Annotated in this window: 103 protein-coding genes and 1 tRNA gene (2 of these 104 only partly in view); 52 read left to right on the top strand and 52 right to left on the bottom strand. The window is 60.3% G+C overall.

Translation table 11 applies throughout. From position 1 onward, the window contains the following. Together AC3ITA_RS00720 and AC3ITA_RS00725 are read left to right on the top strand one after the other, a co-directional pair. On the top strand, positions 1–4,707 hold the 3' portion of the coding sequence (locus AC3ITA_RS00720) for an Ig-like domain-containing protein (protein WP_489279137.1). The gene continues 5,880 nt to the left of window position 1, outside the view; 4,707 of the gene's 10,587 nt are visible here — the last part of the coding sequence; its start codon lies off the left edge, out of view; the stop codon is at positions 4,705–4,707. 44 nt (positions 4,708–4,751) lie between these two features. Next, entirely contained in the window at positions 4,752–6,266 is a 1,515-nt protein-coding gene (locus AC3ITA_RS00725) for a TolC family protein (protein WP_150673737.1), read from the top strand. 26 nt (positions 6,267–6,292) lie between these two features. On the opposite strand, the gene AC3ITA_RS00730 is transcribed toward AC3ITA_RS00725, so the two are convergent. Together AC3ITA_RS00730 and AC3ITA_RS00735 are read right to left on the bottom strand one after the other, a co-directional pair. Then, a complete protein-coding gene (locus tag AC3ITA_RS00730) occupies positions 6,293–7,051 on the bottom strand; it encodes a slipin family protein (protein ID WP_095945030.1) in 759 nt (252 codons plus the stop codon). A gap of 2 nt (positions 7,052–7,053) precedes the next feature. Further along, positions 7,054–7,587, bottom strand: coding sequence for an NfeD family protein (locus tag AC3ITA_RS00735; protein ID WP_489279140.1), 534 nt, complete (start codon positions 7,585–7,587; stop codon positions 7,054–7,056). Positions 7,588–7,784: 197 nt separating this feature from the next. On the opposite strand from AC3ITA_RS00735, the gene AC3ITA_RS00740 reads away from it, so the two are divergent. Both AC3ITA_RS00740 and AC3ITA_RS00745 read left to right on the top strand, forming a co-directional pair. Continuing rightward, a complete protein-coding gene (locus tag AC3ITA_RS00740) occupies positions 7,785–8,246 on the top strand; it encodes an aminoacyl-tRNA deacylase (protein ID WP_095945028.1) in 462 nt (153 codons plus the stop codon). 129 nt (positions 8,247–8,375) lie between these two features. Then, on the top strand, positions 8,376–8,621 hold the full coding sequence (locus AC3ITA_RS00745; RefSeq protein ID WP_150673736.1) for a DUF2789 domain-containing protein: 246 nt from the start codon (positions 8,376–8,378) through the stop codon (positions 8,619–8,621). Positions 8,622–8,625: 4 nt separating this feature from the next. Here the strand turns inward: AC3ITA_RS00745 and AC3ITA_RS00750 are convergent, their stop codons facing one another. Beyond that, the gene (locus AC3ITA_RS00750; protein ID WP_095945026.1) at positions 8,626–8,907 is read right to left on the bottom strand and encodes a type II toxin-antitoxin system RelE/ParE family toxin; all 282 of its coding nucleotides are present in this window, start codon (positions 8,905–8,907) and stop codon (positions 8,626–8,628) included. After that, complete coding sequence (locus AC3ITA_RS00755) at positions 8,904–9,182, bottom strand: antitoxin of toxin-antitoxin stability system (RefSeq protein WP_095945025.1); 279 nt, start codon at positions 9,180–9,182, stop codon at positions 8,904–8,906. The genes AC3ITA_RS00750 and AC3ITA_RS00755 overlap by 4 nt, the downstream gene beginning before the upstream one ends. Before the next feature lie 199 nt (positions 9,183–9,381). Here AC3ITA_RS00755 and AC3ITA_RS00760 point away from each other — a divergent pair, with 199 nt between their 5' ends. The 7 genes from AC3ITA_RS00760 to AC3ITA_RS00790 all read left to right on the top strand — a co-directional run bounded on the left by AC3ITA_RS00760 (position 9,382) and on the right by AC3ITA_RS00790 (position 16,931). Further along, a complete protein-coding gene (locus AC3ITA_RS00760; RefSeq protein ID WP_489279143.1) occupies positions 9,382–9,810 on the top strand; it encodes a MarR family winged helix-turn-helix transcriptional regulator in 429 nt (142 codons plus the stop codon). Beyond that, the gene (locus tag AC3ITA_RS00765) at positions 9,807–11,879 is read left to right on the top strand and encodes an FUSC family protein (RefSeq protein WP_095945023.1); all 2,073 of its coding nucleotides are present in this window, start codon (positions 9,807–9,809) and stop codon (positions 11,877–11,879) included. The genes AC3ITA_RS00760 and AC3ITA_RS00765 overlap by 4 nt, the downstream gene beginning before the upstream one ends. Further along, a complete protein-coding gene (locus AC3ITA_RS00770; protein WP_007987399.1) occupies positions 11,876–12,085 on the top strand; it encodes a DUF1656 domain-containing protein in 210 nt (69 codons plus the stop codon). The genes AC3ITA_RS00765 and AC3ITA_RS00770 overlap by 4 nt, the downstream gene beginning before the upstream one ends. After that, on the top strand, positions 12,082–12,969 hold the full coding sequence (locus AC3ITA_RS00775) for an efflux RND transporter periplasmic adaptor subunit (protein WP_095945022.1): 888 nt from the start codon (positions 12,082–12,084) through the stop codon (positions 12,967–12,969). The genes AC3ITA_RS00770 and AC3ITA_RS00775 overlap by 4 nt, the downstream gene beginning before the upstream one ends. Then, the gene (locus AC3ITA_RS00780; RefSeq protein ID WP_095945021.1) at positions 12,966–14,414 is read left to right on the top strand and encodes an efflux transporter outer membrane subunit; all 1,449 of its coding nucleotides are present in this window, start codon (positions 12,966–12,968) and stop codon (positions 14,412–14,414) included. Before AC3ITA_RS00775 ends, AC3ITA_RS00780 begins: the two co-directional genes overlap by 4 nt. A gap of 93 nt (positions 14,415–14,507) precedes the next feature. Then, positions 14,508–15,143, top strand: a complete 636-nt coding sequence (locus tag AC3ITA_RS00785) for an NADH:ubiquinone oxidoreductase subunit N (RefSeq protein WP_095945020.1) — start codon at positions 14,508–14,510, stop codon at positions 15,141–15,143. Between the two features lie 282 nt (positions 15,144–15,425). Then, the gene (locus tag AC3ITA_RS00790; protein WP_489279144.1) at positions 15,426–16,931 is read left to right on the top strand and encodes a YdgA family protein; all 1,506 of its coding nucleotides are present in this window, start codon (positions 15,426–15,428) and stop codon (positions 16,929–16,931) included. 66 nt (positions 16,932–16,997) lie between these two features. Here AC3ITA_RS00790 and AC3ITA_RS00795 read toward each other — a convergent pair whose 3' ends face one another. Then, positions 16,998–18,527: an FAD-dependent oxidoreductase gene (locus AC3ITA_RS00795; RefSeq protein WP_095945018.1), complete on the bottom strand. Its 1,530-nt coding sequence runs from the start codon at positions 18,525–18,527 to the stop codon at positions 16,998–17,000. A 139-nt stretch (positions 18,528–18,666) separates the two neighbouring features. On the opposite strand from AC3ITA_RS00795, the gene AC3ITA_RS00800 reads away from it, so the two are divergent. Then, positions 18,667–19,227: a YbhB/YbcL family Raf kinase inhibitor-like protein gene (locus tag AC3ITA_RS00800; protein ID WP_414928036.1), complete on the top strand. Its 561-nt coding sequence runs from the start codon at positions 18,667–18,669 to the stop codon at positions 19,225–19,227. Positions 19,228–19,269: 42 nt separating this feature from the next. Beyond that, entirely contained in the window at positions 19,270–19,539 is a 270-nt protein-coding gene (locus AC3ITA_RS00805; protein ID WP_223530029.1) for a hypothetical protein, read from the top strand. A gap of 78 nt (positions 19,540–19,617) precedes the next feature. On the opposite strand, the gene AC3ITA_RS00810 is transcribed toward AC3ITA_RS00805, so the two are convergent. The 4 genes from AC3ITA_RS00810 to AC3ITA_RS00825 all read right to left on the bottom strand — a co-directional run bounded on the left by AC3ITA_RS00810 (position 19,618) and on the right by AC3ITA_RS00825 (position 21,387). Then, complete coding sequence (locus AC3ITA_RS00810) at positions 19,618–19,947, bottom strand: hypothetical protein (RefSeq protein WP_095945016.1); 330 nt, start codon at positions 19,945–19,947, stop codon at positions 19,618–19,620. Between the two features lie 61 nt (positions 19,948–20,008). Continuing rightward, positions 20,009–20,539: a DUF5384 family protein gene (locus AC3ITA_RS00815; protein WP_095945015.1), complete on the bottom strand. Its 531-nt coding sequence runs from the start codon at positions 20,537–20,539 to the stop codon at positions 20,009–20,011. Between the two features lie 10 nt (positions 20,540–20,549). Next, the gene (locus tag AC3ITA_RS00820; RefSeq protein ID WP_095945014.1) at positions 20,550–21,059 is read right to left on the bottom strand and encodes a hypothetical protein; all 510 of its coding nucleotides are present in this window, start codon (positions 21,057–21,059) and stop codon (positions 20,550–20,552) included. A 251-nt stretch (positions 21,060–21,310) separates the two neighbouring features. Beyond that, positions 21,311–21,387: transfer RNA gene (locus AC3ITA_RS00825), tRNA-Arg, on the bottom strand. Positions 21,388–21,736: 349 nt separating this feature from the next. Here AC3ITA_RS00825 and gabD point away from each other — a divergent pair. The 3 genes from gabD to AC3ITA_RS00840 all read left to right on the top strand — a co-directional run bounded on the left by gabD (position 21,737) and on the right by AC3ITA_RS00840 (position 25,988). Then, positions 21,737–23,179, top strand: coding sequence for an NADP-dependent succinate-semialdehyde dehydrogenase (gabD, locus tag AC3ITA_RS00830; protein ID WP_489279147.1), 1,443 nt, complete (start codon positions 21,737–21,739; stop codon positions 23,177–23,179). A gap of 184 nt (positions 23,180–23,363) precedes the next feature. Further along, positions 23,364–24,641: a 4-aminobutyrate--2-oxoglutarate transaminase gene (gabT, locus tag AC3ITA_RS00835; RefSeq protein ID WP_007994487.1), complete on the top strand. Its 1,278-nt coding sequence runs from the start codon at positions 23,364–23,366 to the stop codon at positions 24,639–24,641. Between the two features lie 135 nt (positions 24,642–24,776). Continuing rightward, positions 24,777–25,988, top strand: a complete 1,212-nt coding sequence (locus AC3ITA_RS00840; RefSeq protein ID WP_095945011.1) for a response regulator — start codon at positions 24,777–24,779, stop codon at positions 25,986–25,988. Between the two features lie 125 nt (positions 25,989–26,113). Here AC3ITA_RS00840 and AC3ITA_RS00845 read toward each other — a convergent pair whose 3' ends face one another. Both AC3ITA_RS00845 and desA read right to left on the bottom strand, forming a co-directional pair. Then, positions 26,114–27,103, bottom strand: coding sequence for a GGDEF domain-containing protein (locus AC3ITA_RS00845; protein WP_150673729.1), 990 nt, complete (start codon positions 27,101–27,103; stop codon positions 26,114–26,116). A gap of 285 nt (positions 27,104–27,388) precedes the next feature. After that, positions 27,389–28,573 carry a delta-9 fatty acid desaturase DesA gene (desA, locus tag AC3ITA_RS00850; protein ID WP_095945009.1) on the bottom strand — a complete coding sequence of 395 codons (1,185 nt, stop codon included), beginning with the start codon at positions 28,571–28,573 and terminating at the stop codon, positions 27,389–27,391. 146 nt (positions 28,574–28,719) lie between these two features. On the opposite strand from desA, the gene dibA reads away from it, so the two are divergent. The 6 genes from dibA (at position 28,720) to AC3ITA_RS00880 (ending at position 34,945) form a co-directional block, all read left to right on the top strand. After that, complete coding sequence (dibA, locus tag AC3ITA_RS00855) at positions 28,720–30,639, top strand: phosphodiesterase DibA (protein ID WP_489279149.1); 1,920 nt, start codon at positions 28,720–28,722, stop codon at positions 30,637–30,639. A gap of 185 nt (positions 30,640–30,824) precedes the next feature. After that, entirely contained in the window at positions 30,825–31,007 is a 183-nt protein-coding gene (gene oscA / locus AC3ITA_RS00860) for a sulfur starvation response protein OscA (protein WP_007975618.1), read from the top strand. A gap of 68 nt (positions 31,008–31,075) precedes the next feature. Next, a complete protein-coding gene (locus AC3ITA_RS00865; protein ID WP_150673727.1) occupies positions 31,076–32,089 on the top strand; it encodes a sulfate ABC transporter substrate-binding protein in 1,014 nt (337 codons plus the stop codon). A 162-nt stretch (positions 32,090–32,251) separates the two neighbouring features. Then, positions 32,252–33,070, top strand: coding sequence for a sulfate ABC transporter permease subunit CysT (gene cysT, locus AC3ITA_RS00870; RefSeq protein WP_007972956.1), 819 nt, complete (start codon positions 32,252–32,254; stop codon positions 33,068–33,070). A 12-nt stretch (positions 33,071–33,082) separates the two neighbouring features. After that, positions 33,083–33,952, top strand: a complete 870-nt coding sequence (gene cysW / locus AC3ITA_RS00875; RefSeq protein ID WP_008045439.1) for a sulfate ABC transporter permease subunit CysW — start codon at positions 33,083–33,085, stop codon at positions 33,950–33,952. Positions 33,953–33,955: 3 nt separating this feature from the next. Next, positions 33,956–34,945, top strand: coding sequence for a sulfate/molybdate ABC transporter ATP-binding protein (locus AC3ITA_RS00880; RefSeq protein ID WP_095945006.1), 990 nt, complete (start codon positions 33,956–33,958; stop codon positions 34,943–34,945). An 89-nt stretch (positions 34,946–35,034) separates the two neighbouring features. On the opposite strand, the gene AC3ITA_RS00885 is transcribed toward AC3ITA_RS00880, so the two are convergent. Further along, the gene (locus AC3ITA_RS00885) at positions 35,035–35,553 is read right to left on the bottom strand and encodes an Mpo1 family 2-hydroxy fatty acid dioxygenase (RefSeq protein ID WP_489279151.1); all 519 of its coding nucleotides are present in this window, start codon (positions 35,551–35,553) and stop codon (positions 35,035–35,037) included. An 83-nt stretch (positions 35,554–35,636) separates the two neighbouring features. Between AC3ITA_RS00885 and AC3ITA_RS00890 the strand changes: the two genes are divergently transcribed. The 3 genes from AC3ITA_RS00890 to AC3ITA_RS00900 all read left to right on the top strand — a co-directional run bounded on the left by AC3ITA_RS00890 (position 35,637) and on the right by AC3ITA_RS00900 (position 37,912). After that, positions 35,637–36,323 (top strand): Crp/Fnr family transcriptional regulator, encoded by a 687-nt coding sequence (locus AC3ITA_RS00890; RefSeq protein WP_095945004.1) that lies wholly within the window; start codon positions 35,637–35,639, stop codon positions 36,321–36,323. 115 nt (positions 36,324–36,438) lie between these two features. After that, a complete protein-coding gene (locus AC3ITA_RS00895; protein WP_095945003.1) occupies positions 36,439–36,687 on the top strand; it encodes a helix-turn-helix domain-containing protein in 249 nt (82 codons plus the stop codon). Beyond that, positions 36,680–37,912, top strand: coding sequence for a type II toxin-antitoxin system HipA family toxin (locus AC3ITA_RS00900; RefSeq protein WP_150673726.1), 1,233 nt, complete (start codon positions 36,680–36,682; stop codon positions 37,910–37,912). The genes AC3ITA_RS00895 and AC3ITA_RS00900 overlap by 8 nt, the downstream gene beginning before the upstream one ends. Here the strand turns inward: AC3ITA_RS00900 and AC3ITA_RS00905 are convergent, their stop codons facing one another. Further along, positions 37,913–38,917, bottom strand: a complete 1,005-nt coding sequence (locus AC3ITA_RS00905; RefSeq protein ID WP_095945001.1) for an AraC family transcriptional regulator — start codon at positions 38,915–38,917, stop codon at positions 37,913–37,915. Positions 38,918–39,017: 100 nt separating this feature from the next. Here AC3ITA_RS00905 and AC3ITA_RS00910 point away from each other — a divergent pair, with 100 nt between their 5' ends. Further along, positions 39,018–40,091 carry a fatty acid desaturase gene (locus AC3ITA_RS00910; RefSeq protein WP_489279152.1) on the top strand — a complete coding sequence of 358 codons (1,074 nt, stop codon included), beginning with the start codon at positions 39,018–39,020 and terminating at the stop codon, positions 40,089–40,091. 131 nt (positions 40,092–40,222) lie between these two features. Here AC3ITA_RS00910 and AC3ITA_RS00915 read toward each other — a convergent pair whose 3' ends face one another. From AC3ITA_RS00915 to AC3ITA_RS00925, 3 genes are read right to left on the bottom strand one after another with little or no spacing between them, the layout of a single operon-like run. Further along, positions 40,223–41,833, bottom strand: a complete 1,611-nt coding sequence (locus AC3ITA_RS00915; protein ID WP_095944999.1) for an arylsulfatase — start codon at positions 41,831–41,833, stop codon at positions 40,223–40,225. Between the two features lie 15 nt (positions 41,834–41,848). Then, positions 41,849–42,664 (bottom strand): ABC transporter ATP-binding protein, encoded by an 816-nt coding sequence (locus tag AC3ITA_RS00920; protein WP_095944998.1) that lies wholly within the window; start codon positions 42,662–42,664, stop codon positions 41,849–41,851. Next, positions 42,661–44,259: an ABC transporter permease gene (locus AC3ITA_RS00925; RefSeq protein ID WP_095944997.1), complete on the bottom strand. Its 1,599-nt coding sequence runs from the start codon at positions 44,257–44,259 to the stop codon at positions 42,661–42,663. Before AC3ITA_RS00925 ends, AC3ITA_RS00920 begins: the two co-directional genes overlap by 4 nt. Before the next feature lie 403 nt (positions 44,260–44,662). Here AC3ITA_RS00925 and AC3ITA_RS00930 point away from each other — a divergent pair, with 403 nt between their 5' ends. Further along, complete coding sequence (locus AC3ITA_RS00930; protein WP_489279154.1) at positions 44,663–45,676, top strand: ABC transporter substrate-binding protein; 1,014 nt, start codon at positions 44,663–44,665, stop codon at positions 45,674–45,676. A 123-nt stretch (positions 45,677–45,799) separates the two neighbouring features. On the opposite strand, the gene AC3ITA_RS00935 is transcribed toward AC3ITA_RS00930, so the two are convergent. Continuing rightward, a complete protein-coding gene (locus AC3ITA_RS00935) occupies positions 45,800–46,720 on the bottom strand; it encodes a LysR family transcriptional regulator (RefSeq protein ID WP_095944995.1) in 921 nt (306 codons plus the stop codon). A gap of 183 nt (positions 46,721–46,903) precedes the next feature. Here AC3ITA_RS00935 and AC3ITA_RS00940 point away from each other — a divergent pair, with 183 nt between their 5' ends. The 8 genes from AC3ITA_RS00940 to AC3ITA_RS00975 all read left to right on the top strand — a co-directional run bounded on the left by AC3ITA_RS00940 (position 46,904) and on the right by AC3ITA_RS00975 (position 55,444). After that, a complete protein-coding gene (locus AC3ITA_RS00940) occupies positions 46,904–47,824 on the top strand; it encodes a TauD/TfdA dioxygenase family protein (protein ID WP_489279156.1) in 921 nt (306 codons plus the stop codon). A 133-nt stretch (positions 47,825–47,957) separates the two neighbouring features. After that, on the top strand, positions 47,958–50,318 hold the full coding sequence (locus AC3ITA_RS00945; RefSeq protein ID WP_489279158.1) for a TonB-dependent receptor: 2,361 nt from the start codon (positions 47,958–47,960) through the stop codon (positions 50,316–50,318). Between the two features lie 260 nt (positions 50,319–50,578). After that, on the top strand, positions 50,579–51,388 hold the full coding sequence (locus tag AC3ITA_RS00950) for an energy transducer TonB (protein ID WP_489279159.1): 810 nt from the start codon (positions 50,579–50,581) through the stop codon (positions 51,386–51,388). A 44-nt stretch (positions 51,389–51,432) separates the two neighbouring features. Further along, complete coding sequence (locus AC3ITA_RS00955; RefSeq protein WP_095944991.1) at positions 51,433–52,158, top strand: MotA/TolQ/ExbB proton channel family protein; 726 nt, start codon at positions 51,433–51,435, stop codon at positions 52,156–52,158. Between the two features lies 1 nt (position 52,159). Beyond that, the gene (locus AC3ITA_RS00960) at positions 52,160–52,561 is read left to right on the top strand and encodes an ExbD/TolR family protein (protein ID WP_489279161.1); all 402 of its coding nucleotides are present in this window, start codon (positions 52,160–52,162) and stop codon (positions 52,559–52,561) included. Positions 52,562–52,847: 286 nt separating this feature from the next. Next, positions 52,848–53,429 carry an alpha/beta hydrolase gene (locus tag AC3ITA_RS00965; RefSeq protein WP_095944989.1) on the top strand — a complete coding sequence of 194 codons (582 nt, stop codon included), beginning with the start codon at positions 52,848–52,850 and terminating at the stop codon, positions 53,427–53,429. 55 nt (positions 53,430–53,484) lie between these two features. Continuing rightward, on the top strand, positions 53,485–54,408 hold the full coding sequence (locus tag AC3ITA_RS00970) for a sigma 54-interacting transcriptional regulator (RefSeq protein ID WP_095944988.1): 924 nt from the start codon (positions 53,485–53,487) through the stop codon (positions 54,406–54,408). Between the two features lie 253 nt (positions 54,409–54,661). Next, on the top strand, positions 54,662–55,444 hold the full coding sequence (locus AC3ITA_RS00975; RefSeq protein WP_008045406.1) for a MetQ/NlpA family ABC transporter substrate-binding protein: 783 nt from the start codon (positions 54,662–54,664) through the stop codon (positions 55,442–55,444). Between the two features lie 312 nt (positions 55,445–55,756). Here the strand turns inward: AC3ITA_RS00975 and AC3ITA_RS00980 are convergent, their stop codons facing one another. Next, positions 55,757–56,926, bottom strand: coding sequence for an AAA family ATPase (locus tag AC3ITA_RS00980; protein ID WP_095944987.1), 1,170 nt, complete (start codon positions 56,924–56,926; stop codon positions 55,757–55,759). 176 nt (positions 56,927–57,102) lie between these two features. Here AC3ITA_RS00980 and AC3ITA_RS00985 point away from each other — a divergent pair, with 176 nt between their 5' ends. From AC3ITA_RS00985 to AC3ITA_RS00995, 3 genes are read left to right on the top strand one after another with little or no spacing between them, the layout of a single operon-like run. Next, positions 57,103–58,206 carry an efflux RND transporter periplasmic adaptor subunit gene (locus AC3ITA_RS00985; protein WP_095944986.1) on the top strand — a complete coding sequence of 368 codons (1,104 nt, stop codon included), beginning with the start codon at positions 57,103–57,105 and terminating at the stop codon, positions 58,204–58,206. After that, positions 58,203–59,267: an efflux RND transporter periplasmic adaptor subunit gene (locus tag AC3ITA_RS00990; RefSeq protein WP_095944985.1), complete on the top strand. Its 1,065-nt coding sequence runs from the start codon at positions 58,203–58,205 to the stop codon at positions 59,265–59,267. The genes AC3ITA_RS00985 and AC3ITA_RS00990 overlap by 4 nt, the downstream gene beginning before the upstream one ends. Then, positions 59,264–62,314: an efflux RND transporter permease subunit gene (locus AC3ITA_RS00995; RefSeq protein WP_489279165.1), complete on the top strand. Its 3,051-nt coding sequence runs from the start codon at positions 59,264–59,266 to the stop codon at positions 62,312–62,314. Before AC3ITA_RS00990 ends, AC3ITA_RS00995 begins: the two co-directional genes overlap by 4 nt. A gap of 107 nt (positions 62,315–62,421) precedes the next feature. On the opposite strand, the gene AC3ITA_RS01000 is transcribed toward AC3ITA_RS00995, so the two are convergent. The 13 genes from AC3ITA_RS01000 to AC3ITA_RS01060 form a co-directional block, all read right to left on the bottom strand. Further along, complete coding sequence (locus AC3ITA_RS01000; RefSeq protein ID WP_489279166.1) at positions 62,422–63,051, bottom strand: class I SAM-dependent methyltransferase; 630 nt, start codon at positions 63,049–63,051, stop codon at positions 62,422–62,424. A gap of 186 nt (positions 63,052–63,237) precedes the next feature. Further along, positions 63,238–63,594: a DUF6124 family protein gene (locus tag AC3ITA_RS01005; RefSeq protein WP_095944982.1), complete on the bottom strand. Its 357-nt coding sequence runs from the start codon at positions 63,592–63,594 to the stop codon at positions 63,238–63,240. A 471-nt stretch (positions 63,595–64,065) separates the two neighbouring features. Next, complete coding sequence (locus tag AC3ITA_RS01010; protein WP_095944980.1) at positions 64,066–64,710, bottom strand: methionine ABC transporter permease; 645 nt, start codon at positions 64,708–64,710, stop codon at positions 64,066–64,068. Beyond that, positions 64,700–65,821: a methionine ABC transporter ATP-binding protein gene (locus tag AC3ITA_RS01015; protein WP_489279168.1), complete on the bottom strand. Its 1,122-nt coding sequence runs from the start codon at positions 65,819–65,821 to the stop codon at positions 64,700–64,702. The genes AC3ITA_RS01010 and AC3ITA_RS01015 overlap by 11 nt, the downstream gene beginning before the upstream one ends. A 2-nt stretch (positions 65,822–65,823) precedes the next feature. Further along, entirely contained in the window at positions 65,824–66,633 is an 810-nt protein-coding gene (locus AC3ITA_RS01020) for a MetQ/NlpA family ABC transporter substrate-binding protein (protein WP_489279169.1), read from the bottom strand. 129 nt (positions 66,634–66,762) lie between these two features. Further along, on the bottom strand, positions 66,763–68,121 hold the full coding sequence (locus AC3ITA_RS01025; RefSeq protein WP_095944977.1) for an LLM class flavin-dependent oxidoreductase: 1,359 nt from the start codon (positions 68,119–68,121) through the stop codon (positions 66,763–66,765). Then, the gene (locus AC3ITA_RS01030) at positions 68,121–69,314 is read right to left on the bottom strand and encodes an SfnB family sulfur acquisition oxidoreductase (protein ID WP_150673690.1); all 1,194 of its coding nucleotides are present in this window, start codon (positions 69,312–69,314) and stop codon (positions 68,121–68,123) included. Before AC3ITA_RS01030 ends, AC3ITA_RS01025 begins: the two co-directional genes overlap by 1 nt. A 38-nt stretch (positions 69,315–69,352) precedes the next feature. Then, complete coding sequence (locus tag AC3ITA_RS01035) at positions 69,353–70,585, bottom strand: SfnB family sulfur acquisition oxidoreductase (RefSeq protein ID WP_489279170.1); 1,233 nt, start codon at positions 70,583–70,585, stop codon at positions 69,353–69,355. Positions 70,586–70,808: 223 nt separating this feature from the next. Further along, positions 70,809–71,573 (bottom strand): hypothetical protein, encoded by a 765-nt coding sequence (locus AC3ITA_RS01040; RefSeq protein WP_489279172.1) that lies wholly within the window; start codon positions 71,571–71,573, stop codon positions 70,809–70,811. Positions 71,574–72,054: 481 nt separating this feature from the next. Further along, positions 72,055–72,810, bottom strand: a complete 756-nt coding sequence (gene tcyN / locus AC3ITA_RS01045; protein WP_489279173.1) for an L-cystine ABC transporter ATP-binding protein TcyN — start codon at positions 72,808–72,810, stop codon at positions 72,055–72,057. Between the two features lie 4 nt (positions 72,811–72,814). Further along, on the bottom strand, positions 72,815–73,480 hold the full coding sequence (tcyL, locus tag AC3ITA_RS01050; RefSeq protein WP_046040764.1) for a cystine ABC transporter permease: 666 nt from the start codon (positions 73,478–73,480) through the stop codon (positions 72,815–72,817). Then, complete coding sequence (gene tcyJ / locus AC3ITA_RS01055; RefSeq protein ID WP_056726933.1) at positions 73,480–74,280, bottom strand: cystine ABC transporter substrate-binding protein; 801 nt, start codon at positions 74,278–74,280, stop codon at positions 73,480–73,482. Before tcyJ ends, tcyL begins: the two co-directional genes overlap by 1 nt. A 302-nt stretch (positions 74,281–74,582) precedes the next feature. Then, entirely contained in the window at positions 74,583–75,575 is a 993-nt protein-coding gene (locus tag AC3ITA_RS01060) for a D-cysteine desulfhydrase (RefSeq protein ID WP_489279174.1), read from the bottom strand. Between the two features lie 190 nt (positions 75,576–75,765). Here AC3ITA_RS01060 and epsC point away from each other — a divergent pair, with 190 nt between their 5' ends. Together epsC and betT are read left to right on the top strand one after the other, a co-directional pair. Then, positions 75,766–76,692, top strand: coding sequence for a serine O-acetyltransferase EpsC (gene epsC / locus AC3ITA_RS01065; protein ID WP_150673687.1), 927 nt, complete (start codon positions 75,766–75,768; stop codon positions 76,690–76,692). Positions 76,693–77,063: 371 nt separating this feature from the next. Further along, positions 77,064–79,019, top strand: coding sequence for a choline transporter BetT (gene betT / locus AC3ITA_RS01070; RefSeq protein ID WP_414928079.1), 1,956 nt, complete (start codon positions 77,064–77,066; stop codon positions 79,017–79,019). A gap of 9 nt (positions 79,020–79,028) precedes the next feature. Here betT and AC3ITA_RS01075 read toward each other — a convergent pair whose 3' ends face one another. Together AC3ITA_RS01075 and AC3ITA_RS01080 are read right to left on the bottom strand one after the other, a co-directional pair. Continuing rightward, the gene (locus tag AC3ITA_RS01075) at positions 79,029–79,289 is read right to left on the bottom strand and encodes a hypothetical protein (RefSeq protein ID WP_095946417.1); all 261 of its coding nucleotides are present in this window, start codon (positions 79,287–79,289) and stop codon (positions 79,029–79,031) included. Between the two features lie 137 nt (positions 79,290–79,426). Then, positions 79,427–80,167, bottom strand: a complete 741-nt coding sequence (locus tag AC3ITA_RS01080) for an SDR family oxidoreductase (protein ID WP_489279175.1) — start codon at positions 80,165–80,167, stop codon at positions 79,427–79,429. 119 nt (positions 80,168–80,286) lie between these two features. On the opposite strand from AC3ITA_RS01080, the gene AC3ITA_RS01085 reads away from it, so the two are divergent. Together AC3ITA_RS01085 and mgrA are read left to right on the top strand one after the other, a co-directional pair. Then, positions 80,287–81,177, top strand: a complete 891-nt coding sequence (locus AC3ITA_RS01085; RefSeq protein ID WP_414928055.1) for a LysR family transcriptional regulator — start codon at positions 80,287–80,289, stop codon at positions 81,175–81,177. Positions 81,178–81,311: 134 nt separating this feature from the next. Further along, positions 81,312–82,349 (top strand): L-glyceraldehyde 3-phosphate reductase, encoded by a 1,038-nt coding sequence (mgrA, locus tag AC3ITA_RS01090; protein ID WP_150673683.1) that lies wholly within the window; start codon positions 81,312–81,314, stop codon positions 82,347–82,349. 129 nt (positions 82,350–82,478) lie between these two features. Here mgrA and tauD read toward each other — a convergent pair whose 3' ends face one another. From tauD to AC3ITA_RS01125, 7 genes are all read right to left on the bottom strand, one after another. After that, complete coding sequence (gene tauD, locus AC3ITA_RS01095) at positions 82,479–83,321, bottom strand: taurine dioxygenase (protein WP_489279176.1); 843 nt, start codon at positions 83,319–83,321, stop codon at positions 82,479–82,481. Between the two features lie 144 nt (positions 83,322–83,465). Beyond that, the gene (tauC, locus tag AC3ITA_RS01100) at positions 83,466–84,299 is read right to left on the bottom strand and encodes a taurine ABC transporter permease TauC (RefSeq protein ID WP_489279177.1); all 834 of its coding nucleotides are present in this window, start codon (positions 84,297–84,299) and stop codon (positions 83,466–83,468) included. Beyond that, positions 84,296–85,090, bottom strand: a complete 795-nt coding sequence (tauB, locus tag AC3ITA_RS01105) for a taurine ABC transporter ATP-binding subunit (protein WP_489279179.1) — start codon at positions 85,088–85,090, stop codon at positions 84,296–84,298. Before tauB ends, tauC begins: the two co-directional genes overlap by 4 nt. A gap of 15 nt (positions 85,091–85,105) precedes the next feature. Further along, positions 85,106–86,083 carry a taurine ABC transporter substrate-binding protein gene (gene tauA, locus AC3ITA_RS01110; RefSeq protein ID WP_095942242.1) on the bottom strand — a complete coding sequence of 326 codons (978 nt, stop codon included), beginning with the start codon at positions 86,081–86,083 and terminating at the stop codon, positions 85,106–85,108. 247 nt (positions 86,084–86,330) lie between these two features. Continuing rightward, on the bottom strand, positions 86,331–87,914 hold the full coding sequence (gene gshA, locus AC3ITA_RS01115) for a glutamate--cysteine ligase (RefSeq protein ID WP_414928059.1): 1,584 nt from the start codon (positions 87,912–87,914) through the stop codon (positions 86,331–86,333). A gap of 287 nt (positions 87,915–88,201) precedes the next feature. Continuing rightward, positions 88,202–88,585, bottom strand: coding sequence for a PaaI family thioesterase (locus AC3ITA_RS01120; protein ID WP_056726920.1), 384 nt, complete (start codon positions 88,583–88,585; stop codon positions 88,202–88,204). Next, positions 88,585–90,909 carry a Tex family protein gene (locus AC3ITA_RS01125; protein ID WP_095942245.1) on the bottom strand — a complete coding sequence of 775 codons (2,325 nt, stop codon included), beginning with the start codon at positions 90,907–90,909 and terminating at the stop codon, positions 88,585–88,587. The genes AC3ITA_RS01120 and AC3ITA_RS01125 overlap by 1 nt, the downstream gene beginning before the upstream one ends. A 361-nt stretch (positions 90,910–91,270) precedes the next feature. Here AC3ITA_RS01125 and ompR point away from each other — a divergent pair, with 361 nt between their 5' ends. Continuing rightward, a complete protein-coding gene (gene ompR / locus AC3ITA_RS01130) occupies positions 91,271–92,011 on the top strand; it encodes an osmolarity response regulator transcription factor OmpR (protein WP_046040787.1) in 741 nt (246 codons plus the stop codon). 115 nt (positions 92,012–92,126) lie between these two features. Beyond that, positions 92,127–93,440 carry an ATP-binding protein gene (locus tag AC3ITA_RS01135; RefSeq protein WP_095942246.1) on the top strand — a complete coding sequence of 438 codons (1,314 nt, stop codon included), beginning with the start codon at positions 92,127–92,129 and terminating at the stop codon, positions 93,438–93,440. Between the two features lie 156 nt (positions 93,441–93,596). Here the strand turns inward: AC3ITA_RS01135 and rimK are convergent, their stop codons facing one another. Then, positions 93,597–94,502, bottom strand: coding sequence for a 30S ribosomal protein S6--L-glutamate ligase (rimK, locus tag AC3ITA_RS01140; RefSeq protein WP_007972871.1), 906 nt, complete (start codon positions 94,500–94,502; stop codon positions 93,597–93,599). Further along, positions 94,499–94,978 (bottom strand): retropepsin-like aspartic endopeptidase RimB, encoded by a 480-nt coding sequence (gene rimB / locus AC3ITA_RS01145; protein ID WP_007983163.1) that lies wholly within the window; start codon positions 94,976–94,978, stop codon positions 94,499–94,501. The genes rimK and rimB overlap by 4 nt, the downstream gene beginning before the upstream one ends. Positions 94,979–95,194: 216 nt before the next feature. On the opposite strand from rimB, the gene AC3ITA_RS01150 reads away from it, so the two are divergent. The 3 genes from AC3ITA_RS01150 (at position 95,195) to AC3ITA_RS01160 (ending at position 98,590) form a co-directional block, all read left to right on the top strand. Continuing rightward, positions 95,195–95,602, top strand: a complete 408-nt coding sequence (locus tag AC3ITA_RS01150; protein WP_095942247.1) for an RNA-binding S4 domain-containing protein — start codon at positions 95,195–95,197, stop codon at positions 95,600–95,602. 363 nt (positions 95,603–95,965) lie between these two features. Further along, positions 95,966–96,868, top strand: coding sequence for an Hsp33 family molecular chaperone HslO (gene hslO, locus AC3ITA_RS01155; protein ID WP_095942248.1), 903 nt, complete (start codon positions 95,966–95,968; stop codon positions 96,866–96,868). 180 nt (positions 96,869–97,048) lie between these two features. Further along, positions 97,049–98,590 carry a phosphoenolpyruvate carboxykinase gene (locus AC3ITA_RS01160; RefSeq protein WP_095942249.1) on the top strand — a complete coding sequence of 514 codons (1,542 nt, stop codon included), beginning with the start codon at positions 97,049–97,051 and terminating at the stop codon, positions 98,588–98,590. A gap of 58 nt (positions 98,591–98,648) precedes the next feature. Here the strand turns inward: AC3ITA_RS01160 and AC3ITA_RS01165 are convergent, their stop codons facing one another. The 5 genes from AC3ITA_RS01165 to AC3ITA_RS01185 all read right to left on the bottom strand — a co-directional run bounded on the left by AC3ITA_RS01165 (position 98,649) and on the right by AC3ITA_RS01185 (position 101,958). Further along, positions 98,649–99,002 (bottom strand): DUF1493 family protein, encoded by a 354-nt coding sequence (locus AC3ITA_RS01165; protein WP_489279183.1) that lies wholly within the window; start codon positions 99,000–99,002, stop codon positions 98,649–98,651. After that, entirely contained in the window at positions 98,999–100,276 is a 1,278-nt protein-coding gene (locus AC3ITA_RS01170) for a type II toxin-antitoxin system HipA family toxin (RefSeq protein WP_489279185.1), read from the bottom strand. Before AC3ITA_RS01170 ends, AC3ITA_RS01165 begins: the two co-directional genes overlap by 4 nt. Continuing rightward, a complete protein-coding gene (locus tag AC3ITA_RS01175) occupies positions 100,273–100,764 on the bottom strand; it encodes a helix-turn-helix domain-containing protein (RefSeq protein WP_095942253.1) in 492 nt (163 codons plus the stop codon). Before AC3ITA_RS01175 ends, AC3ITA_RS01170 begins: the two co-directional genes overlap by 4 nt. A gap of 203 nt (positions 100,765–100,967) precedes the next feature. After that, positions 100,968–101,264: a hypothetical protein gene (locus tag AC3ITA_RS01180; protein ID WP_489279187.1), complete on the bottom strand. Its 297-nt coding sequence runs from the start codon at positions 101,262–101,264 to the stop codon at positions 100,968–100,970. A 403-nt stretch (positions 101,265–101,667) separates the two neighbouring features. After that, a complete protein-coding gene (locus AC3ITA_RS01185; RefSeq protein WP_095942255.1) occupies positions 101,668–101,958 on the bottom strand; it encodes a hypothetical protein in 291 nt (96 codons plus the stop codon). Between the two features lie 331 nt (positions 101,959–102,289). Between AC3ITA_RS01185 and AC3ITA_RS01190 the strand changes: the two genes are divergently transcribed. The 3 genes from AC3ITA_RS01190 to AC3ITA_RS01200 all read left to right on the top strand — a co-directional run bounded on the left by AC3ITA_RS01190 (position 102,290) and on the right by AC3ITA_RS01200 (position 106,277). Beyond that, the gene (locus tag AC3ITA_RS01190) at positions 102,290–104,224 is read left to right on the top strand and encodes a RecQ family ATP-dependent DNA helicase (RefSeq protein WP_489279189.1); all 1,935 of its coding nucleotides are present in this window, start codon (positions 102,290–102,292) and stop codon (positions 104,222–104,224) included. A gap of 232 nt (positions 104,225–104,456) precedes the next feature. Further along, a complete protein-coding gene (locus AC3ITA_RS01195) occupies positions 104,457–105,683 on the top strand; it encodes a 3-hydroxyacyl-CoA dehydrogenase (protein ID WP_489279190.1) in 1,227 nt (408 codons plus the stop codon). A gap of 171 nt (positions 105,684–105,854) precedes the next feature. Then, on the top strand, positions 105,855–106,277 hold the full coding sequence (locus tag AC3ITA_RS01200) for an acyl-CoA thioesterase (protein ID WP_489279192.1): 423 nt from the start codon (positions 105,855–105,857) through the stop codon (positions 106,275–106,277). Between the two features lie 66 nt (positions 106,278–106,343). On the opposite strand, the gene AC3ITA_RS01205 is transcribed toward AC3ITA_RS01200, so the two are convergent. The 4 genes from AC3ITA_RS01205 to AC3ITA_RS01220 form a co-directional block, all read right to left on the bottom strand. Continuing rightward, positions 106,344–106,832 (bottom strand): glycine zipper domain-containing protein, encoded by a 489-nt coding sequence (locus AC3ITA_RS01205; RefSeq protein ID WP_095942259.1) that lies wholly within the window; start codon positions 106,830–106,832, stop codon positions 106,344–106,346. A gap of 325 nt (positions 106,833–107,157) precedes the next feature. Next, positions 107,158–109,506 carry an FdhF/YdeP family oxidoreductase gene (locus AC3ITA_RS01210; RefSeq protein WP_489279193.1) on the bottom strand — a complete coding sequence of 783 codons (2,349 nt, stop codon included), beginning with the start codon at positions 109,504–109,506 and terminating at the stop codon, positions 107,158–107,160. Next, a complete protein-coding gene (fdhD, locus tag AC3ITA_RS01215; protein WP_095942261.1) occupies positions 109,503–110,342 on the bottom strand; it encodes a formate dehydrogenase accessory sulfurtransferase FdhD in 840 nt (279 codons plus the stop codon). The genes AC3ITA_RS01210 and fdhD overlap by 4 nt, the downstream gene beginning before the upstream one ends. 92 nt (positions 110,343–110,434) lie before the next feature. Continuing rightward, positions 110,435–111,322 carry a LysR family transcriptional regulator gene (locus tag AC3ITA_RS01220; protein WP_095942262.1) on the bottom strand — a complete coding sequence of 296 codons (888 nt, stop codon included), beginning with the start codon at positions 111,320–111,322 and terminating at the stop codon, positions 110,435–110,437. A 128-nt stretch (positions 111,323–111,450) separates the two neighbouring features. Here AC3ITA_RS01220 and lysM point away from each other — a divergent pair, with 128 nt between their 5' ends. Beyond that, the gene (gene lysM, locus AC3ITA_RS01225) at positions 111,451–111,891 is read left to right on the top strand and encodes a peptidoglycan-binding protein LysM (RefSeq protein WP_095942263.1); all 441 of its coding nucleotides are present in this window, start codon (positions 111,451–111,453) and stop codon (positions 111,889–111,891) included. Between the two features lie 121 nt (positions 111,892–112,012). Here lysM and yrfG read toward each other — a convergent pair whose 3' ends face one another. Then, positions 112,013–112,675, bottom strand: a complete 663-nt coding sequence (gene yrfG / locus AC3ITA_RS01230; RefSeq protein WP_150672284.1) for a GMP/IMP nucleotidase — start codon at positions 112,673–112,675, stop codon at positions 112,013–112,015. 88 nt (positions 112,676–112,763) lie between these two features. Between yrfG and nudE the strand changes: the two genes are divergently transcribed. Further along, positions 112,764–113,111, top strand: the 5' portion of a protein-coding gene (gene nudE / locus AC3ITA_RS01235) for an ADP compounds hydrolase NudE (protein ID WP_095942265.1). The gene runs 219 nt beyond the window's last position; the window shows 348 of its 567 coding nt (coding positions 1–348); it begins with the start codon at positions 112,764–112,766; its stop codon lies beyond the right edge, outside the window.

Genomic DNA, 113,111 nt, shown 5'->3' on the forward strand with positions numbered 1-113,111 from the left:
AGCAATCTCAGCACCAGCGATAACATCACTTATACCGCGACATTCACGCCAACGGTTGGCATCACCGACACCACCAACCTGATCACCCTGGACAACAGCGGTGTGATCGACGGGGCGGGCAACGCCGGTAGCGGAACCACGGATTCGAACAACTACACTGTCGACAGCCAACGCCCGACCGCGACCATTGTCATGGCCGACTCAACCCTGAGTGCCGGTGAAACGACCCAGGTAACCATCACCTTCAGTGAAGCCGTGAGCGGTTTCACCAACGCGGATCTGAGTGTTCCCAACGGCACGTTGAGCGCGGTGAGCAGCAGCGACGGCGGCATCACCTGGACGGCAACGTTCACGCCGACCTCCGCGATCAATGATTCGTCCAACCTGATCACCCTGGACAACACCGGCGTCACCGACCTGGCAGGCAACACCGGCACCGGCACGACCAATTCCGCCAACTTCACTATCGACACTGTGTTGCCGACCGCTACCATCGTGGTCGCCGACAACGCTCTGAGCGTCGGCGAAACCACGCAGGTGACCATCACTTTTTCCGAGGCAGTGAGCGGATTCAGCAACGCCGACCTGAGTATCGCCAACGGCACGCTGAGCACGGTGAACAGCAGCGATGGCGGCATCACCTGGACGGCCACCTTCACGCCGACCGCCAGCATCTCTGACGCCACCAATCTGATCACCCTGGACAACAGCGGTGTGCAGAACGCCTCGGGCAACGCCGGCAGCGGCACTACCGATTCCAACAACTATGCCGTCGACACCATGCGCCCGACGGCTACCATCGTGGTCGCGGACACGGCGCTGGCGGTGGGCGAAACCTCGGTGGTGACTATCACCTTTTCCGAGGCGGTGACCGGCTTTACCACGGCCGATCTGACGGTGAGCAACGGTACGCTGAGCAATCTCAGCACCAGCGATAACATCACTTATACCGCGACATTCACGCCAACGGTTGGCATCACCGACACCACCAACCTGATCACCCTGGACAACAGCGGTGTGATCGACGGGGCGGGCAACGCCGGTAGCGGAACCACGGATTCGAACAACTACACTGTCGACAGCCAACGTCCGACCGCGACCATTGTCATGGTCGATTCAACCCTGAGTGCCGGCGAAACGACCCAGGTAACCATCACCTTCAGTGAAGCCGTGAGCGGTTTCACCAACGCGGATCTGAGTGTTCCCAACGGCACGTTGAGCGCGGTGAGCAGCAGCGACGGCGGCATCACCTGGACGGCAACGTTCACGCCGACCTCCGCGATCAATGATTCGTCCAACCTGATCACCCTGGACAACACCGGCGTCACCGACCTGGCGGGCAACACGGGTACCGGTACGACCAACTCCACCAATTTCACCATCGACACCGTGCTGCCGACCGCCACCATCGTGGTCGCCGACACTGCCCTGAACGTCGGCGAAACTTCGCTGGTGACCATCACCTTCAGCGAGGCGGTGAACGGTTTCAGCAACGCCGACCTGAGTATCGCCAACGGCACCCTGAGCGCGGTGAGCAGCAGCGATGGCGGCGTCACCTGGACGGCGACCTTCACACCGACCGCCAGCATCACTGACGCCACCAACCTGATCATCCTGGACAACAGCGGTGTGCAGAACGCCTCCGGCAACGCGGGCAGCGGTACCACCGATTCGAACAACTTCGCCATCGACACCCAGCGCCCGACCGCCACCATCGTGGTCGCCGACACTGCCCTGAACGTCGGCGAAACCTCGCTGGTGACCATCACCTTCTCCGAGGCGGTGAGCGGTTTCACCAACGCCGACCTGACCATCGACAATGGCACCTTGAGTGCGGTGAGCAGCAGCGACGGTGGCATCACCTGGACGGCTACCCTGACACCGCTGACCGGTATCGCCGACACCAGCAACCTCATCCAGTTCGATAACAGCGGTGTGCAGGATGCGGCGGGCAACGCCGGCAGTGGTGTCACGGACTCGAACAACTTTGCGATCGACAGCCAACGCCCGACCGCGACCATTGTCATGGCCGACACCGACCTGCGTCCCGGCGAAACGACCCTGGTGACCATCACCTTCAGCGAAGCGGTCAGCGGTCTGGACAGTTCCGATCTGAGCGTCGCCAATGGCAGCTTGAGCGGGTTGAGCAGCAGCGACGGTGGCGTTACCTGGACCGCGACGTTCACGCCGACCGCCGGCATCACCGACACCACTAATTTCATCATCCTGGACAACGCCAATGTCACTGACGCGGCAGGCAACGTCGGGAACGGGGTGACCAACTCGGCGAATTACCTGGTGCAAACCAGCGTGCCGACCGCCAGCATCGTGATCGCCGACACCGCGCTCAAGGCTGGCGAAACTTCTCTGGTGACCATCACTTTCAGTGAGGCAGTCGGCGGATTCAGCAACGACGACCTGACCGTCGCCAACGGTACATTGAGCAACGTCAGCAGCAGCGACGGCGGCATTACCTGGACGGCGACCTTTACGCCAACCTCAAGCGTTACCGACGCCAGTAACCTGATCACGCTCGATAATAGCGGCGTGGCCAGTGGGTCGGGTAACGCGGGGTCGGGCACCACCGACTCGAACAGTTTTGCCATCGACACGGTGCTGCCGACCGCCACCATCGTGGTCGCCGACACAGCGCTGAGTACCGGCGAAACCTCATTGGTGACCATTACCTTCAGCGAAGCGGTGAGCGGTTTCGACAACGGTGACTTGACCATCGCAAACGGCACCCTGAGCAATGTCAGTTCCAGCGACGGTGGGATCACCTGGACTGCCACCTTCACCCCGACGGCCGACATCACCGACACCAGCAACACCATCGCGCTGAACTCGGCGGGCGTGCAGGATGTAGCCGGCAACGCCGGCAGCGGCACGGTCAACTCCAATACCTACGCCATTGATACCCAAAGCCCGACCGCCACCATCGTGGTCGCCGACAGTTCGCTGGTGGCCGGTGAATCGTCGCTGGTGACCATCACGTTCTCCGAGGCCGTGAGCGGTTTCGACAACAGTGACTTGACCATTCCCAACGGCACATTGAGTGCCGTGAGCAGCAGCGACGGCGGTGTGACCTGGACAGCGACCTTCACGCCCACCAGCAATGTGAAGGACACGACCAACCTGATCAGCTTGAACAACACCGGGGTGTTCGACCTGGCGGGCAATGCCGGAACCGGCATCAGCAGCTCGGCTAACTTCACCATCGATACCGTGCTGCCGACGGCCACCATTGTGGTTGCCGATTCGCAACTGGGCATCGGCGAAACCACCACCGTGACCATCACCTTCAGTGAAGCGGTGAGCGGTTTCGACGTGTCGGACATCAGCGTTGCCAACGGCGTGTTGTCGAACCTGAGCAGCAGCGACGGCGGCGTGACCTGGACCGCGACCCTGACGCCCACCGCCAATATCAACGACGCAACCAACCTGATCGTGCTCGACACCGGTCGCGTGCAGGACGTTGCCGGCAACGTCGGCGCAAGTATCGCCATCTCCAACAACTACGCGCTCGATGCGACCCGGCCGACGGTGAACATCGTGGTTGCCAACCCGAACCTCGGCATCGGCCAGACCACTACGGTGACCTTCACCTTCAGCGAGGCCGTCAGCAACTTCGATCTGTCCGACCTGAGCGTGACCAACGGCGACCTGAGCAACCTCGGCAGCAGCGATGGCGGCAAGACCTGGACGGCGACGTTCACGCCGACAGCCAATGTCACCGACCCAAGCAACTTCATCGCCCTGGACACCCGCAACGTCACAGATCTGATGGGCAACACGGGCAACACGGTGGCGGTGTCGAACAATTACACCCTCGACAGCGAACTGCCGACCGCCACCGTGGTGATCGCCAATCCGAACCTGGGCGTGGGCCAGACCTCGCAGGTGACCATCACCTTCAGCGAAGCGGTCCGCGGTTTTGATTTGTCCGACATCAGCATTGCCAACGGCACCTTGTCCGACCTGAGCAGCAGCGACGGCGGCAAGACCTGGACCGCGATGCTGACGCCGACGGCCAACGTCAATATCGCCAGCAACGCGATCAGCATCGACCGCGCCGGTATCAGCGATATGGCCGGCAACAGTGGCAGCGGCGTGAGCCAATCCGACAACTTTGTCATCAACACGGTGCCGACCTCATCGGTTGTCGTCGTGACGGTAGACCCCGAGTTCCAAAGCAGCACCCCGGTGACGCTGCCCGATGTGCCCAACGTGCCGCTGCAACCGACCATTTTCACGCCTCCGACGGGCAACCTCACTTCTCCTTTGACCTTCCAGCCGTTGTTCGAGCAACGGGTGATCGGCAACGGTATCCGGCCGTTGGGCGATATTTTCATGAACCACGGGGCATTGACCCCGAGTTTCATCGCACAGGTTTTCAGCAGCACTGACGGCGGTGGCGACGGTTCGGGGAATGGTTTCCTCGGTTTCGGTGGCGGTGACGGCGGTGTGTTCAGCACCAGCACGCTGTCGAGCCTGTTCAATCAGGACAGCAGTAGCGAACGCGATTCGTTGAACGCCTTCGGCAGTCAGTCGATCAAGTCCGGCGATGTTTCCCAGGGCCTGCGCGGGGTGTTTGGCGCACCGACCCTGGGTCAGCAATTGCAACAGCTCAAAGACAACGAGCAGCAGCAGGTCGCCAACCTGGCCGCCGCTTTGAAACTGGCCGGTATCAGCGAAATGCAGGCCTGAAGAGAACTTTCACTTTTGATGCGGCACCCAGGGGCGATGCAAGGATGAATAGAAGTCATAAGTTGTTTGGAGCCAGTCTGCTGGCACTGGCGATCAGCGGATGCGCAGTCACCAGTGAGCCGATCGAACGCAGTGTCAGTGAACAGCGGGCCAAAAGTGACCTGCAAAACATGTACAAGGGGCAGGAACCTCTTGGCGGCCCTTTGACCTTGCACCAGGCCATGGCCCGTGCGGTGAAGTACAACCTCGAAGGCCGCTTGAAAATCATGGAGGAAGCCCTGGCCAAGCGTCAGCTCGACCTCGCCAGTTTCGACATGCTGCCGCGCATGGCGCTGGACGCCGGATACGTGGGCCGCAACAACGTCAACGCCTCCAGCAGCCAGAGTGTGCGCACCGGCACACAGTCCCTGGAGCCTTCGACCTCCCAGGACCGCGATCGTGATGTAGCGGACCTGACCATGGTCTGGAACGTGCTCGATTTTGGTGTCAGTTACATCAGCGCCAAGCAGCAGGGCGACCAGCGCCTGATCGTTCAGGAACGCCGGCGCAAGGTGATCAACACCATCGTCCAGGACGTGCGTTCGGCGTATTGGCGGGCGATGGCCGCCGAACGCCTGCTCACGCAGATCGACAGCCTGATGGCGCGGGTTGAAACCGCGCGCAACGACAGCCAGAGCATGAGCCAGCAACGCATTGGCGATCCGGTGCAGGCCCTTGGTTATCAGCGTTCGTTGATCGAAGCGACACGCCAACTGGAAGAACAGCGCCGTGCCTTGTCTTTGGCGAAGACCGAACTGGCGACCCTGATCAACCTGCCGCTGGGGACCGAGCTGACCCTGGCGACTGATAACGGTTATGAAATTCCCGAACTCAAGGTCGATCTGGCCACTCTCGAACAGGAAGCCCTGACCAGCCGCCCGGAACTGCGCGAGCAGGATTACCAGGCCCGCATCAGCGCGGCCGAGACCCGCAAAGCCATGTTGCGCCTGCTGCCCGGCCTGGAGTTTTCCGCTGGCGGACATTACGACAGCAACTCGTTCCTGGTGGAGCAAGGCTGGGCCGATTACGGCGTCAAAGTGACCTGGAACCTGTTCAATGTGATCTCGGCTCCCGCGGCGATCGACGTGGCCAAGGCTGGTGAAGAAGTCGCTACCGCGCGCCGTCAGGCGATGTCGATTGCGGTGCTGGCGCAGTTGTATGTGGCCAATGCCAATTACCGCGAGGCCTTGCGCCAGTTCAAGACCAATCAGCAATTGTCGGACATCGACGGGCAAATCGTCGGTCAGTTGCGCAATCGTCACCAGGCGGACGGCATTGGTGAACTGGATCTGATCCAGGGCGAACTCAACACCTTGCAGGCCGACCTGCGTCGAGACCTGTCGTACGCCGACTTGCGCAACGCCTATGGACAAATTTTCGCCAGCGCCGGCCTCGATCCGCTGCCGGATCAGGTGCAATCGACGCAAGTCCAGTCGATCGCCACGGCCTTGGCCAACCGCGAAGCGGCTTGGGCGGCGGGTGATATTGCGGTCCCGGTGGCTCATGCCCCGGCGCGTTGATCTGAGGACGCAAACGGCGGAGGCTGTCAGGATTTCGACGACAAATCCGCCATGCCCTTGAGCAACTCGATCGGTAGCGGAAAGACGATGGTCGAGCTCTTGTCGCCAGCAATCGAACTCAGGGTCTGCATGTAGCGCAGTTGCATGGCCCCCGGTTGGCGGCCAAGCATTTCGGCGGCCTGCATGAGTTTTTCCGAGGCCTGCAATTCACCCTCGGCGTGGATCACCTTGGCTCGCCGTTCCCGTTCAGCTTCGGCCTGTTTGGCGATGGCACGGATCATCGATTCGTTGAGGTCCACGTGTTTGATCTCGACGTTGGCGACCTTGATGCCCCAGGCGTCGGTCTGGGCGTCGAGCACTTGCTGGATGTCCAGGTTCAACCGTTCGCGTTCGGCCAGCAGTTCGTCCAGTTCGTGTTTACCCAGCACCGCCCGCAGCGTGGTTTGCGCCAATTGGCTGGTGGCAGCCAGGAAGTCCTCGACCTGGATGATTGCCTTCTGTGGATCGAGTACGCGGAAATACAGCACCGCGTTGACCTTGACCGACACGTTGTCGCGGGTGATCACGTCTTGCGGCGGCACGTCCAGCACCACGGTGCGCAAATCGACCCTGACCATTTGCTGGACCACCGGAATCAGCAGGATCAGGCCAGGGCCCTTTACCTGCCAGAAACGCCCGAGCTGGAACACTACCCCGCGCTCGTACTCGCGCAGGATGCGGAACGTCGACCCCGCCAGTGCGATGATCAACAATAGCAGCGCGACAAGACCCAATTGCAAACCCATGACTATTCTCCGCCCGGCGCCGCGTCAGCCGCGGCCACTTGCAGCAGCAAGCCCTTGCGCCCCACCACCCGTACCTGTTGTCCCGGTTGCAGCGGCGTTGCGCTGAGCACTTGCCATCGTTCTCCTTGCAGATGAACCCAGCCGCCACAGGCGTTGCCGGCCTGCAATGAGGTCACCGCCGTGACGCTGCCGAGCAACCCGGCATCACCGCTGACGGTGTGGCGCGGTCGGGTCTTCAGGGCGTGAAACACCAAGTAGGTCAGCAACAGCGCGCTGATCAGTCCCAGGCCGATCATCAACGGCACGGGCACTTCGGTATTGGACAGGATCACCGCGCCGATCACGAACATCACGATGCCGCCCAGGCCGATCACGCCGTAATTGGGCAGGGCCGCCTCGGCGATCAGGAACGCGATGCCGAAGGTGATCAACCAGATCCCGATGGGGTTGGGCACCAGCACCACAACCGTGTCGGCGGCGCAGACCGATCCGCTCAACGCCAACAGCAACGCAACTGCACAGCAACGCGTGTTCACTTGACCCTCCGGGAGAGTCTTGGGTAGCTCTGTAGACAGTTTAGTTGACCGGCGAGTTGTATGAATTTTGCTCAAATGTCGATGACATCCGATGGGCGGATTTCCCGCCGGAACGCGTCAGCGGGCCTAGACTTTCAGTACCGAAAGAAGTGTTAACCAGCGTCCGTCAGCGGTTGTTGCGGACACGGAGGTGCATCATGCGTATGGCAAGAACCGTGCAGCGAAGCCTGGAAAAGGCTAAATGCGAATATGACATCGTCAGCCACCCACACTCGGCCAGCAGCCTTGAAACGGCGCGGGTCGCAGGTATTCCTGCCGAACGGGTGGCCAAATCGGTGATCCTCGACGATCACCATGGGCATTACCTGATGGCCGTGCTGCCCGCCAGCCGTCACCTGGACCTGAGCAAAGTCCGCAGCAGCGGTGAGTGGCAGGTTTCCCGCGAAAGCAACCTGGCGCACCTGTTCGATGATTGCGAACGCGGCGCCGTACCGGCGCTGGGTGAGTCCTATGGGTTGGAGGTGGTCATCGATCCGCTGCTGACCCGGCAGAAAGACATCTATCTGGAGGCCGGCAACCACGTCAACCTGGTGCGCATGGACATGCCCGAGTTTCTGAAAATGGTGCCCCATGCCGAGGTTCGGGAGTTGAGTCATTGAGTTTTTTCGTCAGTGCTGACGTCATCGCGAGCAGGCTCGCTCCCACAGGGAGAACGCATTTTCCTGTGGGAGCGAGCCTGCTCGCGATGACCGCGCAGCGGTCCCTAAATTGGTCATCAGGAGTTCGTCATGGAAAGCCCAACCCACAACCTACCATCCCTGTTCAAGCAACTCGGCCTGCCGGACGATGCCGAAAGCATCGATAAATTCATCGCCACCCATTCACCGCTCAAACCGGAGCTGCATCTTGCGGATGCATTTTTCTGGAACCCGAGCCAGGCGGAGCTTCTGCGTGAGGAGATACTCGATGACGCGGATTGGGCGGAGGTGGTGGATCAACTGGATGTGCTACTGAGGAAGGGGCGGGGGGTGTGAGTCGTCATCGTCCGGGCGGCCACTGTCGGGATGTATGGACCAGGGCGAGTATCCAGATGGCGTCCAGTCCCTGTTCATAAACAATGCGGTAACTCTGATGTGGAATCAGCTCGCGAGTGCCTGAAATGATCCCGGCTGGGCCGCTTTCCGGGTATTGGGCAAGCCGGGATAGCGCATCGCTGAACCGGTTGTCCATGTCGATGGCTGCCTTCGGGTTAACGGCATGCAGGTAATCCCAAATGTCTGCACGGTCCTGTGCTGCTTCTTTCGTCCATATTATTTTCATTCCTGTAGCTCGGCCCGCCTGCGCCTGGCAGCGAACTCTGCCTCGATTTCATCATTTGTCAGCCCGTCGCCGGCGCGCATCGAAGCGCGTGCGGTGTCGACCTTGCGCTGCAGGAATGCTTCGTACTCGCGAGACTCCCGTTGGGTTTGAACAAACTGACGCATCATTTCCCGGACGATCTGCGAGGCGGGGCGATGAGCGGCTTCTGCCTCGGCCATGAACTGTTCACGCAATTCAGACTCAAGTTTCATTGTAAAAACGGCTTGTTTCGACATGGCTGTCTTCTCGATTGTCGTACTGACAAAGTATATACATCTTCAGTATGGAGTCTGGTTCATCCCCTATGGCTTCGCGACGGATGGAAGCCAATATGTTTCAAAACTTGACGGAAAATCCTCTCCAATGCAATATTGATAGTTAGCAAACTAACAGTGTGTATTTCCCCTCGTGCCGAATAACCTCGACGTTCTCCAGATGAACATCAGCAGTGCCATGGTGGTGGCCGCCAGGCATTGGCGCAAAATCTGCCAGACCACGCTGGCCAACTATGGAATCTCCGAAGCCTGCGCCGTTCCGCTGTTGATGATCGGGCGTCTGGGCGAAGGGGTGCGTCAGGTGACGGTGGCCCAGGCAGCAGGGATGGAGAGCCCGTCACTGGTGCGCCTGCTCGACCAGCTGTGCCATGGTGGCTACGTCTGCCGCACCGAAGATGCACAGGACCGCCGCGCCAAATGCCTGAGCCTGACCGAAACCGGTCGGGAGCTGGTGCAGGCGGTCGAAGTGGAGCTGGTGCGCTTGCGCCACGAAGTCCTTGAAGGCATTGCCCCGAGTGACCTGGAAGCTACGCTGCGGGTATTGAGAGCATTTGAAGCGGCCACGCCGCCATCGGTGGCCAAATCTTGAACGGATTTTTCTCGGGCATGCCCCCGGCGCGGGACTGGTTCTATGGAGTCCGCACCTTCGCCGCTTCAATGATCGCGCTGTACATCGCCCTGCTCATGCAAATGCCGCGTCCGTACTGGGCGATGGCCACGGTGTACATCGTTTCCAGTCCGTTTCTCGGCCCGACCAGTTCCAAGGCGCTGTACCGGGCGGTCGGCACCTTTATCGGCGCTGCGGCGGCGGTGCTGTTCGTGCCGATGTTCGTGCAAAGTCCTTACGTACTGGTGGTGGTGATTGCGCTGTGGACCGGGACGCTGCTGTTTCTGTCCCTGCATTTGCGCACTGCGAACAACTACGCCTTGATGCTCGCCGGCTACACCTTGCCGTTGATTGCCCTGCCGGTGGTGAACAACCCGCTGGGGGTGTGGGACGTGGCTGAAGCGCGGACCGAAGAAATCTTTCTCGGCATCGCCGTGGCGGCGGTGGTCGGTGCGATGTTCTGGCCCCGGCGTTTGGCGCCGGTGTTCAATGATTCGGTGAACAAATGGTTTACCGATGCATCGACCTACAGCCTGCGCTTCCTCAGCCGCAACGTGCAGCCTGAAGAGGTCAGCGCGTTGCGGGCTTCCATGGTCGCCACGTTCAACTCCCTGGAGTTGATGATCGGCCAGTTGCCCCACGAAGGCTCGCGTCCGCAGACAGTACGCAATACCAAGGAATTGCGCGGACGGATGATTCACCTGCTGCCAGTGATCGATGCCCTCGACGACGCGCTTTATGCCCTGGAACGGCGTACTCCTGAGCTTGTGGACAAATTCGCGCCGTTGCTGGTCGCCACCACCGAATGGCTCGAGCACAAGGATGCCGATCTCGACCGCTGGCAAGCCCTGAAGGATCAACTTGAGGCCCTGCAACCGGCTCCCGAAGCGCTGGATGACCGCAAGCAACTGCTGTTCTCCAACGCCATTTATCGTCTCGGCGAGTGGATCGATTTGTGGCAGGACTGCCGCAGCCTGCAATATGCCATCCAGTGTGAAAGCCAGGACAGCTGGCGCGCGGTGTATCGGCACTGGCGGCTGGGGCGACTGTCTCCATTCCTGGATCGCGGCCTGATGTTTTATTCCGCGGCCTCTACCGTCACCGCGATTATCGTCGCTTCGGTGCTGTGGATTCTGCTCGGCTGGACCGATGGTGGCAGCGCCGTGATTCTGGCGGCGGTAGCGTGCAGTTTCTTTGCCTCGATGGACGACCCGGCACCGCAGATTTACCGGTTCTTTTTCTGGACAGCGATGTCGGTGGTGTTCGCCAGCCTTTATCTGTTTCTGGTGCTGCCCAACCTGCATGACTTTCCGATGCTGGTGCTGGCGTTTGCCGTGCCGTTCATTTGCATCGGCACCCTGACGGTCAAGCCGCAGTTCTACCTGGGCATGCTGCTGACCCTGGTTAACACTTCGTCGTTCATCAGTATTCAGGGCGCTTACGACGCAGACTTCCTCAGTTTCGCCAACTCCAACCTGGCCGGTCCCATGGGGCTGCTGTTCGCGTTCATCTGGACGCTGATCGCCCGGCCGTTCGGTGCCGAACTGGCGGCCAAGCGCCTGACCCGTTTCAGCTGGCGTGACATCGTCAGCCTCTCCGAGCCGGCGACGTTGTCCGAGCATCGGCTTCTGGGTATACGGATGCTCGATCGGTTGATGCAGCATCTGCCGCGCCTGGCCATGACCGGTCAGGACTCCGGCGTGGCGCTGCGGGAAGTGCGGGTGGCGCTGAATCTGTTGGACCTGCTCGCCTATACGCCCCGGGTCCTTGGTGTGCCGCAGGCGCTGCTGCGTCAGGTGGTGGCCGAGGTTGGCGAGTACTTCAAGGCCTGTCTCAAGGCCGGTGAACGCTTGCAGGCACCGAGCCCGTTGCTGATGACCCTCGACCGCACGCGTCGCGCCCTCAGCGGTGCCGGCGATGATGAAACCCGTCGGCATCTGCTGCACGCCCTGAGCGGCCTGCGCCTGGCACTCTTGCCCGGCGTCGAATTCGTCGGTGCCGCCGAGCCCGAAGAACCGCTTCCCCATGGCATTGATGGAGCGCCTTTATGATCGGTGACCTGGATCTGAGCGGGGTGTTCCTGCCCACGCTGCTGGTGCTGATGGGCATTACGTATGTGTTGTACCTGTTGGTGCACGGGGTGCTGACGCGCCTGCACTTTTACCGTCTGGTCTGGCACCGGGCATTGTTCAACGTGGCCCTCTACGCCTTGCTGCTTGGCGCCGTGGACTCACTCAGTCGATACCTGATGACATGAAAAAACCGTTTCTAACCCTGGGTCGCGTGGTGTTGACCCTGCTGATCGTGACCTTCGCCGTTGTCGTGGTCTGGCGCATGGTGATGTATTACATGTTCGCGCCCTGGACCCGCGATGGGCACATCCGTGCCGACATTGTGCAAATCGCGCCGGATGTCTCAGGGCTGATCCAGCAAGTGGAGGTGCGCGACAACCAGCTGGTCAAGCGCGGCCAGGTGCTGTTCAGCATCGATCCGGACCGCTTCAGGCTGGCCCTGCGCCAGGCGAAAGCGGCAGTCGCCGACCGCGAAGAAACCCTGGCCCAGGCCCAGCGTGAGGCCAAGCGGAACAAGGGGCTCGGCAATCTGGTGCCGGGTGAACAATTGGAAGAAAGCCAGTCGAAAGTCGCCCGCGCCCAAGTGGCCTTGATGGAAGCCCAAGTGGCGGTGGACAGCGCGCAGCTCAATCTCGACCGCTCGGTGATCCGCAGCCCGGTGGACGGCTACGTCAACGACCGCGCGCCACGGGCCCAGGAGTTCGTCAGCGCCGGGCGTCCGGTGTTGTCGGTGGTCGACAGCAACTCGTTCCATATCGATGGCTATTTCGAAGAAACCAAACTGAACGGCATCCATATCGGCCAAAGCGTCGACATCCGGGTGATTGGCGACAATGCGCGCCTGCGCGGGCATGTGGAGAGCATCGTCGCCGGTATCGAAGACCGCGACCGCACCAGCGGCAACAACCTGCTGCCCAACGTCAACCCGGCCTTCAGCTGGGTGCGGCTGGCCCAGCGGATTCCGGTACGGATCGCCTTCGATGATGTGCCGGAAGATTTCCGCATGATCGCCGGGCGCACCGCCACGGTATCGATCATCGACGATCAGAAGCGGGAGCCGGCGCAATGAGCAAGGCCTCGGGTTTGGCGGTCGCCGGGTTAGGCTTGCTGCTGTCGGCGTGTCAGATGGTCGGGCCGGATTATCATTTGCCTGAAGAAGCGGCTGTCCATCGTCCAGACTTCCAGGGCGATCTGGCGGTCGACGGCAAAACGGTGGTGTCCGCGCCGGTGCCAGCCGATTGGTGGCGCCTATATAAGGACCCGCGACTCGACCAGTTGGTGCAGCAGGCCATGGCTTCCAACACCGATTTGCGCGTGGCGGCGGCCAGTTTGTCGCGGTCTCGTGCTCAGGTCGATGAGGCGCAAGCGGCGGGTGGCTGGAGCGGCGGCGTGCAGATGGGCGCCCAGCGCTTGCAGGAGTCCGGCCAGGCCTTCCTGCTGCCGGAAAAAGTGCCGGTGGCCAACATCGGCGATATCGGCATCAGCGCGTCGTACCAGTTCGACCTGTTCGGCACCTTGCAACGCGGCATCGAAGCGGCCAAGGCCAATGCCGATGCGACGCAGGCCGCCGCCGATACTGCACGCATCACCGTGGTGGCCGACGTGGTTCGCGCTTACACCCAGGTGTGCGCGGCCAATGAAGAGCGGGAAATCGCCCAGCATTCACTCGACCTGCAAGCCCAGAGCACCACGCTGATCCAGCGTCTGCGTGATGCGGGGCGTGGCGACGAAACCCAGGTCACCCGCTCGCAGACCCAATTCAAATCCCTGCGCGCCGACATGCCGCGCTATGAAGCCGCTCGTCAGGCCGGGCTGTATCGCTTGTCGATGTTGCTGGCCAAGCCGGTGGACCAACTGCCGGCCGGCACCGCCACCTGCGACGAGCTGCCAAAAATCGTGCAATTGATCCCGGTGGGCGATGGCGCCGCGTTGCTCAAGCGTCGTCCCGATGTACGGCAGGCCGAGCGTCGGCTGGCGGCCGCGACGGCCGGCATTGGTGTCGCCACGGGTGAGCTGTACCCGAACATCAGCATCGGCGCGACCATCGGTACAGTCGGTATCCTGGATGATCTGGGCGATCCGTCTACCAACCGCTGGGGCTTCGGTCCGTCGCTGACCTGGAACGTGCCGACCAACGGCGCCCGGGCGCGCATCCGCGAAGCCGAAGCGGTGACCCAGGCGACCCTGGCGCATTTCGATGGGGTGGTGCTCAACGCCATTCGCGAGACCCAGACCGGCCTGGCCCAGTACACGGCATTGCTGCAGCGCCGCGACGCACTGGCGGACGCCGAACAATCGGCAAAACTGGCGGCCGACCAGACCCACCGCTTCTTCCAGGCCGGCCGCGCCTCGTTCCTGGCGGACCTGCAGGCCACCCGTACCTACATCGACGTCACGGCGCAACTGGCGGCCGCGAACACCCAGGTTGCCGCCAGTCAGATCGATTTATTCCTCGCCTTGGGCGGCGGATGGGAAAGCGGACGAACGCAAGCGTCGAACTCCGGCAAACCCTGAGGCCGTTGCTATGCTTTGAAGTGTTGGAGGGACGCCCCGTGCGAAGCGTCCTTTCTTCGCACAAGGCTCGCGCAGGTCAGGGGGAAACCAATAATGAAAAACCCTTATGCTCTCGGCTTCTGGTGCGCCATCGTGGCATTGGTGCTGCTGTCGGCCGCCTATTTCTACGGCATCATGCTGGCCCACCAGATCGACAAGGCTCTGGTGTTCCTCGACAGTGCCGTCGCGCTGATTGCGGTGATGTCCATTGCGGTAGTGGCCTGGGCCTCGGTCCAGAACCAACGCATCAAGAAAAGACAACTTGAACAAGGCAAGACCCTGGTCCTGATCTGGGATACCAAGGTGGCGTTGCGTCGTGTCGAAACGGTGTTCGACCGCTATTTCTGGGGCAGTTACTGGCAACCGGGGCGCACCTTTCAGGAAGTCATGGGCGAATTGACCGGCACGCCGCTGGAAAAAAGCCTCGAAAATCTGAAAAAACAATGCCTGGCCCTGGATCGGCAGGTGGCTGATGACGGTCGGCACTGGCTCAGTAATGCCCGGGAACTGGCCGATGTCGCCACGGCCATGGCCCGCGAGCGCTATCAGCTGGACGTCTGCGACCCGCGTGCGGAGGTGACGGGCGGTGCGGTGATCAACCGCGACTTCGAAGTGCTGGTGTACACCTGGACTGCGCGGCTCAAAAGCTTCGATCATCAATTGGATGAGATAGAGGTCCAATACTCTTGAGTTGATATGGGCTGTTCGATCGCCATCGCGAGCAGGCTCGCTCCTACATTGGAATGCATTCCCCTGTAGGAGCGAGCCTGCTCGCGATGGCAATTGCATTGACTGCGAATAACTCCAGCCTCGCGAACACCCTCCAAGACACTCTTTCACCTTTAATCATTGGGCCGTTCGTCGCGCCCGGTGCTAATCTGCTATTCACTTTCAACGCAGTCGAGCCGCAACCCGTCATGGGTTCAGGGAAGACGACCTCACTTTCAACAACGGACATTGAACGGGTCATACATGAATAAATCAGCAGGCGTGCTACTCGCAATTGTTGTTGCAATCGGTGCCATCAGCGCAGGTGGAGCCTGGTTCACCGGCACCAAAATCGAAGGTGTGCTGAACACCTCGATTGCCGATGCCAACAAGGAATTGCAGGCGGCGATGGTCGGTTCCAACGGCACCGCGTCGCTGGAACTGGTGTCGCTGGACCGTCATGTATTCAGCAGCACCGCGCACTATCGCCTGAAGGGCGAAGGCGAAATGTTCGGCGAAGCGCCGGTCGAGTTGCTGTTTGTCGATCACATCGAACACGGCCCGTTGCCGTTCTCGCGCCTGATGTCGCTCAAGTGGCTGCCGGTCCTGGCGACCAGTCACTACGAGCTGGAAAAGACCCCGTTCACCGAAAAGTGGTTTGCCGCCGCCAAGGACAAGTCCCCGCTGACCGGCGTGGTCAATATCGGCTATGACAACGCTACCAATGGCACCTTCGAGTTGCAGCCGTTGGAAATGGCCCTGGATGACAAGTCGAGCATGAAGTTCTCCGGCTTGAGCATGGACGTCGACGCCAGCGCCAAGGCGCAAAAGGTCAAGGCCAACGGCTACATGGACAGCCTGAAGGTGACCACCGTTTCCGAAGACCTGGCGCCGGTGCAGGTTGAGTTGAACGGCCTGACCCTGGCCAGCAACCTGACAAAAAGTACCTACGGTTTCTACACCGGCGAGAACGTCGTTGAACTGGCCAGCGGCAAATCGACCTTCGGCGTCAAGCAGTCGGTGCTGGACTTCAAGAAGTTCGAAATGAAGAACCTGACCGAAGAAAAGGGCAGCAACGTCTCCGGGCGTGCCGATTACAAGGTCGGCGACGTGTCCCTCAACGGCAAGACCATTGGCTCCGGTGCGCTGGCCATGAGCCTGAAGAACCTCGACATTCCGGCCACCCTGTCGTTGATGCAGGTTTACCAGAGCAAGCTGCAGCCGTATGAAAGGGCGGCGGCCGAAGCGGCGGCGGCCGGCCTGCCGGCGCCGGAGCTGAAACTGACCGAAGCCGAAGAAGCGCTGCTCAAGTCCAGCCTGGAAAAACTGCTGGCGGCCGGACCACAAGTGGCCCTGGAAAACCTGTCGTTCAACACCGCCAACGGTGAGAGCCGCGCCAATATGGTGCTGGACCTGACCAAGCCGCAAGCCATCGATCTGCCGACTGATCAACTGGTCAGGCAGCTGATCGCTCTGCTGGACTTCAAACTGCAAGTGTCCAAAGCCATGCTGGTCGATGTGCTCACCGTGCAATCGCAAATCGACGGTCAGACCGACGCCAAGCTGATTGCCGACCAGGCCACCGCCACCGCGGACATGTTCGGCAGCATGGCGGTCGGCAGCCAACTGGCAAAACTGGACGGCAATAACATCGTCACCAACTTGCGTTACGCCAACAATCAGGTGGACTTCAACGGCCAGAAAATGACCGTCGAAGAGTTTGCCAGTTTTGTGATGAGCAAGTTCGCAGATGCCGGTGCCACCGAATAACGGCGACTGCTAACCCTGCAACGCCCGGCCTCTGCATCGCGCAGGGGCCGGGCGTTTTGCTGTCCTCTAGGGAACGTCACGGATCAGGCGCCATGCCTCTTCCCAGGGCAACGGTTGTTTCATTCGCTCGGCGAGCATCGCCATGGCCCGGTCCATCTCGCAGGCCACCGCCGCCGACACCACACCGTTTTTTCCGTACAGGCCTATGAACGGTGGATCGTAAGGGTCGCCCTTGAACTCGACTTCGTCCCAAGCCTCGGCGTGGCCGAGGTAGTCGTAGGTTTTACCGAAATGCCAGGTCCAGAAAAACGGCACGTCGAGGTAATGCTCGTCACCGCCCAGCATGTTGGCTGCGGCGATCCGCGCCTGCTGTTGGGCCAGTCGCCAGTGTTCGATGCGCAGGTGTTGGTGGTTCAGCGGGAACGTTGCAATATCGCCAGCCGCCCAAAGATCGTCTGTCACGCGCATTGTGCCGTCGACACGCAGCGAGTGATCCTGCTCTTGCGGCAACCCGGTAAAGGCCGCAGTGGCTGGCGTGACGCCGATGCCGACCAGCACCAGATCGGCCGCCAAGCGTTGGTCGTTGTCCAGGCGCACGGCTTCGACCTTGTTCGTCCCTTCGATCCGTACCGCATTGCCCCGGGTATGAAACACGACGCCATTGGCTTCATGCCGCGCGCGAATCGCCTTGCCGACCGTGTCACCGAACTGTTTGGCAAACGGCACTTCGTGGCGGGCCAGCACGGTCACGTGCAGGCCAAGCTGGCGCAGGGACGAGGCAGACTCCATGGCAATGAAGCTGTCGCCGATGATCACCACCCGCTGGCCGGCGCTGGCGCTGTCCAGAATCTGTTGCGCATGGGCTTTGGAACGCAGGACGAACACTTGCGGCAGATCGGCGCCGGGCAGTGTCAACGAATTGGGTACGCCGCCGGTGGCCAGCAGCGCGGCGTCGTATGTCAGTGATCGGCCGTCAGTCAGCCGCAGCGTCCGGTTTGGTGCGTCCAGGCTTGCCACTTCGCCTCGCAGGCGCTCGATCCGCTGCGCGTGGTAAAAATCCTCGTCGCGTAGCGGTGGGACTTCGTGCATCGGCATCTCTCCGGCGATCACGTATTTGCTCAGCGCGGTACGGTCGTATCCGGCATCGGCTTCGCGGTCGATCAACAGCAACCGGCCGCCGAAACCTTTCTCGCGCAAACACGCTGCCGCTGCCGTGCCTGCGGCGCCAGCGCCGACAATGATGAAGGTTCGTGGATCGTCGGCCGGTGGTGGGTGGGCACCTGGCATCGGCTGATCGCCGACCCAGATGTCGCCGTCACGGACTTCGAGGGGATAGCGCTTGAGGCTGTCCAGGGCTGGCGGTTCACACAGCCCGCCATCCTCGACTCGAAACTGCGCCTTGTGCCACGGACAGGTCAGGCGTCCATGACAAATCGCCCCGTCCGCCAGCGGGGCTCCGGCGTGCGGGCATTCGGCCTGATAAGCGCGCAATTGTTCACCAGCCCGTAACAGCAGGATCTTGCTGTCCTGGACCTGCACTTCCAGACCCCGGTCTTCGGGCACATTGGCGACACGCGCAACGCGATGCAGAGTCATGATCGCTCTCCAGACAGACGTTTCACTTATGAGTCTGGTACTTATCGCGAGGTTCAGCCAATTGCCCCTGCCACGGCGTGAACGGTCCGGCTATAGTCTGCACGCCGACGACGGCCCAACACGCACAAGGTGCTCCGGTATGCCCCGATTGACCTCAATGAACCCTTGGCTCGCGGCCTTGGCAGTCGCCCTTTGCGTGCAGTTCCCGGCACAGGCCCAGGAACGTTTCACCCTGAACATTCCCGGGGTTTCCGATGACCGTCTGTTCACGTCGGCCGCCGCCAGCGATTCCGCCGGCTGTGGCGGGCATAACATTTCCCCGGCATTGAACTGGAGCGCCGGCCCGGCAGCCACCCAAAGCTACGCCATCGTCATGCACGACCCGGACGGCCAGAAGGGCCAGGGCATCGATCAGTGGGTGCATTACGGCATCAAGGCCGGCATCCACCAGATCCCGGCCGGCGCCGGGAGCAAACCCGGCCTCGAAGGTGTCGGCGGTACCAACAGCAAAAACACCACCGGCTACATCGGCCCCTGCCCACCCGTTGGCGACAGCGCGCACCACTACATCATCCAGATCTACGCCCTGGACCTGGCCCCGGACGCCTTGCCCGTCGGCCTGACCCGTGCGCAGCTGCTGGAAAAAATCAAAGGCCATGTGCTGAAAAACAGCAGCGTGGTGCGGCGCTATCACCGCTAACCGTTTTCAGGAATAAACTGAAGTGCGCAGCGCTCGGGGAATTTGGCATCCCGACCCGAAAGCGCGCACTATCAGGCCATAGCCGATGCGTTGGAGGATGCCGTGGCAAAAAAAATCGACCGCATCGCCCAAATGCTCAACTGCCCGCAAAAGGGTGAGGAACTGCGGCGAGCGATTACCGAGAGTCGCAAGGATTTTCTGCTGAATCAGCCGGAAGAAGACGTTGTTGAAGACGACGACCTTGAAGAGGAGTTTTTCGAGGACGACGAGGACGATGATGAGTACGACGAGTTCGACTGGACGACAGAATGAAAAAAAAACCGCTTCGGCGGTTTTTTTGTGGGTCCAGGCAACAGCCCTGATGTGCAGTGTCAGCCGCACTTACCCGTGTCAGAGCCCATTGGGGAGAAACTTGGTTGCGCCGCTGACATCATCGATTTTCTTGATGCGAAAGGCTTTCAGGCAGGTTTCGTCGCGGGTGTTGGCGTCAGAGCAAAATTGCTTGATGAAATCGGCAAAGACCATGTCCTGGCCATTAACGGTGAGGACGCGCTTGTAATATTCACCATTGATGCCTTGGGCTTGACGACTGGTCGTCATCTCCTGATCCACCACCAGGCGTCCGTGCAGGTCGACAGCTGGAACCTGGGCTTTTGGATCTTCTTTGGAGCAGGCGCTCAGGAGCAGTCCTGCGGCAATCAGCGTACATAAACGCAGCATATGAATTCATCTCTGATAACGGATGCCCCGGACCGGGGTCCGGGGGCGATCGATAGGAAGATTACTCGCCGAACAAGCGGCCGGAACGGTTGACTTCAGCCTTGCCGGAGTCTTCCAGCAGAGACTTGGCACCGGAGGTCACATTGCGTGCCGAGTCGGCTTCAGACTGGATCACGTCGGTGCGTGCCGCGCTATCACGCAGCTCCGCATCGATGTAGTCGTTGGCGCGTGCGGTGCGCGCGCGCTTGGCCTGCAGTGCCAGGCGGCGCTCTTCCAGCTCCAGTGCGCGCAACTCGTCTTCGAAACCTTCTTCACGGGTTTGAACACGCTTATGTTCAACTTCTTGTGTCTTGCGCTGCTCCAGGGCCCTTTGTTGCGCCGCTTGCTGTGCCGCCGCCCGCTGCCGACGATCAGCAGCGCTGCGAGCTTCCTCACGTGCCCGGTCGGCTGCCGCCTGGCGCAGGCGTTCGGCCTCAGTGGCTGCTTCAGCCTGTTTGGTTTGCTGTTCGATTTGATACAGATTGTCGAATTGGCCTGCCAATGTCGGCATGGCGAGCAGTGCGAGGACCGAACCCAGAACGATATGTTTCATGTCCGACCCCTTAGCTTTTCTTGGGTTCTGGACAGGTCGCATTCGGCTGAATGCGTGTTTCGTTGGAGATGGTCATCACCATCAGGGAAATTTCGCCAACCTTGAACTCACAAGGGCGACCCACCTGGGCAGAAGTGTAGATCTTGCCGCTTTCCGAATAACCAATCAGCACGCCCGGTACCAGAGTGGTGTCATTGACCATCGAACCCGCCATGGCGCCTGCAGCGCCACCGGCTACACCGCCGACAATGGCCGTGTCGGTGTTTTTAGTGTTGCCCAGGGCGGCACCACCGATCAGACCCAGTACCCCGCCCGCCATCATGGCTGCTTTTTTGTTCTTTTCGTTGCTGACTTTGATCTTGCTCGGCGAGATCGTAAGGATTTTGACAGTTTTAGCTTCCTGCTGAGTGTTGACCTGACTGGCGTCGAACACATCTGCCTGATACTCCTCACCGCTGGTTTGGCAACCAGCAAGAACGGCAGCAATCGAAAGCACCAGGCAGCGTTTTAACATCATCATTTCTAATATCTCTATGAGCGTAAGAAATCCCGAAAGGGACAGTCCGTTGTGATTTGAGGCAATGTGCCATCATTTTAATCAAACTCAAGAAGATAAGGCCAAGGAAACTTTGGATTGGGATTGGATAGATCGAATACATCGAGGTAAGGCGATTCAGCAACGGCTGAACGGGGAGGTGTGAAATTCATGAAAACGACACCCACAAAAAAGCCCCAGACCCATAAGGCCTGAGGCTTTCTCGTTACAAGGTATGGTGCACCAGGCGGGATTCGAACCCACGACCCCTGCCTTCGGAGGGCAGTACTCTATCCAGCTGAGCTACTGGTGCAGCGGGCGCCATGATACGCATATGCACTGCGGGCGTCCATGCTGCTGAATCGCCTGCGTTTTTTCAAAGCTGTAACGCGCGTTTGCTACGTTGATCAGAAAAAATAGGCAAAAGCGTCGTTTTCGTTCTTTTTTTCGAACAGGCTATTGTCCTTTACCCCCTTTGATCCTAGGATTCGTTTGAGATTTCAAACGCTCTTGTCTGGGTGCTGAACCGCACGATTTGAATCAGTGCGCTTTTTATGTGCTTCAGCCCGGTGAATGATTTCCCTGACGGCAGCCTATCGAGGCGCCTTTCTACAATCATAATTTGCTCCGCATTCGTTGCGGTGCTGTTAAGGAAAGCCGACATGCAGCTTAAAGACACCCAGTTGTTCCGCCAGCAAGCCTTCATCGATGGCGCGTGGGTTGATGCGGACAATGGTCAGACGATCAAGGTCAACAACCCGGCAACGGGCGAAATTCTGGGTACCGTGCCGAAAATGGGCGCTGCCGAAACCCGCCGTGCAATCGAAGCCGCTGACAAAGCGCTGCCGGCCTGGCGTGCACTGACCGCCAAAGAACGTGCGAACAAACTGCGTCGCTGGTTCGAGCTGATCATCGAGAACCAGGACGACCTGGCTCGCCTGATGACCCTGGAACAAGGCAAGCCACTGGCCGAAGCCAAGGGCGAAATCGTTTACGCCGCTTCCTTCATCGAGTGGTTCGCCGAAGAAGCCAAGCGCATCTACGGTGACGTGATTCCGGGCCACCAGCCAGACAAGCGCCTGATCGTGATCAAGCAGCCAATCGGCGTGACCGCTGCCATCACCCCGTGGAACTTCCCGGCTGCAATGATCACCCGTAAAGCCGGCCCGGCCCTGGCCGCCGGTTGCACCATGGTGCTCAAGCCTGCTTCGCAAACCCCGTTTTCCGCCTTCGCCCTGGCCGAACTGGCCCAGCGTGCCGGCATCCCGGCTGGCGTGTTCAGCGTTGTGTCCGGCAGTGCCGGCGACATCGGCAGCGAGCTGACCAGCAACCCGATCGTACGTAAGCTGTCCTTCACCGGTTCGACCGAAATCGGTCGTCAACTGATGTCGGAATGCGCCAAGGACATCAAGAAAGTCTCCCTGGAACTGGGCGGCAACGCGCCGTTCATCGTGTTCGACGACGCGGACCTGGATAAGGCCGTCGAAGGCGCGATCATTTCCAAGTATCGCAACAACGGCCAGACCTGCGTCTGCGCCAACCGCCTGTACATTCAGGATTCGGTCTATGACGCGTTCGCCGAGAAGCTGAAAGTGGCTGTGGCCAAGCTCAAGATCGGCAACGGCCTGGAAGTCGGCACCACCACTGGCCCGCTGATCGACGAAAAAGCCGTGGCCAAGGTGCAAGAGCACATCGCTGATGCGATTTCCAAAGGCGCCACCGTGTTGTCCGGTGGCAAGCCGATGGAAGGCAACTTCTTCGAGCCGACCATCCTGACCAATGTGCCGAACAACGCTGCCGTGGCCAAGGAAGAAACCTTCGGCCCACTGGCTCCGCTGTTCCGCTTCAAAGACGAAGCCGATGTGATCGCGATGTCCAACGACACCGAGTTCGGTCTGGCCTCGTACTTCTATGCTCGTGACCTGGGCCGTGTATTCCGTGTGGCTGAAGCCCTGGAATACGGCATGGTCGGCGTCAATACCGGGTTGATCTCCAACGAAGTCGCGCCGTTCGGCGGCATCAAGGCCTCGGGCCTGGGCCGTGAAGGCTCCAAGTACGGCATCGAAGACTATCTGGAAATCAAATACCTCTGCCTGGGCATCTAAGCCCGGCACGGCATTGCTTCAAGCGCAAAGGGCACGAGAGCGCTGTCCCTTTGCGCCGCTTCAAACCGGAATTTTCTCGGTGACCGGGAACGCCGTGGCAGTCGATCATCGCATGCTGCCGCCGTTGCTCCCCGTCGCTTTATCCTTGAACCACGCCGCCCGATGAGCGGTGAATGAGGAATGTATGAGCAAGACTAACGCTTCTTTGATGGCCCGCCGTACCGCTGCTGTACCACGTGGTGTTGGCCAGATTCACCCGATCTTCGCCGACTCCGCGAAGAACGCGACCGTAACCGACGTTGAAGGTCGTGAGTTCATCGACTTCGCCGGCGGTATCGCCGTGCTGAACACCGGCCACGTGCACCCGAAAGTCATCGCCGCCGTGACCGAGCAACTGAACAAGCTGACCCACACTTGCTTCCAGGTGCTGGCCTACGAGCCGTACGTGGAAGTGTGCGAAAAAATCAACGCCAAGGTCCCAGGTGATTTCGACAAGAAAACCCTGCTGGTGACCACCGGCTCCGAAGCCGTGGAAAACTCCATCAAGATCGCCCGTGCCGCCACTGGCCGTGCCGGCGTGATCGCCTTCACCGGCGCGTACCACGGTCGCACCATGATGACCCTGGGCCTGACCGGTAAAGTCGTGCCTTACTCGGCCGGCATGGGCCTGATGCCAGGCGGCATCTTCCGCGCGCTGTACCCGAACGAACTGCACGGCGTGAGCATCGACGATTCGATCGCTTCCATCGAACGCATCTTCAAGAACGACGCCGAGCCGAAAGACATCGCCGCGATCATCATCGAGCCGGTTCAGGGCGAAGGCGGTTTCTACGTCGCGCCTAAAGAATTCATGAAGCGACTGCGTGCCCTGTGCGACCAGCACGGCATCCTGCTGATCGCTGACGAAGTACAGACTGGCGCTGGCCGTACCGGCACTTTCTTCGCCATGGAACAGATGGGCGTTGCCGCCGACCTGACCACCTTCGCCAAATCCATCGCTGGCGGCTTCCCGCTGGCCGGTGTGTGCGGCAAGGCCGAATACATGGACGCCATCGCTCCAGGCGGCCTGGGCGGCACCTACGCCGGTAGCCCGATCGCTTGCGCCGCGGCCCTGGCTGTGATGGAAGTGTTCGAAGAAGAACACCTGCTGGATCGTTGCAAGGCTGTTGGCGAGCGTCTGGTTACCGGCCTGAAGGCCATCCAGGCCAAGTACCCGGTGATCGGTGAAGTGCGTGCCCTGGGCGCGATGATCGCGGTCGAGCTGTTCGAAAACGGCGACAGCCACAAGCCGAACGCCGCAGCCGTGGCGTCCGTTGTGGCCAAGGCTCGCGACAAGGGTCTGATCCTGCTGTCCTGCGGCACCTACGGCAACGTTCTGCGCGTCCTGGTACCGCTGACCTCGCCGGACGAGCAACTGGACAAAGGCCTGGCGATCATCGAAGAGTGCTTCTCCGAGCTCTGATCCCTGGTGTGACCTGATCCACAAAAAACCCGCCTCGGCGGGTTTTTTCATGCCCCTTGAAACACATCCCGCGCATTAGCGCTGTATCGAATGGCCAGCATTGGCTAAGGTTCCTGCATTGCCAGGGAGAGCTGTATGACAACTGTCATTTTACCCGCCGTTCCAAGAGTCCTGATTGCCGAGGCCGACCCCTGGTCCCGGGATTTGCTCAAGGAAGTGTTGTTGAACGTACGCTGCGATGCGCGGCTGGATTTGTGCGCCGATGGCCAGCAAGCGCTGGAGCTATTGGCTGCCAACCCCTATGATCTGGTCATCGCCGACTGGGAGTTGCCGGGCGTCGATGGCCTGAATGTCCTGCGCAACGTCCGTCAGCGCAAACGCAATCCGCCCATGCCGTTCATTCTGATGAGCAGTCGCAACGACAGTGCCAGCGTGCGCGAGGCCTTGCCGCTGGTGCCGGCCGCGTACCTGACCAAGCCCCTGAATATGGAAAGCCTGACCCAGCGGTTACAGGGGTTGCTGCTGAACGCTGGCGAAGAAGTCTCGTGCGAAGTGCCGTCGCTGGCGCCGGGCATGACTCTGTCGGTGTTTCTGGAGCGTCGACGGGAATTGGCCGACGGCGCGCCGCTGATGACCGACGTGCAAGTAGCGGTCAAGCGCAGCCTCAATCCCAATGGCCTCGACCTGACGGTGCTGGAAGACGAAATCCGCACCGATCCGCAGGTCACGGCCGTGCTGATCGCCGCTGCCAACAGTGCGGCCCAGCACCACGGCGCCGGTGTGCAGACCCTGTCCCAGGCGCTGCATCGCCTGGGCACGGGGCAGAGCATGAATCTGATTCTCGGCCTGGCGCTCAAGCGCAGTGCCCGGCTCAGTGACCCGCAATTGGCCGACTATGCCGAGCGTAACTGGAACCTGTCATTGCACACCGCCGAATACGCGCGAACCTTGGCGCGTCTGCTTGATCTGGATCAGGAGCGTTGCTATTGCGCCGGCATGTTGCATCGCCTCGGCGATCTGGCGTTGCTGCGCTGTTTGCAGGAGTGGAAACAGGCCGGTGGCGAGCTGGACGAGCAGGAGGAAGTGGGCGAAGCGCTGGTCGAATTTGGCGCGGCCTATGGTTCGGCCCTGCGCACGCGCTGGCGCCTGCCACTGGAGTTGCGGGAGCTGATCGCGGCGGCCTACCAGCTCGGTGGCGGGGTTTACTCCCGCGAAGCGCTGGTGATGAACATGGCGGCGCAGATGGCGCGCCTGACCGAGCATGAGGGCATCGAGGAGCTGGCGAAGAGCCGGACGGCGCGGTTGCTCAAGATTGGCTTGCCGGAATTGATACGTTTGCGCAAGTAGGAGCAGCCGGTCGACGCTCGATTGCTCGCGATGGAGGTAAACGATGACGCGTAAAATCTGAATCACTCTCGTGCCTCAGGTTTTTCGCGAGCAAGCTCGCTCCCACAGGGTTTTGCGATGGCCGCTCAGGCGGTAATAATCCGGTTCTTGCCCTCACGCTTGGCCTGGTACATCGCGGCATCCGCGCGGGAAAACAGGTTCTCCACGTTTTCGTCCGCGGCGGTCAGGCTGGTCAGGCCCTGGCTGACGGTGATGCCGAACGTCTGGCCTTCATGGGTGAAACGCAATCGCTGAATCTGCTGTTGCAAGCGTTCCGCCACTTGCAGGGCCATCTGCGGCGTACAGCCGGGAAACACTGCTGCGAACTCCTCACCGCCAATGCGCCCGAACAGGTCGCCACGGCGCAACGCTGCGCGGCCGCTATCGGCGATGCGTTGCAACACGTTGTCGCCTTCCTGGTGACCATAGGTGTCGTTGATGATTTTGAAGTCATCGATGTCCAGCATCAGGAACGACAGCGGCTCGCCCCGTTGCCGGGCGTGTGCGAACTCGCGGTGGGCGCATTCGAAGAAATGCCGGCGGTTGCTGCTCTGGGTCAGCGCGTCGGTGGTGGCCAGGCGCTGCAGCTCGCGTTCCATTCGCTTCTTGTCGGTGATGTCCTCGGCGATGCCGACGATGATCACCGGTTGTCCCGGCTCGGCCTGGCGGTTGACGTAGCATTTGTCGCTGAGCCAGCGCACCTGCCCGTCGGCGGCAATGATTCGATACTCGCGGTCTTCGACAGCGCCCTTGTCCAGCACTTCGGCCAGGCTGCGTTCGGCGTAGTCCAGGTCGTCAGGGTAAATGCAGTCGCGCCATTGGTTACAGTCGGCCAGCAGCCGATCGGCCGAACGGCCAAAGATCCGTTCATAGGCGGGGCTGACGTAAAGCATCTGACGGGTTTCCCAGTCGAATGCCCATAGCACCGCGTTGACGCTCATCAGCAAGGTGTTGAGCAACTGTTCGCGTTCGCTCAGGCGTGCGACTTCGCCTTGGGCGTGCATCAGCGCAATCAGGGTCTGCGCAGCCTCGGGCCCATGTGACGGAGATGAGTCTTGCAGGTTCTTTTGGGCCATCGACACAAATCTCAAAGGGCATTCCGCGTATTAGATAGCGGCCAACACCAAGCCCGCCGGGGATAGCGAAGTGTCTTTGAGATAGGGCTTTTCGGGTGAAGTTCCCGCCTTTTGTGGCGAGGAAGCCGGCTTCCGCCGGGCGGTACTGGCGATGCGTTCTTGCGGCAAAAAAACAATGTGGGAGCGAGCCTGCTCGCGAAAAGGGGGTGCCAGTCAAATCAATATTGACTGACATGCCGCCCGGAGCCGGCTCGCTCCCACAGGTTTTGCGGCTGCGCGCTGCAATCAGACAGCAGCAGGACGCAGGGAGTAGGTCTTCAATTGACCGGCGAAGTCGCGCAGTGACTGAATCCCGCTGGCTTCGGCTTCGTGTACCCAGTCCTTGATGGCCGCCAGCATGTCGTGACCATTTGAGCTGGTCTTGACCCAGATCTGTTGCAGGGCCAGGCGTTTCTCGTAAATTACCTTCAGCGCCTGACTGTGCTCGAGCATGCTCTGGATGCGTACATGGTGCTTGTCATCCAGCAGGCTGGTCTCCCGCGAAAGCAGGCGTTTGGCCCGGTGGAACTGGTGGCGTACCGAGTGATCGACCTTTTCCAACTCTTGCTTGACCAGCGGGCCGATCACCAATTTGCGGTACTGGGCCATGATCTGGAAGCGGTTGTTGAGGATCGCCATGGCGGTGTCCATGTCCAGGTTGCCCTTGCCTTCGACGCGATGGGCAATCGGCGCAACCCGCTGGACCTTGGCCAGGCGCAGGAAGCTGAAGACTTGAATCCACGCCCAGCCCAGGTCGAATTCCCACTTTTTCACCGACAGTTTTGCCGAGTTAGGGTAGGTGTGATGGTTGTTATGCAGTTCTTCACCGCCAATGAGGATGCCCCAAGGCACCAGGTTGGTCGCCGCATCGCGGCATTCGAAGTTGCGGTAGCCGATGGCATGGCCCAGGCCATTGACCACGCCGGCGGCCCACACCGGGATCCACATCATCTGGATGGCCCAGATGGTGATGCCGATGGTGCCGAACAGCAGCAGGTCGATAACGCCCATGATTGCGATGCCCAGCAGCGGGAAGCGGCTGTAGAGATTGCGCTCGATCCAGTCTTCGGGGCAGTTCTTGCCGTAGATGCGCAGCGTCTCGGGGTTTTCCGCTTCGGCGCGGTACAGCTCGGCGCCTTTGCGCAGCACCGTGGACAAACCCTTGATGACCGGGCTGTGCGGATCATCGACGGTTTCGCATTTGGCGTGATGCTTGCGGTGGATGGCGGTCCACTCGCGGGTGTTCTGCGCCGTGGTCAGCCACAGCCAGAAACGGAAGAAATGTTTAAGGCCCCCATTGAGCTCCAGGGAGCGATGGGCCGAGTAACGATGCAGATAGACCGTGACGGCAATGATCGTGACGTGGGTCATCAGCAGGGTGACTGCTACCAGCGACCAGGGCGACAAGCCAAGAAAACCTTCGTACCACATAGGCTGTAGGGCCCTCGATAAAGAAAAAACAGCCGTTGCATTATCACTAAGCCCACACAGAAAACCAGTCGCCCTTTCAGATAAGAGTGGCTGGATGTGTCTTTCAACTATAATTCCAATCTTTTTGTAGGGACATGGATTGCCGGATGCCTGCCACCTATCGCGATGCCTTGCGTGCAGCGCTGCTCTATCTGTTGCTTTCTGTGGTTTGGCTGCAGATGAGTGGCTATTTATTAAACAGTTTCTTCGATAGCTCTGCCGAGCGACTGCGATGGCAACTGATCAACGGTTATGTCTGGGTACTGTTCAGCGCCGGGTTGATCTTCATTGCCCGGGCGCGGTTGCTGCGATGTCTGGGGATCGGTGCCAAGCTGCGTGAACGTGATGCCGACCGCACGCGCTTGCGCCAGGCGGCGGCCGTGTTCGACTGCACCCGCGAAGGCGTGCTGGTCACCAATCGGGAAGGCGTGATCGTCCATGTGAACCGGGCGTTCATGGAAATCACCGGTTACGGGTGTGAGGACGTGCTGGGGCAGCGGCCCAATCTGTTCAAGTCCGGACGACATTCCCCTGAGTTCTATCAGGTGATGTTTGCCGCGCTCGCCACTGTCGGGGAGTGGAGTGGAGAAATCTGGAACCGGCGCAAAAGCGGCGAGATTTACCCGCAATGGCAAACGATCCGCCTGATCCACGACGATTTCGGCAGGCCGAGCCAATATGTGGCGGTGTTTTCCGACATCAGTGCAATCAAGAACTCCGAACACGAGCTGATGCACCTGGCGCACCACGATCCGCTGACCGACCTGCCGAACCGCTTGCTGTTCACCGACCGCGCCGAACAGGCCCTGGCCTCGGCACAGGTCCACAAGCGTGGCTGCGCGCTGCTGATGATCGACCTCGATCACTTCAAGATGATCAACGACAGCCTCGGGCACACCATTGGCGACCAGTTGCTCAAGGCTGTGGCAGAGCGCCTGGGCGCCATGTTCGGTCCGGGCATCACCCTGGCCAGGCTGGGCGGAGATGAATTCGCCGTGCTTGCCGATAGTTGTCCGCAACTGGTTCAGGCCGCTGCGTTGGCCCAGCGGATCATCGATGGCCTTAAAGAGCCGTTCCTTATTGATGGGCACCAGCTGTCCATCAACACCAGCATCGGCATCAGCCTGTTCCCCAGCGATGCCTTGAGTGTCGAGCAAATGCTGCGTAATGCCGACTCTGCACTGTTCAAGGCCAAAAGCACGGGGCGCAATGATTATGCCCTGTACACCGAAGAGCTGACGGCCCACGCCCAGCAGCGGGTCGAGATCGCTTTCGAATTGCGCCGCGCCCTGGACCAGCAGGAGCTGCGGGTCCATTACCAGCCGGTTCACGACCTCAAGACCCGTCGCTTGATTGGCGTCGAGGCGCTGGTGCGTTGGCAGCACCCGCAGCGGGGCCTGGTGTCGCCGGCGGAATTCATTCCGGTCGCCGAACGAACCGGTCTGATTGCTGAAATCGATGCCTGGGTCATGGCGCAGGCGTGCCGGCAGATGTGTCAGTGGCAGCAGGGCGGGGTGGTGTTGTCGTTCGTCGCGGTCAACGTATCTTCGCGCCTGTTCGCCCGTCGTGAGCTGTACCAGCAAGTGGCGCAAGTCCTGCGCGAAACCGGGCTGGAACCGGCGTTTTTGGAGCTGGAAGTCACTGAAAGCGCGGTGATGGAAGATCCGGAAATCGCGCTGGAGCAGATGCATCGCCTGCGCGAGCTGGGTGTACGCCTGGCCATCGACGACTTTGGCACCGGTTATTCATCGCTGCTGCGACTCAAGCGTCTGCCGGTGCAAAAGTTGAAAATCGATCAGGGCTTTGTCGCCGGATTGCCGTGGGATGAGGATGATGCGGCGATTTCACGGGTGATCATTGCCCTGGCGCAAAGCATGGGCATGCAGGTACATGCGGAGGGGATCGAGCAGGTCGAACAGGCTGCTTTCCTGCTCGAACAGGGATGTGAGCTGGGGCAGGGCTATTGGTTCGGGCGGCCGGTGCCGGCGGCGCAGCTCGATTGGGCTCATGTCCCGGTCATCGCCTGATTTACAAAATCCCTGTGGGAGCGAGCTGTTCACCTCAAACCCTTACCCCTTCACTTAATCTCTTCTGGTTATATAAACATTCTTAAATAGTCTTTTTAAGAATATCTACACCTCTCTAGTATTGCTCTCAAGCCGCAAGCAGTGCCGACACTGCGAGGCAACCTCTCAGTTGAAGGAGCAGCAATATGAGCGCATCCCTGCGTAGCGTCGACGGTCAAGACGAAGCCACCATCCTGCGTGAAATCCAGAGTGCCCTGCGCGATCTGCGCTTTGGTGCCGTGGAAATCACCGTGCACAACGCCCAGGTGGTACAGATCGAGCGCAAGGAAAAATTCCGTTTGCAGCAGCCGGGCAACAAGCCGGGCTGAGGCGAATCAGGCAACGCGATATCCCATAAGAAAAAGCCAACAAACCAAGAATTCCAGGAGCTTTCACCATGTCGTCGATTCGTCATTTCGCTTTGGCCGCCCTGGCCAGCGCCCTTTTTGCCGGTTCCGCCGTTGCCAAGGACTACGAGCTGCTCAACGTGTCGTACGACCCGACCCGCGAGCTGTACCAGGACTACAATGCCGAGTTCATCAAGTTCTGGCAGAAGGACCACGCGGGCGACACCGTGAAGGTCCAGCAATCCCACGGCGGTTCGGGCAAGCAAGGTCGGGCGGTGATCGACGGCCTGCGCGCCGACGTCGTGACCCTGGCCCTGGCCGGTGATATCGACGAAATCGCCAAGCTTGGCAAGTCCCTGCCGGCGGACTGGCAAAAACGCCTGCCGGACGCTAGCACGCCTTACACCTCGACCATCGTGTTCCTGGTGCGCAAGGGCAACCCCAAAGGCATCAAGGACTGGGGCGACCTGATCAAGAATGACGTCTCGGTGATCACGCCGAACCCGAAAACCTCCGGTGGTGCGCGCTGGAACTTCCTCGCGGCGTGGGCCTATGGCCTGAAAGCCAATGGCGGCGACGAAGCCAAGGCCAAGGAATACGTACAGACCCTGTTCAAGCACGTGCCAGTGCTGGACACCGGCGCTCGCGGCTCGACCATTACCTTCGTCAACAACGGTCAGGGCGACGTATTGCTGGCCTGGGAAAACGAAGCCTTCCTGGCCCTGAAAGAAGAGGGCGGCGCCGACAAGTTCGACATCGTCGTGCCTTCGCTGTCGATTCTCGCCGAGCCACCCGTGGCGGTAGTCGACAAAAATGCCGAGAAAAAGGGCAACGAGCAGATCGCCGAGGCCTATCTCAAGCACCTGTACAGCCCGGCCGGCCAGGAAATCGCGGCGAAGAACTTCTATCGTCCACGTGACAAGGATGTGGCCGCCAAGTACGCCCAGCAGTTCCCGAAACTGGAACTGGTGAGCATCGACAAGGACTTCGGCGGCTGGAAAACCGCACAGCCGAAATTCTTCAATGACGGGGGCGTGTTCGACCAGATCTATCAGGCGCAGTAATCCTGATGTCAATTGGCTAAGGTGTTTAAGGTGTGGGAGCGAGCCTGCTCGCGAAGACGGTATTTCAGGCGACAGGGATGTTGACTGGTACTCCCCCCTTCGCGAGCAGGCTCGCTCCCACATGAATGCACTTGGCAGAACAAAATTTAACCAGGGACTTTTATGTCGCGTCGTATCTCCCCCGTCATACCCGGCTTCGGGCTGACGCTGGGCTACACCTTGGTGTACCTCAGCCTGATTGTGCTCATACCACTGGCGGCGATGTTCGTGCATGCCGCTCAACTCACCTGGGATCAGTTCTGGGCAATCATCTCGGCGCCACGGGTGCTGGCCGCGTTGAAGCTCAGCTTCGGCACCGCCCTGTGTGCCGCGATCATCAACGGCATCATCGGCACGCTGTTGGCCTGGGTATTAGTGCGCTATACCTTCCCTGGACGAAAAGTGATCGATGCAATGATCGACTTGCCGTTCGCATTGCCCACGGCGGTGGCCGGTATTGCGCTGACGGCGCTGTACACCCCAACCGGTCTGGTGGGTCAGTTTGCAGCGGATCTGGGTTTCAAGATCGCCTACACCCCTCTGGGCATCACCCTCGCCCTCACTTTTGTGACACTTCCATTCGTAGTACGTACCGTACAGCCAGTATTGGCGGATATTCCCCGTGAAGTGGAAGAAGCGGCAGCGTGCCTGGGGGCAAAACCGTTGCAGGTTTTCCGCCATATCCTGCTGCCGGCACTGCTTCCGGCATGGCTCACCGGTTTCGCCTTGGCCTTTGCCCGCGGGGTCGGCGAGTATGGTTCGGTGATTTTCATCGCCGGCAACATGCCGATGAAAACCGAGATTCTGCCGCTGCTGATCATGGTCAAGCTCGACCAATACGATTACACCGGCGCTACCTCCATTGGTGTACTGATGCTGGTGGTTTCCTTCGTCCTGTTGCTGCTGATCAACTTGTTGCAGCGGCGCATCGAAACCCCATAAGGAGGCGCACCCATGTCCCAATCGTCTATTGCTGCCGCTTCCTCGAACGCTGCCCGTCGTGGCAGTGCGACTTCTCGGCGAATCCTGATCGGCCTTGGCTGGCTGATTTTTGCACTGTTCCTGTTGCTGCCGCTGTTCATCGTGGTGTCCCAGGGGCTGAAGCTCGGCCTCGGGGCGTTTTTCACCGCGATCTTTGAGGCGGACGCGCTATCGGCGCTGAAGCTCACGGTCATCGCCGTGCTGATTTCGGTGCCGCTGAACCTGGTGTTCGGCGTCAGCGCCGCCTGGTGCGTGAGCAAGTACTCGTTCCGCGGCAAGAGCATGCTGGTGACCCTGATCGACCTGCCGTTCTCGGTATCGCCGGTGATCGCCGGCCTGGTCTATGTGCTGATGTTCGGCGCCCAGGGCCTGTTCGGCCCGTGGTTGCAGGACCACGACATCCAGATCGTCTTCGCCCTGCCGGGCATCGTGCTGGCGACGATCTTCGTCACCGTGCCGTTCGTGGCCCGTGAACTGATCCCGCTGATGCAGGAACAAGGCACCCAGGAAGAGGAGGCCGCGCGTCTGCTCGGGGCCAACGGCTGGCAGATGTTCTGGCACGTCACCGTGCCCAACATCAAATGGGGCCTGATCTATGGCGTGGTGTTGTGTACCGCGCGGGCCATGGGGGAATTCGGTGCGGTGTCGGTGGTGTCCGGGCACATTCGCGGGGTGACCAACACCCTGCCATTGCACGTCGAGATCCTCTACAACGAATACAACCACGTGGCGGCATTCGCCGTGGCGAGCCTGTTGCTGATCCTGGCGCTCTTCATCCTGCTGCTCAAGCAGTGGAGCGAAAACCGTATTAACCGCCTGCGCGCCAGCGCCGCGGAGGAATAACTCATGTCGATCGAAGTGCGTAACGTCAGCAAGAACTTCCATGCCTTCAAGGCGCTGGACAACATCAGCCTGGACATCCAGAGCGGCGAACTCGTCGCCTTGCTCGGTCCGTCGGGTTGCGGCAAGACCACGCTGCTACGGATCATCGCCGGCCTGGAAACCCCGGACCAGGGCAACATCGTGTTCCACGGTGAAGACGTTTCCGGCCACGACGTGCGCGATCGCAACGTCGGTTTCGTGTTCCAGCACTACGCGCTGTTCCGCCACATGACAGTGTTCGACAACGTCGCGTTCGGCCTGCGCATGAAGCCGAAAAGCCAGCGCCCGAGCGAAAGCCAGATCGCAACCAAAGTCCATGAACTGCTGAACATGGTGCAACTGGACTGGTTGTCGGATCGCTACCCGGAGCAACTCTCCGGTGGTCAGCGCCAGCGCATTGCCCTGGCTCGGGCGCTGGCGGTGGAGCCGAAAGTGCTGCTGCTCGACGAACCTTTCGGCGCCCTCGACGCCAAGGTCCGTAAAGAACTGCGCCGCTGGTTGGCGCGTCTGCACGAAGACATCAACCTGACCTCGGTGTTCGTGACCCACGACCAGGAAGAAGCGATGGAAGTCGCCGACCGTATCGTGGTGATGAACAAGGGTGTGATCGAACAGATCGGCTCACCGGGTGACGTCTACGAAAACCCGGCCAGCGATTTCGTCTATCACTTCCTCGGTGATTCGAACCGACTGCACCTGGGCGAAGACAAGCACGTGCTGTTCCGCCCGCACGAGGTGTCGTTGTCACGCCATGAGCTGGAAGATCACCACGCGGCTGAAGTGCGGGATATTCGACCGCTGGGCGCGACGACACGGGTGACGTTGAAGGTCGAAGGGCAGAGCGATCTGATCGAAGCTGAAGTGGTCAAGGATCACGACAGCCTGGTGGGTTTGGCGAAAGGCGAGACGCTGTTCTTCAAGCCGAAGGTCTGGCAGAAGGTTGCGAATATCTAAGGCAAAAGCTTCGCGAGCAGGCTCGCTCCCACAGTGGATTTGTGAACGACGCAAATCAGTGTGGGAGCGAGCCTGCTCGCGATAACTATCTAAACAGCGGCACGCTTCGGATTGACCCGCACCCCACCCGCCCGCGCCTCGATCTGCTCTTTGAGCTCATGCCGCATCCCCAGCAGGAACGCCAGCTCGGCCACCACAAACAACGGCCCGACAATCAACCCGGTCACGTCATCGACAAATGCCGGTTTGCGCCCTTCGTAGTGATGGCCGACAAACTGGATCGCCCAACCAATCACGAACATCGCCACGCCGCTGCCCAGCCAGACCAGCGTGCTTTGTTGCGCCAGCACCTGACCTGCCCAGACACACAGCCCGAGCAACACCGTCATCAGCACCCCAAGGCGCAGTTCAAGGCGCAGGTAAAACCACGCTGAGGCCAGTGACACCAGCACCGCCGGCGAAAGCCAGCCCCCGGCCCACTGCGGACGTGACAGCAGCACGGCCACGGCCACCACGATCAGCGGAATGCCGATAAAGTGCGAGGCGATGTTGCGCGGGTCACGGTGGTAGGCGGCGTATTGACTGAGGTGGTCGACGAGGCTTTTCATTGTTGTTCTCCTGTGGGGTGATTGATCATGCCCCGGGGTCACTTCCCGCTCTGTCAGCCAGGCGACAATCTCTAGGAGTTTTCATGGATATGCAGGTCTGGCGTCCACGCCTGATGAGCGGTCAGTGGTTCAGCCATTTGCCTGTTTCCCTACAGGATAGCCTGCTGTCGGTGGCCAGGCTGCGGCGCCTGTCGCCGGGGCAGCGGCTGTTCAAGCGTGGCGGTCCGCCCTGCGGCCTGTACGCGGTGCTTGAAGGCGCGGTGCGCGTCGGGGCAGTGAGTGAGCAGGGCAAGGAAGCGTTGCTGAGCCTGGTGGAGCCGCCGCACTGGTTCGGCGAAATCTGCCTGTTCGATGGCCAGCCACGCACCCACGATGCGTACGGCGTGGGCCAGTGCACGCTGCTGCACATTCCTCAGAACACCTTGCTGGCGCTGCTCGACGAGCAACCGCAGCACTGGCGGCAACTGGCGTTGCTGATGAGCCAGAAATTGCGCATGACCTTCATCAACCTCGAACAACTGAGCCTGTTGCCGGCTCCGGCACGGCTGGCGCACCGCTTGCTGATGATCGCCGAAGGCTATGGCGAGACCGCCCCACCGCGTCGCGTCCTGCAGCTGCCCCAGGAGCAGCTTGCCGCCATGTTGTCGCTATCGCGCCAAACCACCAACCAGATCCTCAAGGAGTTACAGGGGCAAGGGATCATCGGGCTGAGTTACGGCGAAATTGAAATCCTCGATGCCGTGCGGTTGCGGGTGCTGGCGATGGTTTGATGTCTGGTAGGGGCGTCAGCAAATGTAGCTGGACTTCAATCATGACATGAACTAAATACAATGCATAATCGTTAAACTGATAAAATATGCACTGTATACGATGCATGGTGGTGAAATGGAAAACCTTGGCAAGCTGATCCGAACGTTACGCAAGGAAAGAAAACTCTCCCAGCAGGCATTGGCACATCAGTACGGAATGAGCCGGGCGACGATCTCCGGCATTGAAAACAACACCCTCTCCGAAATTGGTCTGCGCAAGGTAGAGGCGATCCTCAATGGCTTCGGTTATGAGCTGACTGCCGTGCCGCGACAGTCGAAGCGGCCAACGCTGGATACCCTGAAAAAGGTGGATTTCCATGGATGAGCCGCAGGAGAAGGATCGACTGGCTATCAGCGTTTCCAACAGCGCGGTCGGAGTCCTTGGTCGTGGTCAGTCACCCGTTGATAGCGTGTTTGCCTACGCCGAAAACGCGTCAGAACAAAACGCCGTCTCGTTGACCATGCCGGTGCGGCTGGAGAGTTACGCGTGGGAATCGGGCGTTCCACCGGTTTTTGAAATGAATCTGCCTGAGGGAGCCCTGCGCGATGAATTGACTCGTCGCTTCAGCAAGGCCGTCCGAGGGTTTGACGATTTTTCGATGCTTGCCATCGTCGGCCCGCACCAGCTCGGAAGAGTTGGCATTTCAAAGGCGCCGGAGTTGATCGACCAGTCACCTGAAACCAGCCTGGCGGACCTTCTTGTACATGATGGTGCACAAGGTCTGTTCGAAGACCTCTTGCAGACCTATGGCCAGTATTCAGGCGTTTCCGGTGTACAGCCGAAGGTACTGGTGCGTGACAGCGCATCAACCATCGATCGGCTGTCCCATCGGGGGGCCACGCATCTGGTCAAAGCCTTTCGTCCTGAGCAATACCCGGAACTCGCTGCCAATGAATACTTCTGCATGCGGGCGGCGTTGCATTCGGGTCTTGAGGTACCGAAGTTTGAACTCAGTGAGCACGGCAAGTTTTTGATCGTTGAACGCTTCGATCTGAATGAAAAAGGTTACCTGGGGTTCGAGGACTTCTGCGTGCTCAATGCCTGGCCATCAAAAGCCAAATACGATGGTTCGTACGAAGGTGCGGCCAAGCAGATCAAGGCGTTTGTTTCCCCGCCTTTGCTCAATCAGGCACTGGAGTCGTTTTTCAAAATCGTCGCGCTGTCATCGGGTCTGAAAAATGGCGACGCGCACCTCAAGAACTTTGGCGTTCTGTACGAAGACTGTGGTGTCGATGCAGCAATCAGCCTGGCACCTGCCTACGACATCATCACCACGTCGGTCTACATCAAGACCGATAGCATGGCGTTGTTACTGGGCGGATCGAAGGCGTGGCCCAAGTACAAAATGCTGATGCGGTTTGGCCGCTCCGCCTGCAATTTGACCGAGGGGCGCTGCAACGAATTGCTGCAACAGGTCATCCATGGGATGGCAGTGGCGATGGGCGAGATGGGTCAACACATAAAGGCAAACAGTGCCTTTGCCGCAGTTGGAGAGGCAATGCTGGAGCAGTGGAAAGAGGGTATGGCGCGCAGCCTGGTCAAAGGCTGATCAGCGCAATCCATCCCGAAACTGCCCCGGCGTCATCCCCGTCCAGCGCTTGAACGCACGACTGAAGCTGCTGGTGTCGGCAAACCCGAGCAGATAACTGATCTCGCTCAACGAACATTGCGGGTCACGCAGGTGCAGCAGCGCGAGGTTTTCGCGGCTTTCGTTGAGCAGCGTGTCGAACCGGTAGCCTTCATCGGCCAGGTGCCGTTGCAGGCTGCGCAAGCTCAGGTGCAGGGCCTTGGCGATGTGTTCGGCGCTCGGTTCGCCTTCGGGCAGTTGTTCTTCAATGGCGTCGCGGACCTTGCGCTCCCACGTCAGTGGCTTGAGTTGCGCCAGGGTGCGCTTGAGCACGGTTTCATTGTGTTCGGCCAGCTCCGGATTGGCATCGTCCAGGTGGCTGTCGAAATCGACGAGGGCGAACTCCAGTCGGTCTTCGTCGGCGCCGAAGTGCACGGGCGAGCGAAAGACTTTATGCCATTGGTGTGCGTCTGCCGGCTCCGGGCGGCGCAGGTAGGTCGCCAGTGGCGCGTAGTCGCGACCCAGGCGATTGCGGCAGGTGCGCACGTAAATCGCCATGAACGCGTCGATGGCTTCGAAGGCAGGAGCCGGGTTGCCTACCGGAATTTTCAGACTGAAACAGTAGCGATCCTCGGCGCGGGTCAGCTCCAGTTCCAGGGCATCGCTGACCACCTGGTGATAACGCACGATGCGCTCGAACACTTCCCGCAGGCTGCCGCTGGCCACCAGCGCATAACCCAGCGCATGGAAAGTGGTCGGGCTGACGAAACGCGAAACCCGCAAACCGATCGCCGGATCGCCGCTGGCCTGCACCGCCAGATTCCACAGGTGCGTGGTGCCCGACAGCGGGTAGCGCGCGTTCGGGTCGTCCATCAGTTGCGGGTCGAGCCCCGCTTGCTGGCACAGGGCGGTGCTGTCGATGCCCAGGGCATCGAGTTGCTTGCGCAGGGCGCGGGTCCAGCTGGCGAGGGAGGTCGGTTCAGTCATGCTGATTGGCGCTTCCGGTCAACAGGTTGGCGTTCTCGGCTACCGCGTTGCGAAGGATCGCAAGGCAGGATGCAACCATCAATAACCAGAGGATGGAAGCATGAGCGGTACTTCTGCAAGCCCCCAGCGACTGAATGCATCACAGCGATCAGCGTATATCCGTGAAGTGGTACTGGCCAAAGGCGTCGAGTTGCGCGAGCGCTATCCGATTCTCAAGCATCAGGACGCCCTCGGTGCAGGCATTCTGACCTTCGCTTTGGCAGGTATGGTGGGTTCGGCGGCGCTCTACATGACCGGGCACATGGCCTGGTGGGCGTGCCTGTTGCTCAACGCCTTTTTCGCCTCGTTGACCCATGAACTGGAACACGACCTGATCCACAGCATGTACTTCCGCAAGCAGAAGGTGCCGCACAACCTGATGATGGGGTTGGTGTGGCTGGCGCGGCCGAGCACCATCAATCCGTGGATTCGCCGCCATCTGCACCTCAATCACCACAAGGTGTCGGGTTCTGAAACCGACATGGAAGAACGCGCCATCACCAACGGTGAACCATGGGGCATCGCGCGATTCTTGATGATTGGCGACAACATGATGTCGTCGTTCATCCGCCTGCTGCGGGCCAAGACCCGGGTGCAAAAGATCAGCATCATCCAGCGCACGCTGAAGGTCTACGCACCGCTGGCACTGATGCATTGGGGCGCCTGGTACGTGTTTCTCGGTTTCCACGCAGCGAACGGCGTAGCACACCTGATGGGCGCGCCGATCGAGTGGTCGGCGACCACGTTGTCGGTGATGCAGGTGATCGACATCGCGGCAGTCGTGATCATCGGCCCGAACGTGTTGCGCACGTTCTGCCTGCACTTCATCAGCTCGAACATGCACTACTACGGTGACGTGGAGCCGGGCAACGTGATGCAGCAGTGCCAGGTGCTGAACGCGTGGTGGTTGTGGCCGTTGCAGGCGTTCTGCTTCAACTTCGGCAGCAGCCACGGGATTCATCATTTTGTGGTGAAGGAGCCGTTCTACATCCGCCAGTTGACCGTGTCGGTGGGGCACAAAGTGATGCGCGAGATGGGTGTGCGGTTCAATGATTTCGGCACGTTTGCGCGGGCTAACCGGTTTGAGCGCGGGGATGAAGTGGCTGCGGAAAAGGTGCGTACAATCGGCGTTTGATTGGCTGTATTTGATGGCCCCATCGCGAGCAAGCTCGCTCCCACAGGGTTTGTTGGTGTGAATGCGATCTTTGCATCACATCGGCCTGTGTGGGAGCGAGCCTGCTCGCGAAAGCGGTGTATTAGGCAATATCAATCCGGCTGAAACGGCGACTCACTCAGGATCACCCCAGTCTCATCCACATACCGCTGCCAGTGCTCGATCAAGGCACCGAGCTTGTGCGGTTGGCTCGACGCCAGGTCATGAATCTCCCCTGGATCATTGCCCAGGTCATACAGTTGCCAGGTCGCCGGCCCGACCGGTCCCGGGATGTACACCGCCTTCCATTGCCCTTGTCGAATCGCCCGTCGACCGAACAATTCCCACCCGGTCACGGTGTGCTCGTCATGTACTTGCGCCGTCTCACCCGACAGGAACCCAAGCCACGACTTTCCGCGAACGTCCGCCACGGGCTTGCCGTGCCATTGCTTGCCCGGATGGCGCACGCCGGCAAGATCCAGAATGGTCGGCGTGATGTCCATCACCGTGCCGAAACCGTGGCTGATCTGGCCCTTGAGCGGCAGCTGCGGATAATGCACCAGCGCCGGAACACGGATCCCGCCTTCGGTGGTGAAGGCCTTGAACAACCGCGACGGCGCGGTCGCCACTTGCGCCCAGTTCGGCCCGTACCAGACGTAGGAGTTGGCGCGGCCGATGTTGTCCAGGCTGTTGTCGTAATGCTGGTTGAGATAGGTCAGCAACTGCGGGCCGAATTTCGGGAAGGCTTCGAGCAATGCCCCTTCGGCACCGTTATCGGACATGAACAGAATGAAGGTGTTGTCCAGTTGCCCCTGCTGGCGCAGGTAGTCGACGACCCGCCCGATGTTCCAGTCCATGCGCTCGACCATCGCCGCGTAAACCTCCATGGCCCGCGCGGAGATCTGCCGCTGCTCATCGCTCAGGGCATCCCATTGTGCAGTCAACTGGATCAACGGATGGGGCTCGACATCGGCCTCGATCAGCCCCAGTTTCTTGAGTTTTTCCAGGCGCTCAAGTCGCAGCACTTCAGGGCCGGCGTCATAACGCCCGCGGTATTTTTCCACCACTTCGACCGGCGCCTGCAAAGGCCAGTGCGGCGCGGAAAACGGCAGGTAGGCGAAGAACGGCCGGGTCTGGTCGCGCTCCTTGAGGTATTGCAGCAGCTTGTCGCCAAAGGCATCGGAGGAATAGAAATCCTTGGGCAGTTCATCGATGAATTGGTCGTCTTCGATGTACAGCGCCGGGGTGGATTTCAGCAGCCGTGGCGTTGTTTCATCGTAGGTCGGCTCAAAGCCGTAATGGTTGGCGGCACCGGGCAGCAACGAGAACGAACGCTCGAAACCCCGGGCGTGAGGTGCCAGCTCAGCGGTCAGGCCCAGGTGCCATTTACCGCTCATCAACGTCTGGTAACCCGCCTCGCGCAACAACTCGGGCAGGGCGACCACGCGGTCGTTCAGGTGCCCTTCGTAACCCGGTTTGCCGATCAGGTCCGGGGTCAATGCTTCGGCCATGGTGCCGATGCCTGCGATGTGGTGATCGGTGCCGGTGAGCAGCATCGACCGGGTCGGCGAGCAGGTCGGCGCGGTGTGAAAATCGGTGAGGCGCAAACCGTTGTTGGCCAGTGCATCGAGGTTCGGCGTATTGATTTCGCCACCGAAGGCGCCGATGTCGGAAAAGCCCAGGTCATCGGCCAGGATCACTAGAAAGTTGGGACGTTGCGGCATCAGGCATTTCCTTTTTCAGTAGGCAATGAAGGACAGCGGCAGATCGCGAACCTGCACCGGCACGGGGGGCTGGTAGTGATCGTCGCTGGTGAGTTCGTGCAGCAGTTCTTCGCGCAGCTGGTGGAAGTCGAAACTGCTGCGTTGGCGCGGATGGGGCAGGGCAATGTCGACCACTTGCTTGATCCGCCCCGGACGCGGCTCCATTACCACAACGCGGTCGGCGAGGAAGATCGCTTCCTCGACATCGTGGGTGACCAGCACCGTGGTGATTTTTGCCCGGGCGCGGATCGCCAACAGTTCGTCCTGCATCTGCTGGCGGGTCAGCGCATCGAGGGCGCCGAAGGGCTCGTCCAGCAGCAGAATCCGTGGGCTGGCCACTAGGCCGCGAGCGATGGCCACGCGCTGCGCCATGCCGCCGGAGAGCTGGTGTGGATAGGCGCGGGCGAAGTCGCCCAGGCCCACCAGTTCGATGAAATCATGGATACGCTTGTGCTTTTGCGCAGCGCTCAAAGGCTCGTTGACCAGGCCCAGACCGATGTTGTCGGCCACGCTCAGCCACGGGAACAAGCGGTGTTCCTGGAAGACGATGCCGCGCTCGCCGCCGATGCCGGTGACAGCTTTTCCATCCACGCTGATCTGCCCGCGAAATTGCGTATCGAGGCCCACCAGCAGTCGCAGCAAAGTGGATTTGCCGCAACCGCTGGAGCCGACGATGGCGACGAATTCGCCCTCGGCGATGTCCAGGTTGAATTCGCGGATGGCCTCAAGTGTGAAGCCGTCGACGTCGAAGGTTTTGCCCACGTGATTGAAGCTGACAATCGGTGCGTTCATGCGTGTCTCCAGCGAGTGGCGCGGATTTCCAGGCGTTGGCCAATGAGGTTGAGCAGGGCACCGGTCAGGCCCACCAGCAGCATGCCGGCCATGATCAGGTCCATGCGCAGCAGTTGCTGGGCGCCGATCATCTGGCTGCCGATGCCGCCGTTGGACGGCATGAAATATTCGGCGCCGATGGTGCCGAGCCAGGCGTAGATCAGGCTTAGCCGAAGCCCTGCAAAAATCCCCGGTGCCGCGCCCGGTAGCACCAGTCGACCGAGTCGCTGGCACAGATTCAGGCGCAGCACCTGCGCGGCCTCGTTCAGTTGCGGCGACAGGTGGGCGACGCTGCGTTGGGTGGCGATGAACAGCGGGAAAAAGGCGGCCAGGGCAACGAACACCCACTTGGCCAATTCCCCCAGACCGAACCACGCGGTGAGCAGCGGCACCCAGGCGAAAATGGCGATCTGGCGGAGGGCGGCGAGGGTCGGGCCGAGCACGCGCTCACTGGTGCGCGACAACCCCAGCAACAGCCCCAAGGCAAACCCGAGCCCGCCACCGAGCAGCAATCCGCCAAGGGTTCGGCCCAGGCTCAGGGCCATGCCGCCAATCAGCGTGCCGTCGAGCAATCCATCCCGAGTCGTCTGCAGGACCGCCAGCGGGCTGACCAGAATGTTCGCGTCAATCCATTGCTGATCCGAAGTCAGTTGCCACAACGCCAGGAGCGCCAGTGGCAGCAGCCACGGTTGCAATCGCTGCCAGCCTTGATAACGCGGCCCACGACGGATTTCGGCGGTGGCCGGGTGCGGCCAGTGCACCAGTTTCCTGTCCAGCAGACCGATGCCGCGATCCATCGCCACGCCGATCAAGCCGATCACCACGATGCACACGAACACGATGTCGAGCATGAACAACTGCCGCGCCCAGACCATCAGGTAGCCGATGCCTTCGCTGGAAGCGAGCAGTTCGACAGCGAGCAGTGAAGTCCAGCCGGCGGCCAGCGCGAGGCGCACACCGGCCATGAACGCCGGCAGCGCGGCAGGCAGCACCAGGCGGCGGATCAACAGGTGCCTGGGCAGGCGCAACACGGCGGCGGCTTCGCGCAACTTGGGTTGTGCGTCGCGCACACCGACCAGCGTATGCAGGGTTACCGGCACCACGATGGCCTTGATCAGCACCACCAGTTTCAGCACCTCACCGATGCCGAAAAACACCATGAACAACGGAATCCAGGCCAGGGTCGGGACTTGGGCCAACCCGGCAAAGGTTGGAAATACCAGGCGCTCCAGTCGACGACTGAAACCCAGTGCCGCACCCAAAACAGCACCCGCGATGATCCCGGCCAGCAAGCCCCAGAACAAGCGCTGAAGACTGATCCATAAATGGCTCCACAACTCGCCTTGGGACAGCTCCAGTGCACTGCTCCAGACAAGGCTCGGTGCCGGCAGGATCTGCTCGCTCATCCAGTGATTGCGGCTGGCGAGCCACCAGAGCGTGAATAGGGTGATTGGTAGCAACCAAGGCAACAGCCGACGACTCAAGCTGGGCCAGAGGCGCTGGTTTTCCAGTGGTGGCGCGGCTAGCGGCAGGCTGAGAAGAGAAACACGGGCCATGAGTGACCTCCGTTGTCGGGTTGCAATAAAGACCTGCTTTTTTGTAGGAGTGAGCCTGCTCGCGATAGCGGTGTGTCAGGCAAAGATGTCTCGATTGACCTTCCGCTATTCGCGAGCAGGCTCGCTCCTACAAGGGTTCAAGGCGTATGCAAAATTGATCTATAAAATTCAAAATCAATACTATTGAGAGATAAGAGAAGCCATTTATGGCCTCCCTAAGCCTCCGCATCCAATGCATTCGAAGAATATTTTTGATGCCGTTTGGGCATATCGGCGGAGAGCCCCGGATGCATTGACATAGACCTAAACGATCTAAAAATGTGAATTTATAGTATTTAAGTGTTGGTGAAGATTCAGCCTAGTTTCAGCTCCTCAACGCCCGTCGCCCCAAGGAGCCGCACCCATGAAACTTCCCTTCAAACGTGTCATCAGTTTGTTCGCCGCACCGGCCCTGGCGGGGCTGCTGGCTTTCACGGTCAACGCTAGCGAACTCAAGGAAATCCGCATCGCGGTGCCGGACCTGAGTGCCGGTACCCAGCACAGCGGCGGCGGTGTGGTGGATGTGCTGCGTGATCAACAGATCTTCGAAAAGGCTTTCGCCGATCAAGGCATCAAGATTCAGTGGAGCTTCTTCAAGGGCGCAGGCCCCGTGATTAACGAGGCGTTCGCCAACGGTCAGGTGGACCTGGCCTACCTCGGCGATCTGGCGGCCATCATCGGCAAGTCCAATGGTCTGGATACGCGACTGCTCAGTGCCTCGGCGCGCGGGGTAAAGCATTACCTCGGCGTAGTGCCGGGTTCGGGGATCAAGACCCTGCAGGACCTAAAGGGCAAACGCGTGGCGATCTTCCGTGGCACCGCCAGCCAGCTGTCCTTCGATGCGGCGCTGGCCAGCAAGGGGTTGAGCGAGAAGGACGTGAAAGTCATCAACCTGGACTTCAACGCGGCGGTCGCGGCGCTGGCGGCGAAGCAGATCGATGCGTCGTGGGGCGGTTCCGGGCTGACGGCGTTGCAAGCCAAGGGGCTGGCCGAGTTGCCGCTCAATACCAAGGATCTGGGCGGCGCCGGCAGTGTGCAGGCGGTGCTGATAGGGACCGGGAAGTTTGTCGATGCGCATCCGGAAGCGGTGGCGAAACTGCTCAAGGCCCAACAGCAGGCCGTGGAGTGGCTGACCCAGGACAGCAACAAGGACGCTTACATTCAGTTGGTGTCGGGGCTGGCGAGTTATCCGGCGGTGATCCTCACGCAGGATCTGAAGGATCAGAAGCTGAGCGAGGTTTTCCCCTCGACGCTTGATCCAGTGTTCCTTGGCAAGTTGCAGGATGCGGTGGATTTGGCTTCGCAGCAGAAGCTGATCCGCAAGTCGTTCAAGGTCAGCGATTGGGTGGCGCCGGAGTTGGCGGCGGCGAAGCTCTGAAATTTCTGGCGGTCTTACTGGCCCCATCGCGAGCAGGCTCGCACACAGGGGATCTCTGTCGGACACACAGTTTGTGTACGACTCAAATCCAATGTGGGAGCGAGCCTGCTCGCGATGGGGCCATCAAACCGCGACGCTGATCTGCTGCCTGTCCACCGCCACCAACGTCTCGATCATCGCCCGCGCCGCCGGCGACAAGCGGAACCCGGTGCGACTGACGATCCCGCACCGCGCATTCATGCTCTCGATGTTCTGCGGCAGATTGCGCCAGTGCAGTAGTGCCAGGGAACCCTGGGCAATGTCTTCAACAAACGCTTCTTCAGTCCCCACGCCAATCGCATTCGATTGCAGCACCACTTTCACCAGCGCCGGGAAATGCTCGGTCTCGATGGTCGGTGAAAAATCCACTCGCCCACTGAGGTTCGCCAGCAGTTTGCGAATGCCCGGCGGAATCATCGTAGTCGCCAGTGGGTAATCGAACATGTCGTTGGTCGACAGGCTCTCCTTGGCCAGCAGCGGGTGCCCGGGTCGGCAGAAAAACACACCGCGCTTGGGCGTCAGGGCCTGGGTCTGAAAGTTCGGGTCAGACTCGAAATGGCGGATGTCGGCGATGAAAAATTCGATCTCCTCACGGCTCAGGGCGCGGCTGAGTTTTTCCCAGTTATCCACCTCGAAACAGGTGCGCACTTTCGGGTGCGCATTGATGAATTGCGCCACCGCATCCGGCACCAGTTTCACCGCCGGTGCCGGGCCGCAACCGAAGCGCAGTTCACCGGCATCGAGCTTGGTCATCTGCGTCACTTCGGCATTCAAGAGGGCCGCGCCTTGTACCAGGCTGCGGGCATGTTGCAGCACCACCAGACCTTCGGGGGTGGGGCGCAAGTCCTTGTTGCCACGGTCCACCAACACGCAGCCGAACTCGTGTTCGAGCCCCTGAATGCTGCGGCTGAAGGCAGGCTGGGTAATGCCCATGGCCTCGGCCGCGCGCACGAAACTGCGGTGCTCGTCGAGGGCGATGAAGTAACGCAACTGGCGAAGATCCATATGCTTTTCCGGCATCCTAAAAATAGCTCGAAGGCATTTGCGACGAGGGTTGACTGAGGTTTTAAATGCAACCTCTTATTCCGTCAACGAAGCATTCAGATATCTATTAGATCTAGATAGAATATAGATAGAGCAGTGTTTCGCGGCCGGTTCAACCGTAAGCAGTCTGATGAGGGTCTACCCATGAGCAATGCCGCTTTCGCAGTACAACCCGCTGTTCACGCGCTTGAAATCCATCCGGTGGCCGGTCGCATCGGTGCCGAAATCCGTGGCGTACAGCTTTCGGGCGAACTGGATGCCGCCACTGTTGAAGCCATTCAACAGGCACTGCTGCAATACAAAGTGATCTTCTTCCGCGAGCAGACCCAGCTCGACGATCAGCGCCAGGAGGCGTTCGCCCACCTGCTCGGCGAGCCGGTGGCACACCCGACCGTACCAGTGCGCGAAGGCACGCGTTTTCTGCTGGAACTGGACGGTGCCGAAGGCCAGCGAGCCAGCTCCTGGCACACCGACGTGACCTTCGTCGAGGCCTACCCCAAAGCCTCGATCCTGCGCTCGGTGGTGGCGCCGGCTTTCGGTGGCGACACCCTGTGGGCCAACACCGCCACTGCCTATGAAGGGTTGTCGGTGGAGCTGCGTGAGCTGGCCGACAAACTGGTCGCCGTGCACAGCAACGAATACGACTACGCCGGCGCCCGGCCTGACGTCTCTGCCGAGAAGCTGGAGCGCTATCGCAAGATCTTCACCTCGACCGTCTACGAGACCGAACACCCGGTGGTCCGCGTGCACCCGGTCAGCGGTGAGAAGAGCCTGTTGCTGGGGCATTTCGTCAAACGCATCAAGGGCTATTCCCAGGCCGATTCGGCGCACCTGTTCGGCTTGCTGCAAAGTCATGTGATCCGCCAGGAAAACATCGTGCGCTGGCGCTGGAAGGCTGGCGATGTGGCGATCTGGGACAACCGCTCCACCCAGCATTACGCGGTGGATGACTACGGGACCCAGGACCGCATCGTGCGCCGGGTAACGCTCAAGGGCGAGGTGGCGGTGGGTGTGAACGGGCAGGTCAGCCAGACGGTGAAAGGGCCGGATATCGACGGCGTCTGACCTGACGCTATCGCGAGCAGGCTCGCTCCCACAGGGGATTTGTGGCGTACACAAAACCAATGTGGGAGCCAGCCTGCTGGCGATGGCGGCCAATCAAGCAATTCAGAATTCTTTTGATCGGGAACCCCGCCTTATGAGTCCGTTGCACGTCGCTTCAACCTCTTCACCCCAACGGCTCAAACGCCTGCCCCTGGCCTTGTTGCTGGCAGGCAGCGCCAGTTGGACCCAAGGCTATGCGGCCGAAAGCGCTACCCCGCAAACCACACCCACTAAAACCGCCACGGCCGACAGCGCGCAATTGGAAACCGTGACGGTCACCACTCGCCGCCGCGAAGAAAGTTCGCAGGATGTGCCGACGCCGATGAGCGTGGTCAGCGGCCAGACCCTGGAAACCCAGCGGGTCTATCGCATCCAGGATCTGCAGCAGCTGGTACCCAGTGTCAACGTCGCCTACATGCATGCGCGTCAGTCCAGTGTGTCGATCCGTGGCCTGGGCAACAACCCGGCCAGCGATGGCCTGGAAGGCAGTGTCGGCCTGTACATCGACAACGTTTACCTCGGCCGCCCCGGCATGGCCGTATTCGACCTGATGGACATCGAGCAGCTCGAAGTGCTGCGCGGTCCGCAAGGCACCTTGTTCGGCAAGAACACCACCGCTGGCGTGATCAATATCAGCACCCGCGCGCCGACCTTTACCCCTGAGCGCAGCATCGAATCTTCGGTGGGCGAGGACGGATACTTCCAGACCAAGGGCACGATTTCCGGCCCGCTGAATGACGAACTGGCCGGACGCTTTTCTGCGTATCGCACCCGCAGCGATGGTGACATCAAGAACGAGTTCGACGGCCACGAGTTAAACGGCGGCTCGCGCGATGGCTTCCGTGGCCAGTTGCTGTTCAAGCCCAACGAGTCATTCAGCCTGCGCTGGATCGGCGACTACAACGAAGAAGATTCCAGCGCCGGCACTCGTGTGTTGTTCAACACCGGGCCGACCATCAATGGCACCAATCTTTACCAGCGCCGGGCCAATGCGGCGGGCGCGACACTGGTCGACGGCACGCACCGCAAGGTCAACCTGAACAACGACCAGCACGTCACCGTGCATCAGGGCGGCACGTCGGTCGAGGCCAACTGGACACTGCCAAGCGACTTCACACTGACCTCTATCAGCTCTTATCGCTGGTGGAATTTCACCCCGCGCAACGATGATGGTCTGGACGTTTCCACCTTCTTCAATGCTGGGGTTTCGGTGGAGGATAAGCAGTATTCACAGGAGTTTCGCCTGGCGTCGCCTACCGGTGGATTCTTCGATTACGTGCTCGGCGCCTATTACTTCGGCTCCGATCTGGACAACACATCCTTCGCCTTTTACGGCCCGCAAGCGGACATCTGGAACGGCACGCCCAACGGCGCTTTGAACAACATCGATAGTGTTGGCAACGGTCATATCGAAACCAACAGCTTTGCGCTGTTCGCCCAAGGCACCTGGCACCTGACCGAACGCCTGGATTTCACCGCCGGCCTGCGCGGCACCTATGAAGAGAAAAACGCCAGGGTGACCCGTGATGCACCGGCCGGTGGTGCAGCGGTCACCGGTGCGGCGGCCGCGGCACGACGTGCTCGCGCTGGCGTCTTCGATTCCGGCGATTTGAATCAGTACAACTCCAGTCCCTCGGGCCTGTTGAACCTCAGTTACCGCCTCACCGACGACCTGCTTACTTACGCCACGTTGTCCCATGGCGAAAAATCCGGTGGGGTCAACCTGGCCGTCGGCACGGCGCCGGTTGCCGGCGCCGACTCGCTGCTGATCGGCACCGAGCGCGCCAATAACGCGGAACTCGGTTTCAAGAGCACCCTGTGGGACCGTCGCCTGCAACTCAACGCCAACCTGTTCTGGACCCAGGTCAACGGCTATCAGACCAACGCCTACGACGACGTCAATCGCGTGCAATACCTGACCAACGCCGGCTCCGTGCGCTCCCGTGGCGTGGAGTTCGAAAGCACCCTGATCCCGCTGCGTGGCCTGACGTTGAACATCAACGGCTCGTACAACGACGTCAGCTACCTCTCGTACAAGGACGCGCCGTGCCCGCCGGAAGTCAGCCTGGCGCCAGGCGCTCCAGCATCCTGCGACCTCAGCGGCCATCAAGTGGTGGGTGCTTCGAAATGGATCGGCAACGCCAACGGCGAATACAAATGGAACCTGAACAACGGCTTTGAAGAGTACGTCACCGCCAGCTATGCGTTCCGCTCCAAAGCGGTGGGCACGGTGGAAGATTCCGACTTCGGGCAGATCCCGAGTTATGCGGTGGTCAACCTCTCCACCGGCCTTCGCGGCGACTTCAACCAAGGGCAGTGGGACGTTTCGTTGTGGCTGAAAAACGCCTTCGACAAAACCTATTACACGACGCTGTGGACGGCCGCCAATGGTGGTTATGAAGGCCTGCTCGGCACACCGCGGACGCTGGGCGTGACCGGTCGCTACGACTTCTGACGGCGAAAAACCATGCCTTGGATGAATACTTTCAATGCGGGCAAGGCATCGGTTTTTTTTCCACTACGCCGGAGCCCTTGAACGACGGGCTCTGGCGGTGGATTGATGGTTTTATATATTCTCTTATGGTCTAAATATAAGTTTAAACATTACTTTCAGAGCTAAGCGTTCAAGCCAATGATTGCTCTACCAGGGCGCCGTCGGGGGATGTTCAGAACGACGTTCCGGTAATCCACAAAGAGACCGCAGGGAGTTAAACAATGGGCAATGTCCAGATCGCCGCCGGTGCACATGAAGTGCTGTGGCGCCAGGCGCCCGGTGGTGAGTTGGTCGACCTCGGCCGACCGCACCGGGTGCCCTTGGGCCAGTTGCGTTTGCAGCGTGCACCCAAAGGCGTCCTTCGCCGAAGGGAAACGGTCCTGCTCGGCGTGCTGGCGTTGCTGGTGCATGGCGCGGTGATCTATTGGGTCAATCAGCAACCGACCACCGTGCTGCCCATGGTGCCGCCGCAGATTCCGCCGATGACCATCGAGTTCTCGCGTCCGGCGCCACCAGTGGTCGAGCCTCCGCCTCCGCAACCGGTGCAGCCAGTGGTTGAGCCGCCACCGCCCGTGGAAGACGAGTTGGCAGTGAAGCCTGCGCCACCTAAACCAGTTCCGAAGCCAAAGCCCGTGGCTAAACCGCTACCGAAACCGACACCAAAAGCCGTTGAACAACCACCCGCGCCAGCGAAACCGACAGCGCCTGTCGCCGCCCCGGCACCACCTGCACCGCCGGCGCCCGCACCTGTGACACCAGCCTCGGCCACCGCCGGTTACTTGAAAAACCCGGCACCGCAATACCCCTCGCTGGCCCAGCGTCGCGGCTGGGAAGGCACGGTGTTGTTGCGCGTACATGTGCTGGCCAGCGGCAAGCCCGGCGAGATCCAGCTCCAGAAAAGCAGCGGTCGCGATGCACTCGACGAAGCCGCGCTGAACGCGGTGAAACGCTGGAGTTTCGTGCCGGCCAGGCGAGGTGATGTCGCCCAGGACGGCTGGGTCAGCGTGCCCATCGATTTCAAGATTCATTAAACCGAAACCAAATTCGCGCGAAACGTTTACACGAGGAATACACCATGACGTTACTGGCATCTCCACTTGAATCCATCGAAAGCGCGGTGATCTGGCTGCTGGTGGTTTTTTCCGTCGCGACCTGGGGTCTGGCATTGCTCAAGGGCGTGCAGTTCGTTCGCCTCAAGGCACAGGATCGAAGGTTTCATCAGCAGTTCTGGGCCGCGTCGAGCCTCGACTCGGCAGCCGAGCTGAGCGAAACCCGGCCCGGCGCGGCAGCCCGGGTTGCACAGGCTGGTTATGCGGCAATCCAGGTGGGCGAGGCGCCGCAGGCGGCGGACTTGAGCCAGGCGATCAATCATCAGGATCGTCTGGAGCGTGCCTTGCGTCAGCAGATCGTGCGTGAGCGTCGGTCGCTGGAAACCGGGTTGGCGGTACTGGCGAGCATTGGCAGCACCTCGCCATTCATTGGTTTGTTCGGCACGGTGTGGGGAATCATGGAAGCGTTGAAAGGCATCAGCGCGGCGGGCTCGGCAAGCCTTGAAACGGTCGCCGGGCCGATTGGCGCGGCACTGGTCGCCACCGGCGTGGGGATCGCCGTCGCGGTGCCGGCGGTACTGGTTTACAACTATTTTTTGCGTCGTTTGAAATTGACGGCGGCGGACCTGGATGACTTCGCCCACGACTTCTACAGCCTGGCGCAGAAGAGTTCGTTCCGTGTACTGATCCACCCGACGGCGCACAAGGCGGCAGCCCAGGGCAATGTGCAGAAAGTGAAGGAGGCGTCCTGATATGGCCTTCTCCACGCAAGACACCGATGAGGTGCTCAGCGAGATCAACGTGACGCCGCTGGTGGATGTGATGTTGGTGCTGCTGGTGGTGTTCATCGTCACCGCGCCGCTGCTGACCAACGCCATTGCGATCAACCTGCCCAAGACCGAAGCGGTGGCGCCGGTGGAGCAGAAAGACCCGTTGGTGGTGAGCATCGACGGTGCCGGCAAGCTGTTTATCAACAAGGACGAGATACAGCCGGACTTGCTGGAGTTCAACCTCAAGTCGGCGAAGGCCAAGGACCCCGAGGTGCGCGTGCAGTTGCAGGCGGACGATGGGGTGAATTACGGCGAAGTAGCCCGGGCCATGGCGTCGATTGAACGAGCAGGGATTACCAAGCTGTCGGTGATTACTGCGCGCTAACAGATTTTCGTTTTCCGGGGCCGTCTCCTTGGCAGGGTGCGGCCCTTTTTTTGCCTCGATTTTCACAACGCCGCAACCCCTGTGGGAGCGAGCCTGCTCGCGATGGCGTCTTCAAATTCAACATCAAAGGTGGCTGATCCACCGCCATCGCGAGCAAGCTCGCTCCCACAGGTCATATGTTTAATATTCGATATAGATCTTAATAAATAGCTTCTTATTCCTTAACGAATATAAATCCTCTCCCTATACTCGACCGGGAACAGACACGCAGCAGGAGAGCTCCCCCATGCGCAACGAATCAATTCGCTACCTGATTGTGCCGGGCTGGCAAGGATCGCCAGAAGATCATTGGCAAAGCCACTGGCAGAACAGCCTGCCGAACAGCGCACGGGTGGAACAGGCCGACTGGTTGACGCCGCGTCGTGAAGACTGGGTCGCGGCGCTGGCCGAGGCGATTGCCGCCGACAGCACGCCGGTGATTCTCATTGCCCACAGCCTGGGTTGCATCACCGTCGCCCATTGGGCCGCGAGCGCTCCCGTGCAGTTTTTGCGTCAAGTGCGCGGCGCCTTGCTCGTCGCGCCAGCCGATGTCGAACGCCCGGCCTGCGCGCCGGCCTTGCGCAATTTCGCGCCGATCCCGACGGATCTGCTGCCGTTCCCCAGCCAGGTTGTCAGCTCCGACAACGACAGCGCCGTCAGTGCACCGCGAGCTCTGGAGCTGGCGCGTCAGTGGGGCGCCGAGGCGGGGATTCTGGCGGGTGCGGGGCATATCAACGTGAAGTCCGGTCACCAGCGTTGGGAGCAGGGTTTTGCCTATCTCTATCGATTGCAAAACCGCATGGAACACCACGCCCTGCGTCGCGCTTGAACACTTTCCTTATTTAACGCCCCCGTCTCCCGGCGGTTTTGGGCGGGAGTCTGCCATGAGCTTTGAAACCTTTGGCCAGCCGCTGCTGACCTTTCCCGATGCGGAAAAAAGTCCCCTGAGCATCCGCGCCAAGGCGCTGGTGTTTGTCGATCCACGTTCACGGCAATTACGTGAAGACCTTGAGCAACTGGCCACGCGTTCAGTGTCAGTGCTTATCCGTGGCGAAACCGGCACCGGCAAGGAATTGCTGGCCCGCCATATCCACCGCGCCAGTGATCGCGGCGGGTTGTTCGTGTCGGTCAACTGCGGCGCCATCAGCCCGACCTACGCCGACGCCGAGTTGTTCGGCTATGCGGCGGGCAGCTACAGCGGCTCGGCGAGCAGTCGTGCCGGGTGGTTCGGTTCGGCCAACGGCGGCACGCTGTACCTGGACGAAATCGGCGACCTGCCGCTGCCGATCCAGACCAAACTGCTCGCTGCGCTGGAAAACCACGAAGTCACCCGCGTCGGTGCCCATCAGCCGAGCCCGGTGGATGTACGGCTGGTGGCGGCCACCAGCATCGATCTGGCCCAGGCGGTTGCCGCCGGAAAATTCCATGAACGGCTCTATCACTACCTTAGCGAAGGCCAGCTCGAACTGCCGGCACTGCGCGAACGCACGGGGGACATCCTGTCGCTGGCCGAATACTTCCTCGGGATCTACAGCCAGCGTCTCGGCCTGCCAGTGCCACTGATCAGCGAAGCGGCGCAGCTTGTGCTGGAGCGCCACAGTTGGCCGGGCAATACCCGGGAGCTGGAAAACATCATTCACTTTGCGCTGCTGGTGAGTACGGGCGACGAGATTTTGCCGGAACATTTGAATTTGCCGGATACAGGCTTGGGACAGCTTGAACAGCAGCTCAAGCAGATTATCGGCAATGGTTCGGCCGATGAAAAAGCGGCTTTGAAGCGATTGATAGCCGACGCGGGACTCCTGTAGGAGCGAGCCTGCTCGCGATGGACGTCAACGATGACGCGGCGCACTGAATGTACGCGTTGCCCTTGCGACCATCGCGAGCAGGCTCGCTCCCACAGCTGTATGAACAAAATGGAATATGAAGCTGAATAAACGTTATTGTTCGGGAATAAAAAATCCCGGTATTGTCCGCTTCACGCCAGCGATAGCACTTCACTGGCACTCTCATATTCAAGCCGTCGCCACAAGCGGCTGTGATTTTCGATAAGGACACTGCATGAAAAAGGTTCTGTTGTTCACCGCACTGGCGGCTGCCCTGACCACGGGCCTGGCCCAGGCTGGCGAGAAACTGGTGGTTGCCGCGACCCCGGTGCCACACGCCGAGATTCTCGAGCTGATCAAGCCAACCCTCGCCAAAGAAGGCGTGGACCTGGAAATCAAGGTTTTCACCGACTACGTTCAGCCGAACGTGCAGGTCGACCAGAAGCGTCTGGACGCCAACTACTTCCAGACCCTGCCGTACCTCAAGAGCTTCAACGAAGGCAAAGGCACTCACCTGGAAACCGTGATCGGTGTTCACGTTGAACCCTTCGGTGGCTACTCGAAGAAAGTCAAAACCCTGGCTGAGTTGAAAGACGGCGCGACCATTGCCATCCCGAACGAAGGCAGCAACAGCGGCCGTGCCCTGATCCTGCTGCAGAAGGCTGGCCTGATCGAGTTGAAAGACCCGAAAAATGCCGTGTCGACCCCGAAAGACATTGCCAAGAACCCGCACAACTTCAAGTTCAAGGAACTCGAATCGGCCATGTTGCCGCGTGTGCTGGATCAGGTTGACCTGGACATGATCAACACCAACTACGCGCTGGAAGCGGGCCTGAACCCGGCGAAAGACGCGCTGATCATTGAAGGTGCCGATTCGCCTTACGTGAACTACCTGGTGGCCCGTCCGGACAACAAGGACAGCGTTGCCATCCAGAAACTGGCCAAGGCCCTGACCAGCCCGGAAGTGAAAGCATTCATCGAGAAAAAGTACAGCGGCGCGGTACTGCCGGCGTTCTGATTCGCGAAGCAAACCCCCTCAAGATTTCCCGCGCCGACGGCTGATTTAGCGTCGGCGTCTTTTTTTGCGATGGATTGCTCAGGCTGGCTTGGCCTTCAAGGCCCTGCGCAACGCCATCAAGAGCTTCAGAATGTCCTGCGGATGAAGCCGTTGCGGCGGTTGTATGTCTGCCATGTTCTCGTCCTTGTGAGGTTTGGCCGGGAGTCTGGCCAAAAGTGGTTCGTCCTTGGAGCGGTGTTTCGAAAAAAAGATCCTTCCTACGGCGCAAGGGAAAATAGACGTCTTCCATTGCCCCGGCAAATCAGGCGCTGCTTAATCCGGCCAATACCACGCTGGCTCATCCAGAATCCGCTGACCGACAATCCCGGTTTGCCCGAGATTCTTCTCCAGCACGATGCAATTGCACTCCGGGTCTTCCTGCAATGCAGAAATCAAGCGCCTGGCGTGGGAAACCACCCACACCTGACACTGCTCTGAAACGCGGATGATCAAGCGCGCCAGCGCCGGAAGCAGGTCCGGGTGCAGGCTGGTTTCCGGCTCGTTCAGCACCATCAGTGTCGGCGGCCGTGGCGTCAGCAGCGCCGCGACCAGCAGCAGGTAACGCAAGGTTCCGTCCGACAACTCGGCGGCCGACAGCGGCCGCAACAAACCTTCCTGAAAAAATTCGATGGCGAAGCGCCCGCCGGGCAGAGGTTCGATGTTCAGTCGCGCGCCGGGGAAGGCGTCGCTGATCGCCGCCCGCAAGGCCTCGGGGTCGCCAATTTCGATGATCGTCTGCAAGGCCGCCGCCAGGTCACGACCGTCATGGTGCAATACGGGCGTGCGGGTACCGAGTTGCGGCTGGCGAACCGGTGCGTCGGCGTCACTGCGAAAGTGATCGTAGAAACGCCAGCGACGAATAAATTCACGCAGTTGCATGACTTCCGGCGTGGTGCGAAAGCTGCCGACCTGATCAAACAGGCTGTCGAAATCCGGCGTGTGTTGGGCCAGCACTTCCCACTGGCGACCGTCCCGCGCACGGACCATCGGGCCATTGCGATCCACCAGCAGGCTGGCAGGACGGTACACGGCTCCGGCCCAGATACATTCTCGTTTGATCTCGGGGTCCAGCGAAAAGTACGTGATGTGATCCGGCTGCGGCATCGGCAGTCCCAGTGCGATCGCGTAGCTGAAGTCTTCACCGGAAAAGCCCAGGCGCAAACGCATGGGCGATTGACGGACGCTGCCTTCAACCTGAACTTCACCATTACGCATGCGCCGGGAGAGGGTTTCCGGCCCGGCCCAGAAGGTCGAATCCAGACCTCCTTCACGGGCCAGGGCATTGACCACGCCGCCCTGGGCGGTTTCCGCCAGCAGGCGCAGCGCACGGTACAAGTTGGACTTGCCGCTGCCGTTGGGGCCGGTGATCAGATTCAACCGGCCCAGCGGGATCACCAGTTTGTTGATCGAGCGGTAATTGGCCACCGCGAGGGTCGTGAGCATGTGGATTCCTGAGGAGTGATCGACCGGAGGTCATTGTCAGACATGCACAGGCGTCTATGGCAAGTGTTTGAGGGCTAAAAGGGTGCGAACTTTTTCTTCATAAGACGCTCGTGCAAGGTTTAGATCCTGTTCTAAGCTCTCTGTCGTGTTGTACATGAAAAGGCCAAGGAGTTTGCATGGTGGTTCCCGGATTGAAAGTAGTAATGGCCTTGAGTGTCGTCACCCTGCTGACGGCTTGCGACGAGAAAAAGCCCGTGCAGGAATACCTGCCACGGGTGTTCGTGCAAGTCGTCAAGCCGGCGGATTACGCGGCCTCGGTTACCCTCACCGGTGATATCCAGGCACGGATACAGACGGAGCTGTCTTTTCGTGTGGGTGGCAAGATCATCCAGCGTTCGGTTGATGTCGGTGATCGAGTGACCGCCAGGCAAGTGCTGGCCCGGCTCGACCCCAAGGATTTGCAGACCAATGTCGATTCGGCCCAGGCGCAGGTCATCGCCGAACAGGCGCGGGTGACGCAGAGTGCAGCGGCGTTCGTGCGTCAGCAAAAATTGCTGCCCAAGGGCTACACCAGCCAGAGCGAATACGACTCGGCCCAGGCCGCCTTGCACAGCAGCCAGAGTGCCTTGAGCGCCGCCCAGGCGCAGTTGGCCAATGCCAAGGATCAATTGAGCTATACGGCGCTGATCGCCGACGCCCCGGGGATCATTACCGAGCGCCAGGCGGAAGTCGGCCAAGTGGTGCAGGCGACCATGCCGGTATTCAGCCTGGCCCGTGACGGCGACCGGGATGCGGTGTTCAACGTCTATGAATCACTGCTGGCCGAGAAGCCGAAAGATCAAACCATCGTCCTCAGCCTGCTCGACAACCCGGCGATCAAGACCACCGGCACCGTGCGCGAAGTCACCCCCTCGGTGTCGGCGCAATCGGGAACCGTGCAGGTCAAGGTCGGTCTCGACAAACTGCCCGACGGCATGCAATTGGGCTCGGTGGTGAGTGCCACGGCCAGGGGATCGGGCAAGTCGGTCATCGAGTTGCCGTGGTCGGCACTGACCAAGAACATCAGTGAGCCAGCTGTGTGGATTGTCGACGACAAGGGCAAGGCCCAATTGCATTCGGTCACGGTCAGTCGCTACCTGACCGGCAAGGTCATCATCAGCGACGGATTGAAGGACGGGGACAAAGTCATCATCGCAGGCGGACAACTCTTGCACCCGGACATGGAAGTCGAAATTGCCGAAAACACTTACAAGGATCTGACGTGGGGAGCCAAGCCATGAAGCCTTTATGGGCGTTGTCCATCGGGCTGGTGCTGAGCGCCTGTTCCAAAAGCGAGCCACCGCCGGCGCCGGTACGGCCGGTGCTGTCGATCAAGGTTCAGGCCTTGAGCGAAGAGGACCTGGGCCGCTTCGCCGGCAGTATCCAGGCGCGCTATGAAACCGATACCGGGTTCCGCGTGGGCGGGCGAATCGCCAGCCGTAACGTCGATGTCGGCACCGAGGTGCAGAAGGGCACATTGCTCGCCACCCTCGATCCTTCGGATCAACAGAACCAATTGCGCTCGGCCCAGGGCGATCTGGCGAAAATCCAGGCGCAACTGATCAACGCCAAGGCCACGGCCCAACGCCAGCAAGCCTTGTTTGACCGAGGGGTCGGCGCCCAAGCGCAACTCGACGAGGCTAACACGGACCTGAAAACCACCCAGGCCTCCCTCGATCAGGCTCGCGCAGCCGTCAACCAGAGCAAGGACCAACTGGGCTACACCGAGCTGCGCGCCGACCATAAAGCCGTGGTCACCCAGTGGAGTGCCGAGGCCGGGCAAGTGGTGTCGGCCGGTCAGCAAGTGGTGACCCTGGCGCAACCGGACATCAAGGAAGCGGTGATCGACCTGCCCGATACCCTGGTCGATCAACTGCCCAGCGATGTGGTGTTCCTGGTCGCTGCGCAGCTGGATCCGAGCATCAACACCACCGCCATCATCCGCGAAATCGAGCCTCAGGCTCAAAGCGCCACACGCACCCGTCGTGCCCGCCTGACCCTGGCCGAAACGCCAGAGGGCTTTCGTCTGGGGACGGCCATCAGCGTCACCCTGAGCTCGGCGATCAAGCCGCGCATCGAGTTGCCTGTCACCGCGCTACAGGAGGTCGATGGCAAGCCACGGATCTGGGTGATCGATGCACAGAGTAAAACCGTTTCTCCCCGTGAAATCACCGTGATCAGCCGTACCGACAGCACCGTGGTGCTGGCCGGCGGCGTGAAGAACGGCGAACGGGTGGTCAGTGCCGGTGTGAACAGCCTCAAGCCGGGGCAACAAGTGAAAATCGACGAGGACAGTCAATGAAAGGGCCTTTCAACCTCTCGGAATGGGCCCTCAAGCATCAGTCGTTCATCTGGTATCTGATGTTCGTCGCATTGCTGATGGGTGTGTTCTCGTACTTCAACCTGGGGCGCGAAGAAGACCCTTCGTTCACCATCAAGACCATGGTGATCCAGAGTAAATGGCCGGGGGCGACCCAGGAGGAAACCCTCAAGCAGATCACCGACCGGATCGAGAAAAAGCTCGAAGAACTCGACTCCCTCGATTATGTGAAAAGTTACACGCGCCCCGGTGAATCCACGGTGTATGTGTACCTGCGCGACACCACCAGTGCCAAGGACATCCCGGAAATCTGGTACCAGGTGCGCAAGAAGATCAACGACATCAAATACCAGTTCCCGCAGGGCATACAGGGGCCGTCGTTCAACGACGAGTTCGGTGACGTCTTCGGCTCGATCTACGCCTTCACCGCCGACGGCCTGACCCTGCGTCAGTTGCGCGACTACGTAGAACAGGCGCGCATGGAAATTCGCGGCGTGCCGGGGCTGGGCAAGATCGAAATGGTCGGCCAGCAGGACGAAGTGCTGTACCTGAACTTCTCCACGCGCAAACTCGCAGCGCTGGGCATCGATGAGCGTCAAGTGGTGCAGAGCCTGCAATCTCAGAACGCCGTGACCCCGGCGGGTGTCATCGAGGCCGGGCCGGAGCGGATTTCGGTGCGCACTTCAGGGAAGTTCGCTTCGGAGAAAGACCTGGCCGAGGTCAACCTCAAGCTCAACGATCGCTACTATCGTCTGGCCGACATTGCCGAAATCAGTCGCGGCTATGTCGATCCGGCCTCGCCGGAATTCCGCTATAACGGCAAACAGGCCATCGGCCTGGCGATCGCCATGCAGAAGGGTGGCAACGTCCAGGCGTTCGGCAAGGCCTTGCACGCCCGTATCGACCAGTTGACCGCCGACCTGCCGGTGGGTGTCGGCATTTACAACGTTTCCGACCAGGCCGTAGTGGTGGAAGAGGCCGTCGGCGGCTTTACCAGCGCGCTGTTCGAGGCGGTGGTGATCGTGCTGCTGGTCAGTTTCGTCAGCCTTGGCGTGCGCGCCGGGCTGGTGGTGGCGTGCTCGATCCCGTTGGTGCTGGCGATGGTGTTCGTGTTCATGGAATACAGCGGCATCACCATGCAGCGGATTTCCCTCGGTGCACTGATCATCGCCCTCGGCCTGCTGGTGGACGATGCGATGATCACCGTGGAAATGATGGTCACGCGCCTGGAAATGGGCGAGACCAAGGAGCAGGCGGCGACCTTCGCCTACACCTCCACGGCGTTCCCGATGCTCACCGGTACGCTGGTGACGGTGGCGGGCTTCGTACCGATTGGCTTGAATGCCAGCTCCGCCGGTGAGTACACCTACACCCTGTTTGCGGTGATCGCCTGCGCGATGCTGGTGTCATGGGTGGTGGCGGTTCTGTTTGCGCCGGTGATCGGCGTGCACATTCTCAGTACCAATGTGAAACCCCATGAAGGCGAACCCGGGCGCATCGGCAAGGCGTTCAACGGCGGGCTGCTGTGGTGCATGCGCAATCGCTGGTGGGCCATCGGCATCACCGTGCTGTGCTTTGTGCTGGCGGTGTTCAGCATGCGCTACGTGCAGAACCAGTTCTTCCCGTCTTCGGATCGCCCGGAAATCCTGGTGGACCTGAACCTGCCGCAAAACGCCTCGCTCGACGAAACCCGCCGGGCCGTCGATCGTCTCGAAGCCACGCTCAAGGACGATCCGGACATCGTGCGCTGGAGCACCTACGTCGGTCAGGGCGCGATCCGTTTCTACCTGCCACTGGACCAACAACTGCAAAACCCCTTCTACGCGCAGTTGGTGATCGTCAGCAAAGGCCATACCCGTGAAGCCATGATGCAGAAGCTTCGCGAGCGCTTGCGCAACGACTTCGTCGGCATCGGCAGTTATGTCCAGGCACTGGAAATGGGCCCGCCGGTAGGGCGTCCGATCCAGTACCGGGTCAGCGGCAAGGACATCGACCAGGTGCGCCGACATGCCATCGACCTGGCCACGGAGCTGGACAAGAACCCGCACATTGGCGAGATCATCTACGACTGGAACGAGCCGGGCAAAGTCCTGCGCATCGATATCGCCCAGGACAAGGCGCGGCAACTGGGGCTGTCTTCCGAGGATGTGGCCAACCTGATGAACGGCATTGTCAGCGGCCAGACGGTGACCCAGGTCGATGACGACATTTACCTGATCAACGTGGTCGGTCGCGCGGTGGATTCCGAACGCGGTACACCGGAAACCCTGCAGAACCTGCAGATCGTCACGCCGAGCGGTACGTCGATTCCATTGCTGGCGTTCGCCACGGTGCGCTACGAACTGGAGCAGCCGCTGGTGTGGCGTCGCGATCGTCTACCGACCATCACCATCAAGGCGGCAATACGCGACGAGATCCAGCCGACGGACCTGGTGAAAATCCTCAAGCCGTCCATCGACGCTTTCGCAGCCAAACTGCCGGCGGGCTACAAGGTCGCCACCGGTGGTACGGTGGAGGAAAGCGGCAAGGCCCAGGGCCCGATTGCCAAGGTGGTGCCGCTGATGCTGTTCATGATGGCGACCTTCCTGATGATCCAGCTGCACAGCGTGCAGAAGCTGTTCCTGGTGGCCAGCGTTGCGCCGCTGGGGCTGATCGGCGTGGTGATCGCGCTGGTGCCGACGGGCACGCCTATGGGCTTCGTGGCGATCCTCGGGATTCTGGCGCTGATTGGTATCATCATCCGTAACTCGGTGATCCTGGTGACCCAGATCGAAGAGTACGAGCACAAGGGCTACGCGCCGTGGGATGCGGTGGTGCAGGCTACCGAACATCGACGTCGGCCGATCCTGCTGACCGCTGCGGCGGCGAGCATGGGGATGATCCCGATTGCCCGGGAAGTGTTCTGGGGGCCGATGGCCTACGCCATGATCGGCGGGATCGTCATCGCCACCTTGCTGACGCTGCTGTTTTTGCCGGCGCTGTATGTGGCCTGGTACAAGATTCGCGAGCCGAAGAAAGAGGCGCAGTAAGGGCGAGCGCTTCGCGCTCATCGCGAGCAGGCTCGCTCCCACAGGGGTTATGTGAACGCCGAGATCCAATGTGGGAGCGAGCTTGCTCGCGATGGCGTCCGAATTGACTACACAGCCTTACGCCAGACACTCGCCAACCAAGGCTGCTGCTCCCGCGGCAGCCCGGGCGGCCGGTAGTAATGCTCCAGTTCGACAAACCCCGCCTCGATCAACAAATGCTGCCAGGCAACCAGGTCGTGGTACGACCCATAACGCGGCCCGTTCCAGCCTTCCTGATTCTCGCCACGAGGATTGGAACTGAACAACACCCCGCCCGGTTTCAGCGCTCCCCACAATTGCTTCAACACCCGCGGCAATTCCTGACGCGGAACATGAAACAGCACCGCGTTGGCAAAAATCCCGTCGAAACGCTCGGCCGGCAGATCAAGCTTCAGGAAGTCCTGCTGCCACACCTCGCAACCGCTGTCCTCACGGGCCATCTGTGCGAATTTTTCCGAACCGTCGAGGCCGACCGCCTTGTGCCCCATACGGGTGAACGTCTGCAGATCACGACCCGGTCCGCAGCCAAAATCGAGAATGTCGAAAGGTGCCTCGCCCTGAATGTGCCGCAGCAGGGCATCGATGTTCTGGCTGACGTCGTGATCGCGCGTGCCTTCGCGAAAGTCTTCGGCGACCGCATTGTAATGGCCGAGGGTCGTGGAGGTGATCTGTTCGAGGTCGTCGGGCGTCTGTTTCATCGTCGGGCTGCGCAGGCAATTTGGATTCACAGAATATACGCCATGAGGCCTGGGGCTGCTGCGCAGCCCATCGCGAGCAGGCTCGCTCCCACACTGATTCGCGCCGTGCATAAATTTTGTGTGCGCTGAGGATCAACTGTGGGAGCGAGCCTGCTCGCGAAGGCGATATCACTGACAACAGAAGATTCAGCCCTTTTTCATCCCCAAACACTCAATGGAGTGATCCACCATCGCCTTGGCAATCTCCAGCAAATGCCAGATCGAGTACACCATCGCCCGCTCGGCGCCCTTGAGTTGATCGCCACACTGATACGCGGTGACCGAAGCACAACGCAGCAGGTCGGCGACATAGAGCTGGGTGTCTTCAAAACTCACGTCTTTGCTGACGTTGTAGAAGCGCATTTCATCGGGGGGTGTGGGTTGCTTGCCGGTGAGGTGGAAATCGATGGCTCGGTAGAGCGCGGAACGATCCCTGAGCAAATCGTCGGTGACGGTTTCGTTGGAGGGACTTTCGGGAGGTGGATCGGGAACGGGTTTCTTCATTGGTAAAACTCCTGACTATAAGTTGGAGCCAACCGATTTCGCGACTAAACGAATAGGGGGTGGCGGCTGCACACAGGTTAGTCGACCGGCCGCCAGGCAAAACCGGCGCACCACGAGGGTGCCCTGCGCACAGCCACCATAAAATTCAGGCAATAAATAACACCTGAAAAAAGGTGACGCTGTGCGCCCGACGCGGATCCGGGCGACTAAACCCGATCACTGATGAGCAGTGACGGACCGAGACTAGCCACGGAATTCGGCAGGCGCAAGCGAGCGAAATGATCTAGGAAATGTCCTGCAAAAGAAAGGGAACGAGCCTGCAAAATCGCTGATTTTCCTGTACGAAATATCATCAAGATCGCCACTCGTGTAGGAGCGAGCTTGCTCGCGAAAAACCTGAGGGCGCCACGGGGAATCTGGTTTCCCGCGTTATCGTTGACCTCCATCGCGAGCAGGCTCGCTCCTACAGGGCTAGCGCTTGTTCAACCCCCGCGCCAACCGGTCCCCACCTAACTGAACCACCGCCACCACCGCCACCAGCAACACAATCACCGTCAACATGATCTGGCTATCAAAGCGCTGATACCCATACCGATAGGCAATGTCCCCCAGTCCACCGGCGCCAATCGCCCCGGCCATGGCCGACGAATTGATCATGGTCACCAAGGTAATCGTGAACCCGCCAACAATCCCCGGCAGCGCCTCAGGCAACAACACATGCCAGACGATGTGCCAACGCCGGCAACCCATGGCTTGCGCCGCTTCAATCAATCCATGATCGACCTCGCGCAAGCTGACTTCGGCAATGCGTGCAAAGAAAGGAGTAGCAGCGATGGTCAACGGCACCACGGCCGCCCACACGCCGTAGGTGGTGCCGACGATGAGCCGAGTGAACGGAATCAGCGCCACCATCAATATCAGAAACGGAATCGAGCGGAACAAATTCACGAACGCACCCAGTGCGCGGTTCAGCGCCGGGGCTTCGTAGATGCCGCCCCTGGAGCTGGTGACCAGGATCACCGCCAGCGGAATGCCCGCCAACAGCGCGATCAACGACGACACACCGACCATCAGGAACGTGTCGATGAAACCCTGCAGCAAGCGATCAAACCACATAGCCCAGCACCTCCACCTGTTGCGCCCAATGACCGGCGCGTTGACGCAACTCTTCGGCACCGAGCGTCGAGCCGGTCACCGCCAGCAGCAGTTGCCCGAGGGCATGGCCCTGAATCCGCTCCACGCCGCCTTGCAGCAATCGCACACGGCCTCCAAGGGCGCTGAACAATGCCGCCAGGTCCGGTTCGTCCCGTTGGTTGCCGGTGAACTGCAAGCGCAAGACCACGGCGGTGTCCGGGGACTGTGGCTGCGCCTGCAAACGACTTTGCAGCTCTTTGGGCAATGCGTGTTGCAACGGCGCCAGCAATGTCTTGCTGACCTCGTGCTGCGGATTGCCGAACACTTCCCACACCGGCCCTTGCTCGGCGATACGTCCGTGCTCCAGGACAACCACGCGATCACAGATCTCACGGATCACCGCCATCTCATGGGTGATCAAAACGATGGTCAGGCCCAGGCGCTGATTGATCTCGCGCAGCAGGCCGAGGATCGACTGCGTGGTCTCCGGGTCGAGCGCCGAGGTGGCTTCGTCGCACAGCAGGATTTGCGGGTCATGCACCAGCGCCCGGGCAATGCCCACGCGCTGTTTCTGCCCGCCGGACAACTGCGCCGGGTAGGCCTTGTGTTTGGCCTGCAAGCCCACCAGTTCCAGCAGTTCACGGACCTTCTGTTCGCGTTGTTCCTTGGGCACACCGGCGACTTTCAGCGGCAGCTCGACGTTCTGCCAAACGGTCTTGGCCGACATCAGGTTGAAGTGCTGGAAGATCATGCCGATGCGCCGACGCAGCGCCACCAGGCGGTCCTCATCGAACTCGCCGATGTCCACTTGGTCGATCAGCACTCGGCCGCTGCTCGGTTGTTCCAGGCGATTGATGGTGCGGATCAGCGACGACTTGCCGGCGCCGCTGCGACCGATGATACCGAACACTTCGCCGCGCCGGATCGCCAGGTCGATGCCGTGCAACGCGGCCACCGGGCCTTGCTGGCCGTTGTAGGTTTTGCCCAGATTGATGAAGCGCACATGAGCGCGATTGAGCTCGGGATGCAGCTCGGTTTGTTCAGCACGTAGAGGCTCTGGAAGCTCCAGTCGCCGTTGAATGGCGGCGCTCATGTTCAGCTTTCCCAACCGGCTTGATAGAGCTTGCCGTGAGCCTTGTCCAGTGCGGCGCGTACAGCCGGTGAGTGCTGGTAGATGTCGACGAACCTGATCAGGCGCGGGTCGGTTTTGCTCTTGGGCTGGATCACGAACTGAATCACGTACTCCTTGTGATCGAGGCCGTCGAACAGCAGCGCGGAGCCCGCGTCGAAGGTTTTCGACAAGCGAATGTAGGCCGGGTAGCCCTGCACCAGATCGGCATCGTCATAGGCGCGAACCAGTTGCACGGCTTCGACCTGGAGGATCTTGATGTGCTTCGGGTTGGCGATGATGTCTTCTTCGGTGGCCTTGTAGCCGACGCCGGGCTTGAGCGTGATCAGACCGGCCTTGGCCAGCAGCTGCAAGCCACGACCGCTGTTGATCGGATCGTTGGCGATAGCCACACTGGCGCCTTCTGGCAGCTCGTCAAAGCTTTTGTATTTCTTCGAGTAGAGGCCGACGTTGTTGATGATGCCGGGTGCGAACGGTACCAGGTCGAAACCCGAAGCGGCCTTGGCGTTCTCCAGGAACGGGATGTGCTGGAAGTAGTTCACGTCGATGTCGCCTGAAGCCAGGCTGACGTTCGGTGCAATCCAGTCGCTGAACTCCACCAGTTCGACTTTCAGGCCTTGTTTGCCAGCTTCTTCGACGGCCGCTTCAAGGGGAATGGCGAAGGCGGCGGTGGTGCCGATTTTCAGTGGGGCGTCGGCTGCGAAGGTCACCGAACTGAACAGGCCGAGGGCCAGGGCCAGTGCTTTGACTGGGTGGGAGAGGTCGTTCTTTTTCATGATGAGTTATCCAGTCAGTGCATTAAGTTTGTGGTGTCTGTTCGGGTCTCATCGCGAGCAGGCTCGCTCCTACAGGGGTTTTGAGAACGCCAGAGATCTACTGTAGGAGCGAGCCTGCTCGCGATGCTTTTAGCGTCGGAAGGCCGAGCCGGTATGTTGCTCAGGCAAAAACGCCTCTCGCTGAAACAGCTTTTCGCGCAAGGTGCCGCCGTCGTACGCCGTCTTGTACGAGCCCCGCCGCTGCAACTCGGGGATCACGAGCTCGATGAAATCCACATAGCTTTCCGGCGTGACGATGCGGGTCAGGTTGAAGCCATCCAGCCCGGTTTCGGCGATCCACGACTCCAGCTCATCCGCCACTTGCTGCGGCGAACCGACCACAGTGATGTAGCGACCGCCGAGGGCGTGTTGTTCCAGCAGTTTGCGTCGCGTCCAGTCGTTGTTTTGCAGGTGCCTGGTGGCGGACTGGATCGCATTGCTCTTCACGTACTGGATCGGCTCGTCGATTTCATATTGGGAAAAATCGATCCCGGTGGACGCCGAGAAGTGCGCCACGCCGGCTTCGGCACTGGCGTAGCTCAAGTATTCGGCGTGCTTGGCCCAGGCCAGCTCTTCCGTGGCGCCAACGATCACGTTCAGGCCCATGAACACCTTGATGTCCTCGGGATTGCGCCCGGCGGAGGCGGCGCTGGCGCGCACCTTGTCCACCTGAGCCTTGGTCGATGCCTTGGTCTGGCCGCTGATGAACACGCACTCGGCATGTCGCCCGGCGAACAGCAAACCGCGATCCGAACTGCCGGCCTGGAACAGCACCGGCGTGCGCTGCGGTGAGGGCTCGCAGAGGTGATAACCCTCAACCTGATAGAACTCGCCCTTGTGCTCGACCTTGTGCACTTTGTCCGGCTGCGCGTAGATCCGTTGCTGCGGATCGTTGAGCACCGCGCCGTTTTCCCAACTGCCTTCCAGGAGTTTGTAGAGCACCTCCAGGTACTCGTCGGCCTGGTCATAGCGGCGGTCATGCTCGACCTGTTCGCTCAGGCCCATGGCCTTGGCGGCGCTGTCGAGATAGCCGGTGACGATGTTCCAGCCGACTCGCCCACGGCTCAGGTGGTCCAGCGTCGACAGGCGGCGGGCGAACAGATACGGCGCTTCGTAGGTGAGGTTGGCGGTCAGGCCAAAACCGAGGTTTTTCGTTACCGCCGCCATGGCCGAGACCAGCAGCAGCGGATCGTTGACCGGTAGCTGGATCGACTCTTTCAACGGCACGTCCACCGAGTTCTGGTAGACGTCGTAGACCCCGACGATGTCAGCAATGAACAGACCGTCGAACAGCCCGCGCTCCAGAAGCTGCGCCAGTTCGGTCCAATATTCGATCGTGTTGTAGCGGGTGGACGTGTCGCGCGGGTGCGTCCACAAGCCGTGGTTGATGTGCCCGATGCAATTCATGTTGAACGCGTTGAGCAGGATTTTCTTTTTCGCGGCGGTCATCAAATGGTCCCCCGCAGTGGCGGGTTTTCATCGTTGAGGTAGTAATTGCCCACCGCGTGATACTTCCAGCGCACCGGGTCGTGCAGGGTGTGCACCCGGGCGTTGCGCCAGTGGCGGTCGAGGCCGTGTTCGATCAGGGTTGCCTGGCTGCCGGCCAGTTCGAACAGCGTGCTGCCGGCGGCCAGGGAGATTTCGGTGCTGAGGGCGCGGGCTTCGGCGACGGCAATCGACGCAGCCGCGACGGTCTCGGCATGGGTGTCGGCCTGGGTCTTGTCGAGGTATTCACCGGCACGCTCCAGCAGCGCCTCGGCGGCGTGCAGGCGAATGCTCAAGTGGCCGAAGCTCTTGAGGGTCAGCGGATCGTCCGTGGCTTTTTCGTGGGTGGCGTCGATCCACGGCCGGGTTTTGGTACGCACGAAATGCAGCGCATCTTCATACGCGGCGCGGGCGATGCCGGTGTCGATGGCGGCATGGAGAATCTGCGCCAGCGGGCCAACCGGGGTCGGGCGTTCGAAAGCGCTCTGAAAGGGGATGACGTCTTCGGCGGCGACGTAGACATCTTCGAACACCACCGAACCGCTACCGGTGGTGCGCTGGCCGAAGCCGCTCCAGTCGTCGATCACGCTCAGGCCCTTGCTGTCGCGCGGGACGAACGCCAGTTGCTGCACGCCGTTTTCATCCACCACCGAGGTGGGAATGCGCTGGGCGTAGATCGCGCCCGTGGCGTAGAACTTGCGGCCATTGATGCGATAGCCGCTGGCGTCGCGAGTCAGGCTGGTGACGCGATCGTGTGCGGTTTTAGTGCCGAGTTCGGCCAACGCATTGCCGAAGCGCTGACCGGCCAAAACCTCGGCGTACAGGCGTTGCTTTTGCTCGTGGCTGCCGTTCACCCGCAGTACTTCGAGGGCATAGAAATGGTTCTGTGGGATCTGCCCAAGGGAGCCGTCGGCCCGGGCGATCAAGGCGATGACCTTGGCCAGGGTGACGTTGGAAACACCGGCGCCGCCGAATTCCTTTGGCACGCTGATGCCCCACAGGCCCGAGCGGGAAAACACCTCCAGTTCCGGGTGTGGCAAACGGCGTTCGCGGTCGCGTGTGGCGCTGTCGCGCTTGAAGTCTTCGGCAAGGTCGCTGGCGACGATCAGGGCTTGTTCATCGCTGGTGATGACCGCGACGGGGTGAGAACTTGTCATGTGTTTCTCCAGAGCTCTGGTAAAAAGTGTTCTGGTCGTCAGATCCAGGAATGGCGATTAGGCAGCGTGCCATTGAGGCGGTAGGCGCCGACCGCGTGATACTTCCAGCGCACCGGGTCGTGCAGGGTGTGTACCCGGGCGTTGCGCCAGTGGCGGTCGAAGTTGAATTCGGCGAGGGTCGCGCGGCTGCCGGCCAGCTCGAAGAGCTTTTCGCTGGCCAGCAATGAAATCTCGGTGGTCAGCACTTTGGCTTCGGCCACGGCAATCGAGGCGCGGGCGGCGGACTCGACGGTGAAGGGTGCGGCGCTGACGTCATCGAGCACTTGCCCGGCCTTGCGCAGCAGCGCTTCGGCGGCGTGCAGTTCGATTTTCAACTTGCCGATATCGGCGATCACGTACAGGTCATCGCTGGCCCGCTCGACCTTGGCGTCGATCCACGGCCGGGCGCGGGTTTTCACGAAGTCGATGGCGTCGTCGATGGCGCCTCGGGCGATACCGGCGTCGATGGCCGCTTGAATCAGTTGCGAGACGGCACCCTGGATGTTCGGCGTGTCGTTGATCCGCCAGTTATCCACCACCCATTCAGGATCGGCCCGCACGTTGTTGAGCAAAATCGTGCCGCTGGCGGTGGTGCGCTGACCAAAGCCGGACCAGTCATCGACGATGCGCAATCCCGGTGTGCCGCGCCGGACGAACGCCAACACTTGTTTGCCATCGTCGTTCAGCGCTTTGACCGCGACCCAATGGGCGAACAGTGCGCCAGTGGAATAGAACTTCTGGCCATTGAGGACGCCGTCTGCGGTGATGCGTGCCTTCAGTTCCAGGGTATTTTTGGTGCCGCGTTCCGGCCCGGCATTGCCGATGCGCCAGCCATCCAGGACGCTTTTGAACAGTTGTTTTTTCTGCGCTTCGGTGGCGCTGCCGAGCACCAGGTTGAGAATGCCGAACTGGTTTTGCGGGATCTGCCCAAGCGCCGGGTCCGCCGCGGAAATGATCGCGAAGACCTCGGCCAGGGTGACGAACGAAACCTGCGGGCCGCCGTACTCGCGGGGGATGGAAATACTGCCCAGGCCGCTGCGGGTGAACTGTTCTATTTCAGACCACGGGAGCTTGCGCTGCCGGTCACGTTTGGCTGCTTGCAGGCGGGCGACTTGCGCCAGTTCGTGGGCCGCGTTGATGGCTTGAGCATCGTTGCGCAGGACTTTTGCGGGCAACAACAGCGGGGCGATGTCCAGATCACTCTGGACGTTTGCATCTGCCAGACTGGACATCAGTGCCGCTCCTTGGCTGCACGCAATGCCCTGGCGATCTGCACTGGGGTGATTGTGTTCCGGACCATACCTACCTCACATCTTATGGAAGCGCCGCTTGTGGCAGCGCATGAAATCAAGGATGTCCGGTGGTCCGGTTTATATACCCTAAACGTGTATAAATATTTTATGAACTAACTTTTAGGAATATAGATAGAAGGATGACTCCACCGCAGAGGCCTTTTCATCGTCTACGGGGTTCGGCAGCCTTGAGGGGTTGTTTCTTCGGGACTTTCAGATAGGTATTTGCACATCCGATTTTCAGCGTACGGGCCGGCGCCCAGCGGGAGTTGTTGCCCACCCGGTCGAGAATGCAGTACGTCACTTCCAGCCGCAGGTCTTCGCCAGCTTCGAGGATGATGGCCGGCGGTATCCAGACCTGAATCGGCTGACCCACATCGGCGGACTTGAGCCGTGGCAGGTCCATGCGCACATCGCCCCAGCGCAGGGTGATTTCGTCGTCCACGGCCATGTTCAGGTACGGCTCGATGGTCAAGGGAACACCGCGTTTGACCTGGCTCGGGTTGACCCCCTGACGGCGAATCGCCTCGGGAATGCTCACCGGTGCCAGGCACTGGTTTTCATCGCCGCACAGCGCGGAAGGTTGGCCGCCCGGACAGTCGAGTTTGACCTGCAAGTTTCGGCTGGCCGAAATCACCGCATCTCGACCTACCTGCATGACCCGGTAGTGAAGGCGCGAGGTACCGTTGGCGACAAAGCTTTCAGGCACCCGCAGTTGTACCGGTTGGCCGACGTCGCTGGCTGTCAGCACGCGGGAGGCCACGTAGCAGTTGTCCCAGAACAGTTCGATCAGGTCGCCTTCGTCCATGGCGGGGTAAGGCGCCACATCGATCAGCAGGTGCGCCGCGCAAGTGACGTTGATACCGGTCTTGTTGGTTTGCGCCAGGGTCGGGGCCACAAGCCCGGATTTGTTCGAGGTGCTTTTCATGAAGTCTCCTTGAAGTCTTGCAACGAAGTCCGTTTCTGGGAAATCAAAAACTAAGTATCGAACAGCAAAACCATTCATTACTTTTAATTGAAATAATGAGTTTGGCGGGAAGAGTGACGTTGGTCGAAGACTAGATAAGAGTCAGGGGGGAGAGGTGTCAATGAGATTTATTAGTTATGAGTGAAGTGTGCTGTTATTCAGAAAGTTCCTACGGTGCCTAGTAAGTAAACCATGCCGGTGTGTCGAACTTTTCCGCTGAAAGTGGCTAAAAGTGGGAGGCTTGGTGTGCGTGGTTGACCGAGTGCTGCGAAAGGAACCAGATTGGGAGAAAGGGATTAATTGTAGTGGTGCATATATATGTACCGCGCATGCGTACAAAATATGTATGTCGAATGGATGGGGTTAGTTTGGTATTGGTAAAGTATTTTTTGCGATGGTGTCACTTCCGTCCATGGAAGATGGCCATTGTTGAGCAGGGTTGTTAGTTATGGCTGTTGTTCAGGAACTTGCTTAGGAATTGTTTTGTCCGCTCTTCTTTCGGGTTGGCAAACAACGCCTTCGCTTCGCCTTGCTCGACGATCACACCCTTGTCGAAAAACACCACACGGTTGGCCACGTCCCGGGCAAAGCCCATTTCATGGGTAACGATCACCATGGTGCGCTTCTCTTCGGTCAGGCCGCGGATGGTCGCCAACACCTCGCCCACTAACTCCGGGTCGAGGGCCGAGGTCGGCTCATCGAACAAGATCACTTCCGGCTCCATCGCCAGCGCCCGGGCAATCGCCACGCGCTGTTGCTGGCCACCGGAGAGGCGACGCGGGTAGGCGTCCTCCTTGCCCGCCAGACCGACCTTGGCCAACAGTTTTTTACCCAGGGCCACGGCGTCGTCGCGCGGTGTCTTCTTGACCACGATCGGGCCTTCGATGACGTTTTCCAGGGCGGTGCGGTGAGGGAACAGGTTGAAGTTCTGGAACACAAAACCTACGTGCTGGCGCAAACGCCGCACCAGGCTCTGTTGCTGGTTCAGGGGGCGGCTGGTATCGACTTCGATATCGCCGACCTTGATCCGGCCACTGGTGGGTTCTTCCAGAAAATTCAAGCAGCGCAGGAAGGTGGTCTTGCCCGAACCGCTGGGGCCGATGATCGCGACCACCTCGCCTTCCTTGACCTCAAGATCGATGCCGTTGAGCACGACTTGACCCTTGAACTGCTTTGTCAGTTTTTCCACGACAATCATCGGGTCAGGACTCCTGGTCGTGCCGATTGACCCGCGCTTCCAACTGGTTCTGCAGGTGCGAAAGCACCGTGGCCAGGACCCAGTAGATCAGTGCGGCGGCAAGATACATGGTGAAGATTTCGAAGGTGCGAGCGGTGATCAACTGCGCCTGACGGAACAGTTCCGGCACCTGGATGGTAGCGGCCAGCGCGGTGTCCTTGACCAGCGAAATGAAGCTGTTGCCCAGTGGCGGCAATGCGGTGCGCATCGCCTGCGGCAGGATGGCCCGGCGCAGGGTCTGCGCGCGGGTCATGCCGATACTGGCAGCCGCTTCCCACTGGCCGCGCTCGATGGAGCTGATCGCGGCACGCAGGATTTCACAGGCGTAGGCGGCCATGTTCAGCGAGAAGCCGATCAGGGCCGCCGGCAGCGGATCCAGTTCCAGACCCAATTGCGGCAAGCCGTAATAGATCACGAACAGTTGCACCAGCAACGGCGTGCCGCGAAAGAACGACACGTAGATGCGGGCGATCCAGCTCACCAGTTTGAAGCGCGACAGGCGCATCAGCGCCAGACCGAAGCCCATCACCAGGCCGAAGAACATCCCGCCCAGGCTGAGAATGACCGTGTAATACGCGCCCTTGAGCAGAAAGGGCGCGGAGTCCAGTGCGAGTTGGAAAGCTTCTCCCATTATTGAGTGACGTCAGCGTTGAAGTATTTTTCCGAGAGCTTTTTCAGGGTGCCATCGGCGCGCAGCTTATCGATTGCCTTGTTCACCGCAGCCAGCAGTTCAGGCTCGCCTTTGCGCAGGGCGATGCCGGCTTCCTGACGGGAGAACGCATCACCGGCAGCGGTGGTGTCCTTGGCCTTCTTGGCGTATTCCAGCGCGGCCAGGCGGTCGATCAGAATCGCGTCGATACGGCCGACACGCAGGTCCTGGAACTTGGTCGGATCATCTTCGTAGGTGCGGATGTCAGCGGTCGGCACATTGGCCTTGACCCACTCTTCGTAGTTGGTGCCCAGGCCTACACCGACTTTCTTGCCAGACAGGTCGGCGGCGGACTTGATGTTCAGCTCGGCGGCCTTTTTCGTCAGCACCAGCGCCTGAATCCCGGAAACGGTGTAGGGCTCGGAGAAGTCATACTTCTTCTTGCGCTCTTCGGAGATGGTCACCTGGTTGATCACTGCGTCCAGTCGCTTGGATTCCAGGGCCGCGAGGATGCCGTCCCATTTGGTGGGTTGCAGCTTGACCTTCACGCCCAGCTCTTTGGCCAGGGCTTCAGAGAACTCGACTTCGAAGCCGGTCAGTTTGCCGTCGGCGTCGACGAAACTGAACGGTGGGTAGGTGCCTTCCAGGCCGACGTTGATCACGCCTTTGTCCTTGATTTGTTGCAACTGCTCACCGGCAACCGCCTGGCCAATCAGGCCGGCGCTCAGTGCCAGGCCCAGCGAACCCACCAGCAGATTGCGACGTAGTGCGGAAAAATTCATGACAAGCCCCTGTGTTTTCTTATGGAAGACGCTTTTGTGAAAATTTGGCGAAATCGGGAATTAAGCGACAGCGCTATCCTGCCTTAAAGCAGCGTATGCGTCTCTCGGGAAATTCGCCTGTAGCGTGACTATATGATGGCGTTTTTAGATTGGAAAATAATAATTAATCTTCTGGTTATTCAACTTTGGAATAGCTTGCGTTTTTACTGTAGGAGCGTGCTTGCACGCGATGGACGTCAACGATAACGCTGGCAACCTGACACCCCGCGGTGCCCTGTCGTCCATCGCGAGCAAGCTCGCTCCTACAGGAAATCCTTGTAGGCAAACAGTGCCGGTGCCCCGCCGGTGTGCAGGAAGATAATCGGCCCCTCGTCGAAACGCTGACGCCCGATCCCGTCCAGCAAACCCGCCATGGCCTTGCCAGTGTAGACCGGGTCCAGCAGCAAGCCTTCCTGACTCGCCAGCAGCTTCACCGCCGCCAGTGTGCCGGCATTCGGCTCGCCATAACGGGGGGCGAAATACTCGTCCCACAACTCGACCTTGAAAGCCTCCGGCAGGCTGACGCCCAGCAACTCGGCGGTGCGTTCGGCCAAGCCTTGAACCTTTGGCCGCTGATCTTCATCGCTGCGCGAAACCGTCACACCGATTACTGGCAGATCCGGCAATGCTTCACTCAAAGCCAGTGCCAGGCCGCTGTGGGTACCGGCGCTGCCCGAAGCCAGGACCACGGCGGCGAACTTCAGGCCGGTGTCCTTGATCTGTTCGGCCAGTTCCAGCCCGGCGCGCACGTAGCCCAGTGCGCCCAGCGCATTGGAGCCACCGATCGGCACCAGGTACGGCTTCTTGCCGTTGCTGCGCAGTCGGTTGGCCAGGGCTTGCAGTTGCTCGTCTGCGTTGTCGAGGTTTTCCACCAGTTCGACCTTGGCATCGAACAGGTCGAGCAGCAGCCGGTTGCCGTTGCCGGTGTAATTGCTGTCGTCAGTGCCGAGAGGATTTTCCAGAAGGGCTACGCAGCCCAGACCCAACTTGGCGGCAATGGCGGCTGTCTGGCGTACGTGGTTCGATTGCAGCGCGCCCGCCGTGATCAAGGTGTCGGCACCCTGGGCCAAGGCATCGGCGGCCAGGTATTCAAGTTTGCGCAGCTTGTTGCCGCCCATTGCCAGCGGCGTCAGGTCATCGCGCTTGACGTACACATCGCGGCCCAGCCAGGTCGACAGGCGTTCGAGCTTTTCCAGGGCGGTGGGCTGACCGAGCAGGTCGAGGCGGTTAAAGCGGGCGAGCTGTTGTTTGATCATGAGTCCGTACTGGCGGTTGAAGATCTCAGGACTATAGGCACGCCAAAAAGCCGAGGCAACCGCCAATCGCTTATAGCCAATCGAACTGAGCACAGCACTATTGGTTCTTAATTTGCCTCGCGACCCTTGCCGTAAAGTAATCGCCGTCAGTGCGGTCAGACAGTCCGACCGCCCGTGAGGAGTTTTTACCGTGAGTGAGCGTTCCAGCCATTGGCAACTGCAAACCATCGTCAGCCAGCTGCGCACGGCACGTGAACAGTGGCGTGCACAAAACGGCCGGGCCACCGGCGAGCAGGGCGGTCGCGAATTGCCTTCCCGCGCAGCCATGGCAGACATTCTCGAAGCCCTGTGCGGTGCGTTGTTCCCGATGCGCCTGGGGCCGGTTGACCTGCGCGAAGAGAGCGAAGACTTCTACGTCGGTCACACGCTCGATGTGGCGCTGAATGCGCTGCTGGCCCAGGCGCGCCTCGAATTGCGTTATGCCGCTCGCCACAGTGCCCAGGCCGAGACGGAAGTCGAAGCCAAAACCATTCAGATCATCCAGGACTTCGCCCTTGCTTTGCCTGGGTTGCGCAGCCTGTTGGACACCGATGTGTTGGCCGCTTATCACGGCGACCCGGCGGCCCGTAGTGTCGATGAAGTGCTGTTGTGCTACCCGGGGATTCTGGCGGTGATTCACCATCGTCTGGCCCACCATTTGTACCGTGCCGGGTTGCCGCTGCTGGCGCGGATCAGTGCGGAAATCGCTCACTCGGCCACCGGCATCGACATACATCCCGGTGCGCAGATCGGCCGCAGTTTCTTCATCGACCACGGGACGGGTGTGGTGATTGGCGAAACCGCGATCATCGGCGAGCGCGTGCGGATTTATCAGGCGGTGACTTTGGGCGCCAAGCGCTTCCCGGCGGACGAAGACGGTCAGTTGCAGAAAGGCCAGCCACGGCACCCGATTGTCGAGGATGACGTGGTGATTTATGCCGGGGCGACGATTCTCGGGCGGATCACCATCGGCCAGGGCTCGACCATTGGCGGTAACGTCTGGCTGACCCGCAGCGTGCCGGCGGGCAGCAACCTGACCCAGGCGAATCTGCAGTTGGATGATGGGGCGCAGAAGTAGGCTTTTGAGTCTCCGTTGACTGGTCTGGCCTCATCGCGAGCAGGCTCGCTCCCACAGGGTTTTCCGTCGATCACAGCCTTTGTGTTCAACCCGATCCACTGTAGGAGCGAGCCTGCTCGCGAAGCTTTTAAATCCTACGTATTTCCTCCCTTGAGCTAGCGTAAGAACATCACCGCCGAGCCCTGCGATTAGTCCTTAGCCCCCTATCCATGTTTAACTTGAACGTTCATTCAAGTTAAACCGGCGGTTCGCTGCCCGCTCACAACAGGAGGCTTGCCTTTGCTGAGTCCGATTTCTACAGCCACGTTTTACCCCTTCGAGGTGCACCGAACATGAGTGCATCGTCCATCCCTCCAAGCGGCCTGGTCCGCATGAATCCGCCGGTATTCTGGTTCTCGGCGAGTTTCATTCTGTTGTTTGGTGTCGTTGTCATCGCCATGCCCGAACAGGCCGGTGCCTGGTTGCTGGCGGCGCAAAACTGGGCGGCCAATACGGTCGGCTGGTATTACCTGCTGGCGATGACCCTGTATCTGGTCTTCGTGGTGGTCACCGCCTTGTCCGGCTACGGCAAGATCAAGCTCGGTGCCGACCACGACGAACCCGAATTCAGCTATCTGTCCTGGGCCGGCATGCTGTTCGCCGCCGGGATCAGCATCACCCTGTTTTTCTTTTGCGTGTCCGAGCCGCTGACCCACATGCTGCAACCGCCCCAAGGCGAGGCCGGTACGGCGGATGCGGCGCGTCAGGCGATGCAGATTCTGTTTTTGCACTGGGGCCTGCATGGCTGGGGCGTGTTCGCCTTTGTCGGCATGGCGCTGGCCTACTTTGCCTACCGGCATAACCTGCCACTGGCCCTGCGTTCGGCGCTGTACCCGCTGATCGGCAAGCGCATCAATGGCCCCATCGGTTATGCGGTGGACGGCTTCGGCATCATCGCCACGGTGTTCGGCCTCGGTGCCGACATGGGCTTCGGTGTGTTGCACCTCAACTCGGGCCTGGACTACCTGTTCGGCATCGCCCACACCCAATGGATTCAGGTCGGCCTGATCACCCTGATGATGGGCGCTGCGATCATCGTTGCGGTCTCCGGCGTCGACAAGGGCGTGCGGGTGATGTCCGACATCAACATGCTGCTGGCCTGCGCGCTGCTGCTGTTCGTGTTGTTCGCCGGCCCCACGCAGCACTTGCTCAACACCCTGATCCAGAACCTCGGCGATTACCTCGGCGCCTTGCCGATGAAGAGCTTCGACCTCTACGCCTACGACAAACCCAGCGACTGGCTGGGCGGCTGGACGGTGTTCTACTGGGCCTGGTGGATTGCTTGGTCGCCGTTCGTGGGCCTGTTCATCGCACGGATTTCCCGTGGCCGCACCATCCGTGAATTCGTCTTCGGCGTATTGCTGATCCCGCTCGGCTTCACCCTGGCGTGGATGTCGATCTTCGGCAACAGTGCCATCGATCAGGTGCTCAACCATGGCATGAGCGCGCTCGGCATGTCGGCCATCGATAATCCGTCGATGACGCTCTATCTGCTGCTGGAAACCTACCCGTGGAGCAAAACCGTCATTGCGGTCACGGTGTTCATCAGCTTCGTGTTCTTCGTCACCTCCGCCGACTCCGGCACCGTGGTGCTGTCGACGCTGTCCGCCAAGGGCGGCAACCCGGATGAAGACGGGCCGAAATGGCTGCGAGTGTTCTGGGGCGCGATGACCGCATTGGTGACCAGCGCGCTGCTGTTTTCCGGCAGCATCGATGCGTTGAAGTCGGCGGTGGTCCTGACCTCGCTGCCGTTCTCGCTGATCTTGCTGTTGATGATGTGGGGGCTGCACAAAGCGTTTTATCTGGAATCGCAGAAGCAGATTGCGCAGATGCATTCCTTGGCACCGGTGTCCGGCTCGCGGCGGGGTGGTTGGCGTCAGCGTTTGAGTCAGGCGGTGCATTTCCCGTCGCGGGATGAGGTCTATCGCTTCCTCGACACGACGGTGCGTCCGGCGATTGAAGAGGTGTCTGCGGTGTTCCGCGAAAAAGGCTTGCACGTGGCCCTGCACCCGGACCCGGCCCATGACAGTGTCAGCCTGGAAATCGGTCATGGCGATCAGCATCCGTTCGTTTATCAGGTGCAGATGCGCGGCTATTTCACGCCATCGTTTGCCCGTGGCGGCATGGGTTCCAAGCAACTCAACAATCGCCGCTACTACCGGGCCGAAGTGCATTTGAGCGAGGGCAGTCAGGATTACGACCTGGTGGGCTACACCAAGGAGCAGATCATCAACGACATCCTCGACCAGTACGAACGGCACATGCAGTTCCTGCATCTTGTGCGCTGATCAAGGCCTTCACGTTTCGGTGGTCAACACCATGAACAACACCAGCGCCGCCACCGGGACACCGAACACGGCGCTACCGACCACCAGTTCGGTGCTCAAAGGCTGGCCGGCATGCACGATGCCGACTGCGCCATTGATCAGCGTCAGCGCCAGCCACAGCACGATAAAACTGTAGGCCAGGGTCTGGCGGGTGAAGCCGATGTTCTCGCCGATGTAGAGCATCAGCGCCAGGAGGATCAGGCCGAAGGTGATGATGATGGTGGTGTGCATGGTGGGCTCTGCCTTCAGATGTGTGCTGCCATCGAGGCCGCTATCGCGAGCAGGCTCGCTCCTACAAAGATCACGGCGAGCTCTGTGGGAGCGAGCCTGCTCGCGATAGGGTCACTGCGGTATTTGTCTGAGCATAGTTAAACCAATCCACCATTGACCCGCAAAATCTGCCCATTGACCCAAGTCGAATCCGGCCCGGCGAGGAAGGACACGACTCGGGCAATGTCTTCTGGCTGACCCAGGCGTTCCAGCGGCGCCATCTTCGCGAAACTCTGAATCTGCTCCTCACTCTTGCCGTGCAAAAACAGCTCAGTCGCTACCGGCCCCGGGGCCACCGCATTGACGGTGATGTTGCGCCCGCGCATTTCTTTGGCGAACACCTGGGTCAGGGATTCCACCGCCGCTTTGCTGGCGATGTACACCGCATAGCCCGGCAGGTTCATGCCGACGGTGCTGCTGGAGAAGTTGATGATCCGGCCACCGCTGTTCAGGCGGGTCGCCGCTTCGCGCAGGGTATTGAAGGTGCCGCGGGCGTGGATGTTGAAGGTCTGCTCGAACAGTTCGTCGCTGTGTTGCGCCAGCGGCAGGACCTTGAGGATGCCGGCGTTGTTCACCAAAACATCGACCTTGCCGAACTGGGTTTCAACCTCGTCGAACATCCGGCGCACGTCATCGGCATTGGCCACGTCAGCCTTGATCGCTATGGCTTGGTGACCGGCCTGACGCAGCTCCACCACCCGTTTCGAGGCTTCGGTGGCGCTGTTGGCGTAGTTGATGGCAACGGCGAAACCTTCGCTGGCCAGTTGTTTGGCGATGACCGCGCCGATGCCGCGGGAGGCGCCGGTCACGATGGCAACTTTCGGAGTTTGATGAGTCATGTTGGTGTTCCTGTTGACGGGTGTGAAGCCAATTTCACATGTTTACTCAGGTCGATAAATGCACGAGAGTTGCCTTTACTGTTCAATAATCGCCAACAATCGAGTGTCTGGAGTGAGCTGTGGACCAAGTCAAAGCGATGAAGGTTTTTGTGCGGATCTACGAGCGCAGCAGCTTCACGCAGGCTGCCGATGACCTGAACCTGCCACGCGCGACACTGACCCACACCTTGAATCAGTTCGAGGCCTGGCTGGGTACGCGTTTGTTGGAACGCAGCACGCGTAAAGTGCGCCCGACACTGGATGGCGAGGCGTACTACCTGCGTTGCGTGCAACTGCTGGCAGAGCTGGAAGAGGCGGAGTTGGCGTTTCGCGGCGTGGCGCCTAAGGGGCGGCTGCGGGTGGACTTGCATGGGACATTGGCCAAGCACTTCGTGATCCCGGCATTGCCGCAATTCATGGCGCGTTATCCCGACATTGAGCTGTCCATCAGCGAGGCTGACCGCCAGGTCGACCTGATCACCGAAGGTATCGATTGCGTGTTGCGCGCAGGAACATTGGGTGACTCCACGCTGATCGGCAAACGTGTCGCCAACCTGCGTCAGATCACCTGCGCCAGCCCCGCCTATTTGCGCCAATACGGCGAACCGAAAAGCCTCGCCGACCTGAGCCGGCACCGTGCGGTGAACTACGTTTCACGCACGACGGCCAAGTTGTTCCCGTTTGAATTCATGGTGGACGGTGAACTCAAGGAAGTGGCCATCGACGGCGCGGTCTCGGTGTTCGGCGCAGAAATCTACGCTGCCTCGGCGATTGCCGGGCTGGGCCTGATCCAGTGCCCGCACTACCGAATGGAAACGCAAATTGCCCAAGGGTTGATCAAGGAAATCCTCACAGACACCCCTCCGCCATCAATGCCGGTTTCAGTGCTGTACCCGCACAACCGACACATGTCGCCCCGGGTCCGGGTGTTTGTGGACTGGTTGGGGGAGGTGTTTGCGGGGGAGCGGTAGTGTGTTGGCGGGGAAATACATGAAACGTTTCAGCCATTAGTCGAATCAGGGGTTTTCTGACGTTTGTCCGGGCGTATGCTGGGCGACTGGCAAAGCAGTCGATATCAGATTCAAGACCGACAAGAGAGGATTCGATGACCTACACCGCTGCCGAAAACCGCTACGACTCCATCCCCTACCGCCGCGTGGGCCGCAGCGGGCTGGTGCTGCCGGCGTTGTCATTGGGCCTGTGGCACAACTTCGGCGACAGTACGCCGATCGATACTCAGCGCGCGTTGTTGCGCACGGCGTTCGACCTGGGCATCAACCATTTCGACCTGGCCAACAACTACGGCCCGCCGTATGGCAGCGCCGAGATCAACTTCGGCCGTTTACTGCGTGAAGACTTCAAGCAGTACCGCGACGAGCTGATCATTTCCAGCAAGGCCGGTTGGGACATGTGGCCTGGTCCATACGGTCAGGGCGGCGGTTCGCGCAAGTACGTGCTGGCCAGCCTCGACCAGAGCCTGCAACGCCTGGGCGTGGACTACGTCGACATCTTTTACTCCCACCGTTTTGACCCGGACACCCCGCTGGAAGAAACCGCCAGCGCACTCGCCACCGCAGTGCAGCAGGGCAAGGCGCTGTACATCGGCATCTCGTCCTATTCCGGGGTGAAAACCCGCGAAATGGCGGCGTTGCTCAAAGAATGGAAGGTGCCGCTGCTGATTCACCAGCCGGCCTACAACCTGCTCAATCGCTGGGTGGAAAAAGACCTGCTCGATACCACTGACGAACTCGGCACCGGTGTGATTGCCTTCACGCCACTGGCCCAAGGTTTGCTGACCGACAAATACCTCAACGGCGTGCCGGTGGATGCACGGGTCAACCGTCCGGGTGGTGGTTCGTTGCAGGCGTCGCACTTGTCCGAGGCCAACATTGCCCAGGTGCGGGCACTCAACGAAATCGCCAGGCGTCGTGGCCAGAGCCTGGCGCAACTGGCGCTGGCCTGGACCCTGCGCGATCCTCGGGTCACTTCGGCCTTGATTGGCGCGAGCCGGCCGGAGCAGATCGTCGAGAACGTCGGGGCGCTGAAGAACCTGAGCTTCAGTGCGCAGGAACTGGCGGAGATTGACCGGTTTGCCCAAGAGGGCGGGATCAATCTTTGGGAGAAGCCTTCGACGGCTGAGTAATTTGCCGGCGTCTGTTCCGCCCCCATCGCGAGCAGGCTCGCTCCCACATTGGATCTGCGTCAAGCACATACCCTGTGGGAGCGAGCCTGCTCGCGAAGGGGCCGGATCGGCCAACAAAAAAATCAGAGTTCAGCGAAAAAACGGCACATCCCCCAACACCGTCGCCCGCTGCATCACCCGCCGCGCCGGTCGGTAATCGTCCACCGCGTAATGCTGGGTCACGCGGTTGTCCCAGAATGCAATGTCGTCCTGCTGCCAGCGCCAGCGAATGGTGAACTCAGGCCGCGTTGAATGGGCGAACAGGAACTTCAGAATCGCCTCGCTCTCGGTTTCCGACAACTCGTTGATCTTCGAGGTGAAACCTTCGTTGACGAACAGCGAGCGGCGCCCGCTCACCGGGTGTGTGCGGATCACCGGGTGTGACAACGGTGGGTTCTTGCGCCGTGCTTCTTCCCACTGGGCCAGCGCCTCGGGCGTGTTGCCATAGCGCTCCAGCGGAAACGAACGGGTGAAATCGTGGGTGGCGGTCAGGCCTTCGAGCAAGGTTTTCAGCGGCACCGACAGGGCTTCATACGCCGCAATCCCGCTGGCCCATAACGTGTCGCCGCCAAACTCCGGCAGCAGCTTGGCACTGAGCACCGCGCCCATGGCCGGGGTCGGCAGGAAGGTGACGTCGGTGTGCCAGATCGCGTTATCGCGCACGTCGGTGGCGGCGGTGTCGAGGATCAGCACTTCGGGTTGCTCCGGCACATTCGGGTAGATCGGATGAATGTGCAGGTCGCCGAAATTGGCGGCGAATCGCGCCTGTTGCTGTGGCGTGATCGGCTGGTCGCGAAAGAACAGGACCTGATGCTTGAGCAGGGCCTGCTCGATAGCGTCGCGTTGTTCCGCACTCAGCGGCTGGCTGATGTCGACGCCGCTGATCTGTGCGCCGAGGGCGGAGCTTAGGGGGACGATGGTCAGGTGGCTCATGGTGGTTCTCTTAAATCCGCAGGTGCCAACTGTAGGAGCGAGCTTGCTCGCGATGGTCGTTAACGATAACGCGTGTTTACTGGCTAAACGCGGCGCTCTTGAGTCCATCGCGAGCAAGCTCGCTCCTACAGGGGTGTTCAATATTCAGTGATTTTGGCCGTGCCACGGCACCAGCTTGCGTTGCAGGGCACGCAGGCCCAACTCCATCGCGAAGGCGATCAGCGCGATCACCAGAATCCCCAGCACCACCACATCGGTGACCAAAAACTGCGCGGCCGATTGCACCATGAAGCCCAAACCGCTGGTGGCGGCGATCAGTTCGGCGGCGACCAGTGTCGACCAACCCACGCCGAGGCCAATGCGCACACCGGTCAGAATGTCCGGTAAGGCACTCGGCAAAATGACGTGGCGAATCAACTGCACACGCGTTGCGCCCAGCGACTGCGCGGCACGCAATTTGGCCGGGTCGACCGTGCGCACGCCGGTGGCGGTGGCGATGGCAATCGGGGCGAAGATCGCCAGGTAGATCAGCAGCACTTTGGACAATTCACCGATGCCGCACCAGATCACGATCAGTGGCAGATAAGCCAGCGGCGGAATCGGTCGGTAGAACTCGATCAGCGGGTCGAGCACACCACGGGCGATACGGTTGGCACCGATGGCGATGCCCACCGGTACGGCGGTGAGAATCGCAAAGCCCAGGCCCAGGCCGATACGGCTCAGACTCGCGCCCAGGTGCTGCCACAGGGTTGAATCCATATAACCCGAGGTCGCCAGCAGCCAGCCTTTTTGCAGCACGGCGGAGGGCGGCGGCAGGAACAGCGGCTCGATCAAGCCGGTCGCCGTCACGGCCCACCAAATAGCAACGAGAACGACCAGCGTCAGCACACTGATCCAGCGAGTGCTCAAACGCCGACTTGCCGCAATCACGGCTGAGCCAGGCGTTATCGCTGCGACGGGAATTTCGTAACTGCTCATGCGCGCTCCTGCCGCTGGGCGGCGCTGCGTTGGGAGAACACTTTGGCGAGTACGCGTTCGCGGGTTTCGATAAAACGCGGGTCCGACTTGATCGAGCGAGCCGATTCACCGGCGGCATAACGCTGACCGAAATCGAGGCTCAGGCGCTCAACGATTTGCCCAGGGTTGGGCGCCAACAGAATCAGGTTGGTGGCGAGGAACACGGCTTCTTCGATGTCATGGGTAATCAGGAACACCGGTTTGGCGGTGCGTTGCCAGACCTGCAGCAACAGCTCCTGCATCTGCTCGCGGGTGAAGGCGTCGAGGGCACCGAAAGGTTCGTCCATCAGCAGCACGCGCGGGTTGGCGGCGAGGGCGCGGGCCAGGCCGACACGCTGCTTCTGGCCGCCCGAAAGCTGCCAGATGCGGCGCTGTTCAAAACCGGAAAGATCAACCAGGGCGAGCATTTCCCTGGCGCGAGCTTCGCGTTTGTCCCGGGCGATACCGGCCAGCTCAAGGCCGAACCCGACGTTGGCCAGCACGTCTTGCCACGGCAGCAGCGCGTCGTCCTGGAACACCACGCCGCGCTCGGCGCTCGGGCCTTTGACGGGCACGCCGTCGAGGGTGATGCGCCCGGCGCTGGGTTCGACGAAACCGGCAATCAGGTTCAACAGCGAAGTCTTGCCACTGCCGGACGGGCCGAGGGCGACCAGCAATTGCCGGGGCCCCAGGTTCAGGGAGATATCCGCCAACACCGGTTCCGGGCTGCCGGGATACTGTGCGCTGATGCGCTCCAGCTGTAGCAAGGCCATCGCATTGACTCCCGATCAGTGGGTGATGAATTTGGCGCTGACGTACGGCGCGTAATCCGGCAGCACGGCTTCGACCTTGCCTTGTTCCTTGAGGAACGCCGCGGTGTCGGTGATGGCCTTGGTGGTCGGCGCGCCGAGGCTGAGCACTTGGTCAGCCGCCAGCGGGTAGACGTTGCCTTGTAGCAGCAGCGGAATGTCGCTGGCCTTGGCACCCGACAGTTTTACCAGCTTGTCGACGTTGCCCTGATTGGCGAGCCAGGCTTGCGGGTCTTTGCGGTAATCGGCGTAGGCATCGAGGGTCACTTTGGCGAACGCGGTGACGATCTCCGGGTGCTTCTCGGCAAAATCCTTGCGCACGATCCAGGCGTCGAAGGTCGGTGCGCCGAACTTGGCCAGCTCGCCGGAGGTGATCAGTACCTTGCCATTTTCCTTGGCGACCCCGAGGGCCGGATCCCATACGTACGTGGCGTCGATGTCACCGCGCTTCCAGGCGGCAATGATCGCGGGTGGAGCCAGGTTGAGAACGGTGACTTTCGACGGGTCGATGTTCCAGTGTTTCAGCGCGGCGAGCAGGCTGTAGTGGCCGGTGGATACAAACGGCACGGCGATCTTCTTGCCGATCAGGTCTTGCGGGGTCTTGATCCCGGAACCGTCGCGGGCGACCAGGGCTTCGGCGGCGCCGATCTGGGTGGCGATGAGGAAAGTTTCCACTGGCACTTTACGGGTGATCGCAGCGGTCAGGGGGCTGGAGCCGAGATAGCCGATCTGCACGTCGCCCGAGGCGATGGCGGCGATGATGTCGGCACCGTTGTCGAATTTTCGCCAGCTGATGTCGGCCTTGGTGGCCTTTTCGTAAGCACCGTCAGCCTGGGCGACTTTCGCCGGGTCGACGGTGGTCTGGTAGGCGACGGTGAAGTCGGCCGCCTGGACAAAAAAGCTCGCGGTTGCCAAGGAAGCGGCCGCCAGCAAGCGAAGAGGGAAAGTCAGTTTCATCAGAAAGCTCCTTGTCAGGCGACCGAGCGTCGGCGTGAGAAAGAGACTAAATGATCTAAGAATTCGAAAATAAATAACTTTTTCGAATTAGCTTATGAGAGGAATATTCCAAGAGCGACCGCTTTGCGGTCAATCGCCAGCAGGCTGGCTCCCACAGGGTTCAAGGGTGTTCACACAATTGTGCGACACTGAAAATCCACTGTGGGCGCTAGCCTGCTAGCGATAAGGTCCGCAGGACCTTCGAGGATCAGTTGCTGATCGCCAGAATGCTCGCCTGGTACGCCCCGACAAACACATCGAAATCACCGACTTCGTTCTGCTCCAGTTCAGCCTGCTCAGCCAGCGACGAACGCGCCCGCTGTTCAAACTTCGCCTGTTCCTCAGCCGGCAACGGTTCGCTACGGAAGAACTCGGCGTGGGCCTGGCTCTGGCGCAGGGAGAACTGGGCGAAGCTTTCATTGTGCTCGGCCATCGCCGCCAATACCTGGGCCGACGGTGTCAGGGACGGGTCCAGGACCTTGGCCATCTGGGTGTCCAGCGCCTTGCTGTGGGCATCACCGCCATGGCTCTGGTCGAGCATCGCCGCCAGAGGCGCGATTTTTTCCAGCAGCTCGCCGGCCCATTCCTTCAGGTCAACCGGCTGGCCGTCTCGTTGCAGTTGCAGGCCCGGGCGACGACCTTCCTTGACCACGCTAAGGAAGTTCGAGGTCGCGTTGCCGCAACTGGTGTTGGTCAGCAGCGGGCTGTCATTGAGCGCGCAGTACAGCAGGAACGCATCGAGGAAGCGCGACTCGGTAAGGTCGATGCCCATCGGCAGGAACGGGTTGATGTCCAGGCAACGTACTTCGACGTACTGGATGCCACGGGCCATCAGCGCCTGGATAGGGCGCTCGCCGGTGTAGGTCACGCGTTTCGGACGGATGTTGGAGTAGTACTCGTTTTCGATCTGCAGGATGTTGGTGTTGAGCTGCACCCACTCGCCATCCTGGTGGGTGCCGACTTCGACGTACGGCGCATACGGCGTGGCCACCGCTTTGCGCAGGCTGTCGGTGTAGCTGTTCAGATCGTTGTAGCACGGCGTCAGGCCGGCCTGGGCGTTGCTCTGGTAACCCAGGTCACTCATGCGCAGGCTGGTGGCGTACGGCAGGTACAGGGTTTGCGGGTCCAGTTGTTCCAACTGGTGCGAGCGACCGCGCAGGAAGCCGGCGTCCAGTGCCGGTGAAGCACCGAACAGGTACATCAGCAGCCAGCTGTAGCGGCGGAAGTTGCGGATCAGCGCGATGTAGGACGACGACTGGAAATCGCGGTCGGTGCCGACAAAGCCTTCGGCCTGCTTGAGCAACGGCCAGAGTTTTTCCGGCAGGGAAAAGTTGTAGTGGATGCCGGCAATGCACTGCATGGTCTTGCCGTAACGCAGGGCCAGGCCCTTGCGGTACACGTACTTGAGCTGCCCGATATTGGACGTGCCGTAATAGGCGATCGGGATGTCTTCCTCGGCCGGCAACGGGCACGGCATCGATGGGCTCCACAGATACTCGTTGCCGAGCTTGCTGTAGGCAAAGCGGTGAATGCTGTCCAGGCTCGCCAACGTATCGGCAGGATCGGGCAGGGCCGGGGTGATGAACTCCAGCAGCGACTCGGAATAGTCGGTGGTGATCTGTTCATTGGTCAGCGCGGAACCCAATTCTTCCGGGTGCGGCGTTTGCGCCAGGCGACCTTCATCGGTCACGCGCAGGCATTCACGTTCGATGCCGTGAAGGCACTGTTCGAGCAGAGAGAGGTTAGCGCGCTCGCCGAGCAGAGCCAGGCGGCGGTTGAGAAGTTCGCTCAAGTTGGATTCCTTCACGCGTCAGTCGCCCCAATATGGGGGTGGGCAAGACGGTCTACAAGGGTGAAGTTAAAACTGGCGTTTTCGCCTGGTTTTGGCGCCGCACAGGCCTCATGCCGATCGGTCAGGAATTGCACAATCCCTGTGGGAGCGAGCCTGCTCGCGAAGAGGGAGTATCAGTCAGCATCGACCTCGACTGGCACATCGCCTTCGCGAGCAGGCTCGCTCCCACAGGAAACTCCGACGCTGCGGTCACAACGCCGAAATTAACTCAAAATGATGACGAGTAGCTACAGGACAGCGAACGTGCCTTGTGCTTTTGCGACCAGTTTGTCGCCCTGCACCACATCGGCCTCGACCACCAATGTGCGGCGACCCGGGTGGATCACCCGCGCCGTGCACATCACCTCGCCGTCTGAGACGGCGCGGATGTAGTTGATCTTGCACTCGATGGTTGCGCTCTGCTGGTCAAAGCCGTGGGTACTGGAGCAGGCCAGCCCCATGGCAATGTCCACCAGGCTGAACAAGGCCCCGCCGTGCAGCTTGCCGCCGCGATTGCGCAGTTCGGGCTCCAGCGCCAGGGCGACTTGCGCCACCCCGGTTTCCAGACTGTGCAAGCGGCAGCCCAGCAGCTTGAAAAACGCGCTTTCGGTCAGCCCGGCGGGAATGTCCATCAGCGTTTCTTCAACTGCTTGGCGTTGGCGAAAAGCGAAGCCATGGCGTTGTTGCTCGGAGCCGCCGCGGTGGTTTCCTTGCGTGGTGCGGTGTTCTGGGACTGGCGCGGCGCCGACCCCGGACGCGCACCACGAGCGCCGTCGATTTTCTCGCCCGGTGTGTCGCTCATGCGCATCGACAGGCCCACGCGTTTACGCGGGATGTCGACTTCCATGACCTTCACTTTCACCACGTCACCGGCCTTCACCGCTTCGCGAGGATCCTTGATGAATTTCTCCGAAAGCGCGGAGATGTGCACCAAGCCGTCCTGATGCACGCCGATATCGACGAAGGCACCGAAGTTGGTCACGTTGGTCACCACGCCTTCGAGGATCATGCCCAGCTGCAGGTCCTTGAGGTCTTCGACGCCTTCCTGGAACTCGGCGGTCTTGAACTCGGGACGCGGGTCACGTCCAGGCTTTTCAAGCTCTTGCAGGATATCGGTGACCGTCGGCAGGCCGAAGGTTTCATCGGTGTACTTCTTCGGGTCGAGACGCTTGAGGAACGTGGCATCGCCAATCAGCGAGCGGATGTCACGGTCGGTTTCGGCGGCGATGCGCTGAACCAGCGGATAGGCTTCCGGGTGAACGGCCGACGAGTCCAGCGGGTTTTCGCCGTTCATGACGCGCAGGAATCCGGCGGCCTGTTCGAAGGTTTTCTCGCCCAGGCGCGCGACTTTCTTCAGCGCCGCGCGAGTCTTGAACGCACCGTGCTCGTCGCGGTGGCTGACGATGTTCTGCGCCAGGGTCGCGTTGAGGCCGGAGATCCGTGCCAGCAGCGCTACGGACGCGGTGTTCACATCCACGCCGACGGCGTTCACGCAGTCCTCGACCACCGCATCCAGGCCACGGGCCAGTTTCAGTTGCGACACGTCGTGCTGGTACTGGCCGACACCGATGGATTTCGGATCGATCTTCACAAGCTCAGCCAGCGGGTCTTGCAGGCGACGGGCAATCGACACGGCGCCACGGATCGACACGTCGAGGTCCGGGAATTCCTTGGAAGCCAGCTCCGATGCCGAGTAAACCGATGCACCGGCCTCGGAAACCATGACCTTGGTCATCTTCATGGCCGGGTATTTTTTGATCAGTTCAGCGGCCAGCTTGTCGGTCTCGCGGCTGGCAGTACCGTTGCCGATGGCGATCAGGTCCACCGAGTGCTTGGCGCACAGGGCGGCGAGCACGGCGAGGGTCTGGTCCCATTTGTTGTGCGGCACGTGCGGGTAAACCGTGGCGTGATCCAGCAGCTTGCCGGTGGAGTCGACCACGGCGACCTTGCAACCGGTACGCAGGCCCGGGTCGAGGCCCAGCGTGGCGCGCGGGCCGGCCGGGGCCGACAGCAGCAGGTCGTGCAGGTTGTGGGCGAATACGTTGATCGCTTCGGTTTCCGCGCCATCGCGCAGCTCGCCCAGCAGATCGGTCTCCAGGTGGGTGTAGAGCTTGACCTTCCAGGTCCAGCGCACCACTTCGCCCAGCCATTTGTCAGCGGCGCGGTTCTGGTTCTGGATGCCGAATTGCTGGCCGATCATGCCTTCGCACGGGTGCATGGTGCCCGGCAGTTCGTCGCCGACTTTCAGCGCGGAGCTGAGGATGCCTTCGTTACGGCCACGGAAAATCGCCAGCGCGCGGTGCGACGGCATGCTTTTGAGCGGTTCGTCGTGTTCGAAGTAATCGCGGAACTTGGCGCCTTCTTCTTCCTTGCCGGCGATCACGCGGGCACTGAGGGTGGCTTCCTGTTTGAGGTAGTTGCGCAGCTTGTCCAAGAGGCCTGCGTCTTCGGCGAAGCGTTCCATCAGGATGTACTTGGCGCCTTCGAGGGCGGCCTTCACATCGGCCACGCCTTTTTGCGCATCGATGAAGCGTGCGGCTTCGGTTTCCGGGCTCAGGGACGGGTCGTTGAACAGGCCGTCGGCCAGCTCGCCGAGGCCGGCTTCCAGGGCGATCTGGCCCTTGGTGCGGCGCTTCTGCTTGTACGGCAGGTACAAGTCTTCGAGACGGGTCTTGGTGTCGGCGAGTTTGATGTCGCGTTCAAGTGCAGGGGTCAGCTTGCCCTGCTCCTGGATGCTGGCGAGGATGCTGGTACGCCGTTCGTCGAGTTCTCGCAGATAGCGCAGGCGCTCTTCCAGATGACGCAACTGGATGTCATCGAGGCTGCCGGTCACTTCTTTCCGGTAACGGGCGATGAAGGGAACGGTAGAGCCTTCATCGAGTAGCGCGACGGCCGCTTCGACCTGTTGTGGGCGTACACCGAGTTCCTCGGCGATGCGGCTGTTGATGCTGTCCATAAAACCACCTGACAAATTGTGAAAGCAGGCTCGCAGGCGCAGAGATAGGGCCTTGACGAGTCTGGTTGAGCGGCCTGGCCTGCGCCGCTACCTGGATCAAAAGGTATCCCGTTGACCCGTGAAATCGAACAATTACTGCCGACGCCATGAAAATAAATGGTGTCCGTCTGTAGTACCTGTCTGATGTTGCCTGACACAAAAGGCCGCGCATTATAACCAGCGTTCCGGCATTCGGGGACATCGCGGGTTGCAGGTGCAATGGCCGGTTTTCTGGCGCTAGAGGAAAAATCTGCTAACAATGCACACGGTGCGTATAACGGCAGCTACGCCATAATGCGTGCCGAGATCAAAGGAGCATCCAATGAGCAGCACTGCACAAACTGCTGAAGGCGAAAAAATTCTTATCGTTGACGACGATCCGGGGCTCAGCAGCCTGCTGGAGCGTTTTTTCGTCAGCAAGGGCTACCGCGCCCGCGCCGTACCGAACACTGAGCAAATGGATCGCCTGCTGGCGCGCGAAGTGTTCAACCTGGTCGTCCTCGACCTGATGTTGCCCGGCGAAGACGGCCTGACTGCCTGCCGCCGCCTGCGTAGCGCGAACAACCAGATTCCGATCATCATGCTCACCGCCAAGGGCGACGAACTGAGCCGTATCAAGGGCCTGGAGCTGGGCGCCGACGATTACCTGGCCAAGCCGTTCAACCCCGATGAGCTGATGGCTCGCGTCAAGGCGGTATTGCGTCGTCAGTCGGCTCCGGTGCCTGGCGCCCCGGGCAGCGAAGACGAAAGCGTGACCTTCGGTGACTACGAGTTGTCCCTGGCCACCCGCGAGCTCAAGCGCGGCGAAGAAGTACACATGCTCACCACCGGTGAATTCGCTGTGCTCAAGGCCCTGGTAATGAACGCGCGTCAACCGCTGACCCGCGACAAGTTGATGAACCTGGCCCGTGGCCGCGAGTGGGATGCCCTGGAGCGCTCCATCGATGTGCAGATTTCCCGTCTGCGCCGGATGATCGAACCCGATCCGTCCAAACCGCGTTACATCCAGACTGTCTGGGGCGTGGGTTATGTGTTTGTACCGGATGGTACCGCCACCAAGTGATTGGCGATTTGTAGGAGCGGGTCATGCGGACAACGGATCAATCGATCCTGTCCGCAGACTCGCGATCCGCAATATGCGAGCATCGCTCGCTCCTGCAAGTGTTTAACGGTTATCCATGAAAACCCCCGTTTGGTTCCCCCAGAGCTTCTTCTCCCGCACCCTTTGGCTGGTGCTCATCGTCGTACTCTTCTCCAAGGCACTGACCCTGGTTTATCTGCTGATGAACGAAGACGTGCTGGTGGACCGCCAGTACAGCCACGGTGTCGCCCTGACGCTGCGTGCCTATTGGGCTGCCGATGAAGAAAACCGCGGCAAGATCGCCGAGGCCGCGACCCTGATCCGGGTGGTGGGTGCCGGCGTGCCGGAAGGTGAACAGCACTGGCCTTACAGCGAGATCTATCAGCGGCAGATGCAGGCGGAACTGGGTGCCGATACTGAAGTGCGGCTGCGCATGCATTCGCCACCGGCGCTGTGGGTCCGGGCGCCAAGCCTGGGCGATGGATGGTTGAAAGTACCGCTTTATCCCCATCCGTTGCGCGGCCAGAAAATCTGGAACGTGCTGGGCTGGTTCCTCGCAATTGGCCTGCTGTCCACCGCTTCGGCCTGGATCTTCGTCAGCCAGCTCAATCAACCTTTGAAGCGTCTGGTGTATGCCGCGCGGCAACTCGGCCAGGGCCGCAGCGTGCGCCTGCCAATCAGCGATACGCCGAGTGAGATGACCGAGGTTTACCGCGCCTTCAACCAGATGGCCGAAGACGTCGAGCAGGCCGGTCGCGAGCGTGAACTGATGCTGGCGGGGGTTTCCCACGACTTGCGCACGCCGCTGACCCGCTTGCGCCTGTCCCTGGAACTGATGGGCGATCACACCGACCTGACCGATGACATGGTGCGTGACATTGAAGACATGGACGCGATTCTCGATCAGTTCCTGGCGTTCATTCGTGACGGGCGCGACGAGTCGGTGGAAGAGGTTGACCTGAGCGACCTGGTCCGTGAAGTTGCTGCACCGTATAACCAGACCGAAGAAAAAGTGCGATTGCGTCTGGAACCCATCCAGCCGTTCCCATTGCGTCGTGTGTCGATGAAGCGACTGCTGAACAACCTGATCGGCAATGCGTTGCATCATGCCGGTAGCGGTGTGGAGGTAGCAGCGTATGTATCCGGGGACACCAGCGCGCCGTATGTGGTGCTGAGCGTCATGGACCGTGGCGCCGGGATCGATCCTTCGGAGCTGGAGGCGATTTTCAACCCGTTCACCCGGGGTGATCGTGCCCGGGGTGGCAAGGGAACCGGGTTGGGATTGGCAATCGTGAAGCGGATTGCTTCGATGCATGGCGGCAACGTTGAGTTGCGTAACCGCTCGGGCGGAGGGCTGGAAGCGCGGGTGCGGTTGCCGTTGGGGTTGATGCTGCCGCGGGATGCCGTTTAAGGCCGTAGTTCTTCGGTGAGGCAAAGGGCCTCTTCGCGAGCAGGCTCGCTCCCACACTGATTGGCGTTGGATGCTAAATTTGCATCCGCCAACGATCCACTGTGGGAGCGAGCCTGCTCGCGATGGCGGCATCCCTGCCGCCACAAAGCTTGAGGCTTAACCCTTCCCTTTGGTCCGCGTCATATTCGGCCCGCCATTCTTCTCCAGATGCTCGATGATGATCCCTGCCACATTCTTCCCGGTGGTGGTCTCAATCCCCTCAAGCCCCGGTGACGAATTCACTTCCATCACCAACGGCCCGTGATTGGAACGCAGGATATCCACACCCGCCACCGCCAATCCCATGACCTTCGCCGCACGCAACGCCGTCATGCGCTCTTCCGGTGTGATCTTGATCAGGCTCGCGCTGCCACCTCGATGCAGGTTTGAGCGGAATTCGCCGGGCTTGGCCTGGCGCTTCATCGCTGCAATCACCTTGTCGCCGACGACGAAGCAGCGAATGTCCGCACCACCGGCTTCCTTGATGTACTCCTGAACCATGATGTTCTGCTTGAGGCCCATGAACGCCTCGATTACCGACTCTGCCGCCGTCGCGGTTTCGCACAGCACCACGCCGATGCCCTGGGTGCCTTCCAGCACCTTGATCACCAGCGGCGCGCCGTTGACCATTTCGATCAGGTCGGGAATGTCATCGGGGGAGTGGGCAAACCCGGTAACCGGCAAGCCGATCCCGCGCCGGGACAGCAATTGCAGCGAGCGCAGCTTGTCCCGCGAACGGGCAATGGCCACCGATTCGTTAAGCGGGAACACCCCCATCATTTCGAACTGACGCAGCACGGCGCAGCCATAAAAGGTCACGGATGCACCGATCCGTGGGATCACCGCATCGAAACCCTCCAGCGGTTTGCCGCGGTAGTGGATCTGCGGCTTGTGGCTGGCGATGTTCATGTAGGCGCGCAAGGTGTCGACCACCACCATTTCATGGCCACGCTCGGTACCGGCTTCGACCAGACGACGGGTGGAATACAGACGCGGATTCCGCGACAGCACAGCGATCTTCATGCAACACCTGTGGAGGAGGTAGATACCGGGAACACCGGCTTGTCTTGTACATACTTGATGCCCGGATTGACCACCAACTGGCCGTGGATCAGGGCTTTGGAACCGAGCAACAGGCGATAACGCATGGACTTGCGGCAGGCGAGCGTGAACTCGACCCGCCAGACCCGATCACCAAGGGCCAGGGTAGTGCTGATCACGTATCGCACCTGCGCGTGACCGTTTGAGCTTTTAATGGTTTTCATCGTCACCAACGGAGCTTCGCAGCGTCGGTGGCGCAGTTGTACGACGGAACCCAGGTGGGCGGTAAAGCGCACCCACTGCTCACCATCGCGCTCGAACGGCTCGATTTCGGTGGCGTGGAGGCTTGAGGTGCTGGCACCGGTGTCGATTTTTGCCCGAAGGCCGGCGACTCCCAAATCCGGGAGCGCCACCCACTCGCGCAGACCGACAACGGTCAAATGGTCAAATGTCTTCAATAGTGCTCAACCGGTAGAAACCGCTCGGGCCGCATGCGGCCGGATTCGCGGTATTCACGCAGAATAATGATTAAAAGGCGACAGATATCTACGGCCCGGATTTCCAGCCTCGCCAGGAGGTTATGGAATGTCAGCATTGTAATGCGAGCCGGTGAAATTCTTGGTACGTCAGAAACGGTAGTACAGTTCACCAATATTTCAGAATGAGGAAATTCCATGGCACAAAAAAACGAAGAGGACGACAAAGTCCGCCTCGATAAATGGTTGTGGGCTGCACGATTCTACAAAACCCGTGCCCTGGCCAAGGCGGCGATTGAAAGCGGCAAGGTGCATTGCCGGGGCGAGCGCTGCAAGCCGGGTAAAGAGCCGCGTATTGGCGACGAATTTGTGATTCGCACCGGTTTCGAGGAGCGTACGGTGGTAGTCATGGCACTGTCGATCGTTCGTCGTGGCGCACCGCAGGCGCAAACCTTGTATGCCGAAACCCTGGCCAGCATCGCCAAGCGCGAAGAGGCCGCGGCGCAAAGAAAGGCCGGAGCCCTGGGCGTGAGTACCGACGGTAAGCCAAGCAAAAAACAGCGGCGGGATTTGTTCAAGTTTCGTGGCAGCAGTAACGACGACTGATACAGATATTTCTCGGGCGAGTGCCGCGCACTCGCCAGGTTTCACCGTGCCTTCAGGCCAAGACTTGCAATTGACCCGCTGCGCATCCATATCTGTGCCTGGCCAGCAGTGCATCGCATGGACGATATTGCCGCTCGTCGAAAATCACACACAGTCTCTGACCTGTAGGCCATAACCACATTGCCAGCAGTGCAGAGCGGGAAACGACCCGGAACCCATCAGCGCCTGTTCCACCTTGCTTGGATCCGGCCCGGATTGTTCATAAAATGCCTTTCATGGCTGAACGTTGCGCACCCGAGGGGTGGCGCAAGGTCAATTTCTTGTTTCCTGTAACCATTTTCACTACTTCAGATACCCAGACCTATGACCGATCACGCGGATAACGACTTCACCCAACGCTTCATCTTCGATGACAGCGACACCCGTGGCGAGCTGGTCTCGTTGGAGCTCAGCTACGCCGAAGTCCTGGCCAAACACGCCTACCCGCAGCCGGTCGCGCAACTGCTCGGCGAGCTGATGGCGGCCGCATCGTTGCTGGTCGGCACGTTGAAATTCGATGGCCTGCTGATTCTGCAGGCACGCTCCGAAGGCCCTATCCCGTTGCTGATGATCGAATGCTCCAGCGAGCGCGACATCCGTGGCCTGGCCCGTTACGAGGCCGACCGCATTGCCCCCGACGCTACCCTGGCTGACCTGATGCCGGACGGCTCGCTGACATTGACCGTCGACCCGAAACGGGGCCAACGCTACCAGGGCGTCGTCGACCTGGATGGCGAAACGTTGTCCGACTGCTTCACCAACTACTTCGTCATGTCCCAGCAGATTGGCACCCGCATCAAGCTCTGCGCCGATGGTCGTCGTGCCCGTGGCCTGTTGCTGCAGCAACTGCCGGCCGACCGTTTGAAAGACGAAGACGAACGCGCCGCCAGCTGGCAGCACATCACCACCCTGGGCGGTACGCTGACTGCCGACGAGCTGTTGAGCCTGGACAATGAAACCGTGCTGCATCGCCTGTACCACGACGAGCAGGTGCGTCTGTTCGATGTGCAGAAACTGCGCTTCCGTTGCAGCTGCTCGCGCGAACGTTCGGCCAATGCGCTGGTCAGTCTGGGTATGGAAGACGCGCAGCAATTGGTGGTCGAACACGGTGGCAACATCGAAATCGATTGCCAGTTCTGCAACCAGCGCTACCTGTTTGACGCGGCCGATGTCACTCAATTGTTCGCCGGCGCGGGTATCGAGACGCCGTCAGATACCCGTCACTAAAACGGTTCAGCGCAGGTAAATTCACTGCCTTGCGCCGGATTAACGCCGTTACGACAGGAGGGGCCTACTCTTTTTGGGCTTTTCTGGCATAATCCGGCCCACTTTTTTCGCGGTAGTAGTGCACGACTTTCTACTACAAAAACGTTTGGAGCACTCGGCCACTGGCCGACGGGGAACCTCATGACGCAAGCCAACAATGCCGTGTACACCGATCTGAGTGTTGATGATCTGGTTAAAGAAGCCCTCAACCGCGGTGAAGGCGAGCTTGCCGATACCGGCGCACTGGTTGTTCGTACCGGTCACCGTACCGGCCGTTCGCCAGTCGACCGTTTCATCGTTGAAGAGCCAAGCACCCAGGCCGCCATCGCCTGGGGCCCGATCAACCGCAAGTTCCCGGCCGACAAGTTCGACGCCCTGTGGGCTCGCGTTGAGGCATTCAACAACGCGCAAGAGCATTTCGTTTCCCACGTGCATGTAGGTGCGGCTTCCGAGCACTACCTGGCCGTGAAGATGACCACCCAGACTGCCTGGCAGAACCTGTTCGGCCGTTGCCTGTTCATCAACCCTGCTCAGTACAACCCGGCGGGTCGTGACGAGTGGCAGGTCCTCAACGTTGCCAACTTCGAGTGCGTGCCAGAGCGTGACGGCACCAACTCCGACGGCTGCGTGATCCTCAACTTCGCACAGAAGAAAGTGCTGATCGCCGGCATGCGTTACGCCGGTGAAATGAAGAAAGCCATGTTCTCGGTGCAGAACTTCCTGCTGCCGGCTGCCGACGTACTGCCAATGCACTGCGCCGCCAACATCGGCGAAGAAGGCGACGTGACCCTGTTCTTCGGTCTGTCCGGCACTGGTAAAACCACCCTGTCGGCCGACGAAAGCCGTTACCTGATCGGTGACGACGAACACGGCTGGGGCGAAGGCGTTGTGTTCAACATCGAAGGCGGTTGCTATGCCAAGTGCATCGACCTGTCCGAGAAGAACGAGCCGGTTATCTGGAAAGCCATCAAGCACGGCGCGGTATTGGAAAACGTCGTTATCGACGACGCCAAGCACGCCGACTACGCCGATGTCAGCCTGACCCAGAACAGCCGCGCCGCCTACCCGCTGGAGCACGTTGCCAAGCGTTCCGAGAAGAACCTCGGTGGCGAGCCGAACGCTGTGATCTTCCTGACCTGCGACCTGACCGGCGTGCTGCCGCCAGTGTCGATCCTCAACGAAGAACAAGCGGCCTACCACTTCCTGTCCGGTTACACCGCGCTGGTCGGTTCGACCGAAATGGGTTCGGGCAGCGGCATCAAGTCGACCTTCTCCACCTGCTTCGGCGCACCGTTCTTCCCGCGTCCGGCCGGCGAATACGCTGAGCTGCTGATCAAGCGCATCCGCGGCTTCGGCTCCAAGGTCTACCTGGTCAACACCGGCTGGACCGGCGGTGGCTACGGCGTCGGCAAGCGCTTCAACATCCCGACCACCCGTGCGGTGATCGCCGCGATCCAGAGCGGCGCGCTGATCGGTGCCGAGACCGAGCACCTGGACACCATCAACCTCGACGTGCCAGTGGCCGTACCGGGCGTTGAGACTGGCCTGCTGAACCCACGCAACACCTGGGCCGACGTAGCCGCCTACGACGAAGCCGCCAAAGCACTGGCCGGCCTGTTCATCGAGAACTTCAAGAAGTTCGAAGTGAGCGACGCGATCAAGGCTGCGGGTCCAAAGCTGTAAGTGTTGGATTGAAGTAATGAAAAAGCCGCCCTTCGGGGCGGCTTTTTTGTTCGCGTCGTTACAGGCCTTCCAGCTCCAGCGTGTCCCAGCGTTCGGCCTTGATGGCCCGGTAGAGCATGCCGATGGTCAATGGCACCTTCTCGCCGCGACCCTTGGCTTTTCGCTTTAGATTCACGTCAAAGCCATCGGGCTGGAAATAGCGATAGCTGTCGAAATCCACGAAGTCGATGGCGAAGTGGTCTTCCAGGGTTTCGATCAAATGCCGGGCGTCTGCACCGTTGCAGCCCAGGTCGAAATTGATCGAGGTGCCGAGGCTGGTGGTTTTACGTTCGGGGAAGCCGATTTCTTCGTGCAGCAGTTGCATGAGTTGCTGCATCAAGTGGTCGTCGGGGAGGTTGGGGGCGAGGTTCATGACGTAGGCTCCGCTAATCGAAATGCAGGCGCCATATTATCCTGCTCACGTTTCGATAGCCCCAATGCCCCCGCTAGTGTTGGCCATTGGCTGACAACTTCTTTGAAGCTGTCGATGATGTTTTCTGCATCCGCACGACTGACCCGAAAATACTCTGCCACTTCCCGGGCCAGCTCCAGATCCAGTGCGTTATCGGTATCGGTGATGTTGAGCTTCAAGCCGTCGGCATAGGCCACCGGGTTCATGTCATAGGCGGCAGACAATCGCCATCCACGACCCGGATCAAGGATAAAGCCATGGTTACGCAGGTGATCGTCGCTGTTGGAGACCAGGATGTTGAACACAATCCGAGACCACAATTCCCGTAAGTCTGCTTTGGTTTCCGAGCCGTGCTCCATGAGCACTTCAGCCAACTCAAGGTAGCTCGCGCCGACTGAGGCATCGTCACCGTCAATGCGATCAGTCATGGTCATGCCTGAGGCAAAGTGCAGTCGGCCACCCCGTTCAGTGCGGTCGAAGCGCTTGACCATGAAGCAGTGATGATCACTGGCATAGCGTCGGGCGATACCGGTCGCGACTCGCAGACCACAATGATTGGCCAAGGCATTGACCACCAGTTCCCAAGCGCCAATGTCATAGTCATCGCGGGTGCTGGGGAACTTGGCAATCCACAAGTGACCCTGCTCGTCTGCAACGCTGGCCTTGGGGCGGGCGCCACCCAGTGAGCCTCCAGGTGCGATCAGCATTCTCAGCCACTCGCGGCCATCGAGTGAGGTGTTGTCCGGATCGTTTTCCAAAGCGCGGCTTGCTTGCTCCAATGCCCGCAACTCAATGAAGGGTGGGGCGGCCACGCCATCACGATCATCGAGAAAGTTGCCTTGGTCATTGAGCTTGTAGCGGATCGCACCGACCCGATAGAGATCATGTACGCCTAACAGGAAATCCGATTCGTGGAGCTTGCTGCCTTTGACAGCCAGTCCGTCGCGGATATCGCGCTCCAGCCGTCGCTTCATCAGCAATTGACCCCACCGATCCGGGCTTGAATCAGCGAACACGCCAAACCGGCTTTGATGTTGCCCCGGAAACTGACGCCCTTCATAGAGCCCGATTCGAGGGTCCAGGGGTGTGAAGTTCAACTCGGGATCTGCCAGCGCAGCCTTGTCGTACTCAAATTCGAAGACTTCTGTGGAGCGGGCCTTTCGGGCATGCAGGAAGCCGAGACGTCTGGGTCCACTCAAGGACTCCCAATCGGCATACACCGCAATCTGAGTCATTTCTCACCTGTCGTGGACTTGGTTTTTTTCTTGGTCAATAGATTGGAAAGCGAGTGGGTGTTGAAGGGGTAGTCAGCGGATAGATCTGCTGTGGTGGCACTTTCAATCACTCCAGTGCCTTTTTCAGGTATTGGAGCATTTTTTTTCAATGCACTCGTTCTGCGTGCTCGCTGGCTTGAGCCTGTGGCGGAGGTGGTCCTGGATTTCAGTTGCGCGTCCTGCAGTTGACGGCCCACTTCATCGGATGCCGCGAGTTTGCTCAAGTCTTTTTCCAGACCCAGAACTTGCATGACAGACAGGTAGGCTCCGATGGTCACCCCTGACCCACCTGACTCCAGGGAGCGCAAAGTTGTCAGTGACATGCCCGCCCTCTCGGCGACTTGTTTAGCCGTGAGTTTGCGGCGCAGGCGAGCGAGTTTCAGTCGCTCGCCGAACTCGAAAAGTAGTCTGGAAGCGGCGGGCAAGAGCGGAGCTGTCTTCTTGGCCATATGCCAATATTCCTTCATTAAGGCGCTATAACTGCCAGAATAATAGCATTTAAAGGAAAAGGTGAGCTGCGGTTGGGACATTGAAAAAGACGCCATTTTCGTGACGCTGATTTCCTTAATGAAGGGATGCTAACTGCCATTATTCCAGCTGTTTTGTGTTTAAACAGCCAGAATAATGCCACTTGGTACTCTGGTGAATGACGTCAGACTGGCGCTTTCCAGTTCAGCATGCGTTGCTGGGCAACCTTGAGCAGGTCGCAGCCGTCCTGGGTCAGCAGGTAGAGCGCGTGGGTGATGTGCGGGATGTCTTCGAGGTCGCCGTGTTTGAAGCATTGGCAGTGCAGGGTTTGCAGCAATTCGCTGGAGGCCCGGATGCGTTGGAGGGCGGCTTCGAGGATGTCTTGGGGGTTGGCTTCTGTGTCGATGATCAGGGGCCGGGTGTCGGTGAGGTTTGTATGGAGTGGGCGGTAGCGATTTGGAAACGGGTTCAGAGTTGACATGGCATGTACTCGGTTTGTTGTTAATTAACCGCCAGCACCGTGACCAAACGATGGGAGGCGGACTGTGCGCAGGCTTGGTCAACCGAGAACAACAACTCGGCTCGCCCGAAGGCGTCCCGCACACAGTCGCCATAGCAATGCACTGCGAGAACATAAATGTCCGCGGCGCGAATGATGGCACAACTATGTGCGTTGTTCTCAGGTGACCAAACCTGATCGCTGATTTTGCAGCGATGGGGAGACAGTAAATGTTCGTTGTTAGTCGCGATAGGCGACTGGGTGTCTTCTTTTGTAGGACCTTGCCGAAGCTTTGATAGGGCGTTGCTGACAGACTTATCCACAAGTGCACTGCGTTATCGTTCTTCGCGAGCAGGCTCGCTCCCACAGGCGGTTGTGGTGTTTTTCAGCCGGTGAGTTTCGGCAAGCGCTGTCGGGCGATGTCGAGCAGGTCGTTGCCATCCTGGGTCAGCAGGTACAGGGCGCCAACGATCTTGGGGATGTCGCTCGCTTCGGCCTGTTTGAAACACGTGCAATAAAGTGTTTCTAGCAGGTCGCTGGCGGCGCGGATGCGTTGTCGGGCGGCGTCGAGGATCTCGAAGGGGTCGGCCTCGGTATCGATGACCAGCACAGGGGTTTCGCTGTAGCGGGTCTTGAGCGGGTGATAGCGGGCTGTCAGCGTGTCGGTTTTTTTCATCGAGTGGGTCCTGTGCGAAATCGGCAAGTGTTCCCGGCAGGCCGAGACACTGATTTCAGCCGCGCCGGAAACTATAGAAGGGCATGGCGTTGCGCGACAAGACGGCTGAAATGGACAGGCTTTGTAGGGGATTTATCGTGTTCCGAGGATAAGGCTTACACACTGTCGGAAGTTTGTGTGACGAAGCCGCTGGCGGTAAAAATGCCTACGGGGTTATCAGTGAATCATCCGCGGTATCATCCTGAATCGTTTTTGCCCCCGACCTTTTCTCGACTCGCTGTGATCGCCGGCTAGGCTTTTGACACCGCAGCGGTCAACGGAGTGACAGCTTATGCACAACACCCTGGAACAGGTTTTCGGTTATCCACAGTTTCGCCCCGGTCAAGAGGCGGCCGTCAGTGCCGTGCTGGCGGGGCGCTCGGCGGCGGCGATTTTTCCCACCGGTTCCGGCAAATCCCTTTGCTACCAATTGCCGGCGCTGTTGCTGCCGCACCTGACGCTGGTGGTCTCGCCATTGCTGGCGTTGATGCAGGATCAACTGGCGTTCCTGCAACGCCACGGCATCTCGGCGGGCAGTATCGATTCGGCCCAGAGCCGCGATGACGCCAGCGACGTCATGGCCCGGGCAAAATCCGGCGAACTGAAGATTTTGATGATCTCCGTGGAGCGCCTGAAGAACGAGCGCTTCCGGCATTTCTTGCAGCAAGTACCGATCTCGCTGCTGGTGGTGGACGAGGCGCACTGCATTTCCGAATGGGGGCATAACTTTCGTCCGGACTACCTCAAGCTTCCCGACTATCAACGCCAGTTCAACATCCCGCAGGTATTGCTGTTGACCGCAACGGCGACGCCGAAGGTCATCGACGACATGCAGGCGAAATTCGCCATCGCCGCCGACGATGTGGTGACCACAGGTTTCTATCGCCCGAACCTCAATTTGCTGGTGGAGCCGGTTCGCGGAGCGGACAAGCGTAGACGCCTGGTCGAGTGGATGAGCCAGCGTCCGGACCAGCCGAGCATTGTCTACGTCACTCTGCAGAAAACAGCGGAACACATCGCCGAACACCTGAACCGTAATGGCATTCAGGCCGAGGCCTATCACGCCGGGTTGCCCCATGAGCAACGGGAAGCGATCCAGCGTCGCTTCATGGGCGGGCAGTTCAATTGCATCGTCGCCACCATCGCCTTTGGCATGGGCATCGACAAGAGTGACATCCGCAACGTGGTGCATTTCGACCTGCCAAAATCCATCGAAAACTACAGTCAGGAAATCGGCCGCGCCGGGCGTGACGGGCAGCCGTCGGACTGCCTGGTGTTGGCCAACCGCGACAGCCTCAACGTGCTGGAGAACTTCGTCTACGGCGATACGCCCGAGCTGGATGGCATCCGTTGCGTGCTTGACGAGATGCATGCCGCAGCCACTGAAGGGCAGTGGGAGTTTCTGCTGGGGCCGTTGGCCGATCAGAGCAACATTCGCCAGTTGCCGCTCAAGACCTTGTTGGTGCAACTCGAATTGCGCGGGTTGATCGCCCCGCGCTACGCCTACTACGCCGAGTACCGTTTCAAGTATGTGCAGGAGCCCGAGGCGCTATTGGCGCATTTTGAAGGCGAGCGCAGGGATTTTGTCGCGGCGATCATCGAGACTTCCAGCCGCGCCAGGACCTGGGCCACGGTGAATTTCGAGGCGTTGTACGAGCAGCATCGGGCCGAGCGCAGTCGGGTGGTCAAGGCACTGGATTATTTTCAGGAGAAGGGCTGGGTGGAGCTCGAAAGCAAGCAGATGACCGAGGTCTACAGCGTGCTGCAAAGCGGGATCGACAACGTCACGTTGAGCGAGGAACTGCACGGCTATTTCACTCGGCATGAGCGCACCGAGGTCGCGCGGATTCACGCGATGCTTGACCTGTTCGCCACCGACCGTTGCCTGGGTTATCGCCTGGCCGAGTATTTTGGCGACCACAATGCCCCGCAGCAATGCGGGCATTGTTCGGTGTGTCATGGGCAAGTGGCGCGGCTACCGGCACCACCGGAGTTGCCGGCGCTTGTGGATAAGAATTTCGAGTCGCTGTGTGGCGATTTTATCCACAGGCACGAGCAGCACACGGGCAACGTGCCCTCGGCTGAACGCGTGACACGGTTCCTGTGCGGGATCAGCGTGCCGCTGTTCACCAAGCTCAAGGCGCGGTCGATTCCCGGGTTTGCGGCGCTGGAAGATTATCCGTATGCCGGGGTGCGGGAGTGGGCCGAGCAACATCTACCTGGTTGAAACACGGTCAGTGTAGGAGCGAGCCTGCTCGCGATGAGGCCGGCACATTCAACAGTGATGGCGACTGACACACCGCCATCGCGAGCAGGCTCGCTCCCACAGGGATTTGCGGTGCACTCAAAGGGGCACATCCATCCGCTGAATGTTGCTCATCACAGGAATAAATTTCAAAAAAACCCGGTGGCTGACTATGGTGGTGGCTGTCTTCGGATCGCCAACAAGAGAACAAAACATGAGCCAGACACCGTCGAATATTCAGCGCGCCGCCGTCATCGGCGCGGGCACCATGGGCCGTGGCATTGTCATGTGCCTGGCCAACGCCGGGGTGGCCGTGCAGTGGGTCGACAACAATCCGCAAATGCTGGAGCAAGCGCTGGCCACCGTAGCGGACACCTACGCCCACAACGTGCGTCAGGGGCGTATTGATCAGAGCGAAGCCGATGCCCGTGTCGCGCGCGTTACGGCGGCAGAGGGTTATACGGCCATCCGCGATGTCGACCTGGTCATTGAAGCGGTGTACGAAAACCTTGAGCTCAAGCAGAAAATCTTCCGCGAACTTGATGGCCTGCTCAAGCCGGAAGCGATTCTGGCGAGCAATACTTCGGCGCTGGATATCGATGCCATCGCCGCGGCCACACGCCGGCCGCAGCAAGTGCTGGGCCTGCACTTCTTCAGCCCGGCGCACATCATGAAGCTGCTGGAAGTCGTCCGTGGCGCGCAGACTGCACCGGCGGTGCTCGACGCGGCGCTGGCGCTCGGCCGGCGCATGGGCAAGGTCAGTGTGGTGGCGGGAAATTGCGACGGTTTCATCGGCAACCGCATGCTCAACACCTATGTGCTCGAAGCGCGAAAAATGCTGCTGGAGGGCGCTTATCCTTACCAGGTGGACGCAGCGCTGCAAGGCTTCGGTTTCGCCATGGGGCCGTTCCGCATGTTCGACGTGGTGGGCGTCGACCTGCAATGGCGCTCGCGCCAGTTATCCGGGATCGGGCAGGACGCACCGGAGGTTCAGGTGGATAACCGTTTGTGTGAGCAGGGACGTTTCGGCCAGAAGAGTGGCAACGGCTTTTATCACTATGAACCGGGCAGTCGTCAGGCCGAACACGATCCGCTGGTCGACGCACTGGTGCTTCAGGTCAGTGAGGAACTGGGGTTCCAGCGCCGCGAGATCGGCCCGGAAGAAATTCTCGAACGCTGCTTGCTGGCACTGGTCAACGAAGGCGCGAAGATCCTGCAGGAAGGCATCGCCGGGTCGGCTCACGATATCGATCTGGTCTACCTCAACGGTTACGGTTTTCCGGCGGACAAGGGCGGGCCGATGGCATGGGCGGATCAGCAAGGGCTGGCGGACATTCACCGGCGCTTGATGGACCTTGAGACACGTCAGGGCGATCACTGGCAACCGGCGCGGGTGATTGGTGAGCTGGCGGCGGCTGGCAAGGGCTTTGTTGACAAGTGATTGAAGCGGCGCCTGTGAGGGCGCCTTCGCGAGCAGGCTCGCTCCCACAGGTGATCGGGTGAAGACAGCTAGTGCGTCTGGTCGAGATCCAATGTGGGAGCGAGCCTGCTCGCGATGAATACAACGCGGTTTCGCCTTAGACTTGGCGAACCCACTCAGGAATCAACGCTGATGCCCCAACGCACCGATTATCCGCACTTCCAGCCCATCACCACCCGCTGGCACGACAACGACGCCTACGGTCACGTGAACAACGTTACCTACTACAGCTTCTTCGATACGGTGGTGAACACTTACCTGATCGAAGTCGGCGGGCTGGATATCCATGACGGTGAGGTGGTGGGGTTCGTGGTGAGCTCGGCTTGTGATTACTTTGCTTCCATTGCTTTCCCGGACCGGATCGAGATTGGTCTGCGGGTAGGCAAGTTGGGCAACAGTTCGGTGCAATACGAACTGGCCGTGTTCAAGCAAGGGGAGGACGAGGCCTGCGCAGCGGGGCGCGTCGTGCATGTGTTTGTCGATCGTGTGTCGAATCAGCCCGTGGCGATTCCTGCAGGATTGCGCGGGGCGCTGGAGCGTCTGGTGGTTCAGTAAGGCAAAAAAAATCGCAGCCCTTGGGCTGCGATTTTTGTAGTACTTACCAGCGAGGCGCTCGAGGCCTTAGTCGCGGTAGTACTTGTGGTGCTTGCGATGGCCATAGGCATGGCCACGGCCCGGATGGCCGCCACGGTAGTAACGACGATCATCACGACCACCATAGTAACGACGATCACCGTCATCATCATGATCGTACTCTTTGCCCATGTAGTTACCCAGCGCGCCACCGGCGCCGCCGCCCGCTGCGGCGCCGATCAGGCTGCCGGTGGTGCCGCCCACGCTGCGGCCGACCACGTTACCGCCCGCTGCACCCAACGCACCGCCAAGGGCTGCTTCGCCACGGCTGTGCTTGTTTGCGCCGACGGCGCTACCACCCGCGCCACCCAGGGCCGCGCCGATGGTGGAACCTGTACTGCCGCCTAACGACTGACCGACGACCGAGCCTAAAACCCCGCCCAATGCGCCGCCTACACCGGCTTCGGTGGTGCCGCCAGCAGACGCGATACCGCTGACCAGGCCAAGGGACAACAAGAGAATCGAGGAGAACTTCATGGAGGAACCTCTAGGGGATGACGGCGCGATCCTGAGGCTCTGGAATGGGCGTGACAATCGAAATCCGACGAATAACACGACCTGTATACAATATTGCAAGTTACTGTTTTTTGGGCGGAACTTAACGTTTTTTTGCAGGTCTTTTACTACTTCGCAAAGGCCGTTTTCATAAGAAAGCGGCCTTTTTTGTGGGCGAAAGGAAAGTGCAGGGTCCGGAGTTTTTGGTGATTGGTCTGGCCCCATCGCGAGCAGGTCCGCTCCTACATTGGAATGCGGTCTCCTGTAGGAGCGAGCCTGCTCGCGATGAGGCCGGCACAGACGAGCGTTACGCAGACCTGGCCATGATCAACCCGGTCTCACTCGCCGCTTCCAACCGGATCGCCACAAACTTCGATGTCGGCGTATGGCTGCCATCACCGGTGCTTTCCAGCGGCACCAAGGGGTTCACTTCCGGATAGTAGGCCGCCGCCTGCCCGGCCGGGATATCAAACGCCAGCAGTGTGAAGCCTTTCACCCGACGTTCAACACCATCGTCCCAGAGCGAAACGATGTCCGCCTTTTGCCCCGGCTTGAAGCCCAGACGAATGATGTCGGCTTCGTTGACGAACAACACGTCCCGCTGTCCCTTCACGCCGCGATAACGGTCGTTGAGGCCATAGATGGTGGTGTTGTACTGATCGTGGGAACGCATCGATTGCATGATCAGGTCCGGCAGTACCCCGGTGGCGCGGGTGCGTTCGTGCACCAGGTCTTTGGGCAGTGCGTTCGAGCGGAAATTGGCCCGGCCCGAGGCGGTGTTCCACTTGCGTGCGCCGGCACTGTTACCCAGGTAGAAACCGCCCGGGTTTTTGACCTTCTCGTTGAAGTCCTTGAAGCCGGGAATGGTCTCGGCGATCAGGTCGCGGATGCGGCTGTAGTCGGCCACCAGCCAGTTCCAGTCCACTGGGTGGCTGCCCAGGGTCGCGGCGGCGATGCCGGCCAGGATCGCCGGCTCCGAGCGCATCTGGTTCGACAGCGCCTGCAGCTGGCCATTGGAGGCGTGGACCATGCTGAACGAGTCTTCGACGGTGATCGCTTGCGGGCCTTCGGTCTGGATATCGATGTCGGTGCGGCCCAGGCACGGCAGGATCAGCGCGTCCTTGCCATGGGTCAAATGGCTGCGGTTGAGCTTGGTGCTGATCTGCACGGTCAGGTCGCAGTTTCGCAGGGCCTGGAATGTGCGCGGGCTGTCCGGCGTGGCCTGGGCGAAGTTGCCGCCCAGGCCGATGAAGACTTTCGCCCGCCCTTCAGCCATGGCGTGAATCGCCTCGACCACGTTGTGGCCGTTGTCGCGTGGCACCTTGAACTGGAAGCGCCGCTCCAGGGCATCGAGGAACGCGACAGGAGGGCGTTCGTTGATGCCCATGGTCCGGTCGCCCTGCACGTTGCTGTGACCACGGACCGGGCATAGGCCTGCACCCGGTCGGCCGATGTTGCCGCGCAGCAGCATCAGGTTGGCGATTTCCTGGATGGTCGCCACCGAATGGCGATGCTGGGTGATGCCCATGGCCCAACACATGATCACGTTCTTGCCCTTGGCGTACATGCGCGCCGCCTGCTCGATTTCTATCAGGCTCAGGCCGGACTGCTCGACGATCTGCTCCCACGGGGTGTCGTCGATGACGGCCAGGTAATCCAGCACGTTGACGCTGTGCTCATTGAGGAAGTCGTGGTCGAACACCGCCGGGGCACCGGTTTTCTGCGCATCGCGCTCCCACAGCAGGAGGAATTTCGCCATGCCGCGCATGATCGCCATGTCGCCGCCCAGTGCCGGGCGGAAGAACGCGGTGTTGGTCGGTTTGTCGCCGTTGGTGAGCATTTCGAACGCGTGCTGCGGGTGCTGGAAACGCTCCAGGCCACGCTCTTTCAGCGGGTTGATGCACACCACTTGCGCGCCGCGCTTCACCGCTTCGCGCAATGGTTCGAGCATCCGTGGGTGGTTGGTACCGGGGTTCTGGCCCCAGACGAAAATCGCATCGGCGTGTTCGAAGTCGTCGAAGGTCACGGTGCCTTTGCCGACCCCGACACTTTGCGACATCGCGACACCGCTGGCCTCGTGGCACATGTTCGAGCAGTCGGGGAAGTTGTTGGTGCCGTAGGCGCGCACGAACAGCTGATAGAGGTACGCCGCTTCATTGCTGGCCCGGCCCGAGGTGTAGAACTCGGCCTGATCCGGGCTCGACAGGCCGTTCAGGTGTTTGGCGATCAGCGCGAACGCGGCGTCCCAACTGATCGGCTTGTAGCGATCGGTCTCGGCGTCATAGCTCATCGGCTCGGTCAGGCGGCCCTGATATTCGAGCCAGTAGTCGCTTTGCTCCAGCAAGGACGTGACGCTGTGTTTGGCGAAAAATTTGGCATCGACACGGCGTTTGGTCGCTTCCCAGTTCACCGCCTTGGCGCCGTTCTCGCAGAACATCACCATGCCGCCTTCCCTGGAGTCACCCCAGGCGCAACCAGGGCAGTCGAAGCCGCCGTTCTTGTTGGTCTTGAGCATCATGCGCAGGTTTTTCAGCGCGTTGTCGCTGGTCAGCCAGGCCTGAGCGACGCTGATCAGTGCGCCCCATCCACCGGCCGGGCCTTTGTAGGGCTTATAGCGAGGGACAGGTGTCTGGTCGGCTTGACGGTGTTGACTCACGCTTGTTTCTCCAACGTTGGGCTATAGACCCGCGGTGCATTCTTCTGTGGCAGATGGATGAGATTGAGGTTGTGGCGACGGGCCCATTGCACGGCTAGGCCCGTGGGCGACGACAGGCTGACCAGGGTCTGGATGCCGGCGCGCAAGACTTTCTGGATCAATTCGAGGCTGCAGCGGCTGGTGACAATCGCCAGGCCGCCAGCGGTCGGGATTTTTTGCCGGATCAATCCGCCGATCAGCTTGTCGAGGGCGTTGTGCCGGCCGATGTCTTCGCGGCCGAGCAACAACTCACCTTTGTCGTTCATGAACACCGCGGCATGCACCGCACCGCAATGTTGGCCCAAGGGCTGAAAGGCGCCGATGCGCTCGCGCAGGCCATCAAGCCATTCGACCGGCGGCAACGGGGCGCCGGGCAATACCTGAAGGTCTGGCAACGCCTGCTCGACCGCTTCCACACCGCACAACCCGCAACCGCTGGTGCCGGCCAGTTGTCGACGCTGCTGCTTGAGGTTCCAGAACGCGCGGTTGGCGATGGTGACTTGCGCGTATTGCGCCGACCCCGAGCCGCTGAGTTGCAGGTCGTAGATGTCCGTGGCGTCCTGGATGATGCCGCTGCCCAGACTGAAGCCGACGATGAAGTCTTCCAGGTCCGTAGGCGTCACCAGCATGACCGCCTGGCTGATGCCGTTGAAGGCAATCGCCAGCGCAACTTCTTCGGCCAGCGCGGTGCTGGCCGATTCGGAGTATTCGAGATTGCTATAGCTGTACGTCTGGCTGGCGGCGGGCGCGGGCGTTTCTAGAGCAGGCGCCGCGCATGCAGGGCGCTTGGTGTTCATGGCATCACCGACGGTTTGATCAGCTTTAAGACTAGGCGCGGCAAGTTGTCACGTCTAATCGCTAATACTGATCTACCGATAGATGCTGTCGATCAAGTACCGATCAGCGATTGCTGATAGAGGGCAAAACAGGCTTCTGCCAACGCCGAGCGTGGCGCGCTGCGACGCATGATCAGCCCCAGGCGGCCAAGGGTCTGGGCGTTCTCGATCGGTTGCAGGCGCAAGTGTTCGGTCAGGCCTTCGAGGCCGCCGTCCAATGGCATCACGGCGCAACACAAGCCGCCGTGCACGGCTTGTAACAGTTGATGCACGGCATCGGTCTGCAACAACGGCTGCGGGGTCAGGCCACGGCTGTGGAAGTTGTGGTCGATGGACTGGCGAAAGTGCATGCCGCTGGTGAGCATGCCCAGCGGCAGTTCGATCAAGGATTCCCAGCTCAGCGGCACCTCACCAAAGGTGAAGAAGCGTTGGTCGTAGAGCAGACCCATGTGGGTTTCGCTGAAGGCCAGAGAATCGAAGTGTTCGGCATCCAGGCGTTCCAGGTATGACACGCCGAGATCCAGGCGATTGTTCGCCAATTGCTCAAGGATCTGCTCCGAACTCAGGGCCGAGAGTTCGAAGCGCAGGTTCGGGTGTTCGGCGTGCAAGCGTTGCAGCAGTGGCAGCGGATCGAAGCTCGACAACGGCACTACGCCCAGACGCAAGGTGCCGACCAGATTGCCGCGACAGGCGGCCGCCTCGGCGTACAAGCCATCATAGGCCGCCAGTACGGTGCGCGCCCAGGCCAGCACCCGCTCGCCCGGAGCGGTGAAGCTCTCGAAGCGCTGGCCGCGATTGACCAGCGGCAAGTCGAGTTCTTCTTCGAGGCTGCGCAGGCGCATGGACAGGGTCGGCTGGGTGATGTGGCAGCGTGCGGCGGCCTGGCCGAAATGACGGGTTTCGTCGAGCGCGATGAGGAATTTCAGCTGCTTGATGTCCATCTGCGCTCCTGGGGTTGGGAAGGTGCGGATTCTATCGCAAGCGGGGTCATTGGTCGGGTTGGATTCGCAAGTGACGACTGTGGTCTAGGCTTTGACGTCTGGAACCCGAAACCCAAGGAGAGTGCACTATGAGTCTTTTGAGCTTTGTGAAGGAAGCAGGCGAAAAATTGCTGGATTTGCTGACGCCAGGTAACGCCAACGCCAGTGAACAATTGAAGGCGCACATCAGCAAGGTCGGCCTGGGCAACCCGAATGTGCAGGCGACGGTCGATGGCGACAAGGTCACGGTGACCGGTGAAGTGGCGAGCCAGGAAGAGAAGGAAAAGATCCTGCTGGCGGTGGGCAATATCGCCGGGGTTGGCAGTGTGGATGATCAGATTACTGTGACCGGGCCTGTCGTTGCTGCCGCAGTGTTTGTCACCGTCGTGAAGGGTGACACCCTCAGCGCGATTTCCAAGCGCGTGTACGGCGATGCCAACAAGTACAACAAAATCTTCGAGGCCAACAAACCAATGCTGTCGCACCCGGACAAGATCTATCCGGGGCAGTCGTTGCGGATTCCTGAGTAAGCCTCAAGACCGCTATCGCGAGCAGGCTCGCTCCCACAATGCATCTCCCGTGAACACGGGATTTGTATACGACCAAGATCAAATGTGGGAGCGAGCCTGCTCGCGATGCAGGCAACTCGGTCTAGAGTCCTGCAATCAAATCCCGATAATCCCCGACCGCTGCAAACTCCGCCGTGTCCTTCGGCCCCTTGCGGCTGTCCGGCTCACGCACGGCCAGCAAATGCGCCACGCCAAAGTCCCGTGCGCTGCGCAGGATCGGCAAGGTGTCGTCGATGAACAGGCTGCGCGCAGGATCGAAATCGATATCGGCTTGCAGCGCATCCCAGAATTGCGGGTTTTCCTTGGGGAAGCCGTAGTCATGGGAACTGATCAAACGCTCGAAGTAGGGCGCCAGTTCGATTTTTTCCAGCTTCAACGACAGCGCATCCCGATGGGCATTGGTGATCAGCACCACGCGCTTGCCGGCCTGTTTGATCGCCGCCAGAAAGGTGTCGGCATCCGGGCGCAGGGCGATCAGGTGCGCGGTTTCCAGTTTCAGCTCGCGCACTGACAGTTTCAGTTCGGCGCTCCAGAAGTCCAGGCAGTACCACTGCAACTGGCCGGCATTGCGCTCGAACAACGGCTGCAGTTCCATCTCGGCCATGGCCCGACTGACCCCGTGCAGTTCGGCGTAACGCTGGGGCAGGTGCTCCATCCAGAAGTGGTTGTCGAAATGCAGGTCCAGCAGCGTGCCGTCCATGTCCAGCAGAACGGTATCGATGTCGGACCAGGGTAATGAAGGCATGGCAACGTCTCGGGCAGTAGAAAGATTTCTGGCGTAAACAATCGGGAAAGCCGCGTTATAGTAGCGCGTTCACGCCAAGGAGCTTTGCATGCGCCAGAAACCCACCATACTCGCCCGCGAAATTGTCGCCACCAGTCGATTGTTCTGCGTGGAGGAGATGAAGTTGCGCTTTTCCAACGGCGTGGAGCGCACGTATGAACGCCTGGTCGGCAAGGGTGCCGGGTACGGCGCGGTGATGATCGTGGCGATGCTCGATGCCGAGCATGCGGTGCTGGTCGAGGAGTATTGCGGCGGCACGGATGCATATGAAATGTCATTGCCCAAGGGTTTGATCGAGCCGGGCGAAGACGTGCTGGCGGCGGCCGAGCGCGAGCTCAAGGAAGAGGCCGGTTTTGGCGCGCGGCAACTGGAGCACCTGACCGAGTTGTCGCTGTCC

Source organism: Pseudomonas sp. GL_090, from assembly GCF_057837765.1.

Excerpts from the sequence above, each read along its gene's own strand:
- AC3ITA_RS00725 (WP_150673737.1), top strand. The coding sequence starts at position 4,752 with ATGAATAGAAGTCATAAGTTGTTTGGAGCCAGTCTGCTGGCACTGGCG.
- AC3ITA_RS00730 (WP_095945030.1), bottom strand. The coding sequence starts at position 7,051 with ATGGGTTTGCAATTGGGTCTTGTCGCGCTGCTATTGTTGATCATCGCA.
- AC3ITA_RS00740 (WP_095945028.1), top strand. The coding sequence starts at position 7,785 with ATGCGTATGGCAAGAACCGTGCAGCGAAGCCTGGAAAAGGCTAAATGC.
- AC3ITA_RS00745 (WP_150673736.1), top strand. The coding sequence starts at position 8,376 with ATGGAAAGCCCAACCCACAACCTACCATCCCTGTTCAAGCAACTCGGC.
- AC3ITA_RS00750 (WP_095945026.1), bottom strand. The coding sequence starts at position 8,907 with ATGAAAATAATATGGACGAAAGAAGCAGCACAGGACCGTGCAGACATT.
- AC3ITA_RS00755 (WP_095945025.1), bottom strand. The coding sequence starts at position 9,182 with ATGTCGAAACAAGCCGTTTTTACAATGAAACTTGAGTCTGAATTGCGT.
- AC3ITA_RS00760 (WP_489279143.1), top strand. The coding sequence starts at position 9,382 with ATGAACATCAGCAGTGCCATGGTGGTGGCCGCCAGGCATTGGCGCAAA.
- AC3ITA_RS00770 (WP_007987399.1), top strand. The coding sequence starts at position 11,876 with ATGATCGGTGACCTGGATCTGAGCGGGGTGTTCCTGCCCACGCTGCTG.
- AC3ITA_RS00775 (WP_095945022.1), top strand. The coding sequence starts at position 12,082 with ATGAAAAAACCGTTTCTAACCCTGGGTCGCGTGGTGTTGACCCTGCTG.
- AC3ITA_RS00780 (WP_095945021.1), top strand. The coding sequence starts at position 12,966 with ATGAGCAAGGCCTCGGGTTTGGCGGTCGCCGGGTTAGGCTTGCTGCTG.
- AC3ITA_RS00785 (WP_095945020.1), top strand. The coding sequence starts at position 14,508 with ATGAAAAACCCTTATGCTCTCGGCTTCTGGTGCGCCATCGTGGCATTG.
- AC3ITA_RS00790 (WP_489279144.1), top strand. The coding sequence starts at position 15,426 with ATGAATAAATCAGCAGGCGTGCTACTCGCAATTGTTGTTGCAATCGGT.
- AC3ITA_RS00795 (WP_095945018.1), bottom strand. The coding sequence starts at position 18,527 with ATGACTCTGCATCGCGTTGCGCGTGTCGCCAATGTGCCCGAAGACCGG.
- AC3ITA_RS00800 (WP_414928036.1), top strand. The coding sequence starts at position 18,667 with ATGCCCCGATTGACCTCAATGAACCCTTGGCTCGCGGCCTTGGCAGTC.
- AC3ITA_RS00810 (WP_095945016.1), bottom strand. The coding sequence starts at position 19,947 with ATGCTGCGTTTATGTACGCTGATTGCCGCAGGACTGCTCCTGAGCGCC.
- AC3ITA_RS00815 (WP_095945015.1), bottom strand. The coding sequence starts at position 20,539 with ATGAAACATATCGTTCTGGGTTCGGTCCTCGCACTGCTCGCCATGCCG.
- AC3ITA_RS00820 (WP_095945014.1), bottom strand. The coding sequence starts at position 21,059 with ATGATGATGTTAAAACGCTGCCTGGTGCTTTCGATTGCTGCCGTTCTT.
- gabD (WP_489279147.1), top strand. The coding sequence starts at position 21,737 with ATGCAGCTTAAAGACACCCAGTTGTTCCGCCAGCAAGCCTTCATCGAT.
- gabT (WP_007994487.1), top strand. The coding sequence starts at position 23,364 with ATGAGCAAGACTAACGCTTCTTTGATGGCCCGCCGTACCGCTGCTGTA.
- AC3ITA_RS00840 (WP_095945011.1), top strand. The coding sequence starts at position 24,777 with ATGACAACTGTCATTTTACCCGCCGTTCCAAGAGTCCTGATTGCCGAG.
- AC3ITA_RS00845 (WP_150673729.1), bottom strand. The coding sequence starts at position 27,103 with ATGGCCCAAAAGAACCTGCAAGACTCATCTCCGTCACATGGGCCCGAG.
- desA (WP_095945009.1), bottom strand. The coding sequence starts at position 28,573 with ATGTGGTACGAAGGTTTTCTTGGCTTGTCGCCCTGGTCGCTGGTAGCA.
- dibA (WP_489279149.1), top strand. The coding sequence starts at position 28,720 with ATGCCTGCCACCTATCGCGATGCCTTGCGTGCAGCGCTGCTCTATCTG.
- oscA (WP_007975618.1), top strand. The coding sequence starts at position 30,825 with ATGAGCGCATCCCTGCGTAGCGTCGACGGTCAAGACGAAGCCACCATC.
- AC3ITA_RS00865 (WP_150673727.1), top strand. The coding sequence starts at position 31,076 with ATGTCGTCGATTCGTCATTTCGCTTTGGCCGCCCTGGCCAGCGCCCTT.
- cysT (WP_007972956.1), top strand. The coding sequence starts at position 32,252 with ATGTCGCGTCGTATCTCCCCCGTCATACCCGGCTTCGGGCTGACGCTG.
- cysW (WP_008045439.1), top strand. The coding sequence starts at position 33,083 with ATGTCCCAATCGTCTATTGCTGCCGCTTCCTCGAACGCTGCCCGTCGT.
- AC3ITA_RS00880 (WP_095945006.1), top strand. The coding sequence starts at position 33,956 with ATGTCGATCGAAGTGCGTAACGTCAGCAAGAACTTCCATGCCTTCAAG.
- AC3ITA_RS00885 (WP_489279151.1), bottom strand. The coding sequence starts at position 35,553 with ATGAAAAGCCTCGTCGACCACCTCAGTCAATACGCCGCCTACCACCGT.
- AC3ITA_RS00890 (WP_095945004.1), top strand. The coding sequence starts at position 35,637 with ATGGATATGCAGGTCTGGCGTCCACGCCTGATGAGCGGTCAGTGGTTC.
- AC3ITA_RS00895 (WP_095945003.1), top strand. The coding sequence starts at position 36,439 with ATGGAAAACCTTGGCAAGCTGATCCGAACGTTACGCAAGGAAAGAAAA.
- AC3ITA_RS00900 (WP_150673726.1), top strand. The coding sequence starts at position 36,680 with ATGGATGAGCCGCAGGAGAAGGATCGACTGGCTATCAGCGTTTCCAAC.
- AC3ITA_RS00905 (WP_095945001.1), bottom strand. The coding sequence starts at position 38,917 with ATGACTGAACCGACCTCCCTCGCCAGCTGGACCCGCGCCCTGCGCAAG.
- AC3ITA_RS00910 (WP_489279152.1), top strand. The coding sequence starts at position 39,018 with ATGAGCGGTACTTCTGCAAGCCCCCAGCGACTGAATGCATCACAGCGA.
- AC3ITA_RS00915 (WP_095944999.1), bottom strand. The coding sequence starts at position 41,833 with ATGCCGCAACGTCCCAACTTTCTAGTGATCCTGGCCGATGACCTGGGC.
- AC3ITA_RS00920 (WP_095944998.1), bottom strand. The coding sequence starts at position 42,664 with ATGAACGCACCGATTGTCAGCTTCAATCACGTGGGCAAAACCTTCGAC.
- AC3ITA_RS00925 (WP_095944997.1), bottom strand. The coding sequence starts at position 44,259 with ATGGCCCGTGTTTCTCTTCTCAGCCTGCCGCTAGCCGCGCCACCACTG.
- AC3ITA_RS00930 (WP_489279154.1), top strand. The coding sequence starts at position 44,663 with ATGAAACTTCCCTTCAAACGTGTCATCAGTTTGTTCGCCGCACCGGCC.
- AC3ITA_RS00935 (WP_095944995.1), bottom strand. The coding sequence starts at position 46,720 with ATGGATCTTCGCCAGTTGCGTTACTTCATCGCCCTCGACGAGCACCGC.
- AC3ITA_RS00940 (WP_489279156.1), top strand. The coding sequence starts at position 46,904 with ATGAGCAATGCCGCTTTCGCAGTACAACCCGCTGTTCACGCGCTTGAA.
- AC3ITA_RS00945 (WP_489279158.1), top strand. The coding sequence starts at position 47,958 with ATGAGTCCGTTGCACGTCGCTTCAACCTCTTCACCCCAACGGCTCAAA.
- AC3ITA_RS00950 (WP_489279159.1), top strand. The coding sequence starts at position 50,579 with ATGGGCAATGTCCAGATCGCCGCCGGTGCACATGAAGTGCTGTGGCGC.
- AC3ITA_RS00955 (WP_095944991.1), top strand. The coding sequence starts at position 51,433 with ATGACGTTACTGGCATCTCCACTTGAATCCATCGAAAGCGCGGTGATC.
- AC3ITA_RS00960 (WP_489279161.1), top strand. The coding sequence starts at position 52,160 with ATGGCCTTCTCCACGCAAGACACCGATGAGGTGCTCAGCGAGATCAAC.
- AC3ITA_RS00965 (WP_095944989.1), top strand. The coding sequence starts at position 52,848 with ATGCGCAACGAATCAATTCGCTACCTGATTGTGCCGGGCTGGCAAGGA.
- AC3ITA_RS00970 (WP_095944988.1), top strand. The coding sequence starts at position 53,485 with ATGAGCTTTGAAACCTTTGGCCAGCCGCTGCTGACCTTTCCCGATGCG.
- AC3ITA_RS00975 (WP_008045406.1), top strand. The coding sequence starts at position 54,662 with ATGAAAAAGGTTCTGTTGTTCACCGCACTGGCGGCTGCCCTGACCACG.
- AC3ITA_RS00980 (WP_095944987.1), bottom strand. The coding sequence starts at position 56,926 with ATGCTCACGACCCTCGCGGTGGCCAATTACCGCTCGATCAACAAACTG.
- AC3ITA_RS00985 (WP_095944986.1), top strand. The coding sequence starts at position 57,103 with ATGGTGGTTCCCGGATTGAAAGTAGTAATGGCCTTGAGTGTCGTCACC.
- AC3ITA_RS00990 (WP_095944985.1), top strand. The coding sequence starts at position 58,203 with ATGAAGCCTTTATGGGCGTTGTCCATCGGGCTGGTGCTGAGCGCCTGT.
- AC3ITA_RS00995 (WP_489279165.1), top strand. The coding sequence starts at position 59,264 with ATGAAAGGGCCTTTCAACCTCTCGGAATGGGCCCTCAAGCATCAGTCG.
- AC3ITA_RS01000 (WP_489279166.1), bottom strand. The coding sequence starts at position 63,051 with ATGAAACAGACGCCCGACGACCTCGAACAGATCACCTCCACGACCCTC.
- AC3ITA_RS01005 (WP_095944982.1), bottom strand. The coding sequence starts at position 63,594 with ATGAAGAAACCCGTTCCCGATCCACCTCCCGAAAGTCCCTCCAACGAA.
- AC3ITA_RS01010 (WP_095944980.1), bottom strand. The coding sequence starts at position 64,710 with ATGTGGTTTGATCGCTTGCTGCAGGGTTTCATCGACACGTTCCTGATG.
- AC3ITA_RS01015 (WP_489279168.1), bottom strand. The coding sequence starts at position 65,821 with ATGAGCGCCGCCATTCAACGGCGACTGGAGCTTCCAGAGCCTCTACGT.
- AC3ITA_RS01020 (WP_489279169.1), bottom strand. The coding sequence starts at position 66,633 with ATGAAAAAGAACGACCTCTCCCACCCAGTCAAAGCACTGGCCCTGGCC.
- AC3ITA_RS01025 (WP_095944977.1), bottom strand. The coding sequence starts at position 68,121 with ATGACCGCCGCGAAAAAGAAAATCCTGCTCAACGCGTTCAACATGAAT.
- AC3ITA_RS01030 (WP_150673690.1), bottom strand. The coding sequence starts at position 69,314 with ATGACAAGTTCTCACCCCGTCGCGGTCATCACCAGCGATGAACAAGCC.
- AC3ITA_RS01035 (WP_489279170.1), bottom strand. The coding sequence starts at position 70,585 with ATGTCCAGTCTGGCAGATGCAAACGTCCAGAGTGATCTGGACATCGCC.
- AC3ITA_RS01040 (WP_489279172.1), bottom strand. The coding sequence starts at position 71,573 with ATGAAAAGCACCTCGAACAAATCCGGGCTTGTGGCCCCGACCCTGGCG.
- tcyN (WP_489279173.1), bottom strand. The coding sequence starts at position 72,810 with ATGATTGTCGTGGAAAAACTGACAAAGCAGTTCAAGGGTCAAGTCGTG.
- tcyL (WP_046040764.1), bottom strand. The coding sequence starts at position 73,480 with ATGGGAGAAGCTTTCCAACTCGCACTGGACTCCGCGCCCTTTCTGCTC.
- tcyJ (WP_056726933.1), bottom strand. The coding sequence starts at position 74,280 with ATGAATTTTTCCGCACTACGTCGCAATCTGCTGGTGGGTTCGCTGGGC.
- AC3ITA_RS01060 (WP_489279174.1), bottom strand. The coding sequence starts at position 75,575 with ATGATCAAACAACAGCTCGCCCGCTTTAACCGCCTCGACCTGCTCGGT.
- betT (WP_414928079.1), top strand. The coding sequence starts at position 77,064 with ATGAATCCGCCGGTATTCTGGTTCTCGGCGAGTTTCATTCTGTTGTTT.
- AC3ITA_RS01075 (WP_095946417.1), bottom strand. The coding sequence starts at position 79,289 with ATGCACACCACCATCATCATCACCTTCGGCCTGATCCTCCTGGCGCTG.
- AC3ITA_RS01080 (WP_489279175.1), bottom strand. The coding sequence starts at position 80,167 with ATGACTCATCAAACTCCGAAAGTTGCCATCGTGACCGGCGCCTCCCGC.
- mgrA (WP_150673683.1), top strand. The coding sequence starts at position 81,312 with ATGACCTACACCGCTGCCGAAAACCGCTACGACTCCATCCCCTACCGC.
- tauD (WP_489279176.1), bottom strand. The coding sequence starts at position 83,321 with ATGAGCCACCTGACCATCGTCCCCCTAAGCTCCGCCCTCGGCGCACAG.
- tauC (WP_489279177.1), bottom strand. The coding sequence starts at position 84,299 with ATGAGCAGTTACGAAATTCCCGTCGCAGCGATAACGCCTGGCTCAGCC.
- tauB (WP_489279179.1), bottom strand. The coding sequence starts at position 85,090 with ATGGCCTTGCTACAGCTGGAGCGCATCAGCGCACAGTATCCCGGCAGC.
- tauA (WP_095942242.1), bottom strand. The coding sequence starts at position 86,083 with ATGAAACTGACTTTCCCTCTTCGCTTGCTGGCGGCCGCTTCCTTGGCA.
- AC3ITA_RS01120 (WP_056726920.1), bottom strand. The coding sequence starts at position 88,585 with ATGGACATTCCCGCCGGGCTGACCGAAAGCGCGTTTTTCAAGCTGCTG.
- AC3ITA_RS01125 (WP_095942245.1), bottom strand. The coding sequence starts at position 90,909 with ATGGACAGCATCAACAGCCGCATCGCCGAGGAACTCGGTGTACGCCCA.
- ompR (WP_046040787.1), top strand. The coding sequence starts at position 91,271 with ATGAGCAGCACTGCACAAACTGCTGAAGGCGAAAAAATTCTTATCGTT.
- AC3ITA_RS01135 (WP_095942246.1), top strand. The coding sequence starts at position 92,127 with ATGAAAACCCCCGTTTGGTTCCCCCAGAGCTTCTTCTCCCGCACCCTT.
- rimK (WP_007972871.1), bottom strand. The coding sequence starts at position 94,502 with ATGAAGATCGCTGTGCTGTCGCGGAATCCGCGTCTGTATTCCACCCGT.
- AC3ITA_RS01150 (WP_095942247.1), top strand. The coding sequence starts at position 95,195 with ATGGCACAAAAAAACGAAGAGGACGACAAAGTCCGCCTCGATAAATGG.
- hslO (WP_095942248.1), top strand. The coding sequence starts at position 95,966 with ATGACCGATCACGCGGATAACGACTTCACCCAACGCTTCATCTTCGAT.
- AC3ITA_RS01160 (WP_095942249.1), top strand. The coding sequence starts at position 97,049 with ATGACGCAAGCCAACAATGCCGTGTACACCGATCTGAGTGTTGATGAT.
- AC3ITA_RS01165 (WP_489279183.1), bottom strand. The coding sequence starts at position 99,002 with ATGAACCTCGCCCCCAACCTCCCCGACGACCACTTGATGCAGCAACTC.
- AC3ITA_RS01170 (WP_489279185.1), bottom strand. The coding sequence starts at position 100,276 with ATGACTCAGATTGCGGTGTATGCCGATTGGGAGTCCTTGAGTGGACCC.
- AC3ITA_RS01175 (WP_095942253.1), bottom strand. The coding sequence starts at position 100,764 with ATGGCCAAGAAGACAGCTCCGCTCTTGCCCGCCGCTTCCAGACTACTT.
- AC3ITA_RS01180 (WP_489279187.1), bottom strand. The coding sequence starts at position 101,264 with ATGTCAACTCTGAACCCGTTTCCAAATCGCTACCGCCCACTCCATACA.
- AC3ITA_RS01185 (WP_095942255.1), bottom strand. The coding sequence starts at position 101,958 with ATGAAAAAAACCGACACGCTGACAGCCCGCTATCACCCGCTCAAGACC.
- AC3ITA_RS01190 (WP_489279189.1), top strand. The coding sequence starts at position 102,290 with ATGCACAACACCCTGGAACAGGTTTTCGGTTATCCACAGTTTCGCCCC.
- AC3ITA_RS01195 (WP_489279190.1), top strand. The coding sequence starts at position 104,457 with ATGAGCCAGACACCGTCGAATATTCAGCGCGCCGCCGTCATCGGCGCG.
- AC3ITA_RS01200 (WP_489279192.1), top strand. The coding sequence starts at position 105,855 with ATGCCCCAACGCACCGATTATCCGCACTTCCAGCCCATCACCACCCGC.
- AC3ITA_RS01205 (WP_095942259.1), bottom strand. The coding sequence starts at position 106,832 with ATGAAGTTCTCCTCGATTCTCTTGTTGTCCCTTGGCCTGGTCAGCGGT.
- fdhD (WP_095942261.1), bottom strand. The coding sequence starts at position 110,342 with ATGAACACCAAGCGCCCTGCATGCGCGGCGCCTGCTCTAGAAACGCCC.
- AC3ITA_RS01220 (WP_095942262.1), bottom strand. The coding sequence starts at position 111,322 with ATGGACATCAAGCAGCTGAAATTCCTCATCGCGCTCGACGAAACCCGT.
- lysM (WP_095942263.1), top strand. The coding sequence starts at position 111,451 with ATGAGTCTTTTGAGCTTTGTGAAGGAAGCAGGCGAAAAATTGCTGGAT.
- yrfG (WP_150672284.1), bottom strand. The coding sequence starts at position 112,675 with ATGCCTTCATTACCCTGGTCCGACATCGATACCGTTCTGCTGGACATG.